Source organism: Microbacterium sp. PM5 (assembly GCF_003293595.1).
Classification (GTDB): Bacteria; Actinomycetota; Actinomycetes; order Actinomycetales; family Microbacteriaceae; genus Microbacterium.
Map to the genome: position 1 here is coordinate 876,239 of NZ_CP022162.1, position 114,373 is coordinate 990,611.

The window sequence follows — 114,373 nt, forward strand, 5'->3', positions numbered from 1 at the left end:
GGCTTCCTCCCGCTGTACGTGCCGTTCCTGGCCAGCCTCGCGCTCGTCCTGCTCCGCCAAGACCAGGGCGAGTACTGGGTGCTCGGCATGCTGATCGCGGTCGTCGCGACCGACACCGGGGCCTACGCGTCCGGGCTCGCGTTCGGATCGCATCCGATGGCCCCGCGCATCAGCCCGAAGAAGACCTGGGAAGGGTTCGCCGGGGGAGCCGTCGCGACGCTCGTCGCCTCTGTCCTGTGGGCGCTGTTCATGCTCGGCATCCCGTGGTGGGCCGGCGTGGTCTTCGGACTGCTGATCTTGGGATGTGCAACGGTGGGCGACCTCGGCGAGTCGATGATCAAGCGCGATCTGGGCATCAAGGACATGAGCTCGTGGCTGCCGGGCCACGGCGGCGTACTCGACCGACTGGACTCGATTCTGCCCTCCGCCGCAGCCGCTCTCGCCCTTTACTTCCTCTTCTTCCCCCTGGTGGTCTCATGAACGACGCCCCCGAGACGAGCGCGACGCCGTTTCCGCTGACAACCGGCCGCACCCGCGGCTACCGTGCGGATGCGGTCGACGACTTCCTCGCCCGTGCTCGCGCCGCGTTCGAGTCCGGCGACTCGACGGAGATCGATGCGTCGGCCGTTCGCACGGCCGCGTTCCCGCTGGTGCGCCGCGGATACCAGGTTGCGGCGGTGGATGCCGCGCTCAGTCGCATCGAAGACGCGTTCGCCGCCCGTGAGCGCGAGCAGGCGCTGTCGCGCCGTGGCGCGCGGGCGTGGGTCGGACAGTCGCGCAAGCTGGCCCAGGAGGTGCTCGATCGCCTCACCCGCCCCAAGGGGCGCCGCTTCCGTCGTGTCGGGCTGCTGCGCTTCGGCTACCGGGTCGACGAGGTCGATCTGGTCGCCGACAAGATCGCCCGCTTCCTCGAGAACGGCGAAGCCGTGACCATCGACCAGGTGCGTTCGGTCGCCTTCCGCATGCAGCGGCGGGGCTACAGCGAGGCGCAGGTCGACGCCGTCCTCGACGCGACGGTCGAGGTCATGCTCGCCGTCGTCTGAGCCGACCCGCCTGACACGCCCAACGCCGGGCGCTAGAATCGGAGGACTGTGACTGCCGACGCCGATCTGACGCCCGCCAGCGCCGACGTCCCCGCGACGCGTGCCGCGCGGAGGAACCACGTCGCCGGGCGTCGCGTCCGTCCAGCCGCTACGACGGCAAAGTGGTCGCGCCGACGCGGCGTCATGAGCGTCTTCGCGGTCTTGGCCGTTCTCGGCTTCGGTGCCGCCTACATCGGCCCGATGACGGCGGCGAGCCCGCGCGCGCACGCCGCAGAGGTGGCTCCGATCTCCCTCTATGCGTCCACCATCGCGAACGCACAGGCTTACCTCGCGGCATCCGACCAGACAGTCGGACTCGGACGAGACGGCGTCGTGTACAGCGTGTACGTCACACCCAAGCCCACCCCCACCCCGACGCCGTCAGCGGCGACGGGGTCGTCCGCGTCGAGTTCGTCGTGGTCGCCTCCGTTCGTCGCACCCGATCCGGGCACGGCGCAGTCGATCGCCTACGCCATGGTGCAGCAACGCGGTTGGGGCGACGACGAGTTCGCCTGCCTGGTGGCGCTGTGGAACAAGGAGTCCGGATGGCGTGTGGGCGCGTACAACGCCGGAAGCGGTGCCTACGGCATCCCGCAGGCGCTTCCGGGAAGCAAGATGGCATCCGCGGGCGCCGATTGGGAGACCAACCCCGCCACGCAGATCGCCTGGGGTCTCGGCTACATTGGCGGACGCTACAGCAGTCCGTGCGGGGCGTGGTCGCACTCACAGTCCACGGGGTGGTACTGAGAAGATGCCGCGCGCGAACCGACGGCAGCCCTCACCAGCCGACGATTCGTTCGATCGGCTGCTGAGCGGCTGGAAGCGCACCGAGAGCCGGCGCGGCGCGGAATGGACCGTACAACCCGTGAGCGCCGTACAGGCGCAGAAGAACTACACGTGTCCGGGGTGCGGTCGATCGATCCCGCCCGGCACGGCCCACGTGGTGGTGTGGCGTGCCGATGGCGTTCTGGGCGACGCCGCGGATCTGGCCGCGCGTCGGCACTGGCACACGGCGTGTTGGAAGGTGGCATGAGATGGAGATTCGCGGACCGGTGCTCTTGCCCGCCCGGCGTGAGGAGATCGAGCTTCAGACCCTCGACGGGTTGACCCTCGTGGGCGAACTCGCCCTTCCCGAACAGCGCGACCCCGTCGCGACGCTCGTGACACTGCATCCGCTGCCGACGGCCGGCGGGTTCATGGACTCGCACATCCTGAGAAAGGCAGCCGGACGGCTGCCGGCTCTGGCCGACCTTGCGGTCCTGCGCTTCAACACGCGCGGCACGACATCGCCCCGCGGAACGAGTGAGGGAGCCTTCGACGGCGGACGCGCCGAAGAGTTCGACGTCGCCGCGGCGCTCGCTTTCGTCGAGGCGCGAGGGCTGCCGCATCCTTGGCTGGTGGGATGGTCTTTCGGTACCGAGCTCGCTCTCAAATACGGCCGGGATCACGCGATCGACGGCGTCATCTTGCTCTCACCGCCGTTGCATCGTGCGACGGCAGAGGACGTCGCCGCGTGGCAGGGGGAGTCTCGGCAGCTGGTGGCGCTGATCCCGGAGTTCGACGACTACCTTCGCCCTGAGCAGGCTCGGGACCGCTTCGCGCCGGTCGACCACGCGAGAGTGATCGCCGTCGACGGGGGCAAGCATCTCTGGGTGGGGGAGACGCAGACCCGCCGCGTTCTGACGGAGATCGTCGCAGCCGTCAACCCGGACGCGCTGCCCCTCGCCACCGCATGGGACGAGGGATAGGACTCAGCGCTCGTTCTGACGGGGAATGATGACCTGCCGGTAGATGATCAGGACGCTGGCCGCGACAGGAATCGCGATGAGCGCGCCGAGAAGCCCGAGGAGGGCACCGCCGGCCAATGCGGCGATCACGACGACGGCGCCGGGCACCGACACCGCACGATTCATGATGCGCGGCGACAGGATGTAAGCCTCCACCTGCATGTACACGACGTACCAGACGAGTGCCACGATCGCCGTCAGAGGCGAGCTGAGCCCGGGGATGAGACAGGTGAGCACGATGATCGCCGAGCCGGTGAGGGTGCCGACGAGGGGGATCAGCGAGAAGAAGAACGCGATCACCGCCAAGACGGCCGGGAACGGGGCGCCGATGATCGAGAGGAACGCGGCGCTGAGCACACCGTTGATCGCACCGAGCGTGACCTGACCCATGACGTAGTGACCCACGGACGCGGTGATCTGCTCGGAGAGATCGATGTATCGCGCGCGCTTCGAGGCGGGCACGAGCTGAGCGGCAGCCGCCTTCAGCGAAGGGGTCGAGGCCGTGAAGTAGATCGTGAGGATCAGGATGATGATCGCGCCGGTGATGAGCGAGATGATCGAGGCGCCGATGCCGAGGATCACGTTGCCGGCAGAGGTGCCGATCTGAGCGAAGTCGAGGCTGTTGAACCAGTCGGATGCGTACTTGAACGCCATGTCGACGTCCAGCGCGGGGAAGGTCGAGTGCAGCCACTTCGACAGATCGTCGACGGGGTTCCATGAACCGTTGACGGCGCTGTCGATGAGGCGCTGAATCTGTGTGATCAGCTGCGCGATCTGCCCCACGAGAACCGGGATGACAATCAGCACGATGCCGGTGAACACCGCCAGCACGGCGGCGAAGGTGATCAGAAGCGCTGCCCACCGCGGCAGACGGCGGCGCTCGAGCCAGCTCACGAGAGGATCGAGGCCGAGCGCCAGGAAGAGAGCCGTCCCCACGTACAGCAGAATCGTCGACAGCGACTGCACGCTGGAGATGAGCAGGATGCCGACCCCGACGCCGAGAGTGGCGACGAGAGCCGTTCGGAACGGATGCTGCAGCTTCATGGTGATGTCAGAATACGCACCGAGCGGCGCTTTTCCCGTCAACACGGCCACGCAGTTCCACCGCAGGGAGAGGGTGCTCCCGGGCGACGCACAGCAGGATGTCGCTAGGCTGGAATGTCGATTGCGCGCCGCGATCCCGTCTGCGGTGCGCGCGGGAGGTGTCTTACGTGCGTTTCGTCTGGGCTGTGACAGCCTTCGTGCTGGCTGCGGTCATGATCGGTGCCGGCATCGCCCAGCGCACCGTGCTGCAGGGTCCGCGCACCGAGAGCGAGACGATCTCCGTCGCCGGAGACGCGCCGTACATCCTGATCGACGGCAGCGTGCTCAACAGCCACAGCGGCTCGCAGACTCTCCGCGTTCAGGAAGCGGGCACGATCTTCGCGTCCTACGGGCGCACGGCCGACCTGAAAGCGTGGTTGACGCCCTCGTCGTACACCCACGTGACCCTCGACGGGGGCGCCACCACGACGACAGCGGTCGCGGCGAAGAACCCGCCCGCGGCCGGCAGCGCGCCGATCACGCCCGTCGGCTCCGACCTCTGGCTGGACGAGTTCCAGCAGGACGACGTCCTCATCACCCCTCTGCAGCTTCCCGCGGACATGAGCCTGCTCGTCGCCACTGACGGAGTGAAGCCGGCACCGAGCAGCCTCACCCTGAGCTGGCCGACGGGCGCGACCACTCCCTGGGCGGGGCCGCTCATCGTGCTGGGCAGCATCTTCCTGCTGGTCGGCATCATCGTGTACGTCCTCGGCGTGCGACATGCGCGCCGATCGCGGGGACCGCGACGCAAGGGCCTTCCCATGCCCGTGACCGAGCCCATCGACGTCGCGGTCACGGGTGCCGACAAGGGTGTCATCAGCGCCACGCCCTCGCGGCGTCAGCTGACGCGCGGCAAGCGCGCACTGCTCGCGGCTCCGGCCGTCGGCGTCGCTGCGTTGCTGTTCACCGGCTGCACCGCGGACGCATGGCCTCAGCTGGCCGGCACCCCGACCCCCACGGCATCCGAGAGCGTCGTCGTGCCGCAGGACCAGGGACAGCCCGCCGTGACGCAGCAGCAAGGCGAGCGCATCCTCACGCGGATCTCCGAGCAGGTGGCGAAGGCAGACGCCGCGAAGGATCCCGCGGCGGCCGCGCTGCGGTTGACGGGATCGGCACTGGCGGCGCGAGAGACCGACTACAAGCTGCGCGACGTCGCCGGGCACACCGCGCTGAACGCAGTGCCGGACAAGCCGGTGAAGATCATTCTCCCCGAGGCCTACGACGGGTGGCCGCGCACGTTCTTCGCTGTCATCGAGACGGGGGACGTCATTCTGAGCGTGACCCAGGAGGACCCCTGGTCTCCGTACAAGGTGAGCAGGGAAGCCGAGCTGGTGTCGCAGGCCAGTCTCAACCTCGCGCCCTCCTACGTCGGCGCGATCTCCATCGACCCGGACTCGCCGTTCCTCGCGCTGGCTCCCAACAAGGTGGCCGCGGCCTACGCCGACATCCTCACCAACGGCGACAGCAGCGCGTTCGCAGCACAGTTCGACTCGACGAACGACCCCTTCCGCAAGCTGGTCGCGGACAACCGCGCCACGCGACTGCAGGCGTTCAATCAGACCGGGGCGCAGACCGGGACGCTGACGTACGCCGCATCCGCCGGCCCGGACGAACCCATCTCGCTCGCCACGCTGGATTCGGGAGCGATCGTCGCGGTGACCGTGCATGAAAGCGACACGGTCAAGCCCACGAACACCGACGCCGTCATCAAGCTCGACAACAACGCAATCGTGCAGACCCTCACCGGAGTGAATCAGTCCTCGACCGGTTTCACGACGACCTTCGTCGACCAGCTCTTCTTCTTCGTCCCTTCTCAGAGTTCCAGCAAGCGCATTCAGCTGCTGGGATACTCGACCTCCATCCTCGACGCGAAAGTAGCCCCCTAAGTGAGCGATCCCACCTCGGGCGCCGTGCTGCGCGGTGCCGTCGACCTGTCGTCTTTGCGTTCGCGCCCGTCGGCACCGGCCGGTGCGGCGGCGCCGGCCGGTGGCTCCCGCGCGTCGCTGATCTTCGATGCCACCGACGAGAGCTTCGGCCAGGTGCTCGAGCTGTCGCGATCCGTGCCGGTCGTGGTCGACTTGTGGGCCGAGTGGTGTGGCCCCTGCAAGCAGCTGAGCCCGATTCTCGAGAAGGTCGTGACCGAGCTCGACGGACGTGTGGTGCTCGCCAAGGTCGATGTCGACGCGAACCCTCAGCTCGCCCAGGGCTTCCGCGCGCAGTCGATCCCCATGGTCGTCGCCCTCGTCGCGGGGCAGCCCGTTCCGCTGTTCACCGGTGCGGTGCCGGAGCAGCAGGTCCGCGACGTCTTCGCCCAGCTGCTGCAGCTGGCTGCCCAGAACGGTGTCACGGGCACGGTCCCCGTCGACGGGGCGTCCGAGCCGGAATCCGACGAGCCCGTCCTGCCCCCGCGGCACCAGGAGGCGTTCGATGCGATCGAAGCGGGTGACTACGCGCGCGCCGTCGCGGCGTACGAAATGGCGCTCGCGGAGAACCCGCGCGACGAGGAGGCTCGGGCCGGTCTCGGCCAGGTACGTCTCCTGCAGCGCGTCCAGGGCCTGGATCTCCAGCAGGCGCGGGATGCCGCGGCATCCGCGCCCCGCGACATCGATGCGCAGTTCGCCGTGGCCGACCTCGACGTCGTCGGCGGTCACGTCGACGACGCGTTCGCGCGCCTGCTCGACCTGTTCGCCGTGCTACCCGCTGATGAGCGCGGCGCCGTGCGCGACCGCCTCGTCGAGCTCTTCGGACTGATCGGCGACGGCGACCCGCGCGTCATCCGCGCCCGTGGTCGTCTGACCTCACTGCTGTTCTGACACGGAACGTTCCGGCACCGGTCGCCGGCTGTTCAGGCGGAGCGGCCGAGCCAGAGCACACCGAGCGGCGGCAGAACGAGCGTCGCGCGCCCGTTGTCATCGGCGTGCACGGTCCCGAAGTTGCCCACTCCGGAGCCGCCGTAGGCCTCCGCATCGGAGTTGAGCAGTTCCCGCCACGCTCCGCCGGCGGGCAGGTCCAGGGCGTAGTCGTGAAGGGGAACGCCGGAGAAGTTGCAGATGACGACCACGGTGTTGCCCCGGTCGTCATCCCGGGCGAAGGCGATGACGTTCGGGTTCCAGGTGGGTGCGCCCAGGCGCCGGAACGCGGAGCCATCGCTGTCGCGCGCCCACAGCGGTGAGTTCTCCCGGTAGACGCGATTGAGCGCAGCCACGAAGTCGAGGAGCTGACGGTGCGGCGGCTGATCGAGCATCCACCAGTCCAGTCCTCGCCCCTCCGACCATTCGGACAGCTGCCCGAAGTCCTGGCCCATGAACAGCAGCTGCTTGCCCGGATGACCCCACATGTACGCCAGGAAGGCGCGGGTGTTGGCGAGCTTCTGCCAGTGATCACCCGGCATCCGTGTGAACAACGTGCCCTTCCCGTGAACGACCTCGTCATGGCTGATCGGAAGGACGAAGTGTTCGCTGAAGGCGTACACGAAGGAGAAGGACAGTTCGCCCTCATGATGGCCGCGGTACATGGGGTCACGCTTGATGTACTCGAGCGAGTCGTTCATCCAGCCCATGTTCCACTTGAGACCGAAGCCGAGGCCTCCGGCGCTCGTGGGCGCCGTGACGCCCGGGTAGCTGGTGGACTCCTCCGCGATCATGGCGATGCCGGGGTAACGCTTGTATGCGGTGGCGTTGACCTCCTGGAGGAACCGGATGGCCTCCAGGTTCTCGCGACCGCCGTAGATGTTCGGCTCCCACTCGCCGGCTTCGCGCGAATAGTCGAGGTAGAGCATCGAGGCCACGGCATCGACGCGCAGCCCGTCGACGTGGAACTCCTCGAGCCAGTACAACGCGTTGGCCACGAGGAAGTTGCGCACCTCGTTGCGGCCGTAGTCGAAGATGAGCGTGCCCCAGTCCTTGTGCTCGCCACGGCGGGGATCGGGGTGCTCGTAGAGGGGGTCGCCGTCAAAGCGGGCGAGAGCGAAGGCGTCTTTCGGGAAATGGCCCGGAACCCAGTCCATGATGACGCCGAAGCCGCCCTGGTGCAGGCGGTCGATCAGATAGCGCAGGTCGTCGGGGCTGCCGAAACGGCTCGTCGGCGCGTAGTAGCCACTGACCTGATAGCCCCATGAGCCGCCGAACGGATGCTCGGCCAGCGGCAGGAACTCGACGTGGGTGTAGCCGGTCTCGGTGAGATAAGCGATCAGGGGCTCGGCCGCGTCCCGGTAGCCGAGTCCGGGTCGCCACGACCCGAGGTGGAGCTCGTACGTCGACATCGGCTGGGACAGGACGTCGCGGCCGGCGCGGGCGGCCATCCACTCCTCGTCGCCCCAGCTGTACGCGCTTTCGGTCACGACGGAGCCGGTCGCCGGCGGAACCTCGGCACGCTGGGCCATCGGATCGGCCTTGAGAATCCAGCCGCCGTGGCGCGTGAGGATCTCGTACTTGTAGACCGTGCCGGCAGTGAGCCCGGGCACGAACAACTCCCAGACACCGCTGGAGCCGAGGCTGCGCAGTGCGTGCCCCTGGCCGTCCCACGCGTTGAAGTCGCCGACCACACGAACCGCGCGCGCATTCGGAGCCCACACGGCGAACGACACACCGCTGATGCCGTCGTAATGACGCACGTGCGCGCCGAGTGCCTGCCAGAGCTGCTCGTGCCGACCCTCCGCGATCAGGTGGCGGTCGACGTCGCCCAGGGTCGGAAGGTGACGGTAGGGATCGTCGACGCGGTAGTCGGCACCGCCGTCGTAGGTGGCAACCAACTCGTACGCCCGCGGCTGTGTCGGGCTTTCGCCCTCCCAGATTCCTCCGCGCACGTGATCGAGCGCGATCTCGGTGCCGTCGTCCGCGACGGCCGTGACCGACGACGCCATCGGCCGACGTGCACGGATGACCCACGATCCATCGGTGCGCTGATGCGGACCGAGGACGTCGTGCGGGGCGTGATACGAACCCGTCGCGACCGTGTCGAGGACCTCGTCCGAGATATCGCTCATCGCGTCTCCTTCACGTGCAGGATGTGAACGGGTTCGTCGAATGCGTCGAGACGGACGAAGTTGTCCTGATTCCAGGTCCAGCTCGCGCCGGTCACGAGGTCTTCGACGACGTAGTCGGCGCCGCGGGCAACGCCGAACACGGTGGAGTCGATGTGCACCGTGGTCTGGCGGGTCGAATGCGGGTCGACATTGGCGACGACGATGATCGTGTCGTCCACGCCGTCGGCGCTCAGCGCCGCGGGAAGGTGCTTGACGTAGACGAGGATCGCGTCGTCGTCGCTCCAGTGGAGAGAGACGTCACGCAGCTGTCGCAGCGCCGGATGAGCGCGGCGGATCTCGTTGAGGCGCGTCAGGTAGGGCGCGATGGAAAGGCCCTGGGATGCCGCGGCATCCCAGTCGCGCAACTTGTACTCGTACTTCTCGTTGTCGATGTTCTCTTCCGACCCGGGCCGGGCCACGTTCTCGATCAGCTCGTAGCCGGCGTACACGCCGTAGGAGGCGCCAGCGGTGGCGGCCAGGGCTGCCCGGATCTTGTAGGCGGGGCGCCCCCCGTACTGGAGGTACTCGGTGAGGATGTCAGGCGTGTTGACGAAGAGATTGGGCCGCATGAAGTCGGCGGTGTCGTGGGACACCCAGCGAAGGAACTCCTCCAACTCCGCCTTGGTGTTGCGCCACGTGAAGTACGAGTAGCTCTGCTGGAAGCCGGCCTGCGCGAGCGCCTGAAGAGGAGCTGGACGAGTGAAGGCCTCGGCCAGGAAGATCACGTCCGGGTGCTCGGCATTCACCGTGGCGATGAGCCATTCCCAGAACTGCAGCGGCTTCGTGTGCGGGTTGTCCACGCGGAAGATCTTCACGCCCTGCGCGATCCAGTGCCGGACGATGCGGAGGACTTCGGCGCGAATGCCCGCAGGATCGTTGTCGAAGTTGATCGGGTAGATGTCCTGGTACTTCTTCGGGGGATTCTCCGCGTAGGCGATCGTGCCGTCGGGCAAGGTGGTGAACCACTCCGGGTGAGCAGCGACCCACGGGTGATCGGGCGCCGCCTGAAGAGCGAGGTCGAGCGCGACCTCGAGTCCCTCGGTCCGCGCCGCACGGACGAAGGCCCGGAAGTCTGCGAGGGTGCCCAGGTCGGGGTGCACCGTGTCGTGGCCGCCGGCTGCCGACCCGATGGCCCACGGCGAGCCGGGATCGCCCGCGGCGGCGGTCAGCGTGTTGTTGGGTCCCTTGCGGTTGACCTCGCCGATGGGGTGAATCGGCGGCAGGTACAGCACGTCGAAGCCCATCGCGGCGACCGCCGGCAGCCGCTTGGTGGCCGTGCGGAAGGTGCCGCTCTTGATCGATCCGTCCTTCAATCGCTTCGCGCCCTCGGACCGAGGGAAGAACTCGTACCAGGCGCCGACGCCCGCGCGCTCCCGCTCCACGAGCAGCTCGAGATCGGGGCCCACGGTGACGAGCGACTGCAGGGGACGTGCGTCGAAGTACGCGGCGATCGCGGGGTCGCGGACGATGGCCAACGCCTCGTCATCGCTCGTCTCCGGGTCGCGCAGCGCGCCGGCGGCAGCGCTCAACGCCTTGCGTTCGGCTGCCGGGCGATCCTTCTCCCGCGCCGCATCGGCGAACAGTCTCGCGCCCATCTCGCGCATGAGCGGGGTGTCGACCCCCGCCGCGATCTTCACGTCGGCCGCGTGCTCCCACGTCGCGACATCGTCGCCGAACGCTTCGAAGCGGAACCGCCAGATGCCCTCTTCCAGGGGAGCGATGTCGACGCTCCAGCGGTCGAAGCCGTCGCCGCGTGCAGACAGCCGGTGCAACGACTCCTCTCCGGAGGGGGAGAAGAGCCGCACGTGCACGCCGATGAGGTCGTGGCCCTCGCGGAACGCGGTGACGGTGAACGCAACGGCTTCGCCGGAGAAGGCGGATGGCCGAAACAGCGCGTCCGGCACGGACGGGTGCGGCAGTGCCATCGGGATCCGTCCCGCCCGCGTGTCGGTGACGCCCCGCCAGACGGTGACCGGGCGGACCGGAATCTGTGCAGCGCTGCGCAGCGTCGTCGCGCGAGGAGGAACGGAGGGAGCGGAGCGCGTCGTCGAAGCCACGTCTCGAACCTACCGCCGAACACCGAACGGGCACACCACTCGGCGTCCGGTTCGCGTCATTGCATCCGGAACAGATGCAGAGCGGTTCCGGGGAGGGTGAGCACGGCGCCCGGCGCGAACAGCGGCTCGGTCGTGTCGGGACGGTCAGGCACGCTGGACCACAGTGACACGTAGCCGCTCACGCCCTCGATCGTGGGAAGCGTGACCTCGACCGGCCTCTCGGTGCCGTGCACGACCAGCAGGATACGGTTCGGGTCCTCCTCTTCCGGCGTGGATGCCGCGTCATACTGCAGGGTCCGGTGAGCGGGATCGGTCCACCGCTCGATCGACATCGTCTCGCCGTTCTCGTCGTACCAGTCGATGACCGACGCGCTGGGGACGACGTGAGCGTCGCGGGCGAAACGGCGCGGTCGCAGGGCGGGGTTGTCGCGGCGCAGCTGAATGAGACGGCGGACGTGGGCCTGCAGGTCCTCCTGCCAGGGTGCGTGCTCCCAGTTGACCCACGTGAGAGGAGAGTCGTGGCAGTAGGCGTTGTTGTTCCCTCGCTGGGTCCGGCCGGCCTCGTCTCCCGCCGTCATCATCGGCACGCCGGCCGACAGCAGCAGCGTTCCCATGAGGTTGCGCATGGCCTTGCGGCGCGTCGCGAGGATCGTGTCGTCGTCGGTGCGGCCTTCGGCGCCGTGGTTGAAGGACCGGTTGGTGTCGGCCCCGTCACGGTTCTGCTCGCCGTTGCCGAGGTTGTGCTTGACGTCGTAGGAGACGAGGTCGCGTAGCGTGAACCCGTCGTGCGCCGTGACGAAGTTGATGCTCGCAAGCGGCCCGCGTTCCGCGGTGAAGGTGTTCGATGAGCCGGCGAGCCGCGTCGCGAACCCTCCGATGCCGACGGGGGATGTCGACGCGCGGCGGGCGTAGTCGATGTCGCTCAGCCAGAAGTTGCGGACGCGGTCGCGGTAGCGGTCGTTCCATTCGGCCCAGCCGCTCCCGAAGTTACCCGTCTGCCAGCCGCCCATACCGACGTCCCATGGCTCGGCGATCATCTTCAGATCCGCGAGCGCCGGGTCCTCGACGATGGCCCGCAGCAGCGGGTGATGGGGATCGAAGGCGTTGTCACTCCCACGGCCGAGGGTCACGGCCAGGTCGAAGCGGAAACCGTCGATCTGCACGTTGTCGGCCCAGTACCGCAGGGAGTCCAGCACCAGACGCGCGGCGGCGTCGGTCGCCGTGTTGACGGCGTTTCCGCAGCCTGTGACGTCGATGTAGGCGCCGTCGTCTTCCTGCCGGTAGTAGCCCCGGTTGTCGATGCCGCGGAAGCTGGATCTCGGTCCGCCCAGACCGAGCTCGGACGTGTGGTTGTACACCACGTCGAGGATGACCTCGATGCCCGCCGCATGGAGGTCACGCACCATGGTCTTCACCTCCCGCAGCACGGCATCCGGGCCGGCGGCGACGGCTTCCGCCGTCGCGTACGGGGCGTGTGCGCTGAAGAAGTTGAGAGTGTTGTAGCCCCAGTAGTTCGTCAGTCCCTGATGCAGAAGACGGGGCTCCGTCTCGAACGCGTGGATCGGCAGGAGTTCGACGGCCGTCACGCCGAGATCCCGCAGGTGCGCGATCATCGCCGGATGGCCGAGTCCCGCGTAGGTGCCGTGCAACGCCGGCGGGATGTCCGGGTGCCGCTTGGTGAGACCCTTCACGTGCGCCTCGTAGATGACGGTGCGGTCCATCGGCGTGTGCGGGCGCGGCACGTCGTTCCAGTCGAATGCGTCATCGACGACGGCCGCGCGCCACTGGCCGATGCGCACGGGCACGAGTCCTCGCGCATAGGGGTCGAGGAGCAGGCTCTCCGGGTTGAAGGTCTGCCCGGGACCGGACGGTCCTGTCACGCGAAGCGCGTAGCACGCCCCTACGCGCAGATCCGGTGTCGTCACCTGCCAGACATCGCCTCCCGCGGGGGCCAACGGGATGGTCGCGGTGATCCAGTCGAGATCATCCGCGTCGAAGACGACGAGATCGATGCCGGTCGCATCCTCCGACCACACGCGCAGAGTCCCGCCTTCGGCGCCGAGGGTGACGCCGAGCCGGTCGAAGGCGGGTCCGAGGAAGGGAGCGGGCGTGGCAGGGTGGGCTTCGGCGACACGGGACGGCTTCGGGCTGGCCATGCGCTCTAGAGTAGTGACGCGGTGAGTCCGCGTCGTCACGAGGGCGGGAGCGTCATGTCGATCTACCTCGACCATGCGGCGTCGGCGCCCCTGCGTGACAGCGCCCGCGTCGCATGGATGGCGGCGGCGACGCTGACGGGCAATGCGTCCTCGGTGCACGGTGCCGGACAGGCCGCACGACGACTGCTGGAGGAGTCGCGCGAGCGCATCGCCGCCGTGCTCGGCTGCGACCCGATCGAGGTGGTGCTCACCTCCGGGGGGACCGAAGGCATCAACCTGGCGCTGAAGGGTCTGTGGTGGAGCAAGCCCGATGATCGAGACGCCGTCGTCCTGCCCGACGGCGAGCACCATGCGAGCGTGGACACCGTGGATTGGCTGCGCCTGCGGGGCGCCCGCGTGCGCGCGGTCGCTCTCGATTCAGTCGGGCACATTCCTCTCGACCGATTCCGAACGGCGCTGAGCGCCCCCGACCCCGCGGCCCTGGCGACCGCGCTGGTCGCCAACAACGAGGTGGGTACGGTCCAGGATGCCGCTCAGCTGGCGGCATCCGCCGCGGCCGCCGACGTGCCGCTGCACCTCGACGCCGTCGCGGCGATGGGTCACCTGCCGGTGTCCTTCTCCACGTGGCGCGGCGATGCCCCACCGGGCGCCGGTCTGGTGGCCCTCAGCATCTCGGGGCACAAGGTCGGTGCTCCCGTCGGAACGGGCGCCGTCGTCGTCTCACGCCATGCCCGCATCGCAGCGCTGCTGCACGGCGGAGGCCAGCAACGCGGACTGCGCTCGGGCACGCCGGACATCGCCGGAGCCGCGGCGCTCGCCGTCGCCCTCGAAGACGCCGAGACCGAACGCGTCAGCGAACAGACACGGCTGGCGGCGCTGGGAGATCGGCTGCTGTCCGGCATCCGGGCCGCGATCCCGCAGGCCGAGTTGCTGGGCGATGCCCGAGATCGCCTGGCAGGCAATGTGCACGTCCATCTGCCGGGCGCGATGGGGGAGACGTTGCTGTTCCTTCTCGATCAGGAAGGGATCTCGGTCTCGACCGGGTCTGCGTGCCAGGCCGGTGTCGCTGAACCCTCGCACGTCGTCCTCGCTCTGGGGCGCGACGAGGCCGTCGCGCGCTCGGTGCTGCGGATCACCCTCGGCCGCACCACCGCGCCGAGTGATGTCGATGCTCTGATCGCGGCGCTTCCGCTGGCCTATGCCCGGGCAACCAGTGCCGCCCGGCCGCGAGGACTCGGAGCCGCGGGCGTGCAGCCCTCGTAGACTGGAGCGATGCGTATCCTGGCGGCCATGAGCGGCGGCGTCGATTCCGCCGTGGCCGCTGCGCGCGCCGTGGATGCCGGTCACGACGTCGTCGGCGTCCATCTCGCCCTCTCGCGTGCCGGTGGCACCCTGCGAACGGGAAGCCGCGGCTGCTGCACGATCGAAGACGCGATGGATGCGCGCCGGGCGGCCGATCGGCTCGGCATCCCCTTCTACGTCTGGGATTTCTCCGAGCGGTTCCGCGACGACGTCATCGACGATTTCATCGCCGAGTATCGCGCGGGTCGGACGCCGAACCCGTGCATGCGCTGCAACGAGAAGATCAAGTTCGCAGCTCTGCTCGAGCGTGCGCTCGAGCTCGGGTTCGACGCGGTGTGCACCGGTCACTACGCGATGATCGTCGATACACCCGACGGACGCGAACTGCACCGGGCGAGCGACGAGGCCAAGGACCAGTCCTACGTCTTGGGGGTGCTGACGGCCTCACAGCTGGCCCACACCTACTTTCCGCTGGGGGCGACGCCCTCCAAGGCCCTCGTCCGTGCCGAAGCAGCAGAGCGCGGCCTGACGGTCGCCCAGAAGCCCGACAGCCACGACATCTGCTTCATCCCCGACGGCGATACCCGCGGGTGGCTTGCCGAAAAGGTCGGCACCGCGCGCGGCGACATCATCGACCGTGACGGCGCGGTCGTGGGAAGCCACGACGGCGCGCACGGGTACACGGTCGGACAGCGTCGCGGTCTGCAGCTGGGCGTTCCCGCGTCCGATGGCAAGCCGCGATTCGTCCTCGAGGTCCGTCCCGTCTCGAACACGGTCGTCGTCGGTCCGAAGGAGGCGCTGGCCACGGCGGAGATCTCCGGCTCTCGCCACAGCTGGGCCGGCCGAGCGCCGCAGGATGCCGAGTTCCCCTGCCAGGTGCAGATCCGCGCCCACGCCGACCCCGTGAGGGCGTCGGCCGTGATCCGCGACGGCATCGTCACGGTGCGCCCGGATGCGCCCTTCGACGGCGTCGCGCCGGGTCAGACCGCGGTGCTCTACGACGGCACGCGGGTGATCGGGCAATTCACGGTCGACCGCACGGTCTCGGCCGTCCCCATCGCGGGTTGAGCTCGACCCCCGTCAGCGTGCGACCGCGGGCACCGGGCCACGCGCGGCGCGCACGGGGCAGGGCGATGTCGGCCGCCCCACCTACACTGGCCGGGTGACGGATGATGAAGTCTCCCTTCCGACGAACCTCGACGACGCCCGCCTCGACGCGGAGCGATTGACCGACCTCATCCTCGGCGCCCGCGACGCGTACTACGGGCGCGACGCCGAGATCGTCGACGACGCGACCTACGACGGGTGGATGCGGCGGCTCGAAGCAGTGGAGCGCGCCTTCCCCGAGGTGCAGGGACAGGATTCGCCGACGCAGTCGGTGGGCGCGGCGCAGAGCTCGATGTTCGCGCCCGTCGAACACGCCGAGCGCATGCTCAGCCTCGACAACGTCTTCAGCGCGGACGAGCTGCGAGACTGGTGCACGAAGACATCGGCTGCCGCGGGACGACACGTCCGTTGGCTGCTGGAGCTGAAGATCGACGGCCTGGCCATCAATCTCCGCTACGAGCACGGCGTTCTCGTGTCGGCCGCCACCCGCGGCGACGGACGAGTGGGCGAGGACGTCACCGTCAATGCGCTCCAGGTCGCGGGCATTCCTGCACGACTCGCGGGTGAAGGGCATCCTCCGATCGTGGAGGTGCGCGGCGAGGTCTACATCCCCGTCGCGGCCTTCGACGAACTCAACGCTCTCCAGGCCCGGTTGCGCGAGCGTGTCATCACGGACGGTCGTGAGCGCGGAGGCGACGAGGAGAAGCTCACCCGAAGCGCCGCCCGCCGATTCCCGGCATTCGCGAACCCGCGAAACGCGGCCAGCGGCGGCCTTCGCCAGCAACTCGACAAGAAAAGCGGCATGGAGCTCGAAGCCGGACGCGCCCGGCTCGCCTCGCTGCGGCTGCTCGTCCATGGGATCGGGGCGTGGCCGGCGCCACCCGTGTCCTCGCAGAGCGAGGTCTACGCCCTGCTCGCGACGTGGGGGCTGCCGACAAGCACGTCTTTCCGCACCGCGGACGACATCGACGGCGTGACGGCGTTCGTCGCGTACTACGGCGAGCATCGCCACGACGTCGAGCACGAGATCGACGGCGTCGTGGTCAAGGTCGACGAGCTGGCGTTGCACGGCGAGCTGGGCGCGACCAGTCGTGCCCCGCGATGGGCCATCGCGTACAAGTACCCGCCGGAGCAGGTCAACACGAAGTTGCTGGACATCGTCGTCTCGGTCGGCCGCACCGGCCGGGCGACACCCTTCGCCGTGATGGCTCCCGCCCGCGTCGCGGGCTCGGTCGTCCGGCAGGCGACGCTTCACAACCAGGACGTCGTCGTGTCCAAGGGAGTTCTCATCGGTGACACCGTCGTGCTGCGCAAAGCCGGCGATGTCATTCCCGAGGTGCTCGGTCCCGTGGTCGAGCTGCGCGACGGCACGGAGCGGGCATTCGTCATGCCGACCCGGTGCCCGGAATGCGGCTCGACGCTGGCACCCGCGAAAGACGGCGACATCGACCTGCGCTGCCCCAACACGCGCGCCTGTCCCGCCCAGGTTCGGGGCCGCGTCGAGCACATCGGCTCCCGTGGCGCCCTCGACATCGAAGCCCTCGGCGAGGTCACCGCAGCGGCCTTGACGCAGCCGTCGGTTCCCGCCGTGCCCCCGCTGATCACCGAGGCCGGTCTGTTCGACCTCACACTCGAACAGCTCGTCCCGATCGAGGTGATCGTCCGCGACAGCGAAACGGGGGAGGCCAAACTCGATGACGACAGCGGCGAACCGATCACCCGCGCGCCCTTCCGTCGCCAGCCCTCGTCGGCGGAGAAGAAGGAGGGACTCACAGGTCCCCAGCCGTCGGCCCAGGCGCTCACCCTTCTCGAGGAACTCGAGAAGGCCAAGACGAAGGACCTGTGGCGGTTTCTGGTCGCGTTGAACATCCGCCACGTCGGCCCGGTCGCCGCGCGGGCACTCGCGCAGTGGTTCGGTTCGCTGGACGCGATCCGCGCGGCCGAGCGCGACGCTCTCGCCGACGTCGACGGCGTCGGCGGCATCATCGCGGACTCGCTCCTGGAATGGTTCGCCGTCGACTGGCATCAGGAGATCGTGGAACGCTGGGCGGCGGCGGGCGCGGTCTTGGAGATTCCAGGTCACCCCGGCCCGGGAGCTGCCGTCGCCGCCGGCGGCGTGCTCGAGGGTGTCACGGTCGTTGCGACCGGCACGCTGGAGGGCTACACCCGAGAGGGCGCGCAGGAGGCGATCATTGCCGCTGGCGGGAAAGCAGCCTCGTCCGTGTCGAAGAAGACCGACTTCGTCGCCGCAGGCCCGGGCGCGGGCTCGAAACTCACCAAGGCGGAGGAACTCGGCATCCGCATCATCGATGCCGCGCAGTTTCGCATCCTCGTCGAGCAGGGGCCCGCCGCGCTCGGGGCACTCGATCCCGACGCGGGCTGATCGGCTCAGTCTCCTCCGGGATGCGTGAGCTCGAGCAAGGACTCACGCACCTGGCGACGCAGCACCTTTCCGATCAGCGACTTCGGCAGTTCGTCGACGATGAAGATCCGGCGGGGGACCTTGTAGGGCGTGAGGATGCTGCGGGCGTAGTCCCGGATGGAGTCCGTGTCGACGTCGGCTCCAGACCCGTCGAGCACCACGGCGGCGACGACCTCTTCGCCCGAATGCTCGCTTGGCAGGCCCACGACAGCGGCATCCACCACGCGCGGGTGCTGCCTCAGTGCGTTCTCGACTTCGGTGGGCGCCACATTGAACCCGCCGGTGATGATGAGCTCCTTGATGCGATCCACGATGCGCACGAACCCCTCGTCGTCGATCTGGACGATGTCGCCGGTGCGGAACCACCCGTCCACGAAGACCTCCTCGGTGGCTTCCGGCTTGCCGTAGTAGCCCTGGAAGACCTGCGGGCCCCGCACGATCAGCTCGCCCCGCTCACCGGAGGGCATGTCCACGGTGGGATCGTCCGGATCGACCACGCGACACTCGGTGCCGGGGAGGGGGAGTCCGACCGTTCCCGCCTTGCGATTGTCGGCGACCGGGTTCGCCATGAGAACCGGCGAGCACTCGGACAGCCCGTAGCCCTCGACGAGGTAGCCACCCGTCGCCCGCTCGAACGGCACGACGAGATCATGCGGCAACGCCATCGCTCCGGAGATGGCGACCTCCGTGCCGGCCAAGGAGACGCCCTCGGCGCGCGCCGCGGCGAGCAGTCGATCGGCGATCGGCGGCACCAGCGGCAAGAACGTCGCCGGGTGCTTCTTCGTCACTTCGAGGACCATCGCGGGTTCGAAGCGGGGAAACAGCACCAGACGGGCACCCATCGACATCGCGAAAGTGAGGCACAGGGTCAGCCCGTAGGCGTGGAACATCGGCAGCACCGCATACACGACGCATCCCTTGCCGCGCTGGATCGACGGGACCCACGCTTGAGCCTGCCGGGCGTTGGCCAGGAGGTTGCGGTGGGTGAGCACCGCGCCTTTCGGCGTTCCCGTCGTTCCGCTCGTGTACTGGATGATGGCGACGTCGTCGGTGACCGGACCGGGGAAGGATGCCGCCAGTGCTTCGCTGCGTGCCAGGTGTTCCCAGGGCACGGCGTGCGACACGCGCGTGGTGAGCGCGTCGCGCGACTGACGGGCCTTCGCGACGGGAAGCCGCAGCGCGAGACGCAGCGAGAGCGGCATGGCGGTCGTGATGTCGACGCTGACCAGCGTGGTGACGGCGAGATCGGCGGGGAACGCTTGCACGGTGGCGGCGACCTTGCTCCAGACGATGGCCGTGCGCGCCCCGTGGTCTTCGAACTGCTTGCGCAGCTCCCGTGGAGTGTAGAGCGGATTGTGCTCCACCGCGATGGCGCCGAGGCGCAGAATCGCGTAGAAGGCGATGATGTGCTGGGGACAGTTGGGCAGTACGATCGCGACCGTGTCGCCTTTGCCGACCCCACGCTCTCGGAGACCCGCCGCCACGCGATCGATCGCCTCGACGAGGTCGCGGTACGAGGTCGTGCGACCGAAGAATTGCAGCGCCGGCGCATCCGGGTAGTCACGCGCCGATGCCGTGACGATGTCCAGGAGCGAGCCGGTGACCGGTTCGAGATCATCGGGGACTCCGGCGGCGTAGCTGGCGATCCACGGGCGGGGCGGGTCGTACGGGGCAGCGGCACTCACGCGGGCCAGCCTATCGGCCGTGAGAAGCGGGCCGAAGGGGGCCGACTAGAATCGACGGGTGTCTGAAATCACCCCTGAACTCGTTCGCCATCTCGGCGTTCTGGCCCGGATTCAGCTCGACGAGCACGAGGTGCAGCGCCTGACGGGGCAGCTCTCGGTGATCGTCGACAACATCGCGAAGGTGTCCGAGGTGGCAACGCCCGACGTCCCCGCGACGAGCCATCCCCTCCCGCTCGAGAACGTCTTCCGTCCCGACGTCGTCGGCCAGATGCTGACGGTGGAGCAGGTGCTGCAGAACGCGCCAGACGCCGCCGACGGGCGCTTCCGTGTCACGGCGATTCTGGGGGAGGAGCAGTGACCGATCTCACACGGCTGAACGCCGCAGACCTGGCCGCACGACTGGCCTCCGGTGACGTGTCCGGCGTCGAAGCGACGCGGGCCCACCTCGACCGGATCGCCGCCGTCGACGGCGATGTGCACGCCTTCCTGCACGTGAGTGACCACGCCCTCGAGGTTGCCGCCGACATCGATCGCCGCCGCGCCGCCGGTGAAGCCCTGGGCGAGCTCGCGGGAGTTCCCCTCGCGATCAAGGACGTGCTCGTCACGACAGACATGCCCTCTACGAGCGGCTCGAAGATCCTGGAGGGATTCCTGTCGCCCTACGACGCCACCGTCGTCGCGCGTTCGCGCGCCGCCGGCCTGGTGCCCCTGGGGAAGACGAACATGGATGAGTTCGCCATGGGATCGTCGACGGAGCATTCGGCGTACGGTCCCACCCACAACCCGTGGGACCTCGATCGCATCCCCGGAGGCTCCGGGGGCGGATCGGCGGCCGCCGTCGCCGCCTTCGAGGCTCCGCTGGCTCTCGGCTCGGACACGGGCGGATCGATCCGCCAGCCGGCGCACGTCACGGGAACCGTCGGCATGAAGCCGACCTACGGCGGGGTGAGCCGGTTCGGCGCCATCGCGCTGGCGTCCTCACTCGACCAGGTCGGTCCGGTCTCGCGCACCGTGCTCGACTCGGCGCTCCTGCACGACGTCATCGGCGGCCACGACCCGCACGACGCGACGTCGCTGACCGACAGCTGGCCCTCCTTTGCGGCGGCCGCACGCGAAGGCGCCGCCGGCGCCGGTCTTGCGGGGCTGAAGGTCGGCGTGATTCGCGAGCTGCCCGACAGCGGCTTCCAGGCCGGCGTGTCGGCATCGTTCCGCGCGGCGCTGGCGCTCCTCGAAGCGCAGGGCGCGGAGATCGTTGAGGTCAGCGCCCCGCACTTCGAGTACGGCGTCGCCGCGTATTACCTGATCCTTCCCGCGGAGGCGTCGAGCAACCTCGCCAAATTCGACTCCGTCCGTTTCGGCCTGCGAGTCGACGTCCCGGGCGGCACGGTCGAAGACGTCATGGCTGCCACTCGAGACGCCGGCTTCGGCGAGGAGGTGAAGCGTCGCATCATTCTCGGCACCTACGCGCTGTCGGCCGGATACTACGATGCCTACTACGGCAGCGCCCAGAAGGTGCGTACGCTCATCCAGCGCGACTTCGACGCGGCGTTCGCTCAGGTCGATGTCATCGCGACGCCGTCGGCTCCCACCACTGCGTTCAAGCTCGGCGAGAAGATCGATGACCCGCTGCAGATGTACCTCAACGATGTCACCACGATTCCGGTGAACCTGGCCGGCGTCCCCGGCATTTCGATTCCGTCGGGTCTGGCAGAGGAGGACGGGCTGCCCGTCGGCATCCAGTTCATCGCGCCGGCGCGGGAGGACGCCCGTCTGTACCGAGTCGGCGCCGCTGCCGAGGCATTGCTCGTCGATTCGTGGGGTGGTCCTCTGCTGGACCGTGCCCCGCTTCTGGGAGGGAACCGCTGATGGCCACGGCCGCACTGATGGACTTCGACGAGGCACTGAAGCTCTACGAGCCCGTGCTCGGCTTCGAGGTGCACGTCGAGCTCAACACCGAGACGAAGATGTTCTCGCCCGCGGGAAATCCGGCGCACGCTTCGAACCACGATGCCGCCCCCAACACCCTCGTGGCGCCTGTCGACATGGGCCTTCCGGGGTCGCTGCCGGTGGTCAACGAGACGGCGGTGCGGTTCTCGATCAGCCTCGGGCTCGCCCTCGGGTGCCAGATCGCGCCATCGAGCCGCTTCGCGCGCAAGAACTACTTCTACCCCGACCTCGGCAAGAACTACCAGATCTCGCAGTACGACGAGCCCATCGCCTTCGAGGGCCAGATCGAGGTGGAACTGACCGACGGGACGGTCTTCGAGGTGCCCATCGAGCGGGCGCATATGGAGGAGGATGCCGGCAAGCTCACGCACGTCGGCGGCTCCACCGGCCGCATTCAGGGCGCGGAGTACTCGCTCGTGGATTACAACCGCGCCGGCGTCCCGCTCGTGGAGATCGTGACCAAGCCGATCTTCGGCGCGGAACACCGTGCACCCGAGCTGGCCGCCGCGTACGTGCGGGCGATTCGCGACGTGGTGCTCTCGCTCGGCATCTCTGAGGCGCGCATGGAACGCGGAAACCTCCGCTGCGATGCGAACGTGTCCCTGCGCCCGCGCGGGCAGGAGAAGCTCGGCACGCGCACCGAGACGAAGAACGTCAACTCGATGCGCTCGGTCGAACGCGCCGTGCGTTACGAGATCCAGCGTCAAGCGGCGATCCTCGCCGCCGGCGGGACGATCACGCAGGAGACGCGACACTGGCACGAAGACACCGGGACGACCTCTCCGGGGCGTCCGAAGTCGGATGCCGACGACTACCGTTACTTCCCGGAGCCCGACCTCCTGCCCGTCGCGCCGTCCTCCGCGCTGGTCGAGTCGTTGCGTGCTGCTCTTCCGGAGCCGCCCGCCGCGCGTCGGCGACGTCTGAAGGCCGAGTGGGGCTTCGCCGACATCGATTTCCAGGGAATCGTGAATGCGGGCCTGCTCGCCGAGGTGGACGCGACCGTCGCAGCGGGCGCTGCGCCTGCGGCCGCGCGCAAGTGGTGGATGAGCGAGATCTCTCGCATCGCCAACGCTCAAGGAGTCGAAGCTTCATCGCTCGTCACCCCCGCATCGGTGGCCGCACTGCAGCAGCTCGTGGACGCCGGTACGCTCACCGACAAGCTGGCGCGTCAGGTGCTCGAGGGCGTCATCGCCGGCGAAGGCACGCCGCAGCAGGTCGTCGACGCACGCGCTCTTGCGGTCGTCTCGGACGACGGCGCGCTGATCGCCGCGATCGACGATGCTCTCGCCGCGCAGCCCGACGTGCTGGAGAAGATCCGCGACGGCAAGGTGCAGGCCGCCGGTGCCGTCATCGGCGCCGTCATGAAAGCGATGAAGGGTCAGGCCGACGCCGCACGCGTCCGCGAGCTCGTTCTGGAGCGCGCGGCGCAGTAGTCGCACACGCTGCCTTCTCGGTGGCGCCGCGATGTCGGCGGCGTCACCGAGAATGGACTCATGGGACGGGGTGACGGGTCGGGGCGGGTCGTCTCGCCGCCCGGTGCCGACGACACCGGCACCCGGATTCTTCACGTGGACATGGACGCCTTCTATGCGTCGGTCGAGGTCCTCCACGATCCCTCCCTGGCCGGCAAGCCGCTGATCGTCGGCGGTATGGAGGGACGCGGTGTGGTCTCCAGCGCCTCCTACGAGGCTCGTCGATTCGGCGTGCGGTCGGCAATGGGCGTCGCACAGGCTCTTCGGTTGTGTCCGCAGGCCGTCGTGGTCACTCCGCACTTCGAGCGGTATGCGAGCCTGTCACGTCAGGTGATGGCGATCTTCCACGACATCACCCCCCTCGTGGAGCCGCTCTCGATCGATGAGGCGTTCCTCGACGTGTCCGGCGCACGGCGGCTCTGGGGAACTCCGGGGGAGATCGCCCGGATGCTCCGGGCCCGCGTGACAGCGGAGACGGGACTGATCTGCAGCGTCGGGGTGGCGGCCACGAAGCATGTGGCGAAGATCGCCTCCACGCGCTCGAAGCCCGACGGGCTGCTCATCGTCAGCGAACCCGACACCGCCGCCTTCCTCGCCGCGCTGCCCGTCTCGGCGCTGTGGGGGGTGGGGCCGAAGGCCGCGGAGACGCTGGAGGGTCGCGGCATCCGGCTCGTCTCCGACATCCTCGCCTCGCCGCGGGCCGTCCTGGATCGCGCACTCGGACCCGCCGGCGGGGAGCGCATCTGGCAACTCGCGCACGGCATCGACCCCCGAGCCGTCGAGACGGAACGCACGGAGAAGAGCATCGGGCATGAGGAGACCTTCCTCACCGACGTCGCCGACCCGGCAGTCCTGCGCAGCGAGCTTCGCCGGCTCTCCGATCGCGTCGCGGCGCGTCTCCGCGACGGAGGCTGGCGAGCCGGAACCGTCGCGTTGAAGCTGCGCTATGCCGACTTCACCACGCTTTCGCGCTCGCTGTCGCTGGCAGAGCCGTCGGACGTCGGCCAGCGGATCGGCGACGTCGCCATCGGCTTGTTCGACGCGCTGGAGCTGAGCCAGCCGGTGCGCCTGATCGGCGTGCGCGCAGAGAAGCTGCGCGGCGGTGACGGTGGATCCGTGCCGCTCTGGGATGAGGATGCCGAGTGGCGGCGGGTCGACGCCGCCTTGGACGACGCGCGTGTGCGTTTCGGCGGGGGAGCGGTCACCCGGGCGAGCGTCCTCGGCCCGCGCCGTGATGTGAATGCTCTGCCGACGAATCCGCGGCTCCCTCGCACCGAGTGAGCTTCCCGGCTACGGTGGGAACATGCCCAATCTCGCACTCGAACTCGGCAAGCAGTCGGCATCGCTCGGCGTCAACAGCGTCTACGGCGAGCAGCAGGACGTCGACGGCATCCGCCTCATCCCCGTGGCTCTGTCGTGGTCGGGCTTCGGCGCCGGCGAGGATGAGAGCGGCAACAACGGCGGGGGCGGCGGCGGCTTCGCGGTTCCCCTCGGTGCCTACATCCGCAAGGGCGACGATCTGCGTTTCGAGCCGAACCTCGTGTCGCTGGTCGCGGTGGCGATCCCCTTCGTGTGGGTCGCGGGACGCACGCTCAGCCGCATCATCCGTGCCCTCAAGCGCTGACGAGGTCGATGCGGCGCTCACGAGCGGGGTCGACCGCATTGAGTCCGCCATTGCGGCCTTGGAGCCGGAGATCACACCGATCGTCCTGATCGACGGACGTTCCGGCGCGGGCAAATCGACCCTCGCGCGACGGGTGCGCGAGCGGTGGGGGCGCCCCGTCAGCATGATCGGCCTCGACGAGCTGTATCCGGGGTGGGACGGGCTCTCGGCCGGTTCAACTCTGGCGCGGGAGTTCATCCTGATCCCCGTCAGCGAGGCAAGGGCGGCCGTGTGGCGACGGTGGGACTGGGCAGCCGATCGTCCGGGGGCCGAGGTGGAGACGCCCGCCGACGTCCCCCTGATCCTCGAGGGAGCAGGGGTGCTCACCCCGAGCACCGCGCCTCTGGCGCACGTGCGCGTGTGGGTGGAATCGCCCGAGAGTGCGCGACGCGATCGCGCGCTCGCTCGAGACGGCGACACCTACCGGCCGCACTGGCGTCGCTGGGCCGACCAGGAAGAGGAGCACCTCCGCGCGCATCGCCCGCAATCGCTCGCAACGATCGTCATCGACGTCCCGTGAGGGCTGGGGGCGGTCAGTCCTCGATCGCCTGGAGCAGGCCGTCGAGGCGGAAGCCCAGCCAGTTGTAGACACCGAAGCGGGGGTCGTCGTCCTGCTCCTCTTCTGAGGTGATCCCGAGGCGTGTCGCGATCACCAGCCGCACCGCGGTCAACGTTCGCAACCACGCCGCGACCGCACCGGCATCCAGTTCGACGATCACCTCGGCCTCGGCGTCCGCGCGGTCCAGGTCTTGCGGACGCCGTGTCTGGCCATCGCGTTGCAGCGTCGCCAGCACCAGCGCCGCATCATCACGACGCCGATCGAGGAGGTCGTCCTGGGTCAGACGACGAAACTCCGCGGCATCCTCCGGAGCGTCCCGGTAGCCGTCGGGAACGAGGCGCGCGACGCCCGGATCATCGACTCCGTCGATGGACTCGGCGAGCAGATCCGTGAACTGCAGGACGATGTCCGTGAGATGCGCGGCTTCCAGCGCGGACACCGCCATCCGCACCCTCGTCATGTGTCGGCCTTCCTGACGGTCGCCCAGAGGCCGTAGTCGTGCATCGCCTGGACGTGGAGCTCCATCTGCTCACGTGCGCCTTCGGCGACGACCGCGTGGCCCTCGTGGTGCACCAGCAGCATCAGACGCTCGGCATGCTCGCGGGTGTAACCGAAGTAGGTGCGGAAGACATGGACGACGTAGCTCATCAAGTTGACCGGATCGTTCCAGACCACCGTCTGCCAGGGACCGGTCACCTCCGAGCGCTCCTCCAGGCGGGCATCCTCGAGGGGAATCGTCATGCCCAACCCAACTCGTGCAGGCGCTCGTCGTCGATCCCGTAGAAGTGCGCGATCTCGTGCACCAGTGTGGTGTGCACTTCGTCCCGGAGCTCCGCGATCGATCCGCAGGCGTGCAGATGCGGCTCACGGTAGAGGATGATCCGGTCGGGCAGCTCCCCGGTGCCGTAACGGTCGCGCTCTGTCAACGCCAGACCGTCGTAGAGACCCAGCAGGTCGAGGGAACCGTCCTCGGGCCGGTCCTCGACGACGAAGACGACGTTGTCGAGTCCGACGAGCATGCGCTCGGGCAGCAGATCGAGTTCGTCGGAGACGAGAGCTTCGAACGCGTCGGCGTCCATCTCGATCATGTCGACATCCCGATCGGGGAGAAAGTGGGGTGGCTAACGGGGCTTGAACCCGCGACCCCCGCGACCACAACGCGGTGCTCTACCAACTGAGCTATAGCCACCATGCGCCTGCTTCCAGGCAACCAGACGATTGTATTACACACCGGAGGCATACGACGACACGACGGCGGCCGCCGCGTCGCGTGCCTGGTCGCTGGAGGGCCCCGGCTCCGGAACGAAGACGGCCTGCCGGTAGTACGCCAGCTCACGAATCGACTCGAGGATGTCGGCCAGTGCCCGGTGGCCACCGTCCTTCGCTGGCGCGTTGAAGTACGCGCGCGGGTACCAGCGACGAGACAGCTCTTTGATGCTGGAGACGTCGACGCTGCGGTAATGGAGCCAGCGGTCGACACGCGGCATGTACTTTGCAAGGAACATCCGGTCGGTGCCGATCGTGTTTCCCGCAAGCGGCGCCTTGCCCTCGGGAGCGAACCTCTGGATGTACTCGAGAGCTTCGAACTCCGCCTCGGCCAGGCTGATACCGTCCGGGATCTCAGCGAGGAGCCCGGAGGTCTCGTGCATACGCGTGACGAAATCGTTCATGTGCGCCAGCGCCGAGGCGTCGGGTTTGATCACCACCTGGAAGCCGGGGTCGAGGACGCTGAGCTCGAAGTCGGTGACCACGATCGCGATCTCGACGAGTTCGTCGACGTCGAGGTCGAGACCGGTCATCTCGCAATCGATCCAGACGAGACGATCGTTCTCCGCGGCATTCACCATGCGTTCATCCTAATGAGGGCCTGCGACCTCGGCGCCGACGCGTCACGATCAGCGACGGGCCGGCGACCACAGTACGCTGGGAGAGCGCCTCCGTAGCTCAGTGGAAGAGCGACGGCCTTCTAATCCGTTGGTCGCAGGTTCGAATCCTGCCGGGGGCACCGCATCGAGCCGCCCGTCACGAGTCCGCGCCTGCCAGCTCGGCGCGCACGAGTGCTGCTCCGGCGGACAGTGCGCTCAGTTTGCCGAATGCGACCTCCCGTGACAGCGGGGCCATCCCGCAGTTCGAACTCGGAATCAGCTTGTCGGCGTCGACGAACGGCAACGCCCGCCGCAGCACCGCCGCGACCTCTTCCGGGGTCTCGACGTGCGCGCTGGCCACGTCGAGGGCGCCGAGCATGACCTTCTTGCCGCGGATGAGTTCGATGAGCTCGATCGGCACATTCGAGTGCTGGCTCTCCAGCGAGACGATATCGATACGCGAGCGCTGCAGAAGAGGGAAGGACTCCTCGTACTGACGCCACTCGGATCCGAGTGTCGCCTTCCAGTCGGTGTTCGCCTTGATGCCGTACCCGTAGCAGATGTGCACCGCGGTCTCGACGCGCAGGCCCTCCGCGGCGCGTTCGAGCGCAGCGATTCCCCAGTCCTTCAACTCGTCGAAGAAGACGTTGAACGCCGGCTCGTCGAACTGGATGATGTCCACTCCGGCGGCTTCGAGTTCGCGAGCCTCCTCATTGAGGATCGTCGCGAACTCCCACGCGAGCTTTTCACGGCTGCCATAGTGCCGATCCGCCAACGTGTCGATCATCGTCATCGGTCCTGGCAGAGCCCATTTGATGGGCAGGTCGGTCTGCCCGCGCAAGAACGCGGCATCCTCGACGAAGACGGACGCGCGACGACCGACCGCGCCGACCACCGTCGGCACGCTGGCGTCGTAGCGGTTGCGGATGCGCACCGTCTCGCGGTTGTCGAAGTCGACGCCGTCGAGGTGCTCGATGAAGGTCGTGACGAAGTGCTGACGGGTCTGTTCGCCATCGGTGATGATGTCGACGCCGCGCCGCTGCTGCTCGTGCACCACGGCGCGCAGCGCGTCGCGTTTGCCATCGGCGAGCACGTCGCCGTGCAGCTGCCACGGCGACCAGAGCACCTCGGGCTCGGCGAGCCAGGCGGGCTTGGGGAGGCTGCCGACCGTCGTCACCGGCAGCAGAGGAGCCTGATGGACGGTGCCGTCGCCGGTCATGCGACGGGCTCCGCCACGCCGGCGATCCACTGTTCCAGGGTCTGGAGGTGGGGCTTCACGAAGTACTCCTCGGCGTAGCGGCCCTGGGTGACGGCCAGCTGGCTGCGCTCCTCACGGTCGTAGTCGATCTCGGTGCGGACGAAGTCGACATGGTCCAGGGTGGGACGGTAGACCTCGCCGGCGGGGGTGAGTGTGTTGTACACCTCGGGACGATAGATCTTCTGGAACGTCTCCATCGTCGCGATCGTGCCGATCAGTTGCAGATCGGAGAAGTCGTTCAGCAGGTCGCCGCGGAAGTAGAACGCCAGTGGTGCGACGGAGCCGCGCGGCATGAAGTAGCGCACCTGCAGACCCATCCGGGCGAAGTAATCGTCGGTGAGAGAGAAGGCATCCTGAACGTACTCGGTGCCGAGTACCGGGTGCACGAGGCCCGTGCGGCGGTACGTGCGGCTTGTCGACACGCTGATGCAGATCACCGGGGAGCCCGCGAAGCGCTGCCGGTAGGCATCCGACGCCAGGAACCGTTGGAAGAGCTCACCGTGCAGGATGCCGAAATCCTCCGGAACGGTGAACGTCCCCGCGGCAGCTGTCGCTGCCGGCAGCACGACGCTGAAATCGTAGTCGCGCAGATATGAGGAGAAGTTGTTCCCGACGATGCCGCGGTGGCGCTCACCCGTGCGGTGATCGAGGATGCCGACGTCGAGAACCTCGATGATGGGGAAGCGCTCGGCCTCGGCCGTGTCGTCGAATTGCAGCTGCACCGTGACGATGTCGAGTTCGACCCGATAGCGCTCGGCGCCCTGATCGTCGCCGGCGGCGAGCTCGTTGAACCGACGGTCGATCATCGCGAGCGCGTTGCGGAGGTTCTGGCGGCGCCCGGCGCCACGCGCCAGATTCGCGAAGTTCGTCGTCACACGCGAATGTGCGGCGGGTGCGTAGTCCTCGTCGAAACGAGTGGTCGTGATGCTGAAAGCGATGTCGTTCGCCATGCGAGGGCCAATCCTGGGCAGGGGCCGGTACGGCCGCGAATGATGCTGATCCGAGCATGCGGGACGAGTGCTGTCATCGAGTAATGCGCTCAAACTATGCACCTATATAGTCTGTGACTATGTCTCGACCCCCGATGGGAATCACGCTGCAACAGCTCCAGTACTTCATCGAGGTCGCTGCGGAGGGGTCGATCAGTGCGGCGGCCGACCTGCTGTTCGTGTCGCAGCCGACGATGTCCGCTGCGATGCGCGACCTCGAGAAGAAGATCGGACGCGACCTGCTGCTGCGATCCGCGCGCGGAGTGAGCCTGACCACCGACGGCATCGAGTTCCTCGGATACGCCCGCCAGGTCGTCGAGCAGGCTGCACTGCTCGAACAGCGCTACCTCGGCACTGCTCCCTCGCGGCGCCTGCTGGGCGTCTCCACCCAGCACTACTCCTTCGCCGTCGACGCGTTCGTCCGCATGGTCAGAGCAACTGATGCCGCCGAGTACGAGTTCTCGCTGCGGGAGACGCGCACCTTCGACATCATCGAGGATGTGCGCACGCTGCGCAGCGAACTCGGCATCCTGTTTCGCAATGAGTTCAACCGCAACGTCATCGGAAAGCTCCTGCGCGACTCGGGGCTGGCATTTCACACGCTCTTCGTCGCCGCACCCCACGTCTTCGTCTCGCGCCGAAACCCGCTCTCGCTGCAGCGGAGCGTGAGTCTCGAAGACCTCTCATCGTTGCCTCGACTCACGTTCGATCAGGGTGCGAACAACTCGTTCTACTTCGCCGAAGAGATCCTGTCGACGCTGTCGAGCTCGCGCGAGATCCGCGTCTCGGATCGCGCCACGATCTTCAACCTGATGATCGGCTTGAACGGTTACACCATCTCGACGGGCATCATCAGCGACGACCTCGATCCCGAGATCGTGGCCGTTGCGCTCGACGTCGACGAGCAGATCGAGATCGGATGGATCGGGCGCACGGCGGTGCCGTTGACCGACCAGGCCCAGCGCTACCTCACCGAACTGCGCCAGGTGGTGGCCGGCTTCGGAGTGTCGCTCGTCGGATGACGGTGAGCCGACCCCTCGATAGTTCCGCCGCGAGCGCGTACCGTCGGCGGTGACGAGAGGAGTCATCATGACCTCGGCATCATCCACCTTGTGGGTCGCATACGGCACTGACGGCAACGTCGTCGGCACGGTGAGAAAGAGCGAGGAGGGCTACACGCCCACGGTCGCCGGCGCCACCGCGAGTGTCGGCACGTATCCGTCCATGGAGGTCGCGAAGAGCGCCCTCCACAGCCACCTTGCTCCCGGGTCCGACTGGCCGCAGTTCCGCCAGCACTAGGCGCTCTGCTGCGCAGCCCGCACCGCCACGGCGCGCGTCCCTGCGCGATCGGATCAGCCCACGCGCGGGGCGCCCGCCGCCGCGACCGGGTCTCGACCGGGGTCGACCTCGGCCGCGGCCCCGCGACGTGACACGTCGAGCAGTCGCAGAGCGACGTGGACCAGGGGACCGATGCCGGCTGCGAACAGCACCGTGCCGATGCCCACGGTGCCGCCGAGGAGCCACCCGAACAGAAGCACGGTCGCCTCGATCGTGAGTCGACATGCCCACACCGGCCACCCGAGCCGGGAGTTCATGCCGGTCATGAGGCCATCGCGCGGCCCCGGCCCCAAACGCGCTCCGATGTAGATTCCCGAGGCCAGCGCGACCAGCGCCATCCCGCCGACGAACACGATCACTTGCGTCACGAATCCATTCATCGTCGGAAGCGCCAAGATCGTCAGCTGCATGCTGGTTCCGACGAGGAGGATGTTGGCAAGGGTGCCGATGCCCGGCCGTTGGCGCAGCGGAATCCACAGCAGCAGCACGAGCAGGCCGACGAGGTTCGTGATCCATCCGATGCCCACCCCCGTCTGCACCGACAGTCCCTGCGCGAAGACCGTCCAAGGATCCACGCCGATCTGGGCCTGCACCATGACGCCGCAACCAACGCCGTAGAGGATGAGACCGATGAGCAGGCGAGCAAGACGTGCAGTCATGCAGCAATCCAATCTCACAATTGGATATCTACTACCAGTCCAATTCGGATACCGTGGCCACCATGGACTCGAGGATCGGGGCACGGACGTTCGCCGGGATGCTGGGCGGGTGGCGCACGCGGGAGCCGGCGTATGAGGCCCTCGCCGACAGCATCCGCATCCTGTGCCTCGACAACCGCATCGCCGCGCACACCGCTCTTCCCGCCGAACGTGAACTCGCCGCTGCACTCTCGGTGAGCCGAACGACGGTCGCTGCGGCATATCGCAGCCTGCGCGACACCGGTCATATCGCAAGCCTTCGCGGATCGGGAAGCGTGACGACGGCGCGGCCGAGCCGTGACATCGGAGGCGCAGCGGCCACGACCGGCGCCATCGATTTGCAACAGGCCAGTCCCGCCGCGTGGCCGGGGCTCGCCGGCATCATCGCGGAGGCCGCGGCGGATGCCGCACGCATCGTCGCTCGGTCGGGCTATGACATCCGGGGCGCCATCGAACTCCGAGAAGCGATTGCAGACCGATACAGCGCACGCGGCATCCCGACCGACCCGAGCCAGATCGTCGTGACGACAGGTGCGCAGTCGGCGATCCACCTGCTGTCGACCGTTCTCGTCGGTCGTGGGGATCGGGTGGTCATCGAGACGCCGACGTACCCCCATGCGGCCGAGGCGATTCGTGCCGCCGGCGCGCGACTGGTAGCTGTGCCGGTCACGATCGGCGGAGGCTGGGACCTCGATCGCGCGGCTCAAGTGTTCACACGAACGCAGCCACGGATGGCCTATCTGATGCCACGCTTCCAGAACCCGACGGGCCGCTCGATGACGGACGAGGAAGAGGCAGCCTTCGCACACGCTGCCCGCGCCTCGCGCTCCACTCTCGTCATCGACGAGACGACCGCCGATCTGACCATCGACGTTCCCGCCGCATCACCGGCGTTCGGCCACGATGCCGTGGTGCGCGTCGGCTCGCTCGGCAAGATCGTCTGGGGTGGTCTGCGCATCGGGTGGATCCGCGCGGACGGGGAACTCGCGCAGCGAATCGTCGCGGCGCGCCCCGCCAGGGAACTGGGCACACCGGATTTCGAGCAGGCGGTCGCCGCTCGTCTCTTCAGCCACCTGCCGGAGATTCTCACGCAGCGTTCTCTGCTGCTCAGATCGGGCCGCGACGCTCTCGTCGATGCGCTCACCCGCCGCCTGCCGGAGTGGAAGATCCCGCAGGTGCACGGCGGCGTGGCGCTCTGGGTGGAGCTGGATGCGCCTCTGAGCACGGGGCTCGTCCTCGCAGCCCGCGCCCATGGCGTTTCTCTCTCGTCCGGGTCGCGATTCGGGGTCGACGGGACGCACGACCGTCATCTGCGCCTGCCTTTCACGGCACCACCCGAGGAGCTTCGACGCGCCGTCGACACGCTCGCCGACGCGTGGCCCGCGGTGCGAGCCGCCGCGCCCGTGCACGGCGGCGAGATCCTCGACGCGGTGGTGTGACGAGCGCGGCTTGCTCGCTCGTCAGCGCAGATACGCCAGGCACTCGACCGCCTCGTCGAGCCTGCAGAACGAGCCCAGCTCGCGCATTCTGGCTCGGGCGAGTTCGAAGCGCTCCGCGTGAAAACGCGTCCCCTGCGCTGACTGCTCGCGCCGGACGTGTCCGATCACGACGCCGCGCCTGTCGATGACCCTCCACCGACGGTCGGACACCGCCCGCAAGGAACACCCGCGCACGGACCGAGGTAGGGCCGTTGCCGCACTGATCATGTCGCCACTCCCGTCACCATCACGTCACCGCCACGTCACCGTCACTGACACCGCCACTTTCGAAGATACGTTCCCCCTCCGACATCGGCGGCACCCCCGTGCCGCGCCGACGGACGACCGATCGACACCTCCTCCCCACCTCTGCGCTTCGGCGCCGTCTCCACAATCTGCTCGCGCCTCGCGTCGACGCTCTGCGGCGAGAAGGACGCTGGGGGTGCCGCGGCGCACGAAGGGTACGCCGGTCGCGGCGCCAGCCGGATCGTCCGGGCATCGAAGACAAGGAGAGTCATCATGAGCGATCGCATCACCGTCATCGGCAACGTCGCGTCCCAGCCCGAGCGTCGGGAACTGCCGGGCGGCATCCCCGCCATCAGTTTTCGACTCGCGAGCAGCGAACGACGCCTCGAGAACGGTCAGTGGGTCGACAGTCACACCAATTGGTACTGGGTGTCGGCATACAGGAAGCTGGCCGATCACGCCCTGGCATCGTTGGAGAAGGGGCAGCGGGTCATCGTCACCGGACGGTTCCGCGTCAAGCAATGGGAGTCGGGAGGAAAGAGCGGATCCTCCGCCGAGATCGACGCCGAAGGACTCGGCCACGACCTCATGTTCGGCACCACGAGCTTCCAGAAGGGAACCACACCGTCGGCGTCGGCTACTGTGGCGCAGAGCACGGGGTGGGCCGTGCCCGGCGACGGCCCCTCCGACATTCCACAGAGCACGGAGGCTTCCAGCGACGCGGCCTCCTCACCCGAAGAACCGGATGTCGCCCTCGTCAGCGCCAGCGGGTGGGCCACAGCGGGCGAGGACACAACCCCGTTCTGACGCCGCCTAGACTCGTGACGTGCGAAACGTCGGTCAGCGTGCGGTCCCCTTCTCCCTCGCCGCATGCGTCGGCGTGGTCCTCATGCTCAGCGGCTGCACCACCGCAGCCCCCACCCCGACACCCACACTGTCGGTGTCCCTCACGCCCATGGCGACACCCACACCGACTCCGACGGGACCAGCGCTGATGCCGAACGGCTCTGCCACCCAGAACCTGCCCTACTTCACGTCGATCGTCGACGCGGTGGCGTCCGGTCCACAGGCGGCGCAGGGGCGGGCATACATCGACGCGCTCACTGCGGGCGGCTTCGACAAGTCGGCCATGGAAGTCACGCAGGACCTGACGACGGTCGGAAATCAGGCCGACTCGATCCAGTTCTCCGTCAAGTGGAAGGGCGAGTGCCTGGTCGGACAGGTCGGCCCGTCGGTGCCCGGCCCGCAGGCACGGGTGCTTCCGCTCGTGCCGGAGGGCACGTGCCTGGTTGGACAGACACGCCCGATCGACTGGTGACCAGGCGCCCGCACGCCGTGGAGGTCACCACGGCCGCGTAGACTTGGGCCGTTATGGCCGAATACATCTACTCCATGGTCCGTGCCCGCAAAGCGGTGGGCGAGAAGCTCATCCTCGACGACGTCACGATGGCGTTCCTCCCCGGAGCCAAGATCGGCATGGTCGGCCCCAACGGCGCCGGCAAGTCGACGATCCTGAAGATCATGGCCGGTCTCGACGCACCGTCGAACGGGGAGGCCAAGCTGACGCCGGGCTTCACCGTCGGCATCCTGATGCAGGAGCCCGAGCTCGACGAGACCAAGACCGTCCTGGAGAACATCCAGGACGGCGTGGCCATCAAGGCCAAGCTCGATCGCTTCAACGAGATCTCCGCGCTGATGGCCGACCCGGATGCGGATTTCGATGCCCTGCTGGCCGAAATGGGCGTGCTGCAGGAAGAGATCGACGCGGCCGACGGCTGGGACCTCGACTCGCAGCTCGAGCAGGCCATGGACGCGCTGCGCACCCCGCCCGCGGACGAGCCCGTGACCAAGCTCTCCGGAGGCGAGCGCCGCCGGGTGGCACTGGCGAAGCTGCTGCTGCAGAAGCCCGACCTGCTGCTGCTGGACGAGCCCACCAACCACCTCGACGCGGAGAGCGTTCTCTGGCTCGAACAGCACCTGCAGTCGTACAAGGGCGCGGTCATCGCCATCACCCACGACCGGTACTTCCTGGACAATGTCGCGGAGTGGATCGCGGAGGTCGATCGCGGTCGACTGATCGGCTATGAGGGCAACTACTCGACCTATCTCGAGAAGAAGGCAGAACGCCTCGACATCCAGGGCAAGAAGGACGCGAAGCTCGCCAAACGCCTCAAGGACGAGCTCGAGTGGGTCCGTTCCTCGGCGAAGGGACGGCAGACGAAGTCGAAGGCCCGCCTCGCCCGATACGAGGAGATGGCCGCCGAGGCGGAGCGCACGCGCAAGCTCGACTTCGAAGAGATCCAGATCCCGGCCGGTCCGCGCCTGGGCAGTGTGGTCATCGAAGCCAAGAAGCTGCAGAAGGGGTTCGGCGATCGTTCCCTGATCGACGGCCTGAGCTTCAGCCTGCCGCCGAACGGCATCGTGGGCGTCATCGGCCCCAACGGTGTCGGCAAGACGACGCTCTTCAAGACGATCGTGGGGCTGGAGCCGCTCGACGGCGGCGATCTGAAGGTCGGCGAGACGGTCAAGATCAGCTACGTCGACCAGAGCCGCGCCAACATCGACCCGAACAAGACGCTGTGGGAGGTCGTTTCGGACGGTCTCGACATCATCACCGTCGGCAAGACCGAGATCCCCTCGCGTGCGTACGTGTCGAAGTTCGGCTTCAAGGGCCCCGACCAGCAGAAGAAAGCGGGAGTGCTCTCCGGCGGTGAGCGCAATCGCCTGAACCTGGCGCTCACCCTGAAGGAGGGCGGAAACCTGCTGCTGCTCGACGAGCCCACCAACGACCTCGATGTCGAGACGCTGAGCTCGCTGGAGAACGCCCTCTTGGAGTTCCCCGGATGTGCGGTGGTGATCACCCACGACCGGTGGTTCCTCGACCGCATCGCGACCCACATCCTCGCCTACGAGGGCACCGACGAGCACCCCGACAAGTGGTACTGGTTCGAGGGCAACTTCGAGGCGTACGAGGCCAACAAGATCGAGCGCCTCGGGCCCGACGCCGCCAACCCGCACCGATCGACCCACCGCAAGCTCACCCGTGACTGAACGACTGCACGTGCCCATCCATTTGCGATGGGGAGACCTGGACGCGTTCAACCACGTCAACAACGCGACGATGTTGAAGCTGCTCGAAGAAGCACGCGTGCGGGTGTTCTGGACGCCGGTCTTCGGCGACGAAGCGCCCGACACCGCGGTGATCGACGCGGGCACCGATGCCGGCGTGCTGACGCTCATCGCACATCAGGAGATCGAGTACCTCGCGCCGGTGCCGTACCGGCGCGAGCCGCTCGACGTGCAGATGTGGTTCGGAAAACTCGGAGGATCGAGCATCGAGGTCTGCTACGAGGTTTACAGTCCACGAAGCGACGACCACCGCACGCTCTACGCGAAGGCATCCTCTTCCGTCGTGCTGGTCGATGCTCACACCTTCCGGCCGGTGCGACTCACCGACACGATGCGTGACGCGTGGGGCCCCTACCTCGGCGAACCCGTCTCGTTCCGGCGCCGCTGAGCGGGCGACGACGGCCCGCGTCAGGGGACGCGGACCATGATCTCCTGCCCGACAGATGCGACGAGCTCGCCCTCGCGGGTGAAGATCCGCCCCGATGAGAGTCCTCGCCCTGCGCGGGCGCTGGGCGAGTTCTGCACGTACAAGAGCCACTCGTCGACGCGCACGGGCCGGTGCCACCACATCGCGTGGTCGAGGCTGGCGACTTTGAGTCCGGGCTGCGACCACGGGACGCCGTGTCCACGCAGCACCGGCTCCTGGATGGTCAAATCGCTCATGTACGCCAGCACGGCGCGGTGCAGGGCGGCATCGTCTCCGAGGGGCCGCTTCGCTCGCATCCAGACGTTCTGGGCGGCAACGTGGGCACCCTCCACCGCATCGTAGATCGCACCCTCGGCATGCACGACTTCGATCGGATTGCGATCCAGGAGACGCTGCGACAGCGGATGTCGCCGCGTTGTCTCCCACCGCGCCAGGGCCTCCTCGGGGCTGAGGACGTCCTCGGGCATACGGCTCTGATGGTCGAGGCCGTCATCCTCGTGTTCGAACGAGGCGATCATCGAGAAGATCGGCACCCCGTCCTGATATACCTGCGTACGGCGTGTGGAGAAGGAACGGCCGTCGTGGATGCGGTCGACGGACAGCGTCACGCCCCGCATTGCGTCGCCGGGGCGCAGGAAGTAGCCGTGCATGGAATGCGGAACGCGGTCGTCGCCGGTCGTCCTGTCCGCCGCGATGATGGCTTGAGCCAGCACCTGGCCGCCGAAGATGCGGCCCGACGGCATCGGGTGGGAGATCCCGGTGAAGATGTCTTCAGTGGTCCGCGCATCGCCGGAGGAGATATCCAGGACCTCCAGCATTTCGGCGACCGGATCGCTTTCGCCCTGCATTCCCGTTCCCACACGCTCTCCGTCCGTGGTGCATACAGCTTGATAGTTTAGGTCGGATGTCCGCACAGCTGTTGTTCCCCGATCCGTCGACGGCGTCCGACGTCCTCACCTTCGCCGACCGTGCCGCGCGACTCGGCGATGGAGCCGTGCGCTTGCGCGCCGTGCAGGGGACGCTCGGGGTGACATCGGCGCCGCTTGCGCCCCAGACGCTCCTGGAGTCGACCCCCACCGTTCTCGGGATGCGGTTCGTGCGCGTGGACCCCGACCTCGAGTGCGACCTCGTCGTGGATGCCGCGTCGCTCACGATCGGCGACGATGAGCGCTCGGTCCTTCTGCCCGACTCCGCCGTCTCGGCACCGTGGGCGGGTGTGTCGCCGCCCCGGGGCGGCTGGACGCAGGCGAGCGGCATCGATGCCGCCACTCTCGCATCGCGCGCCCAGTGGGGGATCGCAGCCGTGGCCGAAGCGGTGCCTGCGTCCGCCGGCGAAGATGTGGTGCGTCTCGTGCGCGCTCAGGTATGGGGAGAGCCCGACGCCGAGCTCGCGGATCTTCCCCGGGGAGTCGCGTTCGCCGCCTTCGCTCTGGGCTTCGTCGCCGGCGCCGAGACGGCTGCCGTGCGCCGCAGCGGCCCGTGGACGCGGATCACCCTGCAGCGAGGTCACGTGCTGACGAGGACGCGAGTGCACACGGGGCTGACGGAGGTCCGAGCCACGGGCGCCCTCTGAGACGGGCCGGAGCCCGCGTTCGGCGGCGACGGATCAGCCGGCCGCGGCCCGTCCGGCAATGCGCCCGGAGAAGAGGCATCCGCCGACGAAGGTGCCCTCCAGAGCTCGGTAGCCGTGCACACCGCCACCTCCGAAGCCGGCCGCCTCACCCGCGGCGAACAGACCGGGGATCACTGTGCCTCGTTCGTCCAATGCCCGCGCGGACAGGTCTGTCTCGATACCTCCGAGGGACTTCCGCGTGAGGATGTGCAGCTTGACCGCGATGAGGGGCCCGTTCGCCGGGTCGAGAATCGCATGCGGCGCCGCCGTGCGGATGAGACGGTCACCGCGGAATGCGCGCGCCGACCTGAGCATCGCGATCTGCGCATCCTTCGTGAAGTCGTTGGTGATCTCGCGGTCGCGCGCCTCGATCTCACGGCGCACGAGCTGGGGATCCAGCAGCTCGCCTCCCGGGAGCGCCTGCATACCGTCGATCAACTCGTCCAACGAACGCCGGACGACGAAGTCCGCGCCCTGATCCATGAAGGTCTGGACGGGCCCCGCGGCCCCCTTGCCCAGGCGCGATCGCAACAGCAGGCGTACGTCCTTGCCGGTGAGATCGGGATTCTGCTCGCTTCCGGAGAGCGTGAACTCCTTCTCGATGATCTTCTGCGACAGCACGAACCAGGAATGGTCATGGCCGGTGCGTCGCAGGTGCGCGAGTGTCCCGAGAGTGTCGAAGCCCGGGTACAGCGGCACCGGCAGTCGTGCACCGGTCGCATCGAGCCACACGGACGACGGGCCGGGGAGGATCCGGATGCCGTGGTTCGGCCAGATCGGGTTCCAGTTCTGGATGCCTTCGACGTAGTGCCACATGCGATCCCCGTTGATGAGATGCGCTCCCGCCGCCCGAGCGACCGGCTGCATGGACCCGTCGACGTACGCGGGAACGCCCGTGATCATCTGGGTCGGGGGCGGGCCCAATCGCGCCGGCCACTGCGCGCGGACGAGCTCGTGGTTGCCACCGATGCCCCCCGAGCACACGATCGTCGCGCTCGCGCGGATCTCGAAGGAGCCGGCGACCTCTCGTGACGTCTGCTCTCCTCGCGCGGCCGCCGAGGGGACGAGCACCTCGCCGTGCGCGCCCGTGACAGCGTCCGCGTCGGTCAGCAGGGCGGTGACGCGGTGACGGGGGAGTACGGTGATGCGACCGGAGGCCTCTGCGGCCTCCACCTCGGCCTGAAACGGCGCGACCAGCCCTGGGCCCGTTCCCCAGGTGATGTGGAACCGAGGCACCGAGTTTCCCGGACCGGTCGCGTTGTAGCCGCCGCGCTCGGCCCAGCCGACGACGGGGAAGAACCCGACTCCTTTCCCGCGCAGCCAGGCCCGCTTCTCTCCATGCGCGAAGTCGAGGTAGGCATCGGCCCATCGGCGGGGCCACTGATCTTCGTCGCGGTCGAACTGCGCCGTCGAGAACCAGTCCTGACGCGCGAGTTCCAGCGAGTCGGAGATACCGAGTCGTCGCTGCTCCGGCGAATCGACGAAGAACAAGCCGCCGAACGACCAGAACGCCTGGCCGCCGAGGTTGCATCGTGGTTCCTGATCGACGATGATCACTCGACGCCCGGCCGCGGCGGCCTCCGTGGCGGCAACGAGCCCGGCGAGCCCCCATCCGATCACGAGGATGTCCGTCTCGTGAAGCTGCGTCTTCGCCAAGGTCGACTCCTTCGTCGTGATCTCGGTGCCCGGGGACGGGCGTCAGTCGGTCTGGTCCGAGGAACGGACCGCCAGCGAGGATGCCGTCGCTGGCCGTTCCGGGCCGATTCCGGTGGGCTCGAATGTGTTCACCATGGCATGCGCGGCGCGCTGGAGATAGTCCCAGAGCGTGGCCTCGTGCAGCGGCGACAACTCCAGCTCGTCGACGGCGCGGCGCATGTGGAGCAACCACCGATCACGCGCATCCGGATTCACGTGGAACGGCACATGCCGCATGCGCAGACGAGGATGTCCGCGTCGCTCGCTGTAGGTCGTCGGTCCGCCCCAATACTGCTCGAGAAAGAGGGTCAGCCGCTCGGCGGCCGGGCCGAGGTCTTCCTCGGGGTACATCGGCTTGAGCACGTCGTCGGCCGCCACACCGCGGTAGAACGCGTCCACCAGGCGCACGAAGGTCCCGTGCCCGCCGACCTGTGCATAGAACGTCTCTGCGTCGTCGCTCACGCGTCCCCCTCATCGGTCCTCTTCGGCGCGGGTGTCTTCGGTGGCGGCGTCGCGCCGGATGGGGGCGTCGCGACCTCCACCTCGCCGTCGACCGCGGGCGCCTGAGTCGCTCGGCCGCCGCGCTTGGGCTTCCAGATGCCTTTTCCGTCGGCGGTCGCGACGGGTGTCGGTCGAGTACGCGGCGGATTGGCACCGCGCACTCGCTGGGCGCCCTCGAGGCCGGCCAGCATGACGGTGTTCATGGAGGGGAGCGTGACGCCCAACTCGTCCATCGCGCGCTTCAGGCGCATCCTCAGCTCGCGGGCGACATCATCCTTCGCGTTCGCGCGGGTCTTCATCACGAGGCGGATGACGAGGGCATCGCCGGTGATCGACTCCAGGCCCCAGACCTCGGGTTGCTCGATCACGCGGGTGCGCCACTTCGGATCCTTCGCGAGGTTCTTCGCCGTGGCGAGCATCGTCTTCTCGACCTGCTCGATGTCGACGTCGACCGGCAGAGCGAGGTCGATGATCACGCGAGACCATCCCTGGGACATGTTGCCGATGCGGGTGATCTCGCCGTTGCGCACGTACCAGAGCGTCCCGTTGACGTCGCGGACGTGCGTGATGCGGACGCTGACGTACTCCACGATGCCGGTGGCCAACCCCAGATCGACGACGTCGCCGATGCCGACCTGATCCTCGGCGACAATGAAGATGCCGTTCAGCACGTCTTTGACGATGTTCTGGGCACCGAAACCGAGGCCGGCGCCGATGGCCGCCGAGAGCAGGGCGAACGACCCGAGGGCGTCCGGAGCGATCCTCCCGAAGATCAGCAGGATGGCGATGGTGACGATCGCGACGTTGACGATGTTCTGCAGGATCGATCCCAGCGTGCGCGTTCGCTGCACGAGCCGCATCGCGGCGAGGGGCGAGCGCTCCAAGGCCTGGGTGTCATCGACGTTCGCCTTGCTCTTCGCGCCCGACACGATCCGGTTGACGATCCGCCGGATGACCAGACGCAGCACCCACGAGACGATGAACGCGCCGACGATGATTCCCGCGATCGTGAGGAGGTTCACCCCGGCCTCCCCGAGCCAGGTGAGAATCGCCGTCCACACTCCCGGGTCGATCACGGGGGCCGTCGCTCCACCGCCGGAGTCAGAGAAGTAGCGCATCACCCCGATCCTAACGAGGCTCGCTCTGTCCGCTCTGGGAACCCGCGGGGGAGTCGTCCGCCCACCCGCCCCGATGGGCGAGGATGACGGCCTGGATCCGATCCCGCGCTCCCAGTTTCGCCAGCACGCGTCCGACATGGGTCTTCACGGTCGTCTCGCTGAGGAACAGCTCCGCCGCGATCTCGGCGTTCGTCAGCCCGCGCACCAGCGCGAGGAACACGTCGCTCTCGCGAGGCGTGAGTTCGCGCACGCGCGCCGCGATGGCGGACCTGTCCGCGCGTTCGGACGCGGCGGATGCCGGTGTGCTCCCGGCCCGCCGGCGCAGCACTTCGCGGGTCACCCGTGGCGACAGTACGGCGTCGCCGGCGGCCACGGCGCGGATGGCCGTGACCAGCGCGCTGCGCTCGACGTCCTTGAGCAGGAATCCGCTGGCCCCGGCATCCAGAGCGCCGAAGGCGTACTCGTCGAGATCGAACGTCGTCAGCACGAGCACCCGCGTCTGCGGCGCCTCGGCGACCACACGCGCCGTCGCCGCCACACCGTCGAGCCGGGGCATCCGCACGTCCATCAGCACCACGTCGGGCCGGAGGGCGACGCACAGGGCGACCGCATCGACCCCGTCGATCGCCTCACCCACCACCGCGATGTCGGGCTCGGCGTCGAGCACGAGACCGAAGCCGAGCCGGATGAGCTGCTGGTCGTCGGCGATCACGACACGGATCGGGTCCGTCATGCCGGGGTCCTCTCCGCCGAAGCCGGCAGGGTCAGTCGCACATGCCACCGTCCGTCGGGGCGCCGCCCCGCCTCCGCGACGCCGCCCACCTGCGCCGCACGTTCCTGCAGACCGCGGATGCCGTACCCTCCGCGGGAGACGGCCCCGTGGACGCCGTCGTTGACGACCTCGACGACCACTTCGCTCGCCGTCGACGAGATCGACACGATCACCTCCTGCGCCGACGGTGCGTGCCGGATGACGTTGGTCAATCCCTCCTGCACCACGCGCGCCACAGCCAGGCGCACGGGAAGATCGGCGATCTCACCGCCGGTCGTCCGCAGCACGACGGGGATGCCTGCGCTGCGCGCGGCCGTGACGGCATCGCGCACCGTGTCCCCGTCCAGCGGCCCCAGCGGCGCATCGTCGGCGTCGCCGCTGCGCAGCACGCCCAACATGGCCCTCATCTGAGTGAGCGCGCCTCGGCCGGTCGCCGCGATCTGCGCCGTCGCCGCGCGGGCGCGCACCGCATCGTCGGTCGCCGTCGCCCCCTCGGCAAGGGCCACCATCACGGTGAGCGAGTGGGACACCACGTCATGCATCTCCCGCGCGATGCGCGCACGCTCGGCGGCAGCGGCGTGCACCGCGTGCTGCGCACGCTCCGCCCACAGCTGACGGGACGTCTCCATCAACGCCGCGACGTAGCGCGCACGGTTGCCGATGTTGACGCCGACGAGGCAGCCGACCAGGAGGCCCACCGCGAGAGCCGCGCACCCGTTCACCGCCGTCGACCACGGCAGCACCCCGACAAGGACAGCGATCCCCGCAGCGAGCGTCGTCGCACCGATGGCGATCCCCGACGAGATCCAGGCGGCCGACGACCCCGCATACACCGCGACCGCGTAGACAGCGACGGCCGTCGTGCCCGATCCCACCCCCGAGCCCGAAGACACCGCCAGAAGCGCGCCCAGCGCCGCGAGCGAGAACGACACGAGTGGGCAACGGCGACGCCAGAGCATCGCCACGCACGCGAGCGTGAGCACCACGACGACCACGGGACGAAGGCCCGTCCACAGCGGATCATCGCCGCTGAGACCGGCTCGTCCCGGCGCGGGAAAGGTCACCAAAGCGGTGAGGAGGGCGACGATGACGTCCGTCACGCGTGGATGTCGTGCCCAGAAGCGGCGGATCACGCCTGGCGGACGCGGAAGCCGCAGCTCGCCGGACGCGGGGTCGAGCGAGCTGCGGCTCAGAGCGGTCATCTCTTCCAGCTCAGGTGTCCCGGCTGCGCAGGCTCGCCCACGCTCCCAGCAGCAGCGCAGCGGGCCACGCGGCGAGGGTCACCAGGCCGCGCATCACGTCCTCGCCGCCGGCGGTGGTGGCAGACTGCGCACCCGACATAGGCAGGTACGCGCTGGCATCCACGATCCACTTCCAGCCTTCGCCGGCGAAGGAGAACATGCTGAGGACGATGGGCAGCACGAACAGCACCCCCACCGTGGCCGCGATCGCACCGGCGCCGTTGCGCACGATGAAGCCGAAGCCGAGGCCGATCAGGGCGAACATCGCCATGGCGAACACACCCGCGAGCAGCGGGAACCAGGACAGCGTGGGATCCGACCAGTCGATCGCCGTCTTGAGGATCGGTGCCGTCGTCAGCACGGCGATCGCGTAGGTCACCGCGGTCGTCAGGGCCAGGACGACCGCCACGACGAGGGCCTTCGCGACCAGCACGGCGCCACGACGCGGCTCTGCCGTCAGAGTCGAGCGGATCATCCCCGTGGAGTACTCCCCGGTGATGGCGATCGCTCCCAGGATGCCGGCGACGAGCATCGTGAACTGCATCGGCATGACGATGACCATCACCGGCGCGAACCCCGCGTCGAAGTCACGCAGGGCCGAGGCCATCAGCAGCGAGATGCCCACCGAGAGCGCAACGGTGATCGCGAGCGACCACCAGGTCGAGCGCAGCGACAGCAGTTTGAGCCACTCGCTGCGAACGACGCGGGCGAACGTGAGGTGGTAGGGCGAGGCCGCGGCACGTGTCTGCGCAGCGGACGATGCCGTCGGGGCGGTCGCGGTGGTCATGCGATCTCCTTCGTCTTGTACTGCACGGAGCCCTCGGTGAGCGCCATGTATGCCTCTTCGAGCGACCCGGTCCGTGGGGTGAGCTCGTGTAGGGGGATGCGGCGATCCGCGGCGAGGTCGCCGATAGCGCGCGCGCTGACACCCGCGACCAGCAGGGATCCGTCCCCGGCGTCGGTGACCGTGACGTCCGGCGACGCGAGCACGCCGACGAGGTCGGCCGCTCGAGGGGTGCGAACGAGCACCTCGTTGCGTGTCCATGCCCGCACCAGCTCGGGAAGCGGCGCGTCGGCGAGCACGCGACCACGGCCCAGGACGATCACGTGGTCGGCGGTCTGCGACATCTCGCTCATCAGGTGGCTCGACAGCAGCACGGTACGGCCCTCACCGGCGAGGTGACGGACGAGCTGTCGCACCCATCGCACGCCTTCGGGGTCGAGGCCGTTGACCGGCTCGTCGAGAATCAGCGTCTGCGGGTCGCCGAGAAGTGCCGCCGCGATGCCGAGCCGCTGTCCCATGCCCAGCGAGAACTTTCCCGCTCGCTTGCCGGCGACCGCCTCGAGACCCGTCAGGGCGATCACCTCGTCGACGCGGGAGTTCGGGATGCCGTGGGTCGCGGCCATCGCACGTAGGTGTCCTCGCGCCGAACGTCCGGTGTGCACGGCTTTCGCGTCGAGGAGCACGCCGACTTCGGTGAGCGGCGAGCGGCTCCGCGCGTAGCGGTGTCCGCCCACGCTGACGCTGCCGGACGAGGGGGCGTCCAGCCCGACGATCATTCGCATCGTCGTGGACTTTCCCGCGCCGTTGGGGCCGAGGAAGCCGGTCACCTGCCCGGGTCGCACCGCGAACGAGACGTCGTCGACGGCGGTGGTGCTTCCGTATCTCTTGGTGAGGTTCTCCGCAACAATCATGCTTCGACGCTACGGCGACGGAGGTCGGCACCACATCCTGCGGGAGGATGAGATCAGCGACATCAGATGTCGTCCTCGCGGACGATCACCCGCGATCCCCGTCGTCGTCAGGATGGAACTTGACGACAGGGGGCACAGGATGATCGAGACAGGTGTGGGCGCTCTCGCCCTTGCGGGCTTCGCCGCGCTGCTCGCGTGGTGGGCACGCAGTGCTCGCACAGGCAGTCTTCCGCGCAACGCGTTGCTCGGCTATCGCAGTCGCCTGACGCTCCACGATGCAGAGGCCTGGCGGGTCGTCAACCGCGCGACATCGGCGTCTGTCTACGTCGCCGCCGCAGGGGCGGCCTTCGGCGCGGTGCTCTCGATCGTTCTCGCCCCGACAGTAGGCCCGAACGCGGCGGCCGCCGCACTCGGGACGGCAGTCGTCTGGGCTCTCGTGTGGATCATCGTGGGGTTCTTTCCCGCGCGTCGGGCCTCGCGCGAATATGCGCGCGCGGCCCGACGCCCGCGGTGACGCCTCAGCGGTCGGCGTCGTGCTCCTGCACGGCGAGGGCGCGCTCGACACCGGCGAGGTTCTCGTTGACGAGTCTGCGAAGGGCCGCCGGCGCGTCGGCGTGGGCGGCGAGCCACTGGCGGGTCGCGTCGCGCAGTGCGAGAGAGGCCAGTGGCGCGGGATACAGCCCCGTGATCAGGTAGTTCGCGATCTGGTAGGTCCGTGACTCCCAGACCGGCAGCAGCATGTCGAAGTACGGCTGGACGAACGACTCCAGCGCCGCGACGCCGGCCGGGTGCACGAATCCGAGAGCGGCCGAGCGCACGACGGTGTTCGGCAGATCGGCGCTGTCGACGAGCGACGCCCACGCGGCGCGCTTGGCGTCGACCGTGGGCAGGGCCGCCTTCGCCTGCGCTGCGAACTCTCCACCCTTGGCCGTGTTGTCCGCAGCCAGCGCCGCATCGATCTGCTCGGCAGAGACGACGCCGCCTGCTGCCAGCGACACCAGCAACGCCCACGAGAGGTCGGCGTCGATCTCGAGCCCCGGCAGCGTCAGCTCCCCGTCGCGCAGAGTGCGCACCGTCTCCCACTGCGCGGGAGTCGCCGCCGCCGAGGCGAAGGCGGTGACGAACTGCAGCTGGCTGTCGCTGCCCGCCTCGGCATCCTGAGCCAGTTCCCACAGGCCGTCGGCGACGCGCACCCGCGCGGCGTCGCGCTTGTCCGGGGCGACGTAGGCGTTCGCGGCGAGCTGCAGCTGCGCGAGGGTCGTGCGCACCGTCGTCGACTCGGTCTCGGCGCCGATGTTGCGCAGCACCAGGTCGATGTAGTCGGATGCCGACGCTTCGGCATCCCGCGTCTGGTCCCAGGCCGCACCCCACACGAGCGAGCGCGCCAGCGGGTCGCTGATGCCGGCGAGGTGGTCGATCGCGGTGGTGAGCGAGCGCGCATCGAGACGGATCTTCGCGTAGGCGAGGTCGTCGTCGTTCAACAGGATGAGGTCGGGCTGACGTTCACCGACGAGCTCGGGCACTTCGGTGAGGTCGCCGTCGACATCCAGTTCGATGTGGCGCGTGCGCACGAGCGCTCCGCCCTCGAGCGCATAGAAGCCGACGCCGAGGCGGTGCGCACGGATCGTGGGGTAGTCGGCCGGCGCGGTCTGCACGATGGCGAACCGCGAGATGACGCCGTCATCGCTCACGCGAAGCTCCGGCGCCAGCGTGTTGACGCCCGCGGTCTCGAGCCACTTCTGCGACCAGCCGGACAGGTCGCGCCCGCTCGTCGCCTCGAGCTCGACCAGCAGGTCGGACAGCTCGGTGTTGCCGAACGCGTGCTTCTGGAAGTACTGACCGACGCCCGCGAAGAAGGCGTCGATGCCCACCCACGCCGCCAACTGCTTGAGCACGGATCCACCCTTGGCGTAGGTGATGCCGTCGAAGTTGACCTGGACGTCTTCGAGGTCGTTGATCGTGGCGACGACCGGATGCGTGGAGGGAAGCTGATCCTGGCGGTAGGCCCAGGTCTTCTCCATCGCGTTGAAAGTCGTCCACGCCTCGGTCCACTCGGTCGCCTCGGCTGTGGCGATGGTCGACGCCCACTCGGCGAACGACTCGTTGAGCCAGAGGTCGTTCCACCACTTCATGGTCACGAGGTCGCCGAACCACATGTGGGCGAGTTCGTGCAGGATCGTGACGACGCGGCGCTCCTTGACGGCGTCGGTCACCTTGCTGCGGAAGACGTAGGTTTCGGTGAACGTCACTGCACCTGCGTTCTCCATCGCCCCTGCGTTGAACTCGGGGACGAAGAGCTGGTCGTACTTGGCGAACGGGTAGGGGACGCCGAACTTCTCCTCGTAGTACGCGAATCCCTGGCGAGTCTTGTCGAAGATGTACTCGGCGTCGAGGTGCTGCCAGAGGCTCTTGCGGCCGTAGACACCGAGCGGAACGACGGCGCCCGAAGCGCTGGTCAGCTCGCTGAAGGTCGCCTCGTACGGGCCGGCGACGATCGCCGTGATATAGGAAGAGATCCGCGGGGTGGGCTCGAACGCCCAGATCGCGGCGCCACCGTCGCCGGGCACCGGCTCGGGAGTGGGGGAGTTGGAGATGACCTTCCAGGCGGCGGGGGCCGTGACGGTGAAGCGGAACGTCGCCTTCAGATCGGGCTGCTCGAACACGGCGAAGACGCGGCGGGAGTCGGGAACCTCGAACTGCGAGTAGAGATAGACCTCGCCATCGACCGGGTCGACGAAGCGGTGCAGGCCTTCGCCCGTGTTGGTGTACAGGCAGTCGGCGTCGACGATGAGCTCGTTCTGCGCACGCAGACCCTCCAGGGCGATGCGGGAGTCGGCGAAGGCGGACACCTCCACGGCGTCACCGTTCAGGGTGATCTCACGCACATCGCGGGCGATGAGGTCGATGAAGGTCGAGGCCCCCTCGGTGGCGCCGAAGCGCACGACCGTGCGTGAGCCGAACACCTCCGGGCCACGAGTGAGGTCGAGCGCGATGTCGTACGACTGCGTCTCGACGATGGCGCGGCGCTCCTGCGCCTCGATGCGGGTGAGGTTCTCTCCAGGCACTGCGGTACTCCCGTGGGTGAGGGGTGTGGTCTGAACCATCCGGCACTGCTGGCGCCGACGGCAACCCGACCAGCCTACGCGGTCGCCGTTTCGCGCTGCACGTGGGTGCGGGCGTGTGCGATAGCGGAGGGCAGATCCGCGAACAGGTGGTTGTGGTGACGGAGAGCCGCCAGCACGCCCACCGAACGGAACAGCTCTTCGTGTCGGGGCTGCACCCCCTTGATCAGCACCGTGATGCCGCGACGCTCCAGAGCCTGCGTGAGCTCGCCGAGCATGTGCGCCCCGGTCGCATCGACCAGTTCGAGCTGACTCATCCGCATGATGACGACCGAGACGTCTCGAATCGCGTCGACCTCGGCCGACACCCGGTCTGCCGAGGTGAACGACAGCGGTCCGTCGAAGCGCAGGATCGCGATGCGCTCGTCACCGGGCTGCGTGTGTCCACGCACGTCTTCCCGCCGCACCTGTGACGCTTGCGACATGCCGCGCAGCGCGAAGAATCCGGCGAAGGCGACTCCGATGACGACCGCCACGATCAGATCGAACGAGACGGTGATGACGGCCGTGGCGACGAAGGCCACGGCATCCGCGCGCGTGGAGCGCAGAATGGCCCGCACGGTGTCCACGTGCACCATCCGGACCGCGGTGACCATCAGCACGCCCGCCAGGGCGGCGAGAGGGATCTGCCCGACGGGGCCGGCGGCCGCGAGCACAACCAGGAGCAGGACGACGGCATGCGTCACCGCGGCGAGGCGGCTGCGGGCGCCGGAGCGGACGTTCACGGCAGTGCGCGCGATCGCTCCGGTCGCGGGCATTCCCCCGAACAGCGATGAACCGATCGATGCGAGCCCCTGCCCGACGAGCTCGCGGTCGGGGTCGTACGTGCCCGTGTCCCCGAGGCTCGCCGCGACGCGGGCGGACAGGAGCGATTCGATCGCGGCCAGGGCCGCAACCGTCGCCGCGGGAGCGGCCAGAGCCGTGAGGCTCGAAAGATCGATCGCCGGCACAGCGGGAGCGGGCAGCGTGCCGGGGAGGGCGCCGATCCGCGCCAGCGGAGCGCCGACGACGAGCGCCGCGGCGGCGACGACGACGATGCCGACCAGAGAACCGGGAACGCCGCGGTGCAACCGAGGGGCGCCCCACATACAGACAACGACGATGCCGACGGCTCCCAGCGCCCACGCGGCATACGCGGGATCGAGATCGGTGACGGCCTGCACGGCTGCGACGATCGCGTTGGAGCTGTGCTCGCTCGCGCCCGCGACATGGGGGGATACGAGTGCCGGGATCTGCTGGGCGAAGATGATCACCGCGATGCCGAGCGTGAATCCTTCGATGACCGGCCACGGGATGAACGAGACGGCCCGCCCGAGTCGCAGCACACCGGCGAGCATCACCAGGATGCCCGCCAACAGCGTCACCACCACGACGGCGCCCGGCCCACGTGTGGCCACGATCGGGACCAGGACGACGACCATCGCTCCGGTGGGTCCGGAGACCTGGACGTGGGAGCCACCGAACACCGCCGCGAGCACCCCGGCCACGACGGCCGTCACCAGGCCCGCCTCCGCGCTGAGGCCCGCGCTCACGCCGAAGCCCAGCGCCAGGGGGAGTGCGACGATCCCCACCGTGACACCCGCGACCAGGTCACCGCGCCACGAGCGCGCGAGACCCGCGTAGTCCGCGCGCGAGGGCAGCAGGGTGCGGACCCGCAGGTTCACGAGCGCGCCGCCGGCAGGGCGGGCAACGACTGCGCATCGACGAGGAGGTCGCCGTCCGCGCTCAGGATGCCGAGGAGCAGCTCGCGCGCCGCGGTCAGCAGGTCCGCGACGCGGGGATCGGCCAACCGGTAATAGACGTGACTGGCGCGGCGCTCAGACTCGACAAGGCGGTGACGGCGCAGCACGGAGAGGTGCTGCGACAAGTGGGACGCCTCCAGCCCGGTCTCCGCCTGGAGGTCCGCGACGCGCACCTCCTCGGCCCCGGCGAGCAGTTCGAGAAGGCGAATGCGGAAGGGGTGCGCGAGGCCTTTGAAGAGGTTCGCCTTGACCTCGTAGAGGGGACGCTGACTCTGGGTGAATGGCATGATCATTCCATCATATCGACACGTGCTGCGGCGCCACAGTGACGTCGCAGCGACGCCGCAGTGACGCCGAGCGCTCCCTAGGATGGGGGCATGCGCATCCACATCGCCACCGATCATGCGGGGCTCGAGTTCTCGACGCAGCTGCAGCACCACCTCGCGGAGCAGGGCCACGACGTCGTGGACCACGGCCCGATCGAGTATGACCCGCTCGACGACTACCCCGCCTTCTGCATCCGTGCCGCCCAGGCCGTCGTGCGCGACCAGGCCGCCGGGATCGAGACGCTGGGCGTCGTCTTCGGCGGATCGGGTAACGGCGAGCAGATCGCCGCCAACAAGGTACGCGGCATCCGGGCGGCGCTCGTGTGGAGCATCGCCACGGCCGAGCTGGCGCGGGAGCACAACGATGCCAACGTGATCTCCATCGGCGCGCGCCAGCACACCGTTGATGAGGCGATCGCCTTCATCGACCGCTTCATCGCGACACCGTTCTCGGGTGAGGAGCGCCACGCGCGCCGCATCGCTCAGCTGGCCGCATTCGAGAACGACGGGACGCTCCTTCCGGATCCGCGCGCCGCTGCGGCAGCGCCGGCCGGTGGCGAGTCCGTCGACGCGATGGATCCCGAAGCCGGCTGATGCCCGAAGGTCACTCCGTACACCGCATCGCGCGCCAGTTCGATCGGAACTTCGTCGGACGAGAGGTCTCGGCATCCAGTCCACAGGGCCGCTTCGCCGAGGGCGCCGCGGTCATCGACGGCCGTGAAGCCCTGGAAGTGCGCGCCGTCGGCAAGCAGATGTTCCTCGCCTTCGATGGCGACGTCTGGCTGCGTGTGCACCTCGGTATGTACGGCGCGTGGGACTTCGCGGGCGAGATCGAGATCGACCCCACCATCGCCTCGGCCAACGGCCGCATGGGACAGACCAATCAACGGGGAACCGACCTCGGTGCCGTCTACGACGCCGACGGCGAGAACTCGCTGAGCTCGATCGGCGCACCGCGCAAGGCTCGCGTGCACGTCCGGATGAGCGAGCAGACACGCGGCCTCGACGGCGCCGACGAGACCGCGTGGCCTCCGCCGATCGTCGGACAGGTTCGGCTGCGCCTGCTCACCGCCGTCACCTCCGCGGACCTCCGAGGCCCCACCGCCTGCGAGCTGCAGACGCCGGACGAGGTGCAGGCGACGATCGCGAAGCTCGGACCCGACCCTCTGGTCGATGATCTCGCCGAGGGGGAGGAGCGCTTCGTCGCGGCCGTCCGCCGCAAGGCGACGCCGATCGGCCTTCTGCTCATGGACCAGTCCGTCGTCAGCGGCATCGGCAACGTCTACCGCGCCGAGCTGCTGTACCGCGCACTGCTCGACCCGCACACGCCCGGAAAGATGGTTCCCGAAGAGCTCGTCCGACAGCTCTGGCGCGACTGGACACGCCTGCTCGTGATCGGAGTCGAGACGGGTCAGATGATGACCATGGACGACCTCGATCCCGAGGCCTACCGGCGCGCGATGGCGAGTCGCGATGATCGGCACTGGGTGTACCACCGCGCCGGGCTGCCCTGTCGCGTCTGCGGCACCGAGATCGTGCTCGAGGAGATGGCCGCCCGAAAGCTCTACTGGTGCCCGAACTGCCAGAAGTGAGGCATCGATGAGACAGAACCCGAGCTTCACCGTGACCGACGTCGCGGAGCTGCGTCGCATCCTCGACGAGAACCTCTGGATGACGCTCGTGAGCCACGGCCCCGATGGTCTGGTCGCCTCGCATTACGCCGTGCTCCTGGACGACGACCACGACGACCTCACGGTCGTCGGTCACGTCGGCAAGCCGGACGATGCGATCCACGGTCTGGGACAGCACGAGCTGCTGGTGATCGCCCAGGGGCCGCACGGGTACATCTCGCCGCAGTGGTACCTGCCGGGGCCGAACGTCCCGACCTGGAACTACGTCGCCGTGCACCTCTCCGGCATCCCCGAGATCCTCACCCCGGACGAGAATCTCCGTGTGTTGGAGCGGCTGGTGGCACGCTTCGAGAGCGCACTGCCCCAGCCGCGGCTGATGTGGCAGCCGCCCAACGACGAAGACTTCATCCGCCGACTGGAACGGGGCACGGTCGGCTTCCGCCTGACGCCCACGAAGGTGGTGGCCAAGCGCAAGCTGAGTCAGAACCGACCAGACGAGACCGTTGACGAGATCGTCGAACAGTTGGAAGCCGGCAGTCCCTACGCCGACCCGCGCCTGGCCGGGGAGATGCGCCGCGCGCACGAGGCCCTGCGGGCCGCGCGTGGTGCACAACTCCGCCTGAACGGGCCGGGGCAGCCGTCGCCGTCGCCGTCGCCAGGTCGTGAGGAGGAGTTGTGAACGGGATGCCGCCGCGAGGCGCGACCGTCGACGTGATCGCCGATGCCCGCCTGACGGGTGCGGAGCGTCTCGACCCGTTCGGTGACGACCCGGTCGACATCCACCTCGCCCAGGGGCGGATCGTCGACATCGCCCCGTCGCGCGCGCTTCCCCGACGCGGCGAGGTGCTCGACGCGGATGGCGGCTGGGTGATCCCGGGACTCTGGGACCACCACGTGCACACAGTCCAGTGGGCGCTCGTCGCGCAGCGCGTGGCGCTGGGCGGAGTCAGATCGGCCGCAGAGGCTGCAGCGATCATGGGCCGCACCGCACCGTTGGCCGACGGCCGCCGGGTCGGAACGGGCTTCCGTGACGCACTGTGGCCCGATGAGATGTCACTCGCGACCCTGGATGCAGCGACCGGCGACGTTCCGACGTATCTCATCAACGCCGATGTGCACAGCGTGTGGCTCAACACGGCGGCGTTGCGTCGTGAAGGGTTCGCGCCCGACGACAGCGGCGTTCTCCGCGAAGAGCCCGCCTTCGAGATCTCGCGCAGGCTCAACGCCGCCGATCCTCTGGAGGGCGGTCGCCTTGTCGGCGACGCGCTGAGCGCGGCTGCAGCTCGCGGGGTCGTGGGCATCGTCGATCTCGACATGGCGTGGAACGCCGACGCGTGGCGGCGTCGCCTGTCCGCCGGCTTCGACACGACCCGCGTGCGCTTCGGCATCTATCCACCGCAGCTCGATCGCGCCCTGTCGGAGGGACTGGCGTCGGGTGATGCCCTGGACGCCGCGGGACTCGTGCGGGTCGGTCCGCTCAAGATCATCACCGACGGGTCGCTCGGCACCCGGACGGCGGCGTGCTCGCACGCCTACCCCGACGATCCGCACAACCACGGCGTGCTGACCGTGACGCCGGAGGTGCTCGTCGACCTGATGACGCGCGCCACCGGGGGAGGCCTGGCCTGTGCCGTCCACGCCATCGGCGACGTCGCGAACTCGCACGCTCTCGACGCCTTCGCCGGCACGGGAGCGACGGGGACGATCGAACACGCGCAGTTGGTCGCGCATGCGGATATCCCGCGCTTCGGGAGGCTCGGCATCGGCGCGAGCGTCCAACCCGAGCATGCGATCGATGACCGCGACATGACCGACACGATCTGGGCGACACAGACGAGTGTGCCGTACGCGCTGCGCTCGCTCGCCGCAACAGGGGCGAACCTTCTGTTCGGATCCGACGCGCCGGTCGCGGCCCTCGACCCCTGGGCCGCGATGGCGGCCGCCGTTTTCCGCACGCGCGACGGTCGCCCGGCCTGGCGCCCGGACGAGGGAGTGGATGCCGCCACCGCCCTCGCCGCGTCCACGGAGGGCGGCTCGCACACCGGCTCGGCGCTGTTTCCCGGCGACATCGCCGACCTCGTGGTCGTCGACCGCGACCCGCTGACGGCCGCGGAGGCGGATCTGCGCGCGACGCGCGCACACGCGACCATGATCGAAGGCCGCCTCACACACGTGGGGTGAGCCCGAGCAACGACGAACGCCCCGGGATCCGATCCCGGGGCGTTCGTCTCGAGCCGTCGTTACGCGGCGAGGTGGGCCGAGAGGAACCAACGGTCCTTCTCGAGGCCGGCCTTGATCGCGATCGCGACGTCCTGGCTGGTGAGGTCGGTCTCGTCGAGGCCGTCGATCGCGGCCTGCACGTCGGCGATGACGGCATCCATGTCCGAGACGATGGCGACGATCTCGTCCTGCCACTGCGCGAAGCCCGCGGGAACCGCGGTCGCTCCGGTCTTCTCCGCGACGGTGGACACGCGCGCGTCGAGAGGCAGGCCGAGGGCGACGATGCGCTCGGCGGCCAGGTCGGCGAAGCCCTGGGCGTTGCTGACGACCTGGTCGAGCAGCTCATGGATCGCGATGAAGTTCGCGCCGCGCACGTTCCAGTGCGCCTGCTTGCCGTTGACGGCGAGAGCCTGCAGTCCGAGAACCACGGGCGTCAGGAACTGGGCGGTGCCGGCGGCCGCCTCGGGGCCGGCAGCGGTCATGGAAATGTTCTGCGTCTTGGTCATGATCTCGTCTCCATTCGTCGTGGGTCTCCCACGTTGATGACAACGCTAGCGAGCGCCTCGCATTCCGCAAGGAAGAGAAGGCTGGGCTTACGGACGGGCCGTGAATTTGATACGGAGACTATCGTCGGCCTCATGACGATCGCCGAAGACGCCTCGATTCTGTCCATCCCTGCCGGTCGGCCGGTGCTGCACGAGACCGCGTTCGTCGCCTCGGGCGCGCGTGTCGTCGGTGACGTCACTCTCGAAGAGGGCGCGAGTGTCTGGTACAACGCCGTCGTGCGCGGCGACAGCGCTTCGATCGCTCTGGGAGCCGGAAGCAACCTGCAGGACAATGTCTCGGTGCACGTGGATGCCGATCACCCCGTGATCATCGGGCGGAACGTGTCGGTCGGTCACAATGCGGTCGTCCACGGATGCACGATCGGCGACGGCTCACTGATCGGGATGGGCAGCGTGGTTCTCTCTGGCGCGGTCATCGGTTCGGGATGCCTCATCGCCGGGGGAGCGGTGGTGCTGGAGGGGACCGTCATTCCGGATGGATCGCTTGTGGCCGGTGTCCCCGCCAAGGTGCGCCGCGAGCTCACCGCCGAAGAGAAGGCCGGTATCCTCCGCAACGCCCAGATCTATCGGGCGCACTCGACCGCGCACGCGACGGCATCCGACGGGCGCTGATCTTGCCACGCCCGTGATCTTGTCGCAGGCCCCTCGATGCTCATATGGAGGGGATGACGGGAATCGAACCCGCACCATCAGTTTGGAAGACTGAGGCTCTACCATTGAGCTACATCCCCGAGGCCGCTTGCGAGCGGCATCCCGAAGAGTCTACAAGGTCTTGTCGGCTAGACTGACCAACGGCCGTTATTCGGCGCACGCGACCTGAAAAGGTGAGTGCGCGCCCGGGGCGTAGCTCAGCTTGGTAGAGCGCCCGCTTTGGGAGCGGGAGGCCGCAGGTTCAAATCCTGTCGCCCCGACACGAACGACCCCCAGACCTAAGAAACCACGGACGCGCACGTGTGCGTCCGGACACGAGGAGAACACAGGCATGGTCACCAGCACCGTCGAGAAGCTCAGCCCCACGCGGGTCAAGCTGCACATCACGGTCACCCCGGACGAGCTCAAGCCGAGCATCTCGCACGCGTACGAGCACATCGCCCAGGACATCCAGATCCCCGGTTTCCGCAAGGGCAAGGTTCCCGCCCCGATCATCGACCAGCGCGTCGGCCGTGGTGCCGTCATCGAGCACGCGGTCAGCGAGGGACTGGATGCCTTCTACCGCGAAGCCGTCACCGCCAACGAGGTGCGCATCGTCGGCCGTCCGTCGGCCGAGGTCATCGAATGGCCCAGCGACAAGGACTTCTCCGGTGACCTCAAGGTCGAGGTCGAGGTGGACGTGCGTCCCGAGTTCGATCTGCCGGCCCTCGACGACGTCACCGTCGAGATCGACGCCGTCGAGACCGACGCGGCCGCCGTCGATGCGGAGCTCGACCGCCTGCGCGGCCGCTTCGGCACGCTGGTGACCGTCGACCGTCCCGCAGCCAAGGGCGACTTCGTCGAGCTGAACCTCGTCGCAACGATCGACGGCGCGGAGATCGACCGCGCAGAGGGCGTGTCGTACGAGGTCGGCTCGGGCGAGCTGCTCGAGGGCATCGACGAGGCCGTCGAGTCGCTCACCGCCGGTGAGGACACGACGTTCCGCAGCTCCCTCGTCGGCGGCGACCACGCCGGCCAGGAGGCGGAGGTCTCGGTGACCGTCACCGCCGTCAAGGAGCGCGAGCTGCCCGAAGCCGACGACGACTTCGCGCAGATGGCCAGCGAGTTCGACACCATCGCAGAGCTGCGCGAGAGCCTCGCCGAGCGTGTCTCGGAGCAGTCGGTGTACCTCCAGGGCGCTGCGGCGCGCGACAAGCTCATCGAGGCGCTGCTCGCCAAGGTCGAGATCCCGGTGCCGGCGCAGCTGGTCGAGGACGAGGTGCACACGCACCTCGAGGGCGAGGGCCGCCTGGAGGACGACGAGCACCGTGCCGAGGTCACCGAGGCCAGCGAGAAGCAGTTCCGCACGCAGATGATCCTCGACAAGCTTGCCGAGGCTCACGACGTGCAGGTCTCGCAGGAGGAGCTGACGCAGTACCTCATCCAGTCGGCCGCGCAGTACGGTATGGCTCCCCAGGAGTTCGTCGACGCTCTTCAGCAGGGTGGGCAGCTGCCCGCCATGGTCGGCGAGGTCGCCCGCAACAAGGCCCTCGCGATCGCCCTCGGCAAGGTGTCGGTCGTCGACACCAACGGCAAGGCGGTCGACCTGACCGGCTTCGTGGTCGAGGATGAGGCAGACGCCGAGGCCGAGGTCGTCGCGGAGGCGGAGGAGATCGCCGATGAGGCGGCCGCCGCAGAGGCGAAGCCGGCGAAGAAGGCGCCCGCGCGCAAGCCCGCGGCCAAGAAGGCCGACGCGGATGCCGCCGAGGAGCCGGCCGCGAAGAAGCCCGCCGCCAAGAAGCCCGCCGCCAAGAAGGCGCCGGCGAAGAAGGCCGACGCGGAGTAAGTCGCCCGGGATCGTTCCCCCTGAAGGGCCGGATGCTGCGGCATCCGGCCCTTCGGCGTCGTCCGGGCGGCGCACGCGACACGAGGCTCCGCCGACGGCGAACACGGGCGAGGCGGCCTGCCTGCGCAGATAGATTCAATGGCGTACGGAAACCCGGAATCAGGAGTATCCATGGCTGAACCACTTGTCGCTACGAGCGTCTTCGACAGACTGCTGAGAGACCGCATCATCTGGCTGGGGTCGGAGGTGCGCGACGAGAACGCGAACGAGATCTGCGCCAAGATCCTGCTTCTCGCGGCCGAAGACAGCGAGAAGGACATCTACCTCTACATCAACTCGCCCGGCGGCTCGATCACTGCGGGCATGGCGATCTACGACACGATGCAGTTCGTCCCGAACGACATCGTCACCGTCGGCATCGGCATGGCCGCCTCGATGGGACAGCTGCTGCTCACCGCCGGCACCAAGGGCAAGCGCTACATCACGCCGAACGCCCGCGTGCTGCTGCACCAGCCGCACGGCGGCTTCGGCGGCACGGCGAGCGACATCCAGACGCAGGCACAGCTCATCCTCGACATGAAGAAGCGTCTCGCCGAGATCACCGCCGCCCAGACCGGCAAGTCGGTCGAGCAGATCAACGCCGACGGTGACCGCGATCGGTGGTTCTCCGCCGAGGAGGCCCTGGCGTACGGCTTCGTCGACCACATCCGCGAGTCGGCCACCGATGTCATCGGCGGCGGCGGCACCAAGAACTGAAGGAACTGAGAATGAACATGCCCACCGCCGGCATCCCGCAGGGCTTCCAGATGCCCTCCAGCCGCTACATCCTGCCGCAGTTCGAGGAGCGCACCGCCTACGGCTACAAGCGTCAGGATCCGTACAACAAGCTGTTCGAGGATCGGATCATCTTCCTCGGCGTCCAGGTCGACGACGCGTCGGCCGACGATGTCATGGCGCAGCTGCTTGTGCTCGAGTCTCAGGACCCGGACCGCGACATCATCATGTACATCAACTCGCCGGGCGGCTCCTTCACCGCGATGACCGCCATCTACGACACGATGCAGTTCGTGTCTCCGGAGATCCAGACGGTCGTCCTGGGGCAGGCAGCCTCCGCCGCCTCCGTGCTGCTCGCTGCCGGGGCCCCGGGCAAGCGGCTGGCACTGCCCAATGCCCGAATCCTGATGCACCAGCCCGCCGTCGGCGAGTCGGGACACGGTCAGGCATCGGACATCGAGATCCAGGCCGCCGAGATCATGCGCATGCGCACATGGCTGGAGGAGACGATGGCGCGCCACACCAACCGCACGCAGGAGCAGGTGCACAAGGACATCGACCGCGACAAGATCCTGTCGGCCTCCGAAGCGCTCGAGTACGGCGTCGTCGACCAGGTGCTGACCTCGCGCAAGCGCGTTCCGGCTGCGCTCACCTCCTGACCGGACACCACCCGACACAGGCCCCGCCGTCGCTTCGACCGCGGGGCCTCGTCAGGTGCGCAGAGTTTCACAACCGTGTCGCAATCCGGCGAGATGTCCGTCGCAGCGGTTAGGCTCGAATCGCATCCCTGAGAGTCTTCTGGAGGAGGAGCACCATGGCTCGCATCGGTGAGAGCGCCGACCTGTTCAAATGCTCCTTCTGCGGCAAGAGCCAGAAGCAGGTGCAGCAGTTGATCGCCGGTCCCGGCGTCTACATCTGCGACGAATGCGTCGAGCTGTGCAACGAGATCATCGAAGAACGCATGGCCGAGTCTTCGGACGGTGTCGTCAGCGACTTCGACCTCCCCAAGCCTCGCGAGATCTTCTCGTTCCTCGAGGAGTACGTCGTCGGTCAGGAACCGGCGAAGAGGGCTCTCGCCGTCGCCGTCTACAACCACTACAAGCGCGTGCGCGCCCACGGCACCCTGCAGTCGGCCGAGCAACGTGCCGACGAGGTGGAGATCGCGAAGAGCAACATCCTCCTGCTCGGTCCCACCGGCTGCGGAAAGACCTACCTCGCCCAGACGCTCGCAAAGCGCCTCAACGTGCCCTTCGCCGTTGCGGATGCGACCGCACTGACCGAGGCCGGCTACGTCGGCGAAGACGTCGAGAACATCCTCCTGAAGCTCCTGCAGGCCGCAGACTTCGATGTGAAGCGCGCCGAGACCGGCATCATCTACATCGATGAGGTCGACAAGATCGCGCGCAAGGCCGAGAACCCGTCGATCACCCGCGATGTGTCCGGCGAAGGCGTTCAGCAGGCGCTCCTGAAGATCCTGGAGGGGACGGTCGCGTCCGTGCCTCCGCAAGGCGGTCGTAAGCACCCGCACCAGGAGTTCATCCAGATCGACACCACCAACGTCCTGTTCATCGTCGCGGGGGCCTTCGCCGGTCTCGAGGACATCATCTCGGCGCGTGTCGGCAAGCACGGCATCGGGTTCGGGGCACCGCTGCACCGAAAGTCGGAAGATCTGAACCTCTTCGGCGAGGTGCAGCCCGAAGACCTTCACAAGTTCGGCCTGATCCCCGAGTTCATCGGTCGACTGCCCGTCGTGACCTCCGTGGCGCCGCTCGACCAGGCCGCGCTCATCGAGATCCTCACCGGGCCGAAGAACGCGTTCGTGAAGCAGTATCAGCGCATGTTCGAACTCGACGGTGCAGAGCTGGAGTTCGAGGACGATGCGCTTCGCGCGATCGCCGACCTCGCCGTGGCGCGCAAGACCGGCGCGCGCGGCCTCCGCGCCATCCTCGAGGACGTCCTCGGTCCCATCATGTTCGACATCCCCTCCACCGACGACGTCGCCAAGGTCATCGTGACCCGCGCAGCCGTGACTGAAGGAGCTCCGCCGACCCTCGTGCTGGAGCACAAGCGCAAGAGCGCCTGACGCGGTGTCAGCGCCGAACACGTCACCCGAGCAGCCCTCCAAGGCCGTTCGCGTGCTCCGCGTCACCGTCGCGATCGTGATGGCCACCCTCATCCTCGTCGGTGTCGGAGCCGTCACCTTCATGCACGCCTTCGGCCCGCGCGACGGAGAATCGATCGCGCATGCGCGCGTCGACATGGCGGCACGCGAGCTGCAACGGCGGGTGAACCAGCCGGGCCCGGGTGTGGATGCACAGACGCTCGCCGCCGCCGAGTTCATCGGGACGGTCGGGGGAGCAGACGTCCACGCGTATTCGTGGCGCGGGTCGACGTCCGATCCCGACGGGGCCCGCATCGACGTCCGCCTGCGCGTGAGCGTCCAACCGCAACCGTCCCGCGAACTCTTCCAGCCCGGTGTCGCCGCAGGAAGCGCCACGGAGTGCTTCCGGTTCCACGTGCGGCAGGGTCGCTCGTCCTATCGGCCGATCGAATGCCCCGCCTCGATTCCGTCCTCGACGCCGACCCTCCCCGCGTCCGCGGCCCCCTCGCCGTCAGCGACGCCCCTTCCGATTCCCTCGGCGACACCCTGAGCGAGGCAGCGGGAGGTGGCGCCATCGCACACCGCCTCCCGCCCGCTCGTCAGCTTCCGAGTCCTCGCCGCACCAGCAGAGGCGCGATGTCGGCATCCCGCCCGCGGAAGTCACGGTACGCCTCCAACGGGTCCTTCGAGCCGCCCACTCCGAGCACGCGGTCGCGGAAGCGATCGCCACCGGCGCGGGTCAAGCCCCCGTTCTCCGCGAACCACTCGACCGTGTCGGCGTCGAGCACTTCGCTCCAGATGTACGAGTAGTAGCCCGCGCTGTAGCCGCCCGAGAACACGTGAGCGAAGTAGGTGGACGAGTACCGCGTCGGCACGACCGGATTGTGCAGACCGATGTCCGCCAGCGCCGCTGCCTCGAACGCGGCGACGTCCGTCACCGCACCGGCCTCCTCGACGTTCACGCCGTGCCATGCCTGGTCGAGCCACGCCGCGGCCAGGTACTCACTCGTGGCGAACCCCTGGTTGAAGGCTTCGGAGGCGTGCAGGCGGGCGACGACGTCGGCGGGCAACGGCTCGCCGGTGTCGATGTGCCGAGCATACGAGGAGAGCACCTCCGGCCAGAGGATCCACATCTCGTTCACCTGACTCGGGAACTCCACGAAGTCGCGGAAGACCGCGGTGCCGGCGAAGTGCGGGAAGGTCACCGTCGCGAACAGACCGTGCAGCGCGTGCCCGAACTCGTGGAACATCGTCGTGACCTCGTCGAGCGTCAGGAGCGTCGGCTTGCCGGCCGCCGGCTTGGGCACGTTGAGGTTGTTCACGACGATCGAACGCGTACCGCGCAGGTGCGACTGCGTCACGATGGAGTTCATCCATGCCCCGCCGCGCTTGGTGTCGCGCGTGTAGAGGTCGAAGAGGAACAGGCCGAGCGCGGATCCGTCGGCGTTGTGCACTTCGAAGACGCGCACGTCGGGGTGGTAGGCGGGAAGATCGGGACGTTCGGTGAACGTGATGCCGTACAGCGAGGTCGCGGCGAAGAAGACCCCGTCGACGAGCACCCGCTCCGCCTCGAACCAGGGCCGCAGTGCCGTGCGATCCACGGCATACTCCGCTTCGCGCACACGCTCGGTATAGAACGCCCAGTCGTGCGCTTCGAGCGGGAACGACTCGGGCTCAGCGTCCACCATCGCCTGCAGCGCCGCCTGCTCCGCGCGCGCGTTGGCCGCCGCCGGTGCAGCGAGCTGCCGCAACAGCGCACGGACGGCCTCGGGAGAGCCGGCCGTCTCGTCGCTGGTCACGTAGGCGGCGTGGTTCTCGTATCCGAGGAGCGCAGCCCGCTGCGCACGCAGGCGCACGATCTGACGCAGCACGTCGCGATTGTCGTTCGCGTTGCCGCGCGAGCCACGCGATCGCGAGGCCGCGAGCAGACGTCGGCGGCTCTCGCGGCGCGTGAGGCTCGACAGGTACGGATGCCCGGTGAAGAGCGTGAGCGTCACGACGTAGCGCCCCTCGAGTCCGCGGTCCGCGGCATTCTGCGCGGCGGCAGACAACTCACCGTCCGTCAGGCCGTCGAGCTCGTCCGCGGAGTCGAAGACGACGGCGAGGTCGTTCGTGTCCGCGAGCAGATTCTTCTCGAACGTCGTCGTGAGCACCGACAGCCGCTGGTTGAGATCCGTGAGCTGCTGCTTCTCGGCATCGTCGAGCCCCGCGCCGGCATGAGCCATCTCGCGGAATCGACGTTCGACCAGATAGCGCTCCTCTGCGCTCAGCGCATGTTCGTCGCGACCGTCGAAAACGGCCCGTACTCTCGCGAAGAGCGCGCCGTCCAATTGCACGGCATCGTGATGGGCGGCCATCAGCGGCGCGAGCGTCTCTTCGACCTCCTGGATCTCGGGCGTCGCGTCGGCGGAGGAGACCGTGTAGAAGGTGCGCGTCACCTGGCCCAAGAGCTCTCCGGCGCGCTCCAACGCGACGATCGTGTTCTCGAAGGTGGGGGCGGACTCGTCAGCGACGATGGCATCGATCTCGCTGCGGTGCCGCGCGAACCCCTCCATGAACGCGGGGAGATAGTGCGCCGGGGCGATCGACGAGTAGTCGGGGAGGCCGTAGGGCAGTGAAGAGGGTGCCAGCAGAGGATTGGAGTCGACGTCGATCATCCCTCCAGCGTAGGCCGGAAATTTCCAAAGATCTGGTTGCAAAGGCTTCTTTGCAAGAGTAGCTTTGCATCATGACCCCCGATGATGCACCCGACGGATCCGTAACGGGACGCGCCGAAGAGCGCCGACTCGACGCCGGAGCGCTGCGCGCCCTCGCCCACCCGCTGCGGATCGAGATCTTCGACATCCTCAACCAGTACGGCCCGCAGACGGCCAGTTCCTTGGCGGCGATGACGGGGGAGTCGTCCGGGGCAACCAGCTACCACCTACGCGCACTCGCGAAGCACGACCTCATCCGAGAGATCAGTGACCGCGGCACGGGACGCGAGCGCTGGTGGGAGCGGCCCCGCGGCGGCATCTCCTTCACCAACCCGGAGGCGATGAAGACGCCCGCCGGCAAGGCCGCCACGCAACTCGTCATGAGCGAGTTCCTCACGCGGCGTCACCAGCAGTTGATGCGCTACGTGACCGAGAGCTTGGCCTCTCCCGACGGCCTCGACGAAGCCAACGCGATGGTCGCCACCTCGACGTTGCGACTCACTCCGGCACAGACGGAGGCGCTCATCACCGAGATGCACGAGCTCGTGCTGCGCTACGGCGACCTCTACCGCGATCAGACCGGCGAGGACCTCCATCCCATCAGCATCCGCACCGACGTTTTCCCGCTCCCCGAAGATGGACTCAGCTCATGACGACTCCCGCCACCCACGAGGATGCCGGGGCACCGGCATCCTCGCCGCTGCCACCCGTCCACCGGGCCCCGCTCGGGCGGGGTTTTCGCACGCTGTGGTCGGCGGCGGTCTTCAGCAACCTCGCCGACGGTGTCGGACGCACGGCGGTGCCCCTGATCGCCATCACGCTGAGCTCCGACCCGCTGGTGATCTCGGTGCTGTCGGCATTGGCGTTCGTGCCGTGGTTGATTTTCGGCTTGCCCGCGGGGATGATCGTCGACCGCCTGGATCGGCGCTACGTCATGGCGTTGGCGAACGTGATCCGGGGAAGCGTGGCGCTGTGGCTCGCCGTCCTCGGTGCCTCCGGCAGCCTGAGCCTCTGGGCGCTGTTCGTCGGCACGCTGGTGTTCGGCCTGGGCGAGACGCTGTTCGACAACGCCACGAATGCGGTCATCCCCGGCGTGGTCGAGCGTGATCAACTCGATCGCGCGAACGGGTGGATCCAGGCTGCTCAGGTGACCGTCGACAGTTTCATCGCCACCCCGATCTCCGGCATCCTGTTCGCCGTCTCACTCGCCCTGCCGCTCTGGATCGGTTCGGCGGGGTACCTTGTCCCGGTCGTCCTCGCTCTGCTGCTTCCCCTTTCGGCGGATCGGCCGCTTCGCGCGCCGGCCGATCCTGACGACGCCGCTCTTCCTGCTGCACAGCGCTCGGGGGCGCGGGAGGCGCTCTCCTACCTGTGGCATCACCGCTATCTGCGCACGATGGTCGTGTTCACCTCGTTCACCGGAAGCGCGCTGGCTTTCGCGCAGGCGGTCATCGTCCTCTTCTTCGTCGACGCGCTGGCCGTCCCGGCCGCTGCCATCGGGTTCGTCACCGCCGGTCTCGGGGTAGGCGCCCTGTGCGGATCGCTGCTCGCGCCGCGTCTGGTGGCTCGATGGGGGCGGGGCCCGGTGATGTTCGCAGCAATCCTCAGCGGAGGTGTCGCGATGCTTCTCACCGGCATCGCACCGTCGGTCTGGACGGCCATCCTCGCCTTCGCAACCGCCGCGTGCGCGGTGTCGATCTGGAACGTGCCGTGGGGCAGCCTGCGTCAGCAGATCATCCCGCCCGACATGTTCGGCCGCGTGCTCGGCATCACGCGCACCCTCACCTGGGGGCTGTTCCCGATCGCCACGATCCTCGGCGGCCTCGTCGCGCGGATCGATCTGCGCCTGCCCTTCCTCATCGGTGGCGCGGCGACGGCGATCGTCGCTCTCCTCGGCATGCGACTGCTCATCGCGGGGACGCGACAGGCGGGAGCGGAGATCGCTTGACGGCGCTCAAGGCGGCGATGTCGGAGCAGACCCCTACCGTCGTTGGCATGGGGCGAATCATCTTCGACACCGCCGTTTCGCTCGACGGCTTCATCGCCGATACGGACGGCTCACTCGAGTGGCTCTTCGCTGCGGCCGGCGGGACCGACCCCGATCCAGACCTGCTTCCCTCGAACGCCGGCGCTCTGGTGGAGGGGGCGACGACGTACGAGTGGGTACTCGCGGCGGAGGATCTGCTGGTGCGCCCCGAGCGCTGGCGAGAGCTCTATGGCGACACGCCCACGTTCGTCTTCACCACGCGCGCGCTGCCGATTCCCGCGGGCGCCGATGTCACCTTCGTCTCCGGTGCGGTCGCTGCGGCGCTGCCGCGGATCCGCGCGTCGGCAGGAGACCGTGACATCTGGGTCGTGGGGGGCGGAGACCTGGCGGGTCAGTTCTTCGACGCGGGTGCCCTCGACGAGATCGCCGTGTCGGTCGCGCCCGTCACGCTCGGCGCAGGGGCGCCGCTGCTGCCCCGGCGCATCGAAGCAGAGCGCCTCTCCTTGCGCTCTGCTCACGCGGCTGGGCCCTTCGCCCGGCTCGTCTACGACGTCGTGCCGCCGACGCCGTCCTTCACCTAGGAGCGCCCGTTCTCAGCCGAACTCATCCTCGTCGTCGTGCCGCACGAGCACCTCACCGGATGCCGTGGCCTCCACGATCACGCCGGTGTCCAACTCGGCGATCGGGCGCCCCTCCAAGAAGGTCAGCGTCCAGCGAGGGCGCGGCTGGCCGAGGTCGTCGCCGGGTAGGGCGCGATCGACAGCGTGGATCTGCGGTCGCAGGACGGCAGGAACGGCCGCCGGCGGCTCGTCGCCGCTGGTCCAGCGTGTCCCGAGCTGCATCTCACGCCTCCGGAGCGAGCTCGACGGCCTGCACGACCAGGCCTTCCCCGCCACCGACCAGCTCCAGCTCGGCGATGCGCCCGACAGCCTTGAGGTCGCCCTCTGCGAGACGGAGGGCGGCGATGGTCACGTCGTCACCCCCGAGCACGAGGCGCGCCACCGGCGTCTTCTGAGACGCCTTGGCCTCGGTCTTGGCACGGCGGATGCCGATGAGCGCAGCGCTGGCCGCCGCGAGCACGCCCGGGTCACCGGGTGCGCCGCCGTCGACAGGCTCAGGCCAGGACGCAGTGTGCACCGAGCCGTCCTCGAACCATGACCAGGCTTCCTCCGTCGCGAACGCGAGCACGGGGGCGAGGAGACGCAGCAACGTCGACAGCGCCGTGCGCAGCGCCAGGGCGGCAGAAGCCTGACCGACGTCGGTCTGGTTGTAGGCGCGCTCCTTGACCAGTTCGAGATAGTCGTCGCAGAAGGTCCAGAAGAACGCCTCGGTGATCTCCAGGGCGCGTGCGTGGTCGTACGCCTCGAAGGCGGCCGTCGCGTCGCGCACGACGCGGTCCAGGGTCGCGAGCATCGCGGCGTCCAAGGCGTGCGTCACCGCGGCACCCGCGGGAACCGGGAACGACAGCACGAACTTGGCGGCGTTGAGCACCTTGATCGCCAGTCGTCGCCCGATCTTCACCTGGGTCGGGTTCTGGGGGTCGAAGGCCGCGTCGGCGCCCAGACGGCTGGAGGCGGCCCAATAGCGCACCGCGTCGGTGCCGTGCTGGTCGAGGATGTCGGCAGGCGTGACCACGTTGCCCTTGGACTTCGACATCTTCTTGCGATCGGGATCGACGATGAAGCCGCTGATGGCGGCATCCGACCACGGAGCCCGATCGTCCTCGAGAGCCGAACGCACCATCGTCGAGAACAGCCACGTGCGGATGATGTCCTGTCCCTGCGGACGCAGGTCGAACGGTGCGACGACATTCCAGAGCTCGTCGTCGCGCTGCCACCCGCCGGCCAGCTGGGGAGTCAGCGAAGACGTCGCCCACGTGTCGAAGATGTCCTTCTCTCCCTCGAAGCCGCCGGGCACGCCCCGCTGCGACTCGTCATACCCGGGGGCCGCGTCGGTCGTCGGATCCACCGGCAGCGACGCGGCATCCGCCGTGATCACAGCGCCGTCGATCCTCTCGCCGTTCTCGTCGAGCGGGTACCAGACGGGGATGGGCACTCCGAAGAAGCGCTGACGGCTGATGAGCCAGTCACCGGTGAGGCCGTTGGTCCAGTTCTCGTAGCGCACGCGCATGAAGTCCGGATGCCACTGCATGCCCTGACCGAGTTCGATGAGCTTCTCGCGGAACGCCTCGTCGCGGGCGCCGTTGCGCAGGTACCACTGGCGCGTCGAGACGATCTCCAGCGCACGGTCGCCCTTCTCGTAGAACTTCACCGGGTGGCTGAACGGCTTCGACACCTGCAGCAGCTCACCCGACGCCTCGAGCAGCTCGACCATCTTCTTCTTGGCACTGAAGACCGTGAGCCCGGCCAACTCGGCATAGGCGGCCTTCGCGGACGCCGTCGTCAGAGCTTCGGGGGCGTCGGGCAGGATGCGACCGTCCTGACCGAGGATCGTACGGTTGGGCAGGTCGAGCTCACGCCACCAGACGATGTCGGTGACATCGCCGAACGTACACACCATCGCGATGCCCGACCCCTTGTCCTGCTGGGCGAGGGGATGCGCGAGAACGGGTACCTCCACGCCGAAGACCGGAGTACGCGCCGTCTGGCCGAAGTACGGCTGGTACCGCTCATCGCCGGGATTGGCCACGAGAGCCACGCAGGCCGCGAGCAGCTCGGGACGGGTCGTCTCGATGTGGATGTCGCCCGAGCCGTCGCTCTTGTGGAAGGCGAGACGGTGGTACGCGGCCTGCTGCTCGCGATCCTCGAGCTCGGCCTGGGCGATGGCGGAGCGGAAGTCGATGTCCCACAGGGTCGGGGCGAGCGCTTGGTAGGCCTCGCCGCGCTGGAGGTTGCGCAGGAACGCGAGCTGGCTCGTTCGGATGGTGTCGTCGGAGATCGTGCGGTACGTCTGCGTCCAGTCGACCGAAAGTCCGAGCTGACGGAAGACAGCCTCGAACGCCTTCTCGTCTTCGAGCGTCAGCTCCTCGCACAACTCGATGAAGTTGCGGCGGCTGATGGGCACCTGATCGGCGGGCTTCAAGCTCTTCGCGTCGCCGCGGAACGGGGGAGTGAAAGAGGGGTCGTACGACAACGACGTGTCGCAGCGCACTCCGTAGAAGTTCTGCACGCGACGCTCGGTGGGCAACCCGTTGTCGTCCCATCCCATGGGGTAGAACACCGTCTTGCCACGCATCCGCTCGAAGCGCACCTTCACGTCGGTGTGGGTGTAGCTGAAGACGTGGCCGATGTGCAGCGAACCCGACGCGGTGGGCGGGGGCGTGTCGACCGAGAACACACCCGCGCGTCCCTTCGCCTTCGCGGCGTCGCGATCGAACAAGTAGGTTCCGGCCGCACTCCACGCGGCATCCCACTTCTGCTCGAGGCCTTCCAGGGCGGGCTTGTCGGGAATCTGCGCGTCGGACATGGGTCTCCTCGAGCGATATGTGCGGCACTGTGTGAGCGTGCCTGAGTGTGGAATGTGCCCCACAGTCTACCCGGCTCGCGCCGCTGAGTTCCGAGGAGCTGGCGAATGCCGAGGAGCCGCCGGCCGCACTCGCTCCTCAGTTCGCGACATCTCCTCGGCATCCGGCGCACCGCCTCTTCCTCCCCAGCCCGCGCGGATCGCCCGCGACATCCACAGGACGGAGATCTCCGACCACGGCACCGGCAGAACAGCGACCCTGATCCCGTGTCGATCGAAGCCGAGGTGCGCGGTGCCGGCGGGATCGTGCGCGTGCGCCGACTGCGCGAGCGCGGATGGAGCGAGCGCAGTGTGCGGGCAGCGGTCGACCTGCAACGGTTGCAGCGACCGCGAAAGGGCTGGGTGGCCGTCCCCGACGCCGATCCGCACCTCGTGGCTGCGGCCCGCGCGGGAGTCGTCGTTTCGTGTGTGACCCAGGCCGAGAGGCTCGGTCTCTGGGTGCTCGACCGCAGCCAGCGACCCCACGTCGCCGCACCACCGCGCTCGGGTGGGGTCCGCGCCGCGCGGGCGCACGTGCACTGGGCGGAGCCGATCGTTCCGCGGCATCCCGACGCCCTCGTCGACGAGATCGAGAACGTGCTGGCGCTGGTCGCTCAGTGCCTCGCCTTCGAGGAGGCACTGATCGTGTGGGAGTCCGCCCTCGACAAGAAACTCGTCCGCCTGGAAGAGCTGCACCGCCTGCCGTTTCACGGCGCAGCCCGCCGGCTTCGGGAGCGTGCGAGCCCCTATTCGGGTTCGGGGTTGGAGACGATCTTCGTGTCGCGTCTGGGCTGGCTCGGTGTGCCGATCGTGCCGCAGGTGTGGATCGCGGGCCACCGTGTCGACTTCTTGATCGGAGCGCGCCTGGTCATCCAGATCGACGGCGCCACGCACGTCGGCGCGCAACGCACGAGCGACATCGCGCATGACGCCGAACTCATGCTTCTCGGCTATCACGTCATCCGCGTCGGCTACAGCCAGGTCGTCCACCGCTGGCACGAAGTGCAGGCCCTGATCATGCGCGCCGTCGCGCAGGGGCTGCACCTCGAGCGGTGAGAGGCATCACGACCGGGGGCCAGGCCACGCGGCGGATGCCGAGGAGATGGCGGATGCCGAGGAGATGGCGACCGCATCCGCTCCTCAGTTCGCGGCCTCTCCTCGCGAACCGATCGACGGCGAGCCGGCGCGGCGGGCCCACGCGTCACGGTCGACGGCGAAGGCGAGGTGTGGCATGTCGACGCCGCGGTAGTGGGTGGTGAAGGTGCGGCGCACCGTCATGCCGAGTCGGATCGCGACGTTCATCGAGGCCACGTTCGTCGAGCGGATCTTCGCGTACAGCTCGTCGATCCCCAGCGTCGAGAACGCCCAGTCACGACACCCGGCGGCGGCCTCCACGGCGTACCCGTGACCCCAGTGAGCGCGCTGGAACAGGTAGCCGACCTCGACGATCTCGTCGTCATCGATCTGCTGCCGCGTGATGCCGCACTGCCCGATCATCCGACCCGTGTCGCGACCGACGACCGCCCACAGCCCGAAACCGTCGTCCCGGTACCGCTGCTGCATGCGACGCAGCCACGCCGACGATTCCGCATCGCTGAACGCGCCGTTGTACGCCGTCATCGCCTCCGGGTCGTGGAGGATCGCGCGCAGGTCCGGCAGATCCTCGTCGGTCATCTCGCGCAGCCGCAGCCGCGCCGTCTCGATGTTCACGCGACGATCCGGATGCCGAGAGCCTGCGCGAACGCGGGGGCGTGAAGCTCAGCCTGTCGGGGCTGGAGCCAGGCACCGGTGAGCGCACGAACATCGGTGAATGCCAGCGCTTCGAGCCCGCGCAGATCCACATCGTCGCCTCGCATTCCACGCGTGTCGACCTCGTCGACGCGGCATCCCTCGAAGGCGACCCGCGCGAGTCGCGCCTCAGGCAGATCGATCGAGCCGAAGCTGCAGTCGACGAAGAGCACGTCGGTGAGCTCGGCGGACGGCAGCGAGAGGTAGTCGATGTGCGCGCCGCGCACCACGACGCTGTCCCAGCGCACCCGCAGCCCGTCGAGCGTCGCGATGCGCCCGCCGGTCAGCTCGACATTGCGCCAGCTTCCGTCACGCGCGACCAGCGCCATCGCGCGGAGCTGGTCGACCGCGACGTCGACGAACGTGGCGCCCGTGGCGTCGACGTGACCGGCGGCCGGTCCGGAAGCCGCATCCACCCGAGACTCGACGAGACGGCAGTGCGCGGCATCCACCTCGCCGCCCACACCGTCGACGAGAACGCCGAGCAGGTCGGCCCGGCTGCGCAGCGCGCTGACCGCGTCGAGGTCGGTGGGAACGTCGGGGGCGCTGATTCGCGGAGGCCGGGGACCGAGAGAACCGGAGGAGCGGGCAGCCATCCCTCGAGCCTACGCGCCCGGTATGATGGTCTGATCAGCACCGATCCGGCCATCACCGGGGAGCTCGCGGAAGAACGCCCAGGGAACCCCCCGGGGTCACTAGAACCGCGCGGGGCAGGCCCGTCACAGCCGTCGCATGAGTGGCCGACGATGGGTGTCGGCAAGCGGGGTGGTACCGCGGTCGCACGATCGTCCTCGCAGGAAGACTGCACGAATCCGATGCACGAGCACCTGCTGGAGTGACATGAGCTACCCCCGTCCCTCGACGAACCCCGCCGCCGGCGTCACGAGCGCTTTCGGTCCCGCCGCCGACGTGTCTCCGAGCCCCCGATTTCCCGCCATCGAGCGCGACGTGCTCGACTTCTGGACGCGCGACGACACGTTCCGCGCCTCGATCGCGCAGCGCGACGGCGCCGAGGAGTGGGTCTTCTACGACGGCCCGCCGTTCGCCAACGGTCTGCCGCACTACGGACACCTGCTGACCGGATACGCGAAGGACCTCTTCCCGCGCTTCCAGACGATGCGGGGCAAGAAAGTCGACCGCGTCTTCGGCTGGGACACGCACGGACTTCCGGCGGAGCTGGAGGCCATGAAACAGCTCGGCATCACCGAGAAGAGCGAGATCGAGCAGATGGGGATCGCTTCCTTCAACGCGAAGGCCCGCGAGTCGGTGCTCGAGTACACCCAGCAGTGGGAGGACTACGTCACTCGACAGGCCCGGTGGGTCGACTTCGAACGCGGGTACAAGACCCTCGACACCGGCTACATGGAGTCGGTGCTGTGGGCGTTCAAGGAGCTCTGGGACAAGGGTCTCGCCTACGAGGGGCACCGCGTGCTGCCCTACTGCTGGCGGGATGAGACTCCTTTGTCGAACCACGAACTGCGCATGGACGACGACGTCTACAAGATGCGGCAGGACCCCTCGGTCACCGTCACGTTCCCGCTCGTCGGCGTGAAGGCGGAGAGCCTGGGGCTCACCGGTGTCCGCGCCCTCGCGTGGACGACCACGCCCTGGACGCTGCCGACCAACCTCGCCCTCGCGGTCGGTCCCGACATCGAGTACATCGTCGTGCCCGGTGGGCCGAACGGAGCGGCGGATGTCCCGGCATCCGGCCACGACGAGGGCGCGGCGGCACATCGCTACCTGCTCGCTTCCGATCTGCTCGGCGGCTATGCGAAGGATCTCGGATACGAGAACGCGGCCGAGGCGGCCGAAGCCGTGGAACGGACCATTCTCGGCAGCGAGCTCGCGGACGTGCATTACGACCGGCTCTTCGACTACTACGCGGATGCCGAGGTGTGGGGAACCTCGTCGGCCTGGCGCATCCTCGTCGACGATTACGTCAGCACGACCGACGGCACCGGCATCGTGCACCAGGCACCGGCGTTCGGTGAGGACGACCAGCGGATCACCGAGGCGGCCGGCATCCCGCTGATCATGAGCCTCGACGACGGCGGGCGCTTTCTCCCGCAGGTCGGCGATGTCGCGGGCGAACTGTGGATGGACGCCAACCGCCCGCTCATCCGCCTGCTGCGCGCCGAGGGCCGCCTGCTGCGCGAGGCGTCTTACGAGCACTCTTATCCGCACTGCTGGCGCTGCCGCAACCCTCTGATCTACAAGGCCGTCTCCAGCTGGTTCGTCCGCGTCACGGCGATCAAGGACCGTCTGATCGAACTGAACGAACAGATCACCTGGGCGCCGGAGAACGTCAAGCACGGCCAGTTCGGCAAGTGGCTCGAAGGCGCCCGCGACTGGTCCATCAGCCGCAACCGCTTCTGGGGCTCGCCGATCCCGGTCTGGCGCAGTGACAACCCGGAGTACCCGCGCGTGGACGTGTACGGGTCGCTCGCCGACCTGGAGCGCGACTTCGGCCGGCTCCCGCGCAATGCCGCCGGCGACGTCGATCTGCACCGTCCCTTCATCGACGAGCTGACGCGCCCGAACCCGGACGATCCGACGGGAGCGAGCACGATGCGGCGCATCGAGGACGTCTTCGACGTCTGGTTCGACTCGGGGTCGATGCCGTATGCCCAGGTGCACTACCCGTTCGAGAACCGGGAGTGGTTCGACGAGCACGCGCCGGCCGACTTCATCGTGGAGTACATCGGCCAGACGCGCGGCTGGTTCTACGTCATGCACGTCCTGTCCGGTGCCCTGTTCGACCGGCCCGCCTTCACGGGTGTCGCCTGCCACGGCATCGTGCTCGGAAGCGACGGGCAGAAGATGAGCAAGTCGCTGCGCAACTATCCGGATGTCAGCGAGGTGTTCGACCGCGACGGCTCCGACGCCATGCGGTGGTTCCTCATGGCGTCCTCCGTGCTGCGCGGCGGCAACCTCATCGTCACCGAGGAGGGGATCCGCGCCGGAGTGCGCGAGTTCCTGCTGCCGCTGTGGAACACGTGGTACTTCTTCGCGACGTACGCCAACGCCGCCGCCCCCGGGGGTTACCAGGCGACGTGGCGCACCGACTCGACGAACGTGCTCGACCGCTACATCCTCGCGCTGACCGGAGACCTCGTGCGCGGCGTCGCCGCCGACCTGGAGCAGCTGGATTCGACGACCGCCGCGGCCACGCTCCGCGACTTCGCCGAGGCGCTGACCAACTGGTACGTCCGCCGATCGCGCGACCGCTTCTGGGTGGGGGTGACCGACGACCCGGCATCCACCGAAGCGTTCGACACGCTCTACACGGTGCTCGAGACGTTGACGCGCGTCGCCGCGCCGCTGATCCCGCTGATCTCCGAGCGCGTGTGGCAGGGCCTGACCGGTGGTCGCAGCGTGCACCTGGAGGACTGGCCCGACGCCGACGCGTTCCCGACGGCATCCGACATCCGCACCGCGATGGACGCCGTCCGTGAGGTCTCGAGCGTCGCGAACGCCCTCCGCAAGAAGGAGGGCAAACGCGTGCGCCTGCCCCTGCCGCGGCTCACGGTCGTGGTGCCGGACGCCGAGGCGCTCGCACAGTTCGAGGACATTCTGCGCGACGAGCTCAACGTGAAGGCCGTCGAGCTCGTCGAGCTCGAGGCGAGCACGGCGGTCGACTACGGCATCACGCACCGCCTGTCGGTCAATGCCCGCGCCGCCGGTCCCCGCCTGGGCAAGCAGGTGCAGCAGGTGATCGCCGCCGCCCGCGCAGGGGAGTGGACGGACGCCGACGGCTCTGTCGTCGTCGGCGGGATCGCCCTGGAGCCGGGGGAGTACGACCTCGTGCTCGAGACCGCCGGACGCCCCGACGGCGAGGCGCTCGCGGTGCTGACGGGTGCGGGAGACCGCCAGGGCGGCTTCGTCCTGCTCGACACCACCACGACGCCCGAGCTCGAAGCCGAGGGGCTCGCGCGCGACATCATCCGCGCCGTGCAGGACACCCGCAAGGCCGCCGGCTTCGACGTGAGCGACCGCATCCGCCTGCAGCTGCTGTTCTCCGCATCGGAGGATGCCGCGGCCGTCGCGGCCGCCTTCGCCACCGCGGACGTCGCGGGCGAGACACTCGCCCTCGACTACGCGGTCGTCTCACCCGAAGGCACCGCGCTCGTCGGAGAGGGATCGGTGTTGGCTGCCGCCGAGACGATCGACGCCGATCACACGGCGGTGGTCGCCGCCGGCACGTACGCCAACACCGGCGACGTCACCGTTGCCGTGACCCGGATCGGAGCGTCCTCGTGAACGACCGCCAGCGCGCCGACGCCGTCTACCGCGCCCTGTTGACCCGCCAGGGCGAGCAATGGGTGCAGCCCCGCGTCGAACGCACCCGCCGCGTGCTGGAACTGCTCGACGACCCGCAGCGGACGTATCGCGTCGTGCATGTGACCGGGACGAACGGGAAGACCTCGACCAGCCGCATCATCGAATCGATCGTGCGCGCCCACGGGTTGCGCACGGGGCTGTTCACGAGTCCTCACCTCGAACGCTTCACCGAGCGGATCATGATCGACGGGGAACCGATCGACGACGGCCTCATCGCCGACGCCTGGGACGAGATCGCCCCGATCGTCGACCTCGTCGATGCCGAGCTCGCGGCATCCGGCGATGCAGCTCTCACCTTCTTCGAGCTGCTCACGGTGCTCGCCTTCGTGGCATTCGCCGACGCCCCGGTGGACGTCGCGGTCATCGAGGTCGGGATGGGCGGAAGCTGGGACTCGACGAATACGGCCGACGGGGACGTCGCAGTGATCGCACCGATCGATCTCGACCACGCCGACAAGCTCGGCCACACGATCGCCGAGATCGCCGCCGTCAAGGCCGGAATCATCAAGACCGGTGCCTCCGCGGTGTCGGCGCAGCAGCAGCCATCGGCCCTGAGCGTCCTCACCGCGGCCGCGGCTGCACGGGGCGCGTCCCTCGCCGTGGAGGGAACCGCCTTCGGTCTGACGAGCCAGGCCCTCGCCGTCGGGGGCCAGCAGCTGAGCGTGCGTGGCCTCGCGGCGACATACGACGATCTCTACCTGCCCCTCTATGGCGCCCACCAGGGTCACAACGCCGCCCTGGCGATCGCGGCCGTCGAGTCGCTCATCGGCGCCGGAACGCAGCCCATCGCACCCGACGTGCTCGCCGACGGCCTCGCACAGGTGACCTCGCCCGGACGCCTCCAGCTGATCGGGGTCGCGCCCACCGTGCTCATCGACAGCGCGCACAACCCGCACGGCGCACGCGCCCTCGTGGCCGCACTGGGCGACTCGTTCGACTTCGACGAATGGGGCGTCGTTCTGGGTGCCTTCGCCGACAAGGACACGGCGGGGATCGTGGCCGCTCTCGCCCCGGCGGCGACCCAGGTGTTCGTGACGGCGCCGGACTCCGATCGGGCAGCCGACCCCGACGCGCTGGCCGACCTGGTCGAAGCTGCGGGAGTTCCCGTCACCGTGCACCGCGACCTCTCCGACGCGGCCGAAGCCGCGCGCGAGTGGGCGGCGGGCTCGAACCGACGCGCGGTCGTCATCGCGGGCAGCGTCGTGCTGGCGGGCGAGGCCCTGCAACTCGCTGCCGACGGTGACTGGAAGTCGGGGTGGAGCGCGTGAGCGGGCGCGTGCGACGCGCGCGCGGCGCGGAAGAGTCGCTCGCGCAGGTCGTGCTCGGATTCGAGTCGATCATCGTCTTCCTCGGCGGCCTGGCGATCTATGGCTTGAACGCGCTTCCCGACGGCATCCCCTCATGGTGGGGGATCGTCGGCGGCTCCGTCCTCGCGGCACTCATGGTCGTCACCACCGGCCTGACCCGCTCACGTGTGGGCATCCTGCTCGGCTGGCTCTGGCAGGTCGTCGTCGTGCTCGGCGGACTGATCGTGCCCGCACTCGTCCTCGTCGGAGTGATTTTCGGGGGCATGTACGCGTATGCGACCATCAAGGGCAGAGCGCTCGACCGCCGCAACGCGGTGCGCGCAGGCGCTTCCCCGCACGTCACGAACGGAGACTGAAATGCCCACCGAAGAGACCCTCGTCCTCGTCAAGCCCGACGGCGTGGCGCGCGGCCTGACCGGAGCGATCCTCGCGCGCATCGAGGCCAAAGGCTACGCCCTGGTCGACATCAAGCTGGTCGAGCCCGACCGTGACGTCCTCGAGCAGCACTACGCCGAGCACGCGGGGAAGCCCTTCTACGAGCCGCTTCTCGAGTTCATGCTCTCAGGGCCGTCTGTTGCGATCCGTCTCGCCGGCAACCGCGTCATCGAGGGGTTCCGTTCACTCGCCGGCACGACCGATCCCACGACCGCGGCACCCGGCACGATCCGAGGAGACTTCGGCCGAGACTGGGGCCTGAAGGTTCAGCAGAACCTCGTCCACGGCAGCGACAGCCCCGAGTCGGCCGCACGTGAACTGGCGATCTGGTTCTGATCCCACCCTGCGCGATCCGGTGCCGTTCCGTCCCTGAGACGGGAGGGCACCGGCCGTTCGAGCGCCGGGCGCCGGCGACGCGGAGTCTCAGAAGATGACGTCGAGCAGCTGCGGGACGGCGTCCAGGCGCAGCTGCGCCAGGAGGAGGACGACCCCGTACGACACGAATGCCATGAGCGGAACCCATGCGGCCAGCGCCGCACCGACGGCGCGCACGCGCGGCTGCGAGGAGACCACGCCCGAGCGCAACAGATGGACGGCCACGGCGTAGAAGGTCGGGATCGTGACGATCCACGTGACCATGCACCACGGGCAGAGAGTTCCGAGGAAGAAGATGCTCTGCGTGATCAGCCAGATCACGAAGCCGAAGGCGAAGGTGATGCCGGCGAAGAAGGTGATCCAGAACCACCGAGCAAAACGCGCTCCGGCGAGAACAGCCATCCCCACCACGATCGGCGCCATCCACCCGGTGAGGCCCAGGATGGGATTGGGGAAGCCGAAGACGCTCCCCTGGGCGGAGTCGAGGTTCGTGCTGCATTGCACGACGACACTGAAGTCGCACGAGGCCGGTGCGGTCGATCCGGCGGCTTTGTCGAACTTCTCCAACGTCAGGGCGAACGCCGCTATCCAGCCGATCACCCCGGCGATCACGAGCCAGATGGCGAGGATCTTGGGGCGTGCATCGACGGTCTGCGCGGACATGCTGGCGATTATCGCATCCACACGCATGGTCCTCGCTGAGAGGTCGGGCGAGGGCCGGATGATGCTCCGAGCGTCGCTCTGCTCAATCTTCGCCGGATGATGCGATAATGGACGCCGATGCATTGCGGCCGCGCCGCACCCCGCATCACCGAAGACTTCGGGCGATGAACGCCCTTGGCAGCACGAGTCCCGCCGACGAGCGGGTGAGGCTGCAGACCGAGTGAGTATGCGGTTCCCCAGCATCGGGTGACGCCGCCAGAGTTCACCCGACGGCACGCGGAGCCGGCGGCGAGGAGTAAGCCAGAGATGGCCGATGAGAACAACGATCAGTCCACAGCCCCTGCCGACGAGGTCCTGACCCCGCCGCTTCTCGTCTCCGAAGGCGACGTCGCGTCGACGGACGCAGACACGCCTGACGCCGAGACCGGCGCCGAGGCGGAGCCCGAGTCGACGGCGCCGGTGACGCCCGAGCAGGCTGCGGATGTGCAGCCGGTCGCGGAGGCCCCGAGCGTCGAGACCGCCACCGCGGACAGCACCGCCACCGACACCGCTGAGCCCGAGACGGAAGAGGCCGGCGCGGCCGACACCGCCGAGCCCGAGACGGAAGAGGCCGGCGCGGCCGACACCGCCGAGCCCGAGACGGAAGAGGCCGTCACGGCCGTGAGCCTCGGACTTCTGCCCGCGGACTTCGTCTCCGCCGTCTCCACGAAGCTGGTCTTCTACGCTCCGACCATCGTGCCGCTTCCCGCGCGTCCCGGCGTCCGCCTGGATCCCCGAGACGATCGCGACGAGGGCGCGTCCGATTCGGGCACGAGCGCGCGCCGGCGCAACCGTCGACGTGGCGGCGGATCGTCGGCCAACGATGATGACGCCCCGCGAGAGCAGAGCCAGCCTCGCCGGCGCGCCGTGGAGTTGATCACCGAGCCGCAGCGAATCAAGGGATCGACGCGCCTCGAGGCCAAGAAGCAGCGTCGCCGCGACGGCCGCGAGGCCGGACGCCGCCGCACCGTCGTCACGGAGGCCGAGTTCCTCGCCCGCCGCGAGGCCGTGGACCGCGACATGATCGTGCGCTCGAAGAACGGTCGCATCCAGATCGCGGTTCTCGAAGACAACGTGCTGGTCGAGCATTACGTCGCTCGCAGCCAGGAGTCCTCGCTCATCGGCAACGTCTATCTCGGCCGCGTGCAGAACGTCCTGCCGAGCATGGAGGCGGCCTTCGTCGACATCGGCCGGGGCCGCAACGCCGTGCTCTACTCCGGAGAGGTCGACTGGGATGCCGTGGAGACGGGCAACCAGCCGCGGCGAATCGAGCTGGCGCTCAAGAGCGGCGACCGCGTTCTCGTCCAGGTCACGAAGGACCCCGTCGGCCACAAGGGCGCGCGCCTGACGAGTCAGATCTCGCTGCCGGGCCGTTACCTCGTGTACGTGCCGGGCGGCGCCATGAACGGCATCTCGCGAAAGCTCCCCGACACCGAGCGCGCGCGCCTCAAGCGCATCCTCAAGGAGGTGCTGCCGGAATCCAGCGGCGTCATCGTGCGCACGGCCGCTGAGGGCGCTACGGAAGAGCAGCTCACGCGCGATGTGCAGCGGCTCACCGCACAGTGGGAGCACATCTCGTCGCAGGTCGAGAAGATCGGCGCCCCTGCGCTCCTTCACTCCGAGCCCGACCTGCTCGTGAAGATCGTCCGCGATGTCTTCAACGAAGACTTCTCCAAGATGCTCATCCAGGGCGAGGACGCTTACCAGACGATCACGGCCTATCTGGCCGGCGTCGCGCCGGACCTTCTCGAGCGCGTGGAGAAGTACGAAGACGACCAGGACCCGTTCGACCGCTTCCGCGTGACGGAGCAGATCGAGAAGGCGCTGGACCGGAAGGTCTGGCTGCCGTCGGGCGGCTCGCTCGTCATCGATCGCACGGAGGCCATGACGGTGGTCGACGTCAACACCGGCAAGTTCGTCGGCTCCGGCGGCAACCTGGAGGAGACGGTCACCAAGAACAACCTCGAGGCCGCCGAGGAGATCGTCCGCCAGCTCCGCCTGCGCGACATCGGCGGCATCATCGTCGTCGACTTCATCGACATGGTGCTCGAGTCCAACCGCGATCTCGTGCTGCGACGCCTCGTCGAGTGCCTCAGCCGCGATCGCACCAAGCATCAGGTCGCCGAGGTGACCTCGCTCGGCCTCGTGCAGATGACCCGCAAGAAGCTGGGACTGGGACTGCTCGAGACCTTCAGCGAGGCGTGCGAAGTCTGCGCGGGCCGTGGCGTGATCGTGCACCACGACCCGGTCGTCAAGCACCGCGGTGCGCCGGCGCCCGCATCCAACGGCGGACGTCGGTCGCGCCAGAACTCCTCGCCCGCCACCTCCGCCGGCAACGGCTCCGTGAGTGGGGGGACGCACGTGATCACCGAGAGCGCGAAGTCGGCGCTCGCCCAGATCGCGGCGTCCACCATCCACACCGCAACCGAGGATGCACAGGAAGCCTCCGAGGTCGCCGAGGTGACGCTGCCCGACGTCCAGCCGGAGGTCGCGCCCGAGCGCGCGAAGCGCCCGCGCAAGAAGCGCGAGTCGGCTCCTCGCTCGTCGTCCACCGAGCGGAGTGAGAAGGAGATCCTTCTCGACTCGGTTCTGAGCGCTCTGCCGGAGCCGAAGGCGCCCGGCCAGGGGCGGGGACGTCGTCGCGTCACCACCGCGGCGCTGACCGGCACCCCGGTCGCGGCGACGCCGAGCGCCGAATCCGCTGCGGAGTGACGTTCGCGCGTCGCGGGGGCGCTCTCAGCCCTCGCGACGCTCGCGCGCGGTGATGCGCAGACCCGAGGCGATCAGGCGTTTGACGAGTTCGCGGCCGCTGACGTGCTCGGCTCCGGCAGCGATCAGACGCGGCAGCGCGTCTTCCGGGACGTCGTAGTGGTCGCGATCGAATCCGCGCCGAGGGATGCCGTTCGCGGCGGCGAAGGCGTGCAGTTCATCGAGGTCGCTGTCGCTGACCAGATGCGCCCACATCCGCCCGTGGGCGGGCCAGCGCGGGTCATCGATGAGGATCGCCATCCCCGCAGTCTAGGTCGACGCGCGACACGCCTCGCTTCGCTTTTGCCGATGACCTCGGCATCCGGTAAAGTAGACCCTTGGTGCGTCGAGTTTCGCCTCCGCACTGGATATTTGGGTACACCCTCAGGGGACGTACTCGTCCCATGAAGACAGCCGGGGCCGTTGGCTCCGCAGAAGAAAAACAGGTGTGAAGTGGTTTACGCAGTTGTGCGCGCCGGTGGCCGTCAGGAGAAGGTGGAGGTCGGCACGATCGTCGTCCTCGACCGTCAGCAGGCCAAGATCGGCGACAAGCTCGAGCTGCCCGCGGTGCTGCTCGTCGATGGTGACGCCGTGACGACCGACGCCGACAAGCTCGCGAAGGTGACCGTGACCGCCGAGGTCCTCGGCGAGGAGCGCGGCCCGAAGATCGTGATCCAGAAGTTCAAGAACAAGACCGGCTACAAGAAGCGCCAGGGCCACCGTCAGGACCTCACGCGCGTCAAGATCACCGGCATCAAGTAAGCGGAAGAGGCACACGAGATGGCACACAAGAAGGGCGCAAGCTCTACCCGTAACGGTCGTGACTCCAACGCCCAGCGACTGGGCGTGAAGCGTTTCGGCGGCCAGGCCGTCAACGCGGGCGAGATCCTCGTTCGCCAGCGCGGAACGCACTTCCACCCGGGCGCCAACGTCGGTCGCGGCGGAGACGACACGCTGTTCGCCCTCGCCGCCGGTGCGGTCGAGTTCGGCACCAAGGGCGGCCGGAAGGTCGTCAACATCGTCGCCGCCGCGGAGTGACCGCGCGTTCGACCACGAACATCATGAGGTGAGGGGCGGGCTTCGGCTCGCCCCTCCTTCGTTAGATCCCCTTTTCCCCTTTCCCACCTTCCCCGTCAGGAGACCGACATGGTGACCTTCGTCGATCGAGTGACGCTCCATCTGCGCGCCGGCAAGGGCGGCAACGGCTGTGTGTCCGTGCGCCGCGAGAAGTTCAAGCCGCTCGCCGGTCCCGATGGTGGCAACGGGGGACACGGCGGCGATATCGTCCTCGTCGCCGACCCGCAGGTGACGACGTTGCTGTCGTACCACCACTCACCGCACCGCGCTGCCGGAAACGGCGGTTTCGGCATGGGCGACAACCGCTCCGGCGCCGCGGGGGAGAGTCTCGAGCTCGCCGTTCCGGTCGGCACGGTGGTGAAGGATGCCGAGGGGGAGACGCTCGCGGATCTCGTCGTCCCCGGTACCCGCTTCGTCGTCGCCCCCGGCGGTCAGGGCGGGCTCGGCAATGCCGCTCTTGCGAACCCCAAGCGCAAAGCGCCCGGCTTCGCACTGCTCGGTACGCCCGGGTGGGAGGGTGACGTCCTCCTCGAGTTGAAGACGGTCGCCGATGTCGCCCTCGTCGGCTTCCCCTCGGCGGGCAAGTCCAGCCTCATCGCGGCGATCTCCGCGGCACGCCCCAAGATCGCCGACTACCCGTTCACGACGCTGCATCCGAACCTGGGCGTCGTGCAGGCCGGCGACACGCGCTTCACCGTGGCCGACGTACCCGGACTCATCGAGGGCGCGAGCGAGGGCAAGGGGCTGGGACTCGAGTTCCTGCGCCATGTCGAGCGCTGCACCGCACTCGTGCACGTCCTCGACTGCGCGACCCTGGAACCCGGTCGTGACCCGCTGAGCGATCTCGACGTGATCCGCGAGGAACTCGCGAACTACCCGGTTCCCGAAGGACAGACGCCGCTGCTCGATCGCCCGCAGCTCGTGGCTCTGAACAAGGTCGACGTGCCCGAGGCCAAGGATCTCGCCGACTTGGTGCGCCCCGATCTGGAAGAGCGCGGCTACCGGGTGTTCGAGATCTCGACGGTCAGCCACGAGGGTCTGCGGCAGCTGACGTTCGCGCTGGGCGACATCATCGCGCAGCATCGTGTGCAGGTGGCCGAGTCTCCCGCAGCGGAGCGCATCGTGATCCGCCCCAAGGGCGCGCAGAAGGACTTCGAGATCCGCGTCGAGGGCGGGACCTACGGAAACGTCTATCGCATCCTCGGCGACAAGCCGCTGCGATGGGTACAGCAGACAGATTTCCAGAACGAAGAAGCGGTCGGCTTCCTCGCAGATCGCCTCGAAAAGCTGGGCGTGGAAGATGAGCTGTTCCGCGTGGGAGCGGTCGCGGGCTCGACGGTCGTGATCGGGCCGGGCGACGGCATCGTGTTCGACTGGCATCCGTCGCTCTCGTCGGCCGCCGAACTGATGACGGCTCCGCGCGGCACCGACCCCCGCCTCGACCTGAACCCGCGCCGCACCACATCACAGCGACGCGAGCGCTACCACGAGCGGATGGACGCCAAGGCGGAAGCCCGGGCGGAACTCGAGGCCGAGCGCCTCGGGGTGCCGGACTTCTCCTTCGACGGAGAGGATGACGAGCAAGCGTGAGCGTGCACGATCGGTCCGGCATCGCGGGGGCGCGTCGCGTCGTCGTGAAGGTGGGCTCCTCTTCCATCAGCGGGGACAACCATCACCGCATCGAATCGATCGTCGACGCACTCGCGGCCGCACACGCCCGCGGCACGCAGGTCGTGCTGGTCTCCTCCGGCGCGATCGCCACGGCGCTGCCCCTGCTCAACCTCGACGGCCGGCCCTCCGATCTCGCGACCCAGCAGGCGGCGGCCGCGGTCGGCCAGAACGTGCTCATGTGGCGCTATCAGACCACGCTGGAGCGATACGGGCTTCTCGCCGGCCAAGTGCTGCTGACGGCCGGTGACCTCGAGAACGCCGCACACCGCGCCAATGCCCGCCGCGCAGTGGATCGGCTGCTGGGTCTGGGCGTTCTGCCCATCGTCAACGAGAACGACACCGTCGCGACGCACGAGATCCGCTTCGGCGACAACGATCGCCTCGCCGCCCTCGTGGCCGAGCTGATCGGGGCCGATGCGCTCATCCTTCTCAGCGACATCGCATCGCTGTACACCCGTCCGCCGTCCGAACCCGGCGCCGAAGCGATCCACACGGTGCCCTACGGCGACGACCTGAGTCGCTTCGAGTTCGGATCGGTCGTCGTCAACAGCGTGGGCACCGGGGGAGCGGCCACCAAGGCATCCGCGGCACGCCTGGCCGCGGCATCCGGCATCGGCGTGCTCGTCACCAGTGCCGACCTCGTCGAGCAGGCACTGTCGGGCGACGACATCGGCACCTGGTTTGCTCCGAACCCCGAAACGCCGCCGCGCGTGGGCACCACGCCGTTGCCCACGGTGAGCTCGGTCTGACCCCGCCGCCCACGTCGGAGGCCGGGGCACCGCTCGGTAGAATGGGCGGATGACCACCGTCTCCGTCGACGCGCCCACCGCCGCACGCCACCGCATCGAACGTGCGCACGAGGCGGCACGCGGCGTGGGACTGCTGACCGATGCGCAGAAGGCCGAGGCGCTGCGCGCGATCGCGGACGCGATCGAGGCAGCCACCGACGACATCGTCTCGGCGAACACCGTCGATCTCGAGCGCGGAGAGCGCGACGGCCTGTCCGACGGCCTCCTCGACCGTCTTCGCCTCGACCGCGCCCGGGTCGCGGCCCTCGCCGCTGCCGTGCGCGACGTCGCCGAGCTGCCCGACCCGGTCGGCCGCGTGCTGGACGAGCGCACGCTGAGCAACGGTGTGCGCCTGCAGAAGGTCTCGGTGCCGTTCGGCGTCGTCGGGTCGATCTACGAGGCCCGCCCGAACGTCACCGTGGACATCGCGGCGTTGGCGCTGCGTTCCGGCAACGCCGTCGTCCTGCGCGGTGGCACGGCGGCGCAGGCGACGAACGCCGCACTCGTTTCCGCCATGCGCGATGCGTTGGCGGGCCAGGGGATCGACCCCGAAGCGATTCAGACCGTCGACGACTTCGGCCGCGAGGGCGCGCACGCTCTGATGCAGGCACGCGGCCTCGTGGACGTGCTGGTCCCGCGTGGCAGCGCGCAGCTCATCGAGACCGTCGTCACGCAGTCAGCCGTCCCGGTGATCGAGACCGGTGCCGGTGTGGTCCACATCGTCCTGGACTCGTCGGCTCCGCTCGAATGGGCCGAGCAGATCGTCGTGAACGCCAAGGCCCAGCGGCCGAGCGTCTGCAACGCAGTGGAGACGGTTCTCGTCCTGCGGGACGCTGCCGAGCGGCTGGTGCCTCCGGTGGCCGCCGCGCTGCAGGATGCCGGCGTCACCATCCATGGCGACGAGACCGTGCGCGAACTCGTCGTGGACGCCGTGGCAGCAACGGACGCCGATTGGTCGACCGAGCACATGAGCCTCGACCTCTCGATGCGCGTCGTGGACGACCTCGACGAGGCACTGGCCCATATCCGTCGCTACTCGACCCATCACACGGAATCGATCGTGACGACGGATGAGGCCCGAGCAGAGCGGTTCCTCGCCGAAGTCGACTCCGCCGTGGTGATGGCGAACGCGTCGACGCGCTTCACCGACGGCGGCGAGTTCGGCTTCGGCGCCGAAGTCGGGATCTCGACACAGAAGCTGCACGCCCGAGGGCCGATGGGCCTTCCCGAGCTCACCAGCACCAAGTGGCTGGCGCGTGGGTCCGGGCAGATCCGTATCTGACGGCCTAAACTGAACAGACCCGACTTTCGAAGGAGTCCGAATGACCCTCGCCACGACCCTCGCCCTCGCTGCGGCGCAGGCAGAGCCTCACGGCAACGTCCAGGCCCAGACGTTCATCTTCGGCCTGATCGCGTTCATCGTGTTCCTGGCGCTGGGACTGGTCACGGTGTCCTACCGCAACGTGGCGAACCGTCACTCGCACAAGGCCGAGGCCTACGCCAAGGCGCACCCCGTCGACCAGGCGCAGGTGGGACACGGCCACCACTAGGACGTCGGCATGACCTCGGTACGCGCCCCCCGCATCGGGGTCATGGGTGGGACCTTCGACCCGATCCACCACGGACACCTCGTGGCGGCGAGCGAGGTCGCGCAGTCGTTCGAGCTCGACGAGGTGATCTTCGTCCCGACAGGCATGCCGTGGCAGAAGGACAAGGAGAAGGTCACCGCCGGTGAACATCGGTATCTGATGACCGTCATCGCGACGGCATCCAATCCGCAGTTCACCGTCAGCCGCGTGGACATCGACCGCGGCGGCCCCACCTACACCATCGACACCTTGCGCGATCTGAAGAGCACACGTCCCGACGCGGAGCTCTTCTTCATCACGGGAGCCGATGCGATCGCCCAGATCCTCGGATGGCGCGACCACGATGACCTCTGGGACCTGGCCCACTTCGTGGCGGTGTCCCGGCCGGGACATGTCCTGTCCACCGAGGGCCTTCCCGAGGACGTCGTCAGCAGACTCGAGATCCCCGCCCTGGCGATCTCGTCCACCGACTGCCGTGAGCGGGTGAACCGAGGCCACCCGGTGTGGTACCTCGTGCCCGACGGCGTCGTCCAATACATTGCGAAGCACCACCTTTACCGGAGCGAGGCATGAGCACACCCGACCAGCCCGATACTCCCCAGCTGACCCGCCGTCAGTTGCGCGAGATGCGCAACACCGCCTCGACGCCGGTGATCACCCCCGCGGATGCCGAGAAGGCGAGTCAGCCCGCCAAACCGACACCTCCCGTCGTCGCGCCGCTGCCGCGCGCGGCCGAACCCGTCGAGGTGGCCGAGGCACCGCCCGCGGCGGCAGATGTCGACGTCGAAGCGCCGTCGTTCACGCGCCGCGCCGCGCGCCGCCAAGAGCGGCTGCGGACGGCTTCGGTGCCGGTCGCCGACGAGACACCAGCCCCCGCCGCGACCAGTTCCGAGACAGGTTCCGAGGCCCGCCCAGAAGACGTCGCCGCGGCGGATGCCATGGCGGAGAACGCGCCCGAGATCGCACAGGACGAGGAACGTCCCGTGGTCGCGCCGACGTTCGGTTCAGGTCTCCTTGCCGGCGAGAGCGTGGAGATCGACCTCCCGGCATCCTTCGATCAGCTCTTGACGCGCGGCAGCACCGCCACGGGGGCACTGTCGGCGCCCAATGCGCTGATCCTGTCGCAGACACCGGAGACCGGTGCGCTCGTCTCGCCGATCACGGGCACCGGAGAAGTCCTCATCACCGGGACGTTCTCGCTTCCCGAGTCGTTCGGGTCGACCGGCACCATGCCGGGTCGCACCGACAACAAGGAGACGGACGCCGTCCTCGTCGACGGCGAGCTGCCCGCCTCCTCTTCACCCACCCCGATCGCGGCCAGTTCCGCGATCAGCACGATCAAGAGTGCCGAAGACATCATCAAACCGCCCGCGCCCGAGAAGGGGAGCCGGCTGATGCTGGCCCTCGTCATCACCGCGGGTGCGCTGGCGCTGGCCTTGACCGGCGTGCTGATCGTGGCCCTCGTGACAGGAGCATTCCGATGACCGCCGCCGACACCACCCGCACCCTCGTGAACGTCGCCGCGGCGGCCGCCGAGAGCAAGGGCGCCGAGGACCTGCTCGCCTTCGACGTCTCCGAGCCTCTGCCGCTGGTGGACGCCTTCCTCCTCGCCACCGGATCCAGCGAGCGCAACGTGGCCGCCATCGCTGACGCGATCGAGGAGGCGATGCTCGAGAACGGTGTCAAGCGTCTTCGCCGCGAAGGCCGCCAGGAGTCGCGGTGGGTGCTCCTCGACTTCGGCGACCTCGTCGTCCACGTCTTCCACGAGCAGGAGCGCGTCTTCTACGGACTCGAGCGGCTGTGGAAGGACTGCCCGATCATCCCGATCGAGGTGCCCGCACCCGCCGTCGCGGACTGAGTCGTGTTCGTCGCACCCCTCGGCATGTAGTAAGCTTGAGGGGTTGCCGCGGAGCGGTGACAAACTGAAAATGGGCCTGTGGCGCAGCTGGTAGCGCACCTGCATGGCATGCAGGGGGTCAGGGGTTCGAGTCCCCTCAGGTCCACCAAGAACCCCCGGGTAGCTCCCCGGGGGTTTCGCGTTTTCGTCGGAGATTTCGCCGATTCCTGAGTGAATGCTGTGCGTTTGGCCTGATCGGGGGTAGCGTCCCATGCGTGGCTCGCGCGCTCGCGAGAGCCAGTGCCCCACCAGGACGGAGTTTCATCGATGAAGTTCTTGCAACGCTTGGGTCGGTCGATCATGCTGCCGGTGGCCGTGCTGCCGGTGGCCGCGATCCTCTCCGGCATCTCGTACTGGATCAGCTCCGCTGCGGGCGGTGCCAACACCGCCTCCGCCTTCCTCGGCGCGGCCGGCGGGGCACTCCTGGACAACATGCCGCTCCTGTTCGCCGTCGGCGTGTCGATCGGTATGGCCAACAAGACCGACGGCACGTCGGCTTTGGCGGGCCTCGTATCGTGGCTCACGATCACCACCCTCCTTGCGCCCGCCACGATGCAGAAGCTGCTGGGGCTGGGGGAGTTGGGCGATGTGAACCCCGCCTTCGGCAAAGTCCAGAACGTCTTCGTCGGCATCGTCGCCGGCCTCATCGGCGCGTGGTGCTACAACCGGTTCAAGGACACGAAGCTGCCCGACGCACTCTCGTTCTTCTCGGGCAAGCGCTCCGTCGCCATCGTGACGGCCGGCCTGTCGCTCATCGTCGCCGTCGTACTGATGTTCGTGTGGCCCGTCGTCTTCGGCGCGCTGGTAACTTTCGGCGAGTGGATCTCCACGATGGGTCCGGTGGGAGCCGGAATCTACGGCTTCCTGAACCGTCTGCTGATTCCGACAGGTCTGCACCACGCGCTCAACTCGGTGTTCTGGTTCGATGTGGCCGGCATCAACGACCTGGTCAACTTCCTCAACGGCACCGGAACCTACGGCGTCACGGGCCAGTACATGGCCGGGTTCTTCCCGATCATGATGTTCGGTCTGCCGGGCGCGGCCCTCGCGATGTATCTCACGGCCGACACGCGTCGCAAGAAGATCACCTACGGAATCATGCTCTCGGGCGCGATCTCCTCGTTCTTCGTCGGCGTCACCGAGCCGCTGGAGTTCTCCTTCATGTTCGTCGCGCCGTGGTTGTACCTCATCCACGCTGTCTTCACGGGGATCTCGGTGATGATCACCGCGATGCTGCCCACGCGCCTGGGCTTCGGCTTCTCGGCGGGCTTCATCGACATGGTGCTGCAGTGGACGAACCCGATGGCCGAGAACCCGTGGATGCTGCTGCTGCTCGGCGTCGCCTGGTTCTTCATCTACTTCTTCACGTTCTACTTCGTGATCAAGCGCTTCAAGCTCAAGACGCCCGGCCGTGGCGACGAGCTCGACGAGCAGGACGCCGACAACGCCGGCACGAGCCTTTCCGGGTATCACGGCACGGCGGAGAAGTTCATCGCGGCTCTCGGCGGCAGGGACAACATCATCGAGGTCGACAACTGCGCCACACGTCTACGGATGGAGATCGCCGACCCCTCTCAGGTCGATGAGCACGCCCTCAAGCGCGCCGGAGCCGCGGGGACCATCAAACCGGGAGGCCACTCCGTGCAGGTGGTCTACGGCCTGAACGTCCAGTTCGTCAAGGACGCGATGGAGGACATCCTCAACGATCGCACCATCGAGGCTTTCCGCGGGGCCGATGCCGGCCAGACCGGCGCACTGGCAGGCTTCGTCGGGGGTGTCGGCGGCGCCGCGATCGCCGCGGGTGCTGCTGCCGAGCAGCGGCTGGATTCGTCGGTTCCGCCGGCGGTCCTGCAGCTTCGTCAACCGGTGGCGGGCCGCGTGCTCGCACTTTCCGAGGTTCCGGATGCGATGTTCGCCCAAGGAACGATGGGCCCGGGCCTCGCGATCGACCCCACCGGAGACACGATCGTCGCGCCGGCCGGCGGCACGGTCGCATCGGTCTTCCCGACCGGGCATGCGATCGGCCTCGCTCTCGCGGACGGCACGGAGCTTCTGATCCACGTCGGCATCGACACGGTCGACATGAAGGGCGGCGGCTTCGAGACGCTCGTGACAGCCGGAGACACGGTCGAGCCCGGCACGCCGCTCCTTCGCTTCGACCCGGAGAAGATCCGCCGCGCGGGGCACTCCGCGATCACTCCGGTCATCGTGCTCAACAACGAGGATGCGACGATCGAGTTCGCGTAGGGATCGAACGATCCTGCCGAGTACGGCGGGACGGGCCTTCGGGTCCGTCCCGCCGTTCGTCACGACAGCGGTGCGATCAGCTGCGGACCGTTGTTGCGCACGTTGCCGACGGCGCGGTCGACTTCGCGCATGAGCATGCCGTCCACCAGGGCGGGGGCAGCGTCGATCGTCGCGTCCAGCAGATCGCCGACATTCTCCGTGGTGGGGTCGAGCCACACATCGGCGTAGTCCGAGTCGATGAACAGCGGCATGCGCTCGTGAATCGAGCCGAGCTGACCCACGGCATCCCTGGTCATGATCGTGAAGCTCAGCACCCACCGCGAGGGGTCGTCCGCGGCCTTCGCGGGGTCTTTCCACCACTCGTAGAGACCGGCGAAGAACAGCGGCTCGTCGTCAGACGGGTGGATGTAGTACGGCGACTTCACGCCATCTTCGGTCTTCCACTCGTAATAGCCGGATGCCGGGATGACGGCTCGCCGCGCGATCAGCGCCTGCCGGAACATCGGCTTGTTCTCGACCTCTTCGGCGCGTGCGTTGATCGCCTTCGCACCGATACCCATGTCCTTTGCCCACCCGGGGATCAGACCCCAGCGCGCCGCCTCCAGGCGACGCGTCGGGGGCTCGGTCTTCGCGGAGTCGAGCACGATCGCCACGCGGTCGGTCGGCGCCACGTTGAACGAGGGCTGGGGAAGATCGTCTCCGACGACATCCACTCGCAGCACACCGACGAGCTCGGAGCCGGAACTGCCCACGACGAATCGACCGCACATACGGTCAGCCTACGCGGGGCCTCCGACGCCGTCGGCCGGGCCGCCCACGACACCGATCTCGGCGAGACGATCGAGAAGGGCGGCTCCGTCGTCACCGGCTACCCACGGGACCGTCGCGGCCGTGTGATCGTCCACGGCCGTACGTCCTCCGGCGAGCACCGCCTCTGCCGGCGACAGCCGTCGGATCGCGACGGCCGTGACGTGCTCGGGGTGCGCGCCCGTGAACGCCGTGTACAGAGCATCGTCGTGCTGCCCGTCGTCGCCGATGAGCACCCATCTGACGTGGGGGAACTCACGCGCGAGGCGCCGGAGATTCTCCTCCTTGTGGGCGCGGCCACTGCGGAACCACCGGTCGTGCGTGGGGCCCCAGTCGGTCAGCAGCAGGGCGCCGGGAGGGAAAAGATGACGACGGAGAAAACGCTGCAGCGTCGGCGCGACGTTCCAGGCGCCCGTCGAGAGGTAGATCATGGGTGCGCCCGGATGCTCCCGCACGAGACGCTCGAGCAGCACGGCCATGCCGGGCACCGGTTGGCGAGCGTGCTCGTTGACGACGAAGGAGTTCCAGGCCGCGATGAGCGGCCGGGGCAGGGCCGTCACCATGACCGTGTCATCGACGTCGGAGACGATGCCGAAACGAACGTTTGAGCCCACGACGAACACACGCGTCGAGAACGGTTCGGAGCCCTCGACGGTCATCGACAGGGGCTGCCACCCCGGCTGCAGCCGGGCCGGCAGCACGGCGTCGATGACGCCGCCACGGTCGGCGATCACCTCGTGGGTGGCTCCGTCCACGGTCACGGTCACGGTCGCATAACCGACGGGAACGGCGGCGAAGCTGCGCCAACCACGGACACCGCCGTCGTCGCCGCGCCGACGACGGACGCGGACGGGAGGGACGATCAGCACACGGCCGAGGACGCGCACCCAATCCTCGCCGCCGTAGCCGGGATACGCCGACACACTGGCGCGCAGGCCGCGGGCGCGCGCCCGACGCTCTCGCCACGCATGGAACCGGTACTCCAGTCGGGCGATCCAGAGCACCTTCAGGCGTGGTGCGGGTTCGGCGGCCATCGATTCAGTCTCCCATGCCGTCCGAGCGCTGCGTGCCGGTCGCCTCGTCGTCCGGTCGCATGTGACGCGCTTCGCGTGCCACGATCACGCGCTTGGCGACGTAGGCGAGAAAGAGGAAGACGACGATCGCGCCGACGAAGAAGTACCCCGCCGTATGCAGACGGTCGGCCATCTCGCGATAGGTGCCCGCCGCCGCTGCCGCCACGCTGACGTAAGCCGCCGCCCACACCGTGCAGGCGGGTGCCGTCCACGCGAGGAAGCGCCGATAGGAGAACCCGCTCATCCCCACTGTCAAGGGCACGAGCGAATGCAGAACCGGCAGGAAGCGGGAGAGGAAGATCGCCGGTCCACCGCGCCGTCGCAGATAGAGCTCGGCGCGCGTCCAATTGTCTTCGCCGATCCGACGTCCGAGCCGCGAGAACCGGATGCGGGGGCCCAGCCATCGACCGAGCCAGAATCCCACGCTCTCGCCGATCAGAGCGCCCGCGACGACCACGACCATGAGCACGACGGCCTCGCCGACCGAACCGACAGCGGTGGAAGCGACGATGACGACGGTGTCTCCGGGCACGATCAGGCCGACGAGAACACTGGTCTCGAGCATGATGGCGATACCCGCGAGAACCGTGCGCAGGACGGGGTCCACACTCTGCACGGCATCGAGCAGCCATGAGAGGAACTCGTTCACCTCTCCAGCCTATGGCGGGTGAGGGTGTGTGCATGCTGAACATTGCCGGACGGCCGCCGAGCGTCCCGACTAGCCTGGAGCGATGACCACGCGCCTCGTCGCCCGTCGGCACGACTGGGTCGACCCGGCCGTCGTCTTCGAGGCGATCCTCAGCGGCGAGGAGCACGCGTTCTGGCTGGATGCCGGACCGGGCGCCACGACAGGATTCAGCTGGCTGGGAACGGGCGCTCCCGGCGTCGGCCCCCGAGATGTTGCGCTGGTGCCGGACGTGCGCCCGGCGGCGGTCGTGCCCGGTCCGTTCCAGGGCGGGTGGGTGGGGTGGTTGGGCTTCGATGACGCCGCGGCGGCTGCCGGCGCCCCCGGGCGAGCCGACCCCGCCGACGGACCACAGGAGCTGTGGCTGCGAATCGAGTGGTTCGTCGTCTTCGACCACGCCGCCCACGAGGTGTGGATCGCCGCGCCGGCCGACCGCGGCGAAGCACTCGCCTCCGCGGTGGACGGCGCCGCGACGGCCGCGCCGCGGACGGAGACGCCCCGCCGTTCCGCCGCACACCGCCCGCCGCCGGTGGCATCGGCACGCCAGACGCCCGAGGAATATCGCGCACTCATCGCCCGGTGCCGCGACGCGATCCGCGCCGGCGACGCCTACCAGCTCTGCCTGACGACGCGGTTCACGGTCGCGGCATCCGCACCGTTCGATCCCACCTCGACGTATCTGACGCTGCGGGAGGCGCTGCCCGCGCACCACGGCGGAATCATCCGCAGTGGCACGACAGCGCTGCTCAGTGCGAGCCCGGAGCGTTTTCTCGACGTCGCCGACGGCCTGGTGCGCACGCGCCCGATCAAAGGCACCCGGCCGCGCGGCCGCGACGCCGACGAGGACGCCGCGCTGCGTCGCGAGCTCGTCGACAGCGTGAAGGAACGGGCCGAAAACGTCATGATCGTCGACCTGATGCGCAACGACGTGCAGCGGGTGTGCCGGCCGGGAACGGTGCGCGCCGAACGCCTGCTCGAGGTCGAGTCGTACGCGGCCGTCCACCAGTTGGTCAGCACGGTAGCGGGCGGGCTCCGACCGGACGCCACCCTCGGGCAGCTGCTGGACGCCGCTTTTCCGGCGGGGAGCATGACCGGAGCGCCGAAGCTGTCAGCGATGACGATCCTGTCGGCGCTGGAAGGGCGAGGTCGCGGCATCTATTCCGGATGCTTCGGCTGGGTCGGCACCGACGGCCACGCGGACCTGGCGATGACGATCAGGTCCATCGTGCTTCGTCCGGACAGAGCGTACGTCGGCGCCGGCGGCGGCATCACCTGGCTCTCCGATCCCGACGAGGAGGTCGCCGAGGTGGGACTCAAAGCCCGCGGCCCCCTCGCGGCGCTGGGTGCGGATCTGCCGCCGGGATGGTAAGGCGGGTCCGCTAACCTGGAAGCACGCCTCTCGCGCGTTCCCGAGCTTTCAGATTGGTCTTCCCCTTCCCATGAGCAGCCCCACAGACATCGCCACCGCCGCCGAGAACGGACCGTACGACGTGCACGCCGTGCAGGAGAAGTGGCAGCGCATCTGGGCCGAGAAGGACCCGTTCCGTGCCGGTGGCGAGGACGACACCCGCCCGCGGAAGTACGTGCTGGCGATGTTCCCCTACCCGTCGGGCGATCTGCACATGGGTCATGCGGAGAACTACCTCTACTCCGACATCGTCGCGCGCTTCTGGCGTCACCGCGGGTACAACGTTCTCAACCCGATCGGCTGGGACAGCTTCGGCCTGCCGGCCGAGAACGCCGCGATCAAGCGCGGCGTCGAGCCGCGCGGGTGGACCTACGGCAACATCGCACAGCAGCGCTCCAGCATGCAGCAGTACGGCGTCTCGTTCGACTGGTCGCGCGTGCTGCACACCTCCGACCCCGAGTACTACCGCTGGAACCAGTGGCTCTTCCAGCGGCTGTACGAGAAGGGACTCGCGTACCGCAAGGACGCACTGGTCAACTGGGACCCGGTCGACCAGACCGTGCTCGCCAACGAGCAGGTGCTGCCCGACGGGACGTCGGAGCGCAGCGGCGCCGTCGTGGTCAAGAAGAAGCTCACCCAGTGGTTCTTCCGCATCACCGAGTACGCCGACCGCCTGCTCGACGACCTGAACCAGCTCGAGGGATTCTGGCCGCACAAGGTGCTGCAGATGCAGCGCAACTGGATCGGACGTTCCGTGGGCGCCGACATCGACTTCGAGATCGAGGGTCGCGCCAACAAGATCACGGTGTTCTCGACGCGCCCTGACACGCTCTACGGCGCGACTTTCATGGTCGTGGCGCCGGATTCCGACCTCGCCGCCGAGCTCGTGTCCTCGGCATCCCCGGAGGCGCGCATGCGCTTCCAGGACTACCTCGACACCGTGCAGAAGACGAGCGAGATCGACCGGCAGACCGCCGACCGCCCGAAGACCGGTGTCTTCCTCGAGCGCTACGCGATCAATCCGGTGACGGGGGAGCGGCTGCCGATCTGGGCCGCCGACTACGTCCTCGCCGGGTACGGCCACGGCGCCGTCATGGCGGTGCCCGCGCACGATCAGCGCGACCTCGACTTCGCCCGCGCGTTCGACCTGCCCATCAAGGTCGTCGTCGACACCACGGCGCCGGTCACCGGCGCGATCCCCGTCATCGAGCTGGATGCCGAGGGCGTCCCGATCGATCCGGGCGCTCCCGGCATCGACGAGATCGACCCGGCGAAGACCGGCGTCGCCCTCACGGGCGACGGCCGCATGATGAACTCGGGCCCGCTCGACGGGCTGAGCAAGCGCAACGCGATCGCCCGCGCCATCGAGCAGCTGGAGGCCGCCGGCACCGGTCGCGCCGCCAAGACCTACCGCCTGCGCGACTGGCTCATCTCGCGTCAGCGCTACTGGGGGACGCCGATCCCGATGGTGCACACCGCCGATGGGCGCATCGTGCCCGTGCCCGACGAGCAGCTGCCCGTCGAGCTGCCGGCCATGGAAGGGCTGGATCTGACGCCGAAGGGCTCGTCACCGCTCGGCGCGGCGACCGGCTGGGTCGAGACGGTCGACCCCACCACCGGGGAGCCTGCGCTTCGCGACCCCGACACGATGGACACGTTCGTCGACAGCTCGTGGTACTTCCTTCGTTTCCTGACGCCGGGCGACACGACGCAGGCGTTCTCGTCGAAGGATGCCGACCGGTGGGGCCCGGTCGACTTCTACATCGGCGGCGTCGAGCATGCGATCCTGCACCTGCTGTACGCGCGCTTCATCACGAAGGCGCTGTTCGATATGGGCCTCGTCGAGTTCACCGAGCCGTTCTCGAACCTCATCAATCAGGGCATGGTCATCCTCGACGGCGCCAAGATGAGCAAGAGCAAGGGCAACCTCGTGCTCTTCCAGGACGAGCTGAACGCCCACGGTGCCGATGCGTTGCGGGTCGCGCTCGCTTTCGCCGGGCCGGTGGAGGACGACAAGGACTGGAGCGATGTCTCCACCACGGGCGCCGCGAAGTTCCTGGCGCGCGCCTGGCGCATCGCACACGAGGTCACCAGCGCGCCGGATGTCGTGTGGGCGGAGGGGGACCAGGCCCTTCGCCGTGTCACCCATCGCCTCTGGGCCGACGCCCCGGCGCTGATCGAGCAGACCAAGTTCAACGTGGTCGTCGCCCGCCTGATGGAGCTCGTCAACGCCACTCGCAAGACGATCGACGGTCCCGCCGGCGCGGGCGACCCCGCCGTCCGCGAAGCCGCTGAGGCGATCGCGATGATCCTCGACCTGTTCGCCCCGCACACCGCCGAGGAGATGTGGGAGCAGCTCGGTCACGAGCCGTTCGTCGGCCTTGCGACGTGGCGGCAGGCCGACCCGACCCTGCTGGTCGAGGAGTCGGTCACCGCGGTCGTGCAGATCGACGGCAAGGTGCGCGGCACCCTGACCGTGCCCGCGCGCATCTCGGCCGACGAACTCGAGGCGCTGGCGCGCGCCGACGAGAAGGTCGTGCGCTCGCTCGCCGGTCGCGAAATCGCCCGCGTCGTCGTCCGCGCCCCCAAGGTGGTCAGCTTCACGACCGCGTAGTCTCCTCCCCACGGCGGGAATCCGCTCCGCTCGTCCACGGATGCCGAGCGCGCACTGACCTCGGTGGCACGCCGATGGCACGGTGTGGAGGTGAGTTCGCCCGACATCGACCACGCGCCGCGCACCGCCGCGGACGCGCGTCGCACGCGGCGTCGGCGCGTCGGGGTCGGTGCGTCCGTCGTGCTGGTGCTCGTCGCCGCGGCGATCGCGGTGGCCGTCGGAGTTGTGCGGTCGGTGACGACCGCCGACGGCGGCGTCCCGCCGGCACCGGTGGAGATCTCGGCCGCGGCGCTCTACGTGCATGTGTCGGGCGCGGTGGGACGCCCCGGGCTCTACCGCCTCGACGGCGGGGCGCGCGTCGTCGACGCGGTTGCCGCCGCCGGGGGCTTCACGGAGGCCGCCGACCGCACCGTGCTCAACCTCGCGCGACCGCTCGTCGACGGCGAACAGGTGCACGTGCCGGAGGCGGGGGAGGCATCGACGCCCGGTGCGTCCGTCAGCGCTGACGGACGCGTCAACCTCAACACCGCCGATGTCGCAGCCCTCGACACGCTTCCCCGCGTCGGGCCCGCGATCGCCGAGCGCATCATCGCGTGGCGCGAGGAGAACGGGCGGTTCACGAGCGTCGACGACCTTCTGTCGGTTCCCGGCATCGGCGAGAAGATGCTCGCCGGCCTCCGGGACCTGGTGACGGTGTGAGCGGCGCCGCACCGGCGGCACCGCGCGCGAAGGGAGCCGGCCGGGGCGGGCGATCCGCGCGACGAAGGGATGCGCGCCTCGTGCCCGTCGCCGCCGGAGCGTGGTTGACGGCAGGCGTCGTCACCGGTGCGCCGGATGCCGCGGCATCCGCGGCCGTCCTGCTCTGGGCGATCGCTTTCGTCGTCCTCGTCGCGCTCGTGCGCCCTCGGCGCTGGGGTGGGTCCGGCGTGGCACGCGTCGCGCATGTGCTCGCCCACGTCGCCATCGTCGTGGGTGTCGCGGCGGGGGTCGCCTCGCATGTCGCCGCCGCGCTTCCTGCGCGCGCCGCGGTTGCGGCGGCCGAGGTTTCCGGGGGCCGCTCGCTGACGGTCGACGTCGTCGCCGTCGGGAAGATCGAACGCGGTGCTGCCGGCTGGCGATTCGATGCCGTACTGGAGCGGCTCGCGTACGGGGACACCGCGATCACGACGCCGGTGCCGGTGCTCGTGCGCACCGGCGATGTTCCCCCGGGACTCGATCTCGGCGCTCGCGTAACGGTGACGGGTACGGCGTGGACCACAGAGCCGGGCGAACGGGCCGTCCTCGTCATCGACGCATCCACGACACCGACCCTGACCTCCACGCCCACCGGCGTGCTTGCGCTGGCATCGCTGCTCCGCCACGGGCTCATCGCCGTCACAGCGGGCCTGCCCGAGCCCGGTGGCGGTCTGATCGCCGGCCTTGCGGTCGGCGACACCTCCCAGGTCTCTGACGGGCTGGATGCCGCGATGAAGTCATCGTCGCTGTCGCACCTCACCGCCGTGAGCGGGGCGAACTGCGCCCTTGTCGTCGGCATCGCCTTCGCTGTGGCGGCCGTGTGCGGAGCGGGGAGAGCCGTGCGCGTCGCCGCCGGGCTCGGAGCTCTCGTCGCGTTCGTGATCCTCGTCTCACCCGAGCCGAGCGTCGTCCGCGCGGCGACGATGGCCGCGATCGCCATGCTGGGCCTGCTGCTCGGCCGTATCGGGGCCGGGCTGTCGCTGCTGACGGCGTCCGTCGTGCTCCTGCTCCTTCTCGACCCGTGGCTGTCGCGCTCGATCGGGTTCGCCCTCTCCGTGGCCGCCACCGCCGCTCTTCTCGTGCTCGCCGGACCCCTCGCGGACGGCCTGTCGCGCTGGATGCCACGGCCCCTTGCCTTGGCCGTATCCGTGCCGCTGGCCGCACAGCTCGCCTGCGGCCCGATCATCGCGCTGATCTCGCCGCAGGTCTCGGTCGTCGGCGTCGCCGCCAACATGCTGGCTGCGCCGGCGGCGCCCGTCGGCACGGTGCTGGGGCTCATCGCCGGTCTGTGCGCCGGCATCCCGCTGCTGGGAACCGGGGTGGCGGCGCTCGCCTGGGCGCCCGCGGCGTGGACCGCGGCGACCGCGACGACCCTCAGCGCCCTCCCGGGCAGCGCGATCTGGTGGCCCGACGGTGTCGGCGGGTTCGCCGCACTGGGTCTGATCAGCGTGGCGGTGGTCATCCTGCTCGTGCGCTCACCGCGACCGGCACGGGTCGCTGCCAGTGCCGTGATCGCCGTCACGATCGTCATCGCCGCCGGCGCCGTCCCCGCCGCGCAGATCGGACTTCGTGCCCGCCTGCCCGAGGCCTGGGCGATCGCCGTGTGCGACGTCGGCCAGGGCGATGCGATCGCGATCCGCGCCGCCGGTCACATCGCCCTCGTGGACACCGGCCCCGATCCGCGGGCGCTCACGGCATGTTTGGAGACGCTCGGCGTGGAACGGGTGGATCTTCTCGTCCTCACTCACTTCGATCACGATCACGACGGAGGAACGAGCGCAGTCGCGGGGAGGGTCGACACCGTTCTGCACGGGCCGACAGCAGCACCCGACGACGAGCGCACCCTGACCCGATTGCGCGACGCGGGAGCGCGCCTCGTGCGTGCCGATGCGGGGATGACCGGCACGCTGGGAGACGCTCGCTGGCGCGTGCTGTGGCCGCAGCCGCGCACCGAAGCGGGAAACGACGGCAGCGTCGTGCTCGACATCGCCGGCCCGAGCGTGCCCCCCATGCTGATGCTCGGTGACCTGTCGGCCGAGGGCCAGCGACGCCTGATGGCGACGGCATCCCTGCGCCCCACCTACGCCGTCGTGAAGGTCTCGCACCACGGCAGCGCCGACCAGGAGCCCCGACTGTACCGGCGCGTGCGTGCGACGGTGGCGCTGATCTCTGTGGGAGAGAACACGTACGGGCATCCACGCAGCGAGACGCTTGCGATGCTCGCATCCGTCGGGGCACGGCTGGCCCGCACAGATCTCGAAGGGCTGATCATGCTGTGGACCGAGGCCTCGACCGTGCGGCTGTGGCACGAGAGGGAGCCTCCCTGAGTCCCGCGGGGCGGCATCGGTGTCGCACGCCGTCGGTAGGCTGGTGCTCATGCCGTCCGCGCCCCGCCGTCCCCCCTCGCGTGGGGGTGCGCGCGCCGCGTCGGCGATCCCGCAGATCTCCTGGCGGTCGCCGCAGCCCGCTCCCGTCGTTCTCGTGTCGGGACCGGAGGACGTCTGCGCAGAGCGCGCGACCGCCGGCATCCGCGAGTTCCTGCGCGCGGAGGACGCGAGCTTGGAGGTCTCCGACCTGCGGGCCGATGACTACGCCTCGGGAAGCCTTCTGACGCTCACCTCTCCGTCACTGTTCGGCGAGCCGAGGCTCGTGCGCGTCGGAGGCGTGGAGAAGTGCTCCGACGCCTTCCTGACGGAGGCCCTCGCCTACATCGAGGCTCCGCAGGACGGCGCCACCGTCGTTCTCCGCCACACGGGTTCGAGCGTGCGCGGCAAGAAGCTGCTCGACGCCATCCGCTCCGGCATCGGAGGCGGCATCGAGATCGCCTGCCCAGCGGTCAAGCGCGATTCCGACCGCTTCGACTTTGCGGCCGGCGAGTTCCAGGCCGCGCGCAAGAAGATCGCTCCGGTCGCCCTCCGTGCCCTCGTCGGCGCCTTCTCGGACGACCTCACCGAACTCGCGGCGGCCTGCCAGCAGCTCATCTCCGATGTGCCGGGCGACATCACCGAGCAGGTCGTCGAGCGGTACTACGGCGGCCGTGTGGAGACCTCGGCCTTCACCGTCGCCGATACCGCCATCGCCGGCCGCTACGGCGACGCCCTCGTCGCCCTTCGCCATGCCCTGGCCAGCGGAGCGGATCCGGTTCCGCTGGTCGCGGCGATCGCCTCGAAGCTGCGCACGATGGCCCGCGTCGCCGGCATCCGCGAGTCGTCCGCGTCGCTCGCGGCTCGACTCGGCATGAAGGACTGGCAGGTCGACCGCGCCCGGCGTGACCTGACCGGGTGGAACGAGGCCAGCCTCGGCCTGGCGATCCAGGCGGCGGCGCGAGCGGATGCCGAGGTCAAGGGCGCCTCGCGCGATCCCGTGTTCGCCGTGGAGCGACTCATCACGATCATCGCCACCCGGGCTCCCTACGGCGCCTGAGGCCGCACCGACGACGAAGGCCCGCCGCCGCAGATGCGGGGACGGGCCTTCGTCGATGTGGATGCGGCTCAGAGAGCGGCGACCTGCTTCGCGATCGACGACTTGCGGTTCGCGGCCTGGTTCTCGTGGATGACGCCCTTGCTCACGGCCTTGTCGAGCTTCTTGGACGCCTTCGCGAGCGCCTTCTCCGCGGCAGCCTTGTCACCGGCGGCGATGGCCTCGCGGGTGCGACGCACCTCGGTCTTCAGCTCGCTCTTGACGGCCTTGTTGCGCTCGCGCGCCTTCTCGTTGGTCTTGTTGCGCTTGATCTGCGACTTGATGTTCGCCACGTTCGACGGCTCTTTCGTTCGGTTTTCGATGGATGTGCCGGGGTAGCGGTAGAGGGACGCCTCCGGCGGCGTGCGGGGTGGGACCCACACGCAAGCCAATCACCGAGTCTATCAGGTCACCGCGCGCCGCCCCCGCAATGCGCCCGTTGCCGCACGGCATGCGGCATGATCGGATCGATCGGGCTCCGTTCCCGCTCGCCCCGTCCCCTCGACGACGCGCACCGACGAAGGAGTCGCCGTGACCGCAGCAACCCCGGGCCCGCACACCTCGGCGACGACGAGGCGCGCCGGGGCCGCATGGTTCACGTTCTTCACGCTCGCGTGGCTGGCGATCTGGACGGCCCAGCTGACGCCGCTGCAGCTGCTCATCCCCCTGCAGCTGAACACCCCCGGCGACGCGGACCGATGGATCTCGGGCGTCGTGTCGTCGGGACTGGTGCTGGCCGCGGGCGGCCTGGCGGGTGTCATCGCCGGCCCGCTCGCCGGCGGCATGAGCGATCGCACCCGCGGCGCCTTCGGCAGGCGTCGCCCGTGGGCACTCGGGGGAGTGCTGTTAGGTTCCGGTTCGCTTCTGGCCCTCGCCTTCGCCACGGATGCGTGGGGTGTGGCCGTCTCGTGGATCGGCGTGTCCGTCGGCGTCGCCGTGGCCTCCGCCGCCTTCACGGCGATGATCGCCGACCAGCTCACCGACCAGCGCGGTACCGCCTCCGCCGCGATCTCGTCGTCGCAGGCCCTCGGCATCGTCGTGGGCGTCGGGGTGATCGTCCTTCTCAGTCTCGGGGTGATCGCGGGCTACCTCGTGCTCGGCAGCATTCTGCTGGTCGCCGGTGGCCTCGGCGCGCTGATGCTGCCCGACCCGCCCGCACCGGCGGCCTCCGACACCGCGCGCACGCGTCTGAGCGCCGCGGAGCGTTTCGCCGTCTTCAGGGACAGAGATTTCGCCTGGATGCTGTGGGGGCGGCTCGTGGTCAACATCGGCAACGCGCTCGGCACGGGGCTTCTGTTGTTCTTCCTTCTCTACGGACTGCACCGCGATCCGACGGGCGCCCAGGACGAACTGCTCCTGCTCATCGTCGTCTACACCGTCTTCGTCGTCGTGGCATCCATCGTGGCGGGGGCGGTCTCGGATCGCACCGGACGCCGACGCGGCCTGACGGCCGCCGCTGCGCTCGTGCAGGGCGGTGCCGCCGTGATGCTGGCGGCGTTCCCCTCGTTCGAGCTCGCCCTGGTCGCGGCCGCGCTGCTGGGCGTCGGGTACGGCGCATACATGGCCGTCGGGCTCGCGCTCGGCACCGACCTCCTGCCGTTTCCGGAGGACAGCGCCCGCGACTTGGGCTTCGTCACCGTCGCGGCGAGCCTGGGGCAGTTGCTCGGGCCGCTGGTCGGCGCCGGACTGGTCGCCGCCGTCGGGGGATTCTGGCTGCTGTTCCTGGGCAGCGCCGTGCTGTCGGTGGTCGGCGGACTCATGACCCTGATGGTGCGGGCGGAGCCGCGGCATCCATCGTCGCCAGCGCCACGTCGATCACGGCGTTGAAGACTCGTGGGCGCATCGCGGTGACCAGGTGCGACGTCCGTGGCACCACGATGAGCTCCGCGCCCGGGACGCGAGACGTGAACAGCCGCTCGTTGATGCGCAATTGGTCGAACTGCCCGTTCACGAACCATGTCGGTATCCGGATGCGACCGAGCGCGCCGAGCAGATCGAGCACCGACAGGCTGCGCAGCGCCGTGTCCTGCGCGTCGTACGCGTAGCCACCGGCGCCGAAGTCGGCGCGCGTCTCGGCGGGCAGAGTGCGGTCGAGCACCCACTCCGCGATCGGGGCACCACGACCGGGAAGCCGATCGAACCCGCGGGCGAGCGAGCGGTAGGTCTGCAGCGCCACGCCGCGCGGGATGGCGGTGCAGGATGCCGCGATGAAGGCGTCGACCGGCGGGCGGTCCGCACCGCCGACGTACTCGATGGACACGAGACCACCCATCGAATGGCCGACGAGCAGCACGCGACCGCGTTCAGCGGCATCGCGCACGGCCCGGTCGATCGTCCCGAATGCGCCCTCGAGCGTGAACTGCTCGGCCATCCGCGCACCGTGGCCCGGGAGGTCGAGCGCGACCGCGTCGATACCGCGGCGCTGCAGATGTTCGACCTGGGCACGCCACATCGTCGCCGAGGTACGGATGCCGTGCACCATCACCACCGTCGTCGCCACACCCGCCAGCTTACGGAGCGACGGCACCGCCGGGGCCGAGCACGGCGCAGGCCCCGGACACCCGCCGAAGCGGGGCCGGGGCCTGTGGGGGAGCGGACTGCCGAGGCAGCCGCCCGCTGCGTCAGCCGATGGTCACACGGCGGCGGCGCGTCATCGCCAGCAGAAGCCCGGCGACAAGCAGGAGCGCGCCCCCGAAGGCGAGCCCCCACGGAAGCTCCGCACCGGTGGTGGCCAGTGTGCCCTCACCGACGACCTGCAACGGCAGGTTCAGGACCACCCGGCCGTCGGCACCCAACACGATGAGGTGGTGGGTTCCGAGCGGCAGCGACTGCGGAACGTTCACCGTGAAGGTGACGCGACCGTTCGCATCGGCGGCGGGGATGCCCGTGATCACGATCGGGTCGCTGTTCAGCGTGGCCACGACCTGCTCGAATGCGCCGAGGCCGGTCAGGGTCACGGTGAACGAAGACCCGCGCTCGATCCTCCCGTCCGCAGACAGGCCCGTGCTCGACGCACCCACCGTCACCCCGCCGGTTGCCGGCAGCGTGCTCGTCGGAGAGGGCGACGGCGCCCCGGTCGGCGACGCGCTCGGCGTTGCCGTCGGAGTCGCGGTCGGAGTCGGCGACGGGGTGGTGTCGCTGACCAGGACGGAGCGCCCCACCGACGACGGGGCGATCGGCTTGATCGCCTTCGCGTACGCAAGGGTTGCGTCGAGGTCGACCTGACCGGTGTCGGTGCGGTTCGTCCCCTGGGCGAACGGGGTGAAGCCGTCTCCGCCGTTGGCGAGGAACGAGTTCGTCACCACCGTGAAGGTGTCGGCGTCGGTAATCTTCTTTCCGTCCAGCGACATCGACACGATGTGTCCCGACCGCGAGGCCGTCTGACCGGCGGGCGGCGCATCCTCGGTGTACTCGTAGGTGAACCCCTTCGAGACACCCAGGTGCAGCTTGGGACGGTCGCCCGTCGCCTGCCACTGGCGCGTCAGGATGTCCTTCAGCTGGGCACCCGTGAGCGTCACCGTGACGAGCGTGTTGGCGAAGGGCTGCACGTCGGCGAGCTGCTTGTAGGTGACGGTGCCGTCACCCGTGTAGCGCAGGTCGGCGCGCAAACCGCCCGGGTTCATCAGCGCGATCTGCGCCTTCGTGCCCGCGTAGGCCGGGTTGGTGCTGGTGGCCCAGAGATAGATGTCGGCGACGGTGTTGCCCATGGTCGACTCGACTCCACGGTCCGACCCGCTCGTGCCGCCACGCAGGATGTTGGCCGTGATGGCACCGACCGGCTGGGCGCCGATCGTGTTTGCCTGGGCCGTGAAGCCGGCGACCATCGAGGCGACCGCCGCGTCGGCCGGGTAGGCCTTGGCGAGCGTCTGCGTGGATCCGGTCGCCGACACCAGCTCGTGAGCGTCGGTGTCGTACGTCAGCGAGAGCTGGCCGAGCGCCTTGCCGTACTCGGACGCCTGGATGACGGGACGCAGCTTCCCACTGGAGCCCACCTGCACGTTGCACGCGTAGGTCTGGTGGGTGTGCGCCGACACGATGGCGTCGATGTGGGCCGACGCTCCGCGGATGAGGGTGCCGAAGTCCGACGGGTCGGTGGCGACCGCATCGCACTGGTTCGACACCGACGACCCGGAGTGCGTGAGCAGCACGGTCACATCGGCGAGGTCGCCTGCGGCGATCTTGTCGGCGACGCGGTTGGCCGCTTCGAGCTGGTCGCCGAAGTCGATGTCCTTGATGCCCTGCGGATCGACCATGCGTGCCGTGTCGGTGGTGACGGTGCCGATGAAGGCGACGCGCACGCCGTCGAGTGTCTTCACGGTGTACTCCGGCAGCGCCGGCGTCTTCGTACCCTTCTGGTAGACGTTGGCACCGAGCGCGTAGGGCGAGCCCGCCGCGATCTGCTCCGGCGTCACGTTCGACGGGTCGGTGTTGCCACCGAAGCGCGGAAGCACCCGGTTCTTCAGGTCGGCGAAGCCGCGATCGAACTCGTGGTTGCCCACCGCCGACACCTCCAGACCGGATGCCTTCAGGGCATCGATGGTCGGGGTGTCCTGTTGGATCAATGACGTGAACGTCGAGGCCCCGATGTTGTCGCCGGCCGAGACCAGGAGCGTGTTCGGGTTCTGCGCCTTCTTGGCCGCGACGGCGCCGGCGAGGACGGCAGCGCCCCCTTCACCCTGCGATCCGGCCTCGATACGACCGTGGAAGTCATTGATCGTCAGGATGTCGATCGTCGTCGGTGCGCTCTTACGGGCCGACAGACCGACCTTCAGCGGATCGTGGTCGCTCGAGCGGTACGGGCCGTCCTGCCAGAACAGCGTGCCGTGGTTGTTGTAGCGGCTGTACTCCAGCGCCACCGACTCCCCGGAGTTGATGTTCCAGACGTCGCCGCCCGTGACGCGCTTCCAGGCCGCGGCGTTCAGCAGCACGTGGTCGAGCGAGCCGGAGAGGCCGTCGAACGAGTACGTGGAACGCCCCACCTTCAGCGCCGACTCGGCATCCGTGTAACCCTCGTCGTAGAGGACCTTCAGCGGGTCCTCCTGGGTGTAGGAGTTGAAGTCGCCGACGAGCACCGCCGCTTCTCCGTTCGCGGTGAGGGAAGAGACCCAGTCGCGCAGCGCGCTCGCCTGCGCGACCCGGGCCGGGTTCCACGCCCCCTGTCCGTCCTTCTGGTCGGCCTGCGCGCCGCTGGCGCCGCTGGAACCCTTGGACTTGAAGTGGTTCACGACGAAGAGGAACGGCTCGCCGCCACCGGCGGGCGCGAACTTCTGCGCGATCGGCTCGCGCGCATTGTCGAAGGCCTGTCCGGATCCCGACTGCGTCCCGAGCGCCAGAGCCTCACCGACGGGTGCGACGCGGGCGGGCTGGTAGATGATCGCGTTGCGGATGACGTCCTGCTCGGATGCATCGGGCAGCTGCGCGGATGCCGGGACGTACGCCCACTTCTCACTTCCGGCAGCGGCGTTCAGCGCCGCGACCAGGGTCGCGACAGCCTTGTCGGGCGTCGACGGCGTCGACTTCGCCGAGTTCTCGATCTCCATGAGCCCGACCACCGAGGCGTCCAGTGTGTTGATCGCCGAGACGATCTTCGACTGCTGGCGCGCGAGGTCTGCGGCACCCCAGGCTCCGCGGAGGTCGCAGCCTCCCCGGACGTTCGTGCCGACGCCGGCACGGTCGGTGTACGGCTGGCAGGCCGCGTCGGACGAGCCGAGCGTCGTGAAGTAGTTCAGCACGTTGAACGAGCCCACGCTCAGGTCGCCGCCGACGGGGGCAGGAGCTGCGGTACGCGGGTTGGTGAAGCTCGCCTGACCCTGCGTCTTGCCGTCGCCGGCGAGGAAGGTCACCGGGTTCAGCTTCCACGCGTTGTTGCGGTAGTCGAGCACGAACGAGCCGCTCAGGGACGCGGTGGCGCCGACGACGACCGGCTTGTCGAGCGAGACGTACGCCGGCGTCAGGTCTCCGTTCAGGAGCGCACCGGTGCCGTTGTTGGCGCGCGCGGCATAGTCGAGCGAACCGCCGTCGTCGAGGACGACGCCGCGGGCAAGGTTGTCCGCCGCGGCCACGGCGGCCTCGGCGCTGCCGGGGCGGGCGACGTCCGTCGGCTGACGGAGCACGCCGGTGCCGGCGGCAAGACCCACTTCACCGTAGCGGTTGGTGTTGTTGGTGTTGGTCACCGTGAAGGTGCCGGTGACGCTCACGAGCATCGACTCGAGGCTCTCGCGCTGGGCGATCGAGGCCGGCCACGTCGTGAGCACGACGGGCTTCGGGGCCGCAGCCGCATCGATCTTGCGAGCCGCGCCCGTGTCGACCGCGAGCTGGGTGAGGCCGTTGAACTCGGATGCCTTACCGGTGACGCGGACAGTGTCTCCGAGCGCGACCTCGTTGGCGACGGCCGGGGTCTTCGCGTAGACGAAGATAGCGTCGGATGCCGTGTGGGCGCTCAGATCGATCGCGCCGCCGGTCCCGGGCGTCTGGATGACGTAGCCGTTGTAGCCGCCGGTCGCATACTGAGCGGTGACGACGCCTTCGGTCGTGACGGTCTGGCCGTTCAGCGGGGTGCTGTCGCCGGAGCCTTGGATCGCCGCGATCGGTGTGATCGTCTCGGTCCCGGGGGTTCCCGTCGAGGTCGGCTGCGGCGTCGGGGTGGACGTCGTCGTGGGCTCGGGAGAGGGAGACGCGGTGCCGGTCGGCGCGGGCGTCGGCTCCGTGCCCGCACCGGAGTTCTGCGGAGTGGGGGCGCCCACGGCGAAGTCCGCGCTGTTGACGGCGGTGTTGGTGTGCGACGCGTCGCGCGAGATGCTCGTCGAGTTCTCGGTGCCGGGAGCGGGCGAGCCGGCTGCGGGGGTCGCGGATGAACCCCAGGCGACGTAGTCGACGACGTCGGCGTCGCCGGGTGAGGTGACGACGGTGGAGCTCGAGACGAGCGCGACCTTGCCGGCCGTGCCGCTGAGGGCGAGCGAGCCGACGGCATCCGGCGTGGGAAGGGGAGTCGTCCCCGCCTGCCCCTTTGCCTCCTGGACGAGGAACGTGCGTCCGGCGGGGATGGTGCCGCTCAGCGCCTGCGCCGAGAACTTCTTGTCGCCGCCTGCTGCGGCGTACTGCAGCGTCCAGCCGTCGAGGCTGACCGGCGCCGACGAGACGTTCACGAGCTCGACGAAGTCGTGGGTGTAGGTGGCGCCGGAGTTGCCGCCCCCGCCGTACACCTCGTTGATCAGCACGGCGGCGTTCGGCGAGACGGCCGCCTGAGCCGGAATGGTCGCGAATCCCGCGCCGCTGAGGGCGAGGGCTCCGGCGGTGATGGTGGCGACGATCGCGCGCCTGTTCCGCCTCTCGGCGGTGGGACGCGTGGCGTCCCGTGTCGGATCTGACACGTGTTCTCCCTGGTTTCGCATGCAACAGCGGACAGCCGCATACACGGCGGTCCTCTTCGGTGATTGAGTGCCGATGATGAGGTGGCTGTGAGACGAAAAGGTTGCACCGAAGTGAACGCCGCACGACATCCGGTCCCATCGAACGTGAGATCGAGCTTCCGTGGCGCGGATCGCGGCGGCAAGAGAAAGGGCGGTTAACTCTTTCTCATCCGGCGCAGCCCTGGCGCGTCGCGTGAGGGAGAGGCTAAAGTCCCGCGCGCGGTCGCGCGGGGCCCGCCCTGCGGACGCCGGTAGACTGCACGGGACATGTCACCCCGCGCCCTGAAGCCTCTCGAGCCGTCTGCGACCCCTCCAGAGCTGATCCGCAATTTCTGCATCATCGCCCACATCGACCACGGCAAGTCCACGCTGGCCGACCGCATGCTGCAGATCACCGGTGTGGTCTCGGACCGCGACATGCGTGCGCAGTACCTCGATCGCATGGACATCGAGCGCGAGCGCGGCATCACCATCAAGTCGCAGGCCGTCCGCATGCCCTGGGCCACCGCCGAGGGCACCTTCGCACTGAACATGATCGACACACCCGGCCACGTGGACTTCACATACGAGGTCTCGCGCTCGCTCGCCGCCTGCGAAGGCGCCATCCTCCTGGTCGACGCCGCGCAGGGAATCGAAGCGCAGACCCTTGCGAACCTCTACCTGGCGCTGGAGAACGACCTCCAGATCATCCCGGTTCTCAACAAGATCGATCTGCCCGCCGCCGATCCCGAGAAGTACGCCGCAGAGCTTGCGAACCTCATCGGCGGCGACCCCGCCGACGTGCTGCGGGTGTCGGGCAAGACGGGCATGGGGGTGGAGGAGCTGCTCGATCGCATCGTCGAGCGCATCCCCGCCCCGGTCGGGGACGCCGCGGCCCCGGCGCGCGCCATGATCTTCGACTCGGTCTACGATGCCTACCGCGGCGTGGTGACGTACGTCCGCATGGTCGACGGCAAGCTCGAGCCGCGCGAGCGCATTCAGATGATGTCCACGCGCGCGACGCACGACCTGCTCGAGATCGGTGTCTCCAGCCCCGAGCCGGTTCCGACCCGGGGCCTCGGCGTCGGCGAAGTGGGCTACCTGATCACCGGCGTGAAGGACGTGCGCCAGTCGAAGGTCGGCGACACGATCACCAACCACCGCAAGCCCGCGAGCGAAGCCCTGGCCGGCTACACCGACCCCAAGCCGATGGTGTTCAGCGGGATCTACCCGATCGACGGCAGCGACTACGCCGACCTGCGTGAGGCGCTGGACAAGTTGAAGCTGTCGGACGCCTCGCTGCAGTACGAGCCGGAGACCTCCGTCGCCCTGGGCTTCGGATTCCGCTGCGGGTTCCTGGGCCTGCTGCACCTGGAGATCATCACGGAGCGCCTGTCGCGCGAGTTCGGCCTCGACCTCATCACCACGGCACCCTCGGTGACGTACGAGGTCACGACCGACACGGGCGAGTCGGTCACGGTCACCAACCCGAGCGAGTACCCCGACGGGCGCGTCGCGAGTGTCTCCGAGCCGGTCGTCAAGGTCGGCATCCTGTTGCCCAAGGATTACGTGGGCACGGTGATGGAGCTCTGCCAGCAGCGCCGCGGAACGCTCCTCGGCATGGAATACCTCAGTGAGGACCGGGTCGAGCTGCGCTACAACATGCCGCTCGGCGAGATCGTCTTCGACTTCTTCGATCAACTGAAGTCCAAGACACAGGGCTACGCGAGCCTCGATTACGAGCCCGCCGGATCCCAGGAGGCCGATCTGGTCAAGGTCGACATCCTGCTGCAGGGTGAGAAGGTCGACGCGTTCAGCTCGATCGTCCACCGCGAGAAGGCGTACGCGTACGGCACTCTGATGACCGAACGCCTCCGCAAGCTCATTCCGCGCCAGCAGTTCGAGGTGCCCATCCAGGCCGCCATCGGCGCACGCATCATCGCGCGCGAGAACATCCGAGCCATCCGCAAGGACGTTCTCGCCAAGTGCTACGGCGGCGACATCACCCGTAAGCGCAAGCTGCTGGAGAAGCAGAAGGAGGGCAAGAAGCGCATGAAGATGGTCGGTCGTGTCGAGGTGCCCCAGGAAGCCTTCATCGCCGCGCTCTCCGGCGACGTCGAGGGCAAGGACAAGAAGTAGGCAGGACGCCCCGGTTAGGCTGGACATCATGCGTCGCGGAAGCTTTCAGGACGACACGGTCGACTATGCCGCCGTCGGCGCCACGCAGGCGCACGACCTCATGAGCTATCCGCCCGAGAACAGCGTTCCGGCGGAGGACTCCTGGCTGCTCGGCAGCGGGCAGGCGCGCTTCGAGTCATCGGCCGACGCGCTGCTCTCGTGGACGGCGCTGCGCGGTGCGGGGCTGGAGATCTCGGACGTGCGTCCGGCTGCCGGCCCGATGTACACGGGAGTCGGCTACGACGTCGACGGCAATCCGACGGTGGCGAGCCGCATGGACGCCGATCAGCGGTTCGACGCCGACGGCACGCCGTACGTCGCGGCCGGAACGACCGTGCGGGTGCGGGGACATGTCAAGGGCATGAACGCGGACGGTGAGCTGCGCGTCATCTACGCGATCGAAGAGCCGCGACGCGTGGGGTTTGCTCTCGGAACCGTCGGGGACTCCGTCGTCAGCGGCGAGGAATCGTTCGTCGTGACCTGGGCGGACAACGACGAAGTCCGGTTCACGGTGCGCGCTTTCGACCGTCCCGTCGCCACGCTCTACCGCGTCGTTCCGGCTCTGGTGAAGCGTCGCCGGCGCGAGCTCTTCCGCGGGTACCTGCGCGCCCTCTCACCGCTGTACACGACGCCGGCCTGATGGGCTCCGCCCTTCCTCTCGGCGACCCCGCTCCGATCGACGGCGCGCTGCCGTCTGACATCGTGATCGATCCGGTCCGTGATTTCGGCGTGTACGTGCACGTGCCCTTCTGCCGCGTGCGCTGCGGCTACTGCGACTTCAACACCTACACGGCCACAGAGCTGCGTGGCGCTCGCCAGGACGCGTACGCCGACGAGGTTCTCCGCGAGATCGAGCTGTCACGGGGCGTGCTGTCACAGCAAGGGCCTCTGCGCGCGGCATCCACGGTGTTCTTCGGTGGCGGCACACCCACCTTGCTGCCGGCGGGGGATCTGGCCCGGATGCTCGACGGCATCCGCTCGGCCTTCGCGCTGACGACCGATGCCGAGGTCACCGTCGAGGCCAATCCCGATACCGTGACCGTCGCGATGGCTCACGAGCTCGCCGAGGCCGGCGTGACCCGCATGTCGATCGGCATGCAGTCGGCCGTGCCGCATGTGCTGGCCGCCCTCGACCGCACCCACGACCCCGCCTCGGTGCAGACCGCGGTCCACGCGGCACGCGCGGCGGGCCTGGATGTGAGCGTCGATCTGATCTACGGTGCACCGGGGGAGTCGCTGGACGACTGGCGCCGCTCGATCGAGGCAGCCGTGGCGCTGCGACCGGATCACATCTCCGCGTACGCGCTCATCATCGAGGAGGGCACCAAGCTCGAGCGCCAGATCCGCCGCGGCGAGCTCGCCGCACCGGATGACGACCTCCAGGCCGACATGTACGAGCTGGCCGACGCGACGTTCGCCGCGAACGGATTCGGCTGGTACGAGGTGTCGAACTGGGCGACGGACACCGCCCACCGCTCTCGCCACAACCTCGCATACTGGCGCGGCACGGATTGGTGGGGCTACGGGCCGGGGGCGCACAGTCATGTCGACGGACTGCGATGGTGGAACGTCAAGCACCCCGCGGCATACGCACAGCGCCTCGCCGCCGGCACCTCTCCTGCGGCTGCTCGCGAGCGCCCGGATGCCGCCGCACGGCGACTCGAGGACGTCCTGCTGCGCTCGCGCATCGCGGAGGGCATCGCGGTGGCCGAGCTGACCGGCGAGGGCCGCCACGCGGTGGCCGCGCTCATCGCCGATGGGCTCATCGAGGGATCATCCGCCGTGCGCGGGCGCGTCGTCCTCACTCGCCGTGGACGTCTGCTGGCGGATGCCGTGGTGCGCGCCCTCACCGCCTGAGCACACGATCGCGGTAATATTGGCACTCGATCACCCTGAGTGCCAATAAGGAGGAGCGATGGTCTCGGAACGCGGCCTGCAGGTCCTCCGCGCGATCGTGCAGGACTACGTCGACACCCACGAGCCCGTCGGCAGCAAGGCGATCGTCGAACGGCACCAGTTCGGCGTGTCCGCCGCGACCATCCGCAACGACATGGCGCTCCTGGAGGACGAGGAGCTCATCGCAGCGCCGCACACATCCTCCGGACGCGTGCCCACCGACAAGGGATATCGCGTGTTCGTCGACCATCTCGCCGAGCTGCGCCCGCTCTCGACGGCGCAGCGTTCGGCGATCTCGTCGTTTCTCACCGACCCGGGCGACCTCGACGAACTCTTGATGCGCACCGTGCGCGCCCTCACACAGCTCACCGGCCAGGTCGCCATCGTGCAGTACCCGTCATTCGCCCGCGCGAACGTCACTCACGTCGAGTTCGTGCACCTGGGCGGAGCACGCGTCGTCGTCATCGTCGTCACCGACACCGGCCGGGTCTCCCAGCGCGTGGCCTTCCTCGCCGAGGAACTCACCGAAGAGGCCGCCCAGCAGGTCAAGACGGCGATCTCGCGGCTGGTCACGGGCAAGCCCGTCGCGGAGGCTGCGGCCGCGATCGTCGAACTCTCGGCGTCAGCCCCCGACGGCACCCGCATCGATGCCGCGCTGCGCACCGTCGCGCGGATCGTCGGCGAGGAACTGGAGGACTTCCGCCAGGACCGGCTCGTGATGGCCGGGAGCGCGACACTCGCGCGGCGCGAGAGCGACTTCCGCGGGAGCATCTACCCGCTGCTGGAGGCCATCGAGGAGCAGGTCACCCTGCTGCGTCTGATGGGCGAGATGGTCGCCGACGACCAGGGACTCGCGGTGAGCATCGGCCGGGAGAACGAGCCCTTCGGGCTCACGGAAGCCTCGGTCCTCACGAGCGAGTACGACGCGACGGGTGCACGCGCGCGCGTCGGCCTCCTCGGCCCCACCCGAATGGACTACCCCACCAACCTCGCGGCGGTCCGCGCCGTCGCGCACTATCTGAGCCGACTGCTCGACGAGGACGACACGTCCCGCTGAGCGATCCGCTCCCGAACACCGACCCGCGCCCGCAAGGGCAGGAAAGGCGATTGTGGCCGACCACTACGAAGTCCTGGGCGTATCCCGCGATGCGAGCCCCGACGAGATCAAGAAGGCGTATCGGCGTCTCGCGCGCGAACTGCACCCCGATGTCAACCCGGGAGCGGACGCGTCCGAGCGCTTCAAGCTCGTGACCCACGCCTACGACGTCCTCAGCGACCCGGAGCAGCGCCAGCGCTACGACATGGGCGGCGACAGCTCGCCCTTCGGCGGAGGCGGCGCGGGTTTCGGCGGCTTCGGCGACATCTTCGAGACCTTCTTCGGCGGCGGCGGAGCGCGCGCCGGCCGGCCGCGCTCGCGCCGTGAGCGCGGCCAGGATGCGCTGGTACGGGTGACCCTCGATCTCGGCGACGTCGTGTTCGGGACCCACCGTGACATCGAGGTCGACACGGCGGTGCTGTGCGAGACGTGCCAGGGATCGTGCTGCCAGCCCGGGACGCAACCGGCGACCTGCGACATCTGCCACGGATCCGGTCAGGTGCAGCGCACCGTGCGCAGCCTCCTCGGCAACGTCGTCACCTCTCAGCCCTGCACCACCTGCCAGGGCTACGGCACCACGATCCCTTACCCGTGCGCGAGCTGCCAGGGCCAGGGCCGCGTCCGCGCGCGGCGGACGGTCTCGGTCGACATCCCCGGGGGCGTCGAGACCGGACTCCGCCTGCAGCTGCCGGGCTCCGGGGAGGTCGGCCCCGCGGGCGGTCCGAACGGCGATCTCTACCTCGAGGTCACCGTCGCGACCCACGAGGTCTTCAGCCGGGAGGGCGATGACCTGCTCGCCACCCTCGAAGTGTCGATGCCCGATGCGATCCTCGGCACGCACACCACGATCTCCTCGCTGGACGGCGACGTCGACCTCGAGGTGCGCTCCGGAGTGCAGTCCGGTGACGTCCTGACGATCAAGGGCCGCGGCATCACGCCCCTGCGCGGCGGCACCCGCGGCGACCTGCGGGTCGGCGTGCAGGTCGTCACGCCGACGAAGCTCGACGCCAAGGAGCGCGCACTCATCGAGGACTTCGCCAAGCGGACGAAGGCCCCGGCTCCCCGCCTGGCGCAGTTCCACCAGGGCATGTTCTCGAAGCTGCGCGACCGGTTCCGCGGCTGAGATGGCTCTGCACTTCCTCGTCGACGAGCCGTCGGCGGACGGGCCCGCCGTCGCCGACGCCGCTCCGGGCGACGAGATCATCATCGCCGGTGCCGAGGCTCATCATGCGGCGGTCGTGCGTCGCGTCCGCGTCGGCGAAGAGGTGACGGTGGGCGACGGTGCCGGCGTCTGGCTCACCGGTGTCGTCGCGGCATCCGCACCCAAACGCGTCGCGGTGACGGTGACCGCCCGCACCGTCGCCGCGCCACCCAGCCCGCGCCTGGTGCTCGCTCAGGCGCTTGCGAAAGGCGACCGCGACGAGCTCGCGGTGCAGGCGGCAACCGAGCTCGGCGTCGACGAGATCGTGCCGTGGCAGGGCGCGCGCAGCGTATCGCGCTGGAGCGACGATAAGGCCATCAAGGGCGTCGCACGCTGGCAGAGCATCGTCCGCGAAGCC

103 protein-coding genes and 5 tRNA genes (2 of these 108 cut by a window edge) are annotated in these 114,373 nt (G+C 68.8%); 69 read left to right on the plus strand and 39 right to left on the minus strand.

Going from position 1 to position 114,373, the window contains the following annotated elements:
• From CEP17_RS04390 to CEP17_RS04410, 5 genes are all read left to right on the plus strand, one after another.
• Nucleotides 1–480: the 3' end of a phosphatidate cytidylyltransferase gene (locus CEP17_RS04390; RefSeq protein WP_112931406.1), read on the plus strand. The gene continues 543 nt to the left of window position 1, outside the view; 480 of the gene's 1,023 nt are visible here — the last part of the coding sequence; its start codon lies off the left edge, out of view; its stop codon occupies nt 478–480.
• Nucleotides 477–1,043, plus strand: a complete 567-nt coding sequence (locus CEP17_RS04395) for a DivIVA domain-containing protein (RefSeq protein ID WP_112931407.1) — start codon at nt 477–479, stop codon at nt 1,041–1,043. The genes CEP17_RS04390 and CEP17_RS04395 overlap by 4 nt, the downstream gene beginning before the upstream one ends.
• Nucleotides 1,044–1,226: 183 nt before the next feature.
• Nucleotides 1,227–1,829 (plus strand): hypothetical protein, encoded by a 603-nt coding sequence (locus CEP17_RS04400; protein WP_036316664.1) that lies wholly within the window; start codon nt 1,227–1,229, stop codon nt 1,827–1,829.
• A gap of 4 nt (nt 1,830–1,833) precedes the next feature.
• Nucleotides 1,834–2,115: a hypothetical protein gene (locus CEP17_RS15235; RefSeq protein WP_036316652.1), complete on the plus strand. Its 282-nt coding sequence runs from the start codon at nt 1,834–1,836 to the stop codon at nt 2,113–2,115.
• 1 nt (nt 2,116) lies between these two features.
• Nucleotides 2,117–2,830, plus strand: a complete 714-nt coding sequence (locus tag CEP17_RS04410) for an alpha/beta fold hydrolase (RefSeq protein WP_112931408.1) — start codon at nt 2,117–2,119, stop codon at nt 2,828–2,830.
• Nucleotides 2,831–2,833: 3 nt separating this feature from the next.
• On the opposite strand, the gene CEP17_RS04415 is transcribed toward CEP17_RS04410, so the two are convergent.
• The gene (locus CEP17_RS04415) at nt 2,834–3,913 is read right to left on the minus strand and encodes an AI-2E family transporter (protein WP_039416921.1); all 1,080 of its coding nucleotides are present in this window, start codon (nt 3,911–3,913) and stop codon (nt 2,834–2,836) included.
• A 167-nt stretch (nt 3,914–4,080) separates the two neighbouring features.
• On the opposite strand from CEP17_RS04415, the gene CEP17_RS04420 reads away from it, so the two are divergent.
• Both CEP17_RS04420 and CEP17_RS04425 read left to right on the plus strand, forming a co-directional pair.
• Nucleotides 4,081–5,838 (plus strand): glycosyl transferase, encoded by a 1,758-nt coding sequence (locus tag CEP17_RS04420; protein ID WP_112931410.1) that lies wholly within the window; start codon nt 4,081–4,083, stop codon nt 5,836–5,838.
• Nucleotides 5,839–6,765: a tetratricopeptide repeat protein gene (locus CEP17_RS04425; protein WP_112931411.1), complete on the plus strand. Its 927-nt coding sequence runs from the start codon at nt 5,839–5,841 to the stop codon at nt 6,763–6,765. It begins immediately after the preceding gene.
• Nucleotides 6,766–6,797: 32 nt separating this feature from the next.
• Here the strand turns inward: CEP17_RS04425 and glgB are convergent, their stop codons facing one another.
• The 3 genes from glgB to glgX all read right to left on the minus strand — a co-directional run bounded on the left by glgB (nt 6,798) and on the right by glgX (nt 13,188).
• A complete protein-coding gene (glgB, locus tag CEP17_RS04430; RefSeq protein ID WP_112931412.1) occupies nt 6,798–8,936 on the minus strand; it encodes a 1,4-alpha-glucan branching protein GlgB in 2,139 nt (712 codons plus the stop codon).
• Nucleotides 8,933–10,900: an alpha-1,4-glucan--maltose-1-phosphate maltosyltransferase gene (locus CEP17_RS04435; RefSeq protein ID WP_112932867.1), complete on the minus strand. Its 1,968-nt coding sequence runs from the start codon at nt 10,898–10,900 to the stop codon at nt 8,933–8,935. Before CEP17_RS04435 ends, glgB begins: the two co-directional genes overlap by 4 nt.
• Before the next feature lie 188 nt (nt 10,901–11,088).
• Nucleotides 11,089–13,188, minus strand: a complete 2,100-nt coding sequence (gene glgX / locus CEP17_RS04440) for a glycogen debranching protein GlgX (protein ID WP_112931413.1) — start codon at nt 13,186–13,188, stop codon at nt 11,089–11,091.
• Nucleotides 13,189–13,242: 54 nt separating this feature from the next.
• Here glgX and CEP17_RS04445 point away from each other — a divergent pair, with 54 nt between their 5' ends.
• The 3 genes from CEP17_RS04445 (at nt 13,243) to ligA (ending at nt 17,980) form a co-directional block, all read left to right on the plus strand.
• Entirely contained in the window at nt 13,243–14,451 is a 1,209-nt protein-coding gene (locus tag CEP17_RS04445; protein ID WP_112931414.1) for a cysteine desulfurase family protein, read from the plus strand.
• Between the two features lie 9 nt (nt 14,452–14,460).
• Complete coding sequence (mnmA, locus tag CEP17_RS04450) at nt 14,461–15,558, plus strand: tRNA 2-thiouridine(34) synthase MnmA (protein ID WP_112931415.1); 1,098 nt, start codon at nt 14,461–14,463, stop codon at nt 15,556–15,558.
• Between the two features lie 94 nt (nt 15,559–15,652).
• Nucleotides 15,653–17,980 carry an NAD-dependent DNA ligase LigA gene (gene ligA, locus CEP17_RS04455; protein WP_112931416.1) on the plus strand — a complete coding sequence of 776 codons (2,328 nt, stop codon included), beginning with the start codon at nt 15,653–15,655 and terminating at the stop codon, nt 17,978–17,980.
• 5 nt (nt 17,981–17,985) lie between these two features.
• On the opposite strand, the gene CEP17_RS04460 is transcribed toward ligA, so the two are convergent.
• Nucleotides 17,986–19,704, minus strand: coding sequence for a long-chain-fatty-acid--CoA ligase (locus tag CEP17_RS04460; protein WP_112931417.1), 1,719 nt, complete (start codon nt 19,702–19,704; stop codon nt 17,986–17,988).
• 58 nt (nt 19,705–19,762) lie between these two features.
• On the opposite strand from CEP17_RS04460, the gene gatC reads away from it, so the two are divergent.
• The 6 genes from gatC to CEP17_RS04490 are packed head-to-tail and all read left to right on the plus strand — an operon-like array spanning nt 19,763 to nt 25,306.
• Nucleotides 19,763–20,062 (plus strand): Asp-tRNA(Asn)/Glu-tRNA(Gln) amidotransferase subunit GatC, encoded by a 300-nt coding sequence (gene gatC, locus CEP17_RS04465; RefSeq protein ID WP_036285370.1) that lies wholly within the window; start codon nt 19,763–19,765, stop codon nt 20,060–20,062.
• A complete protein-coding gene (gatA, locus tag CEP17_RS04470; RefSeq protein WP_112931418.1) occupies nt 20,059–21,570 on the plus strand; it encodes an Asp-tRNA(Asn)/Glu-tRNA(Gln) amidotransferase subunit GatA in 1,512 nt (503 codons plus the stop codon). The genes gatC and gatA overlap by 4 nt, the downstream gene beginning before the upstream one ends.
• Nucleotides 21,570–23,084, plus strand: a complete 1,515-nt coding sequence (gene gatB, locus CEP17_RS04475) for an Asp-tRNA(Asn)/Glu-tRNA(Gln) amidotransferase subunit GatB (protein ID WP_112931419.1) — start codon at nt 21,570–21,572, stop codon at nt 23,082–23,084. The genes gatA and gatB overlap by 1 nt, the downstream gene beginning before the upstream one ends.
• Nucleotides 23,085–23,144: 60 nt before the next feature.
• Entirely contained in the window at nt 23,145–24,404 is a 1,260-nt protein-coding gene (dinB, locus tag CEP17_RS04480; protein WP_112931420.1) for a DNA polymerase IV, read from the plus strand.
• A gap of 22 nt (nt 24,405–24,426) precedes the next feature.
• Nucleotides 24,427–24,747 (plus strand): hypothetical protein, encoded by a 321-nt coding sequence (locus CEP17_RS04485; protein ID WP_036285382.1) that lies wholly within the window; start codon nt 24,427–24,429, stop codon nt 24,745–24,747.
• Complete coding sequence (locus CEP17_RS04490) at nt 24,731–25,306, plus strand: aminobenzoate synthetase (protein WP_036285384.1); 576 nt, start codon at nt 24,731–24,733, stop codon at nt 25,304–25,306. The genes CEP17_RS04485 and CEP17_RS04490 overlap by 17 nt, the downstream gene beginning before the upstream one ends.
• Before the next feature lie 13 nt (nt 25,307–25,319).
• Here the strand turns inward: CEP17_RS04490 and CEP17_RS04495 are convergent, their stop codons facing one another.
• The 5 genes from CEP17_RS04495 to orn form a co-directional block, all read right to left on the minus strand.
• Nucleotides 25,320–25,805: a DUF2017 family protein gene (locus CEP17_RS04495; RefSeq protein ID WP_112931421.1), complete on the minus strand. Its 486-nt coding sequence runs from the start codon at nt 25,803–25,805 to the stop codon at nt 25,320–25,322.
• Nucleotides 25,802–26,086: an ATP-dependent Clp protease adapter ClpS gene (clpS, locus tag CEP17_RS04500; protein WP_112931422.1), complete on the minus strand. Its 285-nt coding sequence runs from the start codon at nt 26,084–26,086 to the stop codon at nt 25,802–25,804. The genes CEP17_RS04495 and clpS overlap by 4 nt, the downstream gene beginning before the upstream one ends.
• Nucleotides 26,083–26,433 (minus strand): metallopeptidase family protein, encoded by a 351-nt coding sequence (locus CEP17_RS04505; RefSeq protein WP_036316694.1) that lies wholly within the window; start codon nt 26,431–26,433, stop codon nt 26,083–26,085. Before CEP17_RS04505 ends, clpS begins: the two co-directional genes overlap by 4 nt.
• A 25-nt stretch (nt 26,434–26,458) precedes the next feature.
• Nucleotides 26,459–26,534: transfer RNA gene (locus tag CEP17_RS04510), tRNA-His, on the minus strand.
• Between the two features lie 34 nt (nt 26,535–26,568).
• A complete protein-coding gene (orn, locus tag CEP17_RS04515; RefSeq protein WP_112931423.1) occupies nt 26,569–27,192 on the minus strand; it encodes an oligoribonuclease in 624 nt (207 codons plus the stop codon).
• 86 nt (nt 27,193–27,278) lie between these two features.
• On the opposite strand from orn, the gene CEP17_RS04520 reads away from it, so the two are divergent.
• Nucleotides 27,279–27,350 (plus strand) — tRNA-Arg (locus CEP17_RS04520).
• A 17-nt stretch (nt 27,351–27,367) separates the two neighbouring features.
• Here the strand turns inward: CEP17_RS04520 and CEP17_RS04525 are convergent.
• The gene (locus CEP17_RS04525; RefSeq protein ID WP_112931424.1) at nt 27,368–28,429 is read right to left on the minus strand and encodes a methionine synthase; all 1,062 of its coding nucleotides are present in this window, start codon (nt 28,427–28,429) and stop codon (nt 27,368–27,370) included.
• Nucleotides 28,426–29,418 (minus strand): putative oxygenase MesX, encoded by a 993-nt coding sequence (locus CEP17_RS04530; protein WP_112931425.1) that lies wholly within the window; start codon nt 29,416–29,418, stop codon nt 28,426–28,428. The genes CEP17_RS04525 and CEP17_RS04530 overlap by 4 nt, the downstream gene beginning before the upstream one ends.
• Before the next feature lie 119 nt (nt 29,419–29,537).
• Here CEP17_RS04530 and CEP17_RS04535 point away from each other — a divergent pair, with 119 nt between their 5' ends.
• Both CEP17_RS04535 and CEP17_RS04540 read left to right on the plus strand, forming a co-directional pair.
• Nucleotides 29,538–30,479, plus strand: a complete 942-nt coding sequence (locus CEP17_RS04535; RefSeq protein WP_112931426.1) for a LysR family transcriptional regulator — start codon at nt 29,538–29,540, stop codon at nt 30,477–30,479.
• Nucleotides 30,480–30,546: 67 nt separating this feature from the next.
• Nucleotides 30,547–30,756: a hypothetical protein gene (locus CEP17_RS04540; protein WP_036285410.1), complete on the plus strand. Its 210-nt coding sequence runs from the start codon at nt 30,547–30,549 to the stop codon at nt 30,754–30,756.
• A 53-nt stretch (nt 30,757–30,809) separates the two neighbouring features.
• On the opposite strand, the gene CEP17_RS04545 is transcribed toward CEP17_RS04540, so the two are convergent.
• Nucleotides 30,810–31,454, minus strand: a complete 645-nt coding sequence (locus CEP17_RS04545) for a hypothetical protein (protein ID WP_239498586.1) — start codon at nt 31,452–31,454, stop codon at nt 30,810–30,812.
• 62 nt (nt 31,455–31,516) lie between these two features.
• Here CEP17_RS04545 and CEP17_RS04550 point away from each other — a divergent pair, with 62 nt between their 5' ends.
• From CEP17_RS04550 to CEP17_RS04575, 5 genes are all read left to right on the plus strand, one after another.
• Complete coding sequence (locus CEP17_RS04550; RefSeq protein WP_112931427.1) at nt 31,517–32,932, plus strand: PLP-dependent aminotransferase family protein; 1,416 nt, start codon at nt 31,517–31,519, stop codon at nt 32,930–32,932.
• Nucleotides 32,933–33,490: 558 nt separating this feature from the next.
• Nucleotides 33,491–34,024, plus strand: a complete 534-nt coding sequence (locus CEP17_RS04560) for a single-stranded DNA-binding protein (protein WP_036316707.1) — start codon at nt 33,491–33,493, stop codon at nt 34,022–34,024.
• Nucleotides 34,025–34,043: 19 nt separating this feature from the next.
• Entirely contained in the window at nt 34,044–34,535 is a 492-nt protein-coding gene (locus tag CEP17_RS04565) for a hypothetical protein (RefSeq protein ID WP_039416833.1), read from the plus strand.
• A 53-nt stretch (nt 34,536–34,588) separates the two neighbouring features.
• On the plus strand, nt 34,589–36,268 hold the full coding sequence (gene ettA, locus CEP17_RS04570) for an energy-dependent translational throttle protein EttA (protein ID WP_039416832.1): 1,680 nt from the start codon (nt 34,589–34,591) through the stop codon (nt 36,266–36,268).
• Nucleotides 36,261–36,734: a thioesterase family protein gene (locus tag CEP17_RS04575; protein WP_036320082.1), complete on the plus strand. Its 474-nt coding sequence runs from the start codon at nt 36,261–36,263 to the stop codon at nt 36,732–36,734. Before ettA ends, CEP17_RS04575 begins: the two co-directional genes overlap by 8 nt.
• Before the next feature lie 20 nt (nt 36,735–36,754).
• Here CEP17_RS04575 and CEP17_RS04580 read toward each other — a convergent pair whose 3' ends face one another.
• Nucleotides 36,755–37,621, minus strand: coding sequence for an acyl-CoA thioesterase II (locus tag CEP17_RS04580; protein WP_112931428.1), 867 nt, complete (start codon nt 37,619–37,621; stop codon nt 36,755–36,757).
• A 56-nt stretch (nt 37,622–37,677) separates the two neighbouring features.
• Between CEP17_RS04580 and CEP17_RS04585 the strand changes: the two genes are divergently transcribed.
• Nucleotides 37,678–38,346: a hypothetical protein gene (locus tag CEP17_RS04585; protein WP_112931429.1), complete on the plus strand. Its 669-nt coding sequence runs from the start codon at nt 37,678–37,680 to the stop codon at nt 38,344–38,346.
• A gap of 33 nt (nt 38,347–38,379) precedes the next feature.
• Here CEP17_RS04585 and CEP17_RS04590 read toward each other — a convergent pair whose 3' ends face one another.
• Genes CEP17_RS04590 through CEP17_RS04620 form a run of 7 tightly spaced genes read right to left on the minus strand, consistent with a single transcriptional unit; the run spans nt 38,380 to nt 45,407 of the window.
• Nucleotides 38,380–40,041: an FAD-binding dehydrogenase gene (locus CEP17_RS04590; RefSeq protein WP_112931430.1), complete on the minus strand. Its 1,662-nt coding sequence runs from the start codon at nt 40,039–40,041 to the stop codon at nt 38,380–38,382.
• Nucleotides 40,042–40,083: 42 nt separating this feature from the next.
• Nucleotides 40,084–40,542, minus strand: a complete 459-nt coding sequence (locus CEP17_RS04595) for a globin (RefSeq protein ID WP_112931431.1) — start codon at nt 40,540–40,542, stop codon at nt 40,084–40,086.
• Nucleotides 40,539–41,699 carry a mechanosensitive ion channel family protein gene (locus tag CEP17_RS04600; protein ID WP_112931432.1) on the minus strand — a complete coding sequence of 387 codons (1,161 nt, stop codon included), beginning with the start codon at nt 41,697–41,699 and terminating at the stop codon, nt 40,539–40,541. The genes CEP17_RS04595 and CEP17_RS04600 overlap by 4 nt, the downstream gene beginning before the upstream one ends.
• Before the next feature lie 10 nt (nt 41,700–41,709).
• On the minus strand, nt 41,710–42,432 hold the full coding sequence (locus CEP17_RS04605; RefSeq protein WP_112931433.1) for a response regulator transcription factor: 723 nt from the start codon (nt 42,430–42,432) through the stop codon (nt 41,710–41,712).
• The gene (locus CEP17_RS04610) at nt 42,429–43,673 is read right to left on the minus strand and encodes a sensor histidine kinase (protein ID WP_112931434.1); all 1,245 of its coding nucleotides are present in this window, start codon (nt 43,671–43,673) and stop codon (nt 42,429–42,431) included. Before CEP17_RS04610 ends, CEP17_RS04605 begins: the two co-directional genes overlap by 4 nt.
• A 10-nt stretch (nt 43,674–43,683) precedes the next feature.
• The gene (locus CEP17_RS04615; RefSeq protein ID WP_036320104.1) at nt 43,684–44,499 is read right to left on the minus strand and encodes an ABC transporter permease subunit; all 816 of its coding nucleotides are present in this window, start codon (nt 44,497–44,499) and stop codon (nt 43,684–43,686) included.
• The gene (locus CEP17_RS04620) at nt 44,496–45,407 is read right to left on the minus strand and encodes an ATP-binding cassette domain-containing protein (protein ID WP_112931435.1); all 912 of its coding nucleotides are present in this window, start codon (nt 45,405–45,407) and stop codon (nt 44,496–44,498) included. The genes CEP17_RS04615 and CEP17_RS04620 overlap by 4 nt, the downstream gene beginning before the upstream one ends.
• A gap of 139 nt (nt 45,408–45,546) precedes the next feature.
• Between CEP17_RS04620 and CEP17_RS04625 the strand changes: the two genes are divergently transcribed.
• On the plus strand, nt 45,547–45,921 hold the full coding sequence (locus CEP17_RS04625; RefSeq protein WP_162722407.1) for an SdpI family protein: 375 nt from the start codon (nt 45,547–45,549) through the stop codon (nt 45,919–45,921).
• Between the two features lie 4 nt (nt 45,922–45,925).
• On the opposite strand, the gene pepN is transcribed toward CEP17_RS04625, so the two are convergent.
• The 3 genes from pepN to CEP17_RS04640 all read right to left on the minus strand — a co-directional run bounded on the left by pepN (nt 45,926) and on the right by CEP17_RS04640 (nt 50,558).
• Nucleotides 45,926–48,472: an aminopeptidase N gene (pepN, locus tag CEP17_RS04630; RefSeq protein ID WP_112932868.1), complete on the minus strand. Its 2,547-nt coding sequence runs from the start codon at nt 48,470–48,472 to the stop codon at nt 45,926–45,928.
• Between the two features lie 74 nt (nt 48,473–48,546).
• Complete coding sequence (locus CEP17_RS04635) at nt 48,547–50,193, minus strand: SulP family inorganic anion transporter (RefSeq protein WP_112931437.1); 1,647 nt, start codon at nt 50,191–50,193, stop codon at nt 48,547–48,549.
• Nucleotides 50,190–50,558, minus strand: a complete 369-nt coding sequence (locus CEP17_RS04640) for a metalloregulator ArsR/SmtB family transcription factor (protein ID WP_039416813.1) — start codon at nt 50,556–50,558, stop codon at nt 50,190–50,192. Before CEP17_RS04640 ends, CEP17_RS04635 begins: the two co-directional genes overlap by 4 nt.
• 90 nt (nt 50,559–50,648) lie before the next feature.
• On the opposite strand from CEP17_RS04640, the gene CEP17_RS04645 reads away from it, so the two are divergent.
• From CEP17_RS04645 to CEP17_RS04660, 4 genes are read left to right on the plus strand one after another with little or no spacing between them, the layout of a single operon-like run.
• Complete coding sequence (locus CEP17_RS04645; RefSeq protein WP_112931438.1) at nt 50,649–51,191, plus strand: ribose-5-phosphate isomerase; 543 nt, start codon at nt 50,649–50,651, stop codon at nt 51,189–51,191.
• Complete coding sequence (locus CEP17_RS04650) at nt 51,191–52,189, plus strand: DNA-formamidopyrimidine glycosylase family protein (protein ID WP_112931439.1); 999 nt, start codon at nt 51,191–51,193, stop codon at nt 52,187–52,189. The genes CEP17_RS04645 and CEP17_RS04650 overlap by 1 nt, the downstream gene beginning before the upstream one ends.
• A 7-nt stretch (nt 52,190–52,196) precedes the next feature.
• Nucleotides 52,197–52,907, plus strand: coding sequence for an FMN-binding negative transcriptional regulator (locus CEP17_RS04655; RefSeq protein WP_112931440.1), 711 nt, complete (start codon nt 52,197–52,199; stop codon nt 52,905–52,907).
• A gap of 5 nt (nt 52,908–52,912) precedes the next feature.
• Entirely contained in the window at nt 52,913–54,409 is a 1,497-nt protein-coding gene (locus CEP17_RS04660; protein ID WP_204359858.1) for an amidohydrolase family protein, read from the plus strand.
• A gap of 59 nt (nt 54,410–54,468) precedes the next feature.
• Here the strand turns inward: CEP17_RS04660 and CEP17_RS04665 are convergent, their stop codons facing one another.
• Nucleotides 54,469–54,954 carry a DNA starvation/stationary phase protection protein gene (locus tag CEP17_RS04665; RefSeq protein ID WP_036318335.1) on the minus strand — a complete coding sequence of 162 codons (486 nt, stop codon included), beginning with the start codon at nt 54,952–54,954 and terminating at the stop codon, nt 54,469–54,471.
• A 132-nt stretch (nt 54,955–55,086) separates the two neighbouring features.
• On the opposite strand from CEP17_RS04665, the gene CEP17_RS04670 reads away from it, so the two are divergent.
• Nucleotides 55,087–55,626, plus strand: a complete 540-nt coding sequence (locus tag CEP17_RS04670) for a gamma carbonic anhydrase family protein (RefSeq protein WP_036318334.1) — start codon at nt 55,087–55,089, stop codon at nt 55,624–55,626.
• Nucleotides 55,627–55,671: 45 nt separating this feature from the next.
• Here CEP17_RS04670 and CEP17_RS04675 read toward each other — a convergent pair.
• Nucleotides 55,672–55,745, minus strand: a tRNA-Gly gene (locus tag CEP17_RS04675).
• 106 nt (nt 55,746–55,851) lie between these two features.
• On the opposite strand from CEP17_RS04675, the gene CEP17_RS04680 reads away from it, so the two are divergent.
• From CEP17_RS04680 to CEP17_RS04705, 6 genes are all read left to right on the plus strand, one after another.
• A tRNA-Pro gene (locus CEP17_RS04680) sits at nt 55,852–55,925 on the plus strand.
• Nucleotides 55,926–55,996: 71 nt separating this feature from the next.
• Nucleotides 55,997–57,490 (plus strand): trigger factor, encoded by a 1,494-nt coding sequence (gene tig, locus CEP17_RS04685; RefSeq protein WP_112931442.1) that lies wholly within the window; start codon nt 55,997–55,999, stop codon nt 57,488–57,490.
• Nucleotides 57,491–57,661: 171 nt separating this feature from the next.
• Nucleotides 57,662–58,246, plus strand: coding sequence for an ATP-dependent Clp protease proteolytic subunit (locus CEP17_RS04690; RefSeq protein ID WP_016465111.1), 585 nt, complete (start codon nt 57,662–57,664; stop codon nt 58,244–58,246).
• A gap of 11 nt (nt 58,247–58,257) precedes the next feature.
• Nucleotides 58,258–58,923 carry an ATP-dependent Clp protease proteolytic subunit gene (locus CEP17_RS04695; protein WP_016465112.1) on the plus strand — a complete coding sequence of 222 codons (666 nt, stop codon included), beginning with the start codon at nt 58,258–58,260 and terminating at the stop codon, nt 58,921–58,923.
• Between the two features lie 155 nt (nt 58,924–59,078).
• A complete protein-coding gene (clpX, locus tag CEP17_RS04700) occupies nt 59,079–60,347 on the plus strand; it encodes an ATP-dependent Clp protease ATP-binding subunit ClpX (RefSeq protein ID WP_039416804.1) in 1,269 nt (422 codons plus the stop codon).
• A 4-nt stretch (nt 60,348–60,351) separates the two neighbouring features.
• Nucleotides 60,352–60,915: a hypothetical protein gene (locus CEP17_RS04705; RefSeq protein ID WP_239498587.1), complete on the plus strand. Its 564-nt coding sequence runs from the start codon at nt 60,352–60,354 to the stop codon at nt 60,913–60,915.
• A gap of 49 nt (nt 60,916–60,964) precedes the next feature.
• Here CEP17_RS04705 and CEP17_RS04710 read toward each other — a convergent pair whose 3' ends face one another.
• Nucleotides 60,965–63,022: a M3 family metallopeptidase gene (locus tag CEP17_RS04710; protein WP_112931443.1), complete on the minus strand. Its 2,058-nt coding sequence runs from the start codon at nt 63,020–63,022 to the stop codon at nt 60,965–60,967.
• 71 nt (nt 63,023–63,093) lie between these two features.
• Here CEP17_RS04710 and CEP17_RS04715 point away from each other — a divergent pair, with 71 nt between their 5' ends.
• Genes CEP17_RS04715 through CEP17_RS04725 form a run of 3 tightly spaced genes read left to right on the plus strand, consistent with a single transcriptional unit; the run spans nt 63,094 to nt 65,629 of the window.
• On the plus strand, nt 63,094–63,714 hold the full coding sequence (locus CEP17_RS04715) for a helix-turn-helix domain-containing protein (RefSeq protein ID WP_036316170.1): 621 nt from the start codon (nt 63,094–63,096) through the stop codon (nt 63,712–63,714).
• Nucleotides 63,711–65,009 carry an MFS transporter gene (locus tag CEP17_RS04720; protein ID WP_112931444.1) on the plus strand — a complete coding sequence of 433 codons (1,299 nt, stop codon included), beginning with the start codon at nt 63,711–63,713 and terminating at the stop codon, nt 65,007–65,009. The genes CEP17_RS04715 and CEP17_RS04720 overlap by 4 nt, the downstream gene beginning before the upstream one ends.
• Before the next feature lie 47 nt (nt 65,010–65,056).
• Nucleotides 65,057–65,629, plus strand: a complete 573-nt coding sequence (locus tag CEP17_RS04725) for a dihydrofolate reductase family protein (protein WP_204359859.1) — start codon at nt 65,057–65,059, stop codon at nt 65,627–65,629.
• Nucleotides 65,630–65,641: 12 nt separating this feature from the next.
• On the opposite strand, the gene CEP17_RS04730 is transcribed toward CEP17_RS04725, so the two are convergent.
• Together CEP17_RS04730 and valS are read right to left on the minus strand one after the other, a co-directional pair.
• Nucleotides 65,642–65,890 carry a hypothetical protein gene (locus tag CEP17_RS04730; RefSeq protein ID WP_036285474.1) on the minus strand — a complete coding sequence of 83 codons (249 nt, stop codon included), beginning with the start codon at nt 65,888–65,890 and terminating at the stop codon, nt 65,642–65,644.
• Nucleotide 65,891: 1 nt separating this feature from the next.
• On the minus strand, nt 65,892–68,474 hold the full coding sequence (gene valS / locus CEP17_RS04735; protein ID WP_112931446.1) for a valine--tRNA ligase: 2,583 nt from the start codon (nt 68,472–68,474) through the stop codon (nt 65,892–65,894).
• Nucleotides 68,475–68,738: 264 nt separating this feature from the next.
• Here valS and CEP17_RS15240 point away from each other — a divergent pair, with 264 nt between their 5' ends.
• Complete coding sequence (locus CEP17_RS15240) at nt 68,739–69,566, plus strand: DUF559 domain-containing protein (RefSeq protein WP_239498588.1); 828 nt, start codon at nt 68,739–68,741, stop codon at nt 69,564–69,566.
• A gap of 84 nt (nt 69,567–69,650) precedes the next feature.
• Here the strand turns inward: CEP17_RS15240 and CEP17_RS04745 are convergent, their stop codons facing one another.
• Nucleotides 69,651–70,220 carry a GNAT family N-acetyltransferase gene (locus CEP17_RS04745; RefSeq protein ID WP_112931447.1) on the minus strand — a complete coding sequence of 190 codons (570 nt, stop codon included), beginning with the start codon at nt 70,218–70,220 and terminating at the stop codon, nt 69,651–69,653.
• Complete coding sequence (locus tag CEP17_RS04750; protein ID WP_112931448.1) at nt 70,217–70,894, minus strand: hypothetical protein; 678 nt, start codon at nt 70,892–70,894, stop codon at nt 70,217–70,219. Before CEP17_RS04750 ends, CEP17_RS04745 begins: the two co-directional genes overlap by 4 nt.
• Nucleotides 70,895–71,138: 244 nt before the next feature.
• Here CEP17_RS04750 and ileS point away from each other — a divergent pair, with 244 nt between their 5' ends.
• From ileS to ndk, 4 genes are read left to right on the plus strand one after another with little or no spacing between them, the layout of a single operon-like run.
• Complete coding sequence (gene ileS / locus CEP17_RS04755; protein ID WP_112931449.1) at nt 71,139–74,558, plus strand: isoleucine--tRNA ligase; 3,420 nt, start codon at nt 71,139–71,141, stop codon at nt 74,556–74,558.
• The gene (locus CEP17_RS04760; protein WP_112931450.1) at nt 74,555–75,907 is read left to right on the plus strand and encodes a folylpolyglutamate synthase/dihydrofolate synthase family protein; all 1,353 of its coding nucleotides are present in this window, start codon (nt 74,555–74,557) and stop codon (nt 75,905–75,907) included. Before ileS ends, CEP17_RS04760 begins: the two co-directional genes overlap by 4 nt.
• Entirely contained in the window at nt 75,904–76,302 is a 399-nt protein-coding gene (locus CEP17_RS04765) for a DUF4233 domain-containing protein (protein ID WP_231560347.1), read from the plus strand. The genes CEP17_RS04760 and CEP17_RS04765 overlap by 4 nt, the downstream gene beginning before the upstream one ends.
• A gap of 1 nt (nt 76,303) precedes the next feature.
• A complete protein-coding gene (gene ndk / locus CEP17_RS04770; RefSeq protein WP_005053482.1) occupies nt 76,304–76,717 on the plus strand; it encodes a nucleoside-diphosphate kinase in 414 nt (137 codons plus the stop codon).
• Nucleotides 76,718–76,804: 87 nt separating this feature from the next.
• On the opposite strand, the gene CEP17_RS04775 is transcribed toward ndk, so the two are convergent.
• Nucleotides 76,805–77,419 carry a vitamin K epoxide reductase family protein gene (locus CEP17_RS04775; RefSeq protein WP_112931451.1) on the minus strand — a complete coding sequence of 205 codons (615 nt, stop codon included), beginning with the start codon at nt 77,417–77,419 and terminating at the stop codon, nt 76,805–76,807.
• A gap of 306 nt (nt 77,420–77,725) precedes the next feature.
• Here CEP17_RS04775 and CEP17_RS04780 point away from each other — a divergent pair, with 306 nt between their 5' ends.
• A complete protein-coding gene (locus CEP17_RS04780; protein WP_112931452.1) occupies nt 77,726–80,170 on the plus strand; it encodes an Rne/Rng family ribonuclease in 2,445 nt (814 codons plus the stop codon).
• A gap of 24 nt (nt 80,171–80,194) precedes the next feature.
• On the opposite strand, the gene CEP17_RS04785 is transcribed toward CEP17_RS04780, so the two are convergent.
• Nucleotides 80,195–80,467 carry a DUF4031 domain-containing protein gene (locus CEP17_RS04785; RefSeq protein WP_036318562.1) on the minus strand — a complete coding sequence of 91 codons (273 nt, stop codon included), beginning with the start codon at nt 80,465–80,467 and terminating at the stop codon, nt 80,195–80,197.
• A gap of 192 nt (nt 80,468–80,659) precedes the next feature.
• On the opposite strand from CEP17_RS04785, the gene rplU reads away from it, so the two are divergent.
• The 11 genes from rplU (at nt 80,660) to nagE (ending at nt 89,475) form a co-directional block, all read left to right on the plus strand.
• Nucleotides 80,660–80,968, plus strand: a complete 309-nt coding sequence (rplU, locus tag CEP17_RS04790; protein WP_005053490.1) for a 50S ribosomal protein L21 — start codon at nt 80,660–80,662, stop codon at nt 80,966–80,968.
• A gap of 18 nt (nt 80,969–80,986) precedes the next feature.
• Entirely contained in the window at nt 80,987–81,244 is a 258-nt protein-coding gene (rpmA, locus tag CEP17_RS04795) for a 50S ribosomal protein L27 (protein WP_023950785.1), read from the plus strand.
• A 108-nt stretch (nt 81,245–81,352) separates the two neighbouring features.
• A complete protein-coding gene (gene obgE, locus CEP17_RS04800) occupies nt 81,353–82,873 on the plus strand; it encodes a GTPase ObgE (protein ID WP_039416783.1) in 1,521 nt (506 codons plus the stop codon).
• Nucleotides 82,870–83,703 carry a glutamate 5-kinase gene (proB, locus tag CEP17_RS04805; protein ID WP_036318567.1) on the plus strand — a complete coding sequence of 278 codons (834 nt, stop codon included), beginning with the start codon at nt 82,870–82,872 and terminating at the stop codon, nt 83,701–83,703. Before obgE ends, proB begins: the two co-directional genes overlap by 4 nt.
• Nucleotides 83,704–83,752: 49 nt before the next feature.
• On the plus strand, nt 83,753–85,024 hold the full coding sequence (locus CEP17_RS04810) for a glutamate-5-semialdehyde dehydrogenase (protein WP_112931453.1): 1,272 nt from the start codon (nt 83,753–83,755) through the stop codon (nt 85,022–85,024).
• Nucleotides 85,025–85,064: 40 nt separating this feature from the next.
• Entirely contained in the window at nt 85,065–85,292 is a 228-nt protein-coding gene (locus CEP17_RS04815; RefSeq protein WP_039416779.1) for a hypothetical protein, read from the plus strand.
• A gap of 9 nt (nt 85,293–85,301) precedes the next feature.
• Nucleotides 85,302–85,904 (plus strand): nicotinate-nucleotide adenylyltransferase, encoded by a 603-nt coding sequence (gene nadD / locus CEP17_RS04820; RefSeq protein ID WP_112931454.1) that lies wholly within the window; start codon nt 85,302–85,304, stop codon nt 85,902–85,904.
• Entirely contained in the window at nt 85,901–86,815 is a 915-nt protein-coding gene (locus CEP17_RS04825) for a hypothetical protein (protein WP_112931455.1), read from the plus strand. The genes nadD and CEP17_RS04825 overlap by 4 nt, the downstream gene beginning before the upstream one ends.
• Complete coding sequence (gene rsfS, locus CEP17_RS04830) at nt 86,812–87,189, plus strand: ribosome silencing factor (RefSeq protein ID WP_036320905.1); 378 nt, start codon at nt 86,812–86,814, stop codon at nt 87,187–87,189. The genes CEP17_RS04825 and rsfS overlap by 4 nt, the downstream gene beginning before the upstream one ends.
• A gap of 72 nt (nt 87,190–87,261) precedes the next feature.
• Nucleotides 87,262–87,337: transfer RNA gene (locus CEP17_RS04835), tRNA-Ala, on the plus strand.
• Nucleotides 87,338–87,495: 158 nt separating this feature from the next.
• Nucleotides 87,496–89,475, plus strand: coding sequence for an N-acetylglucosamine-specific PTS transporter subunit IIBC (nagE, locus tag CEP17_RS04840; RefSeq protein WP_112931456.1), 1,980 nt, complete (start codon nt 87,496–87,498; stop codon nt 89,473–89,475).
• Nucleotides 89,476–89,534: 59 nt separating this feature from the next.
• On the opposite strand, the gene CEP17_RS04845 is transcribed toward nagE, so the two are convergent.
• From CEP17_RS04845 to CEP17_RS04855, 3 genes are read right to left on the minus strand one after another with little or no spacing between them, the layout of a single operon-like run.
• Nucleotides 89,535–90,245, minus strand: a complete 711-nt coding sequence (locus tag CEP17_RS04845; protein ID WP_112931457.1) for an SOS response-associated peptidase — start codon at nt 90,243–90,245, stop codon at nt 89,535–89,537.
• A 9-nt stretch (nt 90,246–90,254) separates the two neighbouring features.
• Nucleotides 90,255–91,316, minus strand: a complete 1,062-nt coding sequence (locus CEP17_RS04850; RefSeq protein ID WP_039415894.1) for a phosphatase domain-containing protein — start codon at nt 91,314–91,316, stop codon at nt 90,255–90,257.
• Nucleotides 91,317–91,320: 4 nt separating this feature from the next.
• Entirely contained in the window at nt 91,321–92,004 is a 684-nt protein-coding gene (locus tag CEP17_RS04855; RefSeq protein ID WP_036317297.1) for a DedA family protein, read from the minus strand.
• A gap of 82 nt (nt 92,005–92,086) precedes the next feature.
• On the opposite strand from CEP17_RS04855, the gene CEP17_RS04860 reads away from it, so the two are divergent.
• The 5 genes from CEP17_RS04860 to holA all read left to right on the plus strand — a co-directional run bounded on the left by CEP17_RS04860 (nt 92,087) and on the right by holA (nt 100,220).
• The gene (locus tag CEP17_RS04860) at nt 92,087–93,409 is read left to right on the plus strand and encodes an anthranilate synthase component I family protein (RefSeq protein ID WP_112931458.1); all 1,323 of its coding nucleotides are present in this window, start codon (nt 92,087–92,089) and stop codon (nt 93,407–93,409) included.
• 70 nt (nt 93,410–93,479) lie between these two features.
• Nucleotides 93,480–96,062 carry a leucine--tRNA ligase gene (leuS, locus tag CEP17_RS04865; RefSeq protein WP_112931459.1) on the plus strand — a complete coding sequence of 861 codons (2,583 nt, stop codon included), beginning with the start codon at nt 93,480–93,482 and terminating at the stop codon, nt 96,060–96,062.
• An 84-nt stretch (nt 96,063–96,146) separates the two neighbouring features.
• Entirely contained in the window at nt 96,147–96,761 is a 615-nt protein-coding gene (locus tag CEP17_RS04870) for a ComEA family DNA-binding protein (RefSeq protein ID WP_112931460.1), read from the plus strand.
• Nucleotides 96,762–96,841: 80 nt separating this feature from the next.
• Entirely contained in the window at nt 96,842–99,124 is a 2,283-nt protein-coding gene (locus CEP17_RS04875; RefSeq protein ID WP_239498589.1) for a ComEC/Rec2 family competence protein, read from the plus strand.
• A 49-nt stretch (nt 99,125–99,173) separates the two neighbouring features.
• Complete coding sequence (gene holA / locus CEP17_RS04880; RefSeq protein WP_036315495.1) at nt 99,174–100,220, plus strand: DNA polymerase III subunit delta; 1,047 nt, start codon at nt 99,174–99,176, stop codon at nt 100,218–100,220.
• 68 nt (nt 100,221–100,288) lie between these two features.
• Here the strand turns inward: holA and rpsT are convergent, their stop codons facing one another.
• Nucleotides 100,289–100,549 (minus strand): 30S ribosomal protein S20, encoded by a 261-nt coding sequence (gene rpsT, locus CEP17_RS04885; protein WP_036285140.1) that lies wholly within the window; start codon nt 100,547–100,549, stop codon nt 100,289–100,291.
• Nucleotides 100,550–100,787: 238 nt separating this feature from the next.
• Here rpsT and CEP17_RS04890 point away from each other — a divergent pair, with 238 nt between their 5' ends.
• Nucleotides 100,788–102,083 (plus strand): MFS transporter, encoded by a 1,296-nt coding sequence (locus tag CEP17_RS04890; protein ID WP_112931462.1) that lies wholly within the window; start codon nt 100,788–100,790, stop codon nt 102,081–102,083.
• On the opposite strand, the gene CEP17_RS04895 is transcribed toward CEP17_RS04890, so the two are convergent.
• Together CEP17_RS04895 and CEP17_RS04900 are read right to left on the minus strand one after the other, a co-directional pair.
• Nucleotides 102,013–102,756 (minus strand): alpha/beta hydrolase, encoded by a 744-nt coding sequence (locus CEP17_RS04895; RefSeq protein WP_112931463.1) that lies wholly within the window; start codon nt 102,754–102,756, stop codon nt 102,013–102,015. The two genes, CEP17_RS04890 and CEP17_RS04895, sit on opposite strands and share 71 nt — an antisense overlap.
• A gap of 121 nt (nt 102,757–102,877) precedes the next feature.
• Entirely contained in the window at nt 102,878–107,626 is a 4,749-nt protein-coding gene (locus CEP17_RS04900) for an ExeM/NucH family extracellular endonuclease (RefSeq protein ID WP_112932870.1), read from the minus strand.
• Nucleotides 107,627–107,932: 306 nt separating this feature from the next.
• Between CEP17_RS04900 and lepA the strand changes: the two genes are divergently transcribed.
• The 6 genes in view from lepA to CEP17_RS04930 are tightly spaced (at most 58 nt apart) and all read left to right on the plus strand, a layout consistent with a single transcriptional unit that may run on beyond the window.
• Nucleotides 107,933–109,783 carry a translation elongation factor 4 gene (gene lepA / locus CEP17_RS04905; protein ID WP_112931464.1) on the plus strand — a complete coding sequence of 617 codons (1,851 nt, stop codon included), beginning with the start codon at nt 107,933–107,935 and terminating at the stop codon, nt 109,781–109,783.
• Between the two features lie 28 nt (nt 109,784–109,811).
• Complete coding sequence (locus tag CEP17_RS04910; protein WP_039415905.1) at nt 109,812–110,462, plus strand: DUF1990 family protein; 651 nt, start codon at nt 109,812–109,814, stop codon at nt 110,460–110,462.
• Entirely contained in the window at nt 110,462–111,679 is a 1,218-nt protein-coding gene (gene hemW, locus CEP17_RS04915) for a radical SAM family heme chaperone HemW (protein ID WP_112931465.1), read from the plus strand. Before CEP17_RS04910 ends, hemW begins: the two co-directional genes overlap by 1 nt.
• 58 nt (nt 111,680–111,737) lie before the next feature.
• Nucleotides 111,738–112,775, plus strand: a complete 1,038-nt coding sequence (gene hrcA, locus CEP17_RS04920) for a heat-inducible transcriptional repressor HrcA (protein WP_112931466.1) — start codon at nt 111,738–111,740, stop codon at nt 112,773–112,775.
• 52 nt (nt 112,776–112,827) lie between these two features.
• Nucleotides 112,828–113,937, plus strand: a complete 1,110-nt coding sequence (gene dnaJ / locus CEP17_RS04925; protein WP_112931467.1) for a molecular chaperone DnaJ — start codon at nt 112,828–112,830, stop codon at nt 113,935–113,937.
• Between the two features lies 1 nt (nt 113,938).
• Nucleotides 113,939–114,373, plus strand: the 5' portion of a protein-coding gene (locus CEP17_RS04930; RefSeq protein WP_112931468.1) for a 16S rRNA (uracil(1498)-N(3))-methyltransferase. 318 nt of this gene lie beyond the right edge of the window; 435 of the gene's 753 nt are visible here — the first part of the coding sequence; its start codon is at nt 113,939–113,941; its stop codon lies beyond the right edge, outside the window.

Bases quoted from the DNA above. Each gene is read 5' to 3' on its own strand.
- clpX (WP_039416804.1), top strand. From the start codon at position 59,079: ATGGCTCGCATCGGTGAGAGCGCCGACCTGTTCAAATGCTCCTTCTGC.
- rpmA (WP_023950785.1), top strand. From the start codon at position 80,987: ATGGCACACAAGAAGGGCGCAAGCTCTACCCGTAACGGTCGTGACTCC.
- CEP17_RS04725 (WP_204359859.1), top strand. From the start codon at position 65,057: ATGGGGCGAATCATCTTCGACACCGCCGTTTCGCTCGACGGCTTCATC.
- CEP17_RS04445 (WP_112931414.1), top strand. From the start codon at position 13,243: ATGTCGATCTACCTCGACCATGCGGCGTCGGCGCCCCTGCGTGACAGC.
- nagE (WP_112931456.1), top strand. From the start codon at position 87,496: ATGAAGTTCTTGCAACGCTTGGGTCGGTCGATCATGCTGCCGGTGGCC.
- CEP17_RS04540 (WP_036285410.1), top strand. From the start codon at position 30,547: ATGACCTCGGCATCATCCACCTTGTGGGTCGCATACGGCACTGACGGC.
- CEP17_RS04605 (WP_112931433.1), bottom strand. From the start codon at position 42,432: ATGACGGACCCGATCCGTGTCGTGATCGCCGACGACCAGCAGCTCATC.
- CEP17_RS04715 (WP_036316170.1), top strand. From the start codon at position 63,094: ATGACCCCCGATGATGCACCCGACGGATCCGTAACGGGACGCGCCGAA.
- CEP17_RS04730 (WP_036285474.1), bottom strand. From the start codon at position 65,890: ATGCAGCTCGGGACACGCTGGACCAGCGGCGACGAGCCGCCGGCGGCC.
- ileS (WP_112931449.1), top strand. From the start codon at position 71,139: ATGAGCTACCCCCGTCCCTCGACGAACCCCGCCGCCGGCGTCACGAGC.
- gatB (WP_112931419.1), top strand. From the start codon at position 21,570: ATGGCCACGGCCGCACTGATGGACTTCGACGAGGCACTGAAGCTCTAC.
- glgB (WP_112931412.1), bottom strand. From the start codon at position 8,936: ATGAGCGATATCTCGGACGAGGTCCTCGACACGGTCGCGACGGGTTCG.
- CEP17_RS04585 (WP_112931429.1), top strand. From the start codon at position 37,678: ATGTCCGCACAGCTGTTGTTCCCCGATCCGTCGACGGCGTCCGACGTC.
- CEP17_RS04415 (WP_039416921.1), bottom strand. From the start codon at position 3,913: ATGAAGCTGCAGCATCCGTTCCGAACGGCTCTCGTCGCCACTCTCGGC.
- CEP17_RS04580 (WP_112931428.1), bottom strand. From the start codon at position 37,621: ATGCAGGGCGAAAGCGATCCGGTCGCCGAAATGCTGGAGGTCCTGGAT.
- dinB (WP_112931420.1), top strand. From the start codon at position 23,145: ATGGGACGGGGTGACGGGTCGGGGCGGGTCGTCTCGCCGCCCGGTGCC.
- CEP17_RS04720 (WP_112931444.1), top strand. From the start codon at position 63,711: ATGACGACTCCCGCCACCCACGAGGATGCCGGGGCACCGGCATCCTCG.
- ndk (WP_005053482.1), top strand. From the start codon at position 76,304: ATGCCCACCGAAGAGACCCTCGTCCTCGTCAAGCCCGACGGCGTGGCG.
- CEP17_RS04545 (WP_239498586.1), bottom strand. From the start codon at position 31,454: ATGACTGCACGTCTTGCTCGCCTGCTCATCGGTCTCATCCTCTACGGC.
- CEP17_RS04435 (WP_112932867.1), bottom strand. From the start codon at position 10,900: ATGGCACTGCCGCACCCGTCCGTGCCGGACGCGCTGTTTCGGCCATCC.
- CEP17_RS04650 (WP_112931439.1), top strand. From the start codon at position 51,191: ATGCCCGAAGGTCACTCCGTACACCGCATCGCGCGCCAGTTCGATCGG.
- CEP17_RS04655 (WP_112931440.1), top strand. From the start codon at position 52,197: ATGAGACAGAACCCGAGCTTCACCGTGACCGACGTCGCGGAGCTGCGT.
- CEP17_RS04695 (WP_016465112.1), top strand. From the start codon at position 58,258: ATGAACATGCCCACCGCCGGCATCCCGCAGGGCTTCCAGATGCCCTCC.
- CEP17_RS04810 (WP_112931453.1), top strand. From the start codon at position 83,753: ATGACCACCGTCTCCGTCGACGCGCCCACCGCCGCACGCCACCGCATC.
- CEP17_RS04910 (WP_039415905.1), top strand. From the start codon at position 109,812: ATGCGTCGCGGAAGCTTTCAGGACGACACGGTCGACTATGCCGCCGTC.
- ettA (WP_039416832.1), top strand. From the start codon at position 34,589: ATGGCCGAATACATCTACTCCATGGTCCGTGCCCGCAAAGCGGTGGGC.
- CEP17_RS04660 (WP_204359858.1), top strand. From the start codon at position 52,913: ATGCCGCCGCGAGGCGCGACCGTCGACGTGATCGCCGATGCCCGCCTG.
- CEP17_RS04535 (WP_112931426.1), top strand. From the start codon at position 29,538: ATGTCTCGACCCCCGATGGGAATCACGCTGCAACAGCTCCAGTACTTC.
- CEP17_RS04775 (WP_112931451.1), bottom strand. From the start codon at position 77,419: ATGTCCGCGCAGACCGTCGATGCACGCCCCAAGATCCTCGCCATCTGG.
- CEP17_RS04750 (WP_112931448.1), bottom strand. From the start codon at position 70,894: ATGGCTGCCCGCTCCTCCGGTTCTCTCGGTCCCCGGCCTCCGCGAATC.
- glgX (WP_112931413.1), bottom strand. From the start codon at position 13,188: ATGGCCAGCCCGAAGCCGTCCCGTGTCGCCGAAGCCCACCCTGCCACG.
- nadD (WP_112931454.1), top strand. From the start codon at position 85,302: ATGACCTCGGTACGCGCCCCCCGCATCGGGGTCATGGGTGGGACCTTC.
- CEP17_RS04710 (WP_112931443.1), bottom strand. From the start codon at position 63,022: ATGATCGACGTCGACTCCAATCCTCTGCTGGCACCCTCTTCACTGCCC.
- CEP17_RS04505 (WP_036316694.1), bottom strand. From the start codon at position 26,433: ATGATCGAGATGGACGCCGACGCGTTCGAAGCTCTCGTCTCCGACGAA.
- CEP17_RS04665 (WP_036318335.1), bottom strand. From the start codon at position 54,954: ATGACCAAGACGCAGAACATTTCCATGACCGCTGCCGGCCCCGAGGCG.
- CEP17_RS04400 (WP_036316664.1), top strand. From the start codon at position 1,227: ATGAGCGTCTTCGCGGTCTTGGCCGTTCTCGGCTTCGGTGCCGCCTAC.
- CEP17_RS04395 (WP_112931407.1), top strand. From the start codon at position 477: ATGAACGACGCCCCCGAGACGAGCGCGACGCCGTTTCCGCTGACAACC.
- hrcA (WP_112931466.1), top strand. From the start codon at position 111,738: ATGGTCTCGGAACGCGGCCTGCAGGTCCTCCGCGCGATCGTGCAGGAC.
- CEP17_RS04825 (WP_112931455.1), top strand. From the start codon at position 85,901: ATGAGCACACCCGACCAGCCCGATACTCCCCAGCTGACCCGCCGTCAG.
- obgE (WP_039416783.1), top strand. From the start codon at position 81,353: ATGGTGACCTTCGTCGATCGAGTGACGCTCCATCTGCGCGCCGGCAAG.
- CEP17_RS04860 (WP_112931458.1), top strand. From the start codon at position 92,087: ATGACCACGCGCCTCGTCGCCCGTCGGCACGACTGGGTCGACCCGGCC.
- CEP17_RS04670 (WP_036318334.1), top strand. From the start codon at position 55,087: ATGACGATCGCCGAAGACGCCTCGATTCTGTCCATCCCTGCCGGTCGG.
- CEP17_RS04530 (WP_112931425.1), bottom strand. From the start codon at position 29,418: ATGGCGAACGACATCGCTTTCAGCATCACGACCACTCGTTTCGACGAG.
- CEP17_RS15235 (WP_036316652.1), top strand. From the start codon at position 1,834: ATGCCGCGCGCGAACCGACGGCAGCCCTCACCAGCCGACGATTCGTTC.
- CEP17_RS04645 (WP_112931438.1), top strand. From the start codon at position 50,649: ATGCGCATCCACATCGCCACCGATCATGCGGGGCTCGAGTTCTCGACG.
- CEP17_RS04560 (WP_036316707.1), top strand. From the start codon at position 33,491: ATGAGCGATCGCATCACCGTCATCGGCAACGTCGCGTCCCAGCCCGAG.
- valS (WP_112931446.1), bottom strand. From the start codon at position 68,474: ATGTCCGACGCGCAGATTCCCGACAAGCCCGCCCTGGAAGGCCTCGAG.
- CEP17_RS04620 (WP_112931435.1), bottom strand. From the start codon at position 45,407: ATGATTGTTGCGGAGAACCTCACCAAGAGATACGGAAGCACCACCGCC.
- CEP17_RS04525 (WP_112931424.1), bottom strand. From the start codon at position 28,429: ATGACCGGCGACGGCACCGTCCATCAGGCTCCTCTGCTGCCGGTGACG.
- CEP17_RS04410 (WP_112931408.1), top strand. From the start codon at position 2,117: ATGGAGATTCGCGGACCGGTGCTCTTGCCCGCCCGGCGTGAGGAGATC.
- CEP17_RS04495 (WP_112931421.1), bottom strand. From the start codon at position 25,805: ATGACGAGGGTGCGGATGGCGGTGTCCGCGCTGGAAGCCGCGCATCTC.
- CEP17_RS04690 (WP_016465111.1), top strand. From the start codon at position 57,662: ATGGCTGAACCACTTGTCGCTACGAGCGTCTTCGACAGACTGCTGAGA.
- orn (WP_112931423.1), bottom strand. From the start codon at position 27,192: ATGGTGAATGCCGCGGAGAACGATCGTCTCGTCTGGATCGATTGCGAG.
- tig (WP_112931442.1), top strand. From the start codon at position 55,997: ATGGTCACCAGCACCGTCGAGAAGCTCAGCCCCACGCGGGTCAAGCTG.
- CEP17_RS04780 (WP_112931452.1), top strand. From the start codon at position 77,726: ATGGCCGATGAGAACAACGATCAGTCCACAGCCCCTGCCGACGAGGTC.
- CEP17_RS04815 (WP_039416779.1), top strand. From the start codon at position 85,065: ATGACCCTCGCCACGACCCTCGCCCTCGCTGCGGCGCAGGCAGAGCCT.
- CEP17_RS04485 (WP_036285382.1), top strand. From the start codon at position 24,427: ATGCCCAATCTCGCACTCGAACTCGGCAAGCAGTCGGCATCGCTCGGC.
- hemW (WP_112931465.1), top strand. From the start codon at position 110,462: ATGGGCTCCGCCCTTCCTCTCGGCGACCCCGCTCCGATCGACGGCGCG.
- lepA (WP_112931464.1), top strand. From the start codon at position 107,933: ATGTCACCCCGCGCCCTGAAGCCTCTCGAGCCGTCTGCGACCCCTCCA.
- holA (WP_036315495.1), top strand. From the start codon at position 99,174: ATGCCGTCCGCGCCCCGCCGTCCCCCCTCGCGTGGGGGTGCGCGCGCC.
- clpS (WP_112931422.1), bottom strand. From the start codon at position 26,086: ATGACGATTCCCCTCGAGGATGCCCGCCTGGAGGAGCGCTCGGAGGTG.
- CEP17_RS04615 (WP_036320104.1), bottom strand. From the start codon at position 44,499: ATGACCACCGCGACCGCCCCGACGGCATCGTCCGCTGCGCAGACACGT.
- CEP17_RS04600 (WP_112931432.1), bottom strand. From the start codon at position 41,699: ATGCGCTACTTCTCTGACTCCGGCGGTGGAGCGACGGCCCCCGTGATC.
- CEP17_RS04625 (WP_162722407.1), top strand. From the start codon at position 45,547: ATGATCGAGACAGGTGTGGGCGCTCTCGCCCTTGCGGGCTTCGCCGCG.
- CEP17_RS04610 (WP_112931434.1), bottom strand. From the start codon at position 43,673: ATGACCGCTCTGAGCCGCAGCTCGCTCGACCCCGCGTCCGGCGAGCTG.
- CEP17_RS04845 (WP_112931457.1), bottom strand. From the start codon at position 90,245: ATGTGCGGTCGATTCGTCGTGGGCAGTTCCGGCTCCGAGCTCGTCGGT.
- CEP17_RS04785 (WP_036318562.1), bottom strand. From the start codon at position 80,467: ATGGCGATCCTCATCGATGACCCGCGCTGGCCCGCCCACGGGCGGATG.
- CEP17_RS04850 (WP_039415894.1), bottom strand. From the start codon at position 91,316: ATGGCCGCCGAACCCGCACCACGCCTGAAGGTGCTCTGGATCGCCCGA.
- rsfS (WP_036320905.1), top strand. From the start codon at position 86,812: ATGACCGCCGCCGACACCACCCGCACCCTCGTGAACGTCGCCGCGGCG.
- CEP17_RS04640 (WP_039416813.1), bottom strand. From the start codon at position 50,558: ATGCCATTCACCCAGAGTCAGCGTCCCCTCTACGAGGTCAAGGCGAAC.
- leuS (WP_112931459.1), top strand. From the start codon at position 93,480: ATGAGCAGCCCCACAGACATCGCCACCGCCGCCGAGAACGGACCGTAC.
- mnmA (WP_112931415.1), top strand. From the start codon at position 14,461: ATGCGTATCCTGGCGGCCATGAGCGGCGGCGTCGATTCCGCCGTGGCC.
- CEP17_RS04550 (WP_112931427.1), top strand. From the start codon at position 31,517: ATGGACTCGAGGATCGGGGCACGGACGTTCGCCGGGATGCTGGGCGGG.